The organism is Brucella sp. NBRC 12950, assembly GCF_030268145.1.
Lineage (GTDB): Bacteria > Pseudomonadota > Alphaproteobacteria > Rhizobiales > Rhizobiaceae > Brucella.
The window spans coordinates 57,672-173,014 of record NZ_BSQC01000010.1 but is presented as its reverse complement, the minus strand read 5'-3'; the positions used below and the strand labels follow the sequence as shown (position 1 = coordinate 173,014).

Genomic DNA, 115,343 nt, shown 5'->3' with positions numbered 1-115,343 from the left:
TCTTGTTTAACGCAGCGCGCATATTTTGAAATTTATACGAAAAGTCGGCTTGCTGCTGCATTCTGCCTCTGTGTCATTTCCAATAAATTCCCCCATTTGAAGCTTGTTTCCATAATTTTTCTGATGTTCTGTCAAGAAGTAACCGTTACAACGATTACGGGTGACTTGGCTGTAACGCTGCGCTTTCTATTTCGCATGCCGGTGGCCCCGGGAAATTTGGTGATGAATTGCTATTCACAGATCAATCCTATCCATCAAGTGCCGGGACTAAACATTTAATGAGCTATTCGTATACCGCTGCAGCTTGGATTAATATGAAAAGATCAGACCAAGTGATGTGTTTGTCATTCGGCTCCTCAAAAAAGCTGTTCCGCCCGTCAACATCTACAAGCCATGCGTGCATAGCTTCCACAAAATCGAATGTACTGATATTCTCCCGCGGAAACGAAGTGTCAGCTAGTAAAATCTTGAGGCCACCGAGAAAATCTTGCAGACTTTTAATCTCAATAACTTTGCCATTTTCTTCTGAATTCAATGTCTCGCCCTCCATTTCGATGTCATAAATTTAAACGAGTCTTTTCTAATTTCCGATACCGCGACGCGAACCTTAGGCACTTCAATGCCCGCTTGTTGGTAAGCAGAAAGTCGCCCGTTGTCCAAAGTAGTCAACTGGCAGCTCACTTCGGATGCCGAATAGGCCACACCGAAATTGGATCAATTCTGCGCCCAGTCCGTCGAGGGCACTCGTCTCCGAAATGACCATCTGGTACGCAGAAGTATAAGGCAGCACATCTACGAGCCGAGACGGATCAAAAGCAATCAGAGTTGGGGAATGCCCCGCTACGCAGTGATCTTCATTCGAGCCGAATACGTATACAAATACCGGTGCTGATTTAACTAACAATTGTCTATGAGCAATCGATAGTACGCGCTTAATTGAGAGTATCCTTTATTAAAAAACACCTTTAGGCTCTAACTAATATTGATATTGCATCGTCAAATGCCGGTTAATTTTATTTTTGATAATAGAGACAATATATGCAAACGACTAAAACAGAGACGCAAAGCACGCGCATTTTAAGTGTAACCGATGAAACCACCCGCCGAAATCAGGAAAAGCTCCGCCGAGAGCTTGGAACGACTGTTTGTTCTTGGCTGGATGATCCTGAAGTTATCGAAATCATATTGAATGAAGACGGTTCCCTTTGGGTTGACCGAGTTGGGAAAGGGATGGAGCAGGGAGGAAAGATTCTTGGAGCCGCTGCAATCTCTGCGATTGGCACCGTTGCTTCCTTTCTAAATACAACGATTACAAAGCAAGATCCAATCCTCGAATGTGAACTGCCATTGGATGGCTCTCGTTTTGAGGCGCTCGTTCCACCTGTTGTCAGTGCTCCAGTGTTTACAATCCGCAAGAGGGCGGTAAAGATTTTCACGCTCGATGACTATGTTCAGGCCTCAATCATCTCACAGCGTTACTGCGATGCCATCAAACAGTCCGTCGCAGATCGCGAGAATATTCTTGTGGTCGGTGGCACACAGAGCGGTAAGACGACGCTGACTAATGCCATTATCAACCATATGGCTGAAGTCACGCCGGATCATCGGCTTGTCATCATTGAAGATACTGGTGAACTTCAATGTGCTGCAAAAAACAAAGTGCAGTTGCGCGCGGTTGACCACGTGGACATGATACGGCTGCTCAAAGCCACAATGCGCCTGCGCCCTGATCGGATACTTGTGGGTGAGGTGCGCGATGGTGCAGCTCTTGCTCTCCTGAAAGCCTGGAACACAGGCCATCCCGGCGGAGTGGCCACCATTCACGCAAATTCGGCAGAAGCGGGTTTGATCCGTCTTGAGCAGCTGGTGGCTGAAGCCACGGATGCGCCAATGCATGCGCTGATCGCCGAGGCCGTTGATCTGATTGTTTTTATTGAAAAGACAGCATCAGACAGATGCGTCAGCAACATTATTCGCGTCAATGGGCACAAGGGCGGCAAGTACCGGACTACCCCGCTTATTTAATCAAGGAATTTTCTATGACGACGACGATCGTGTTGGCGGAAGCCAGAACGCGCGTAACTGCTGTTCTGAACAAACCATATTTTTGGATCGCTGTTCTTCTGATCTTGTTTGTTTTCGTTGCCATCCATTCCGCTCATGCGGCAGACGCATCAGGCGGCGGCGGTGCTGGGCTTCCATGGGAAGGCCCGTTGGACAAGTTGAAAAGATCGATCAGTGGCCCTGTTGCTTTCATCATAGCGCTACTAGGCATTATTGCGACTGGAGCAACGCTGATCTGGGGCGGTGAGATTGGTGAATTTGCCAAGCGGATGATCTATGTCGTTCTCGTCGTCTGCATTATCGTTTTTGCCAACACGATGCTGACAGGCGCTTTATTTTCCGGTGCAGTTATTCCGCACGGAGCGGCTATCACTGCTGCTGATCTCGTGTCGGTTGGACCGACAACGGATCATGGGAGGTTTTGATGGCTCATCCTGAGGCGTTACGCCAAACCGTAATCCATCGGGCACTACATCGACCGCAGATCATCATGGGCGGCGAGCGTGAGTTGATGCTGTTTTCGATGCTTGTAGCTGGTGGCCTTATTCTTTCTGCCATGAACTACATCGCCACAGGCTTAGGGATCGTTATCTGGATGGTCTGCGTTTACGGCTTGCGGCGGATGGCGAATGCAGATCCGCAGATGTCAAAAATCTATCGACGACAGATTTCTTACGCTCATTATTACGCGCCTTTTTCACGGCCGTTTCGTGAGGCGAAGACAAAACGCATCAAGTGATAGGGAGATTTCATGCTTGCACTAGCGGAATTTCGATCAGAAGCTGCGGGTCTTCCTGATCTGCTCAATTATGCCGCCCTTATCGATGATGGCATTGTGCTCGGCAAAGACGGCTCGTTGATTGCAGGCTTTGCCTATCATGGTGATGATACTGCATCCTCCACAAACAATGATCGAAACCACCTGACCGCAATGGTCAACCAATATCTGTCCCGCTTTGGCGCAGGTTGGGCTCTTTGGGTCGACGCAAGCCGTCGAGCATCGCCTGACTACACGGCAGCGGATCGCTCCTTTTTTCCGGATCCGATCAGCGCCTTGATTGATGCAGAACGCCGAAGCAAATTTGAAGCGACTGATAAACATTATGAGACGGCCTATGCCCTGATCCTGCTATATCTACCGCCAAGACTTGCTGAATCCAAGCTGGGCGATCTTTTGTATGATGATGACCAGTTCAATGAAACAAACACTGCAGATCGTATTCTTTTAGAATTTAAACGGCGATTGCATGATCTGCAGGATGGGCTTGGAAGCCAATTGCATCTCAAGCGGTTGGGTTCAATCACTATAGGTGAGGGGGAGAGTGCGTATCTCAGTGATGAGCTGGTCAATCATTTGCACAGTGTGCTGAACGCTTCTTGTACCAAACTCCAGGTTCCCAGTTGTCCTATGTATCTCGACAGCTGGCTTGGCTATCAGGAACTCTGGCCAGGCGACACACCAAAGCTCGGGACCAGGTTCATATCCTGTGTAACGATTGATGGCTTCCCCGGGCAGTCTTATCCCGGTGTCCTCGATATTCTTGATGGATTGCCGTTGTCTTATCGATGGTCGACGCGTTTCATCTACATGGATCAGCACGAGGCCGAATTTGCGCTCAATCGCTATCGGCTAAAGTGGCAGCAGAAAATCCATGGATTTGTGTCGCAGGTCTTTAGAACCAGGAAGGGCATGGTCAATACCGATGCTCTCAACATGACCATTGACGCAGAGCAGGCGATCAATGACGCCAAATCTGGGTTCGTCAAATATGGCTACTACACAACTGTTGTCGTGCTTGCCCATGAGAACCGCAAGTTTCTTGAAGAGATGTCACGCTTTGTAAAAAAGGAAGTTGAGCGACGAGGCTTTTTTGGTCGGATCGAGACGGTAAATACGCTTGAAGCTTGGCTCGGCACCTTACCGGGCATGACTTACCCCAATATAAGACGCCCTTTGTTGCACACACTAAATCTCGCAGACCTGCTGCCACTTTCAAGTGTCTGGCCAGGACTTCCAGAAAATCCAAATAATCTTTATCCCGCGGGCTCACCGCCATTGATGCATACGGTCACAAACGGTGCGACACCGTTTCAGCTCAATCTTCACGTTGGTGATGTGGGACATACACTCATATTTGGGCCAACCGGAGCGGGTAAGTCGACCCTGCTCGCTTTAGTTCATGCGCAGTTTCGTCGTTATCGCGGCCGTATCAAGCAAGAGGGAATAGCCGCGTCGGCGACAATCACGGCATTCGACAAGGGACGCTCGCTTCTGACTTTATGCCACGCGATAGGCGGCGCGCATTATGACCTTGGCGGTGACGACGACGTTACGCCCGCTTTAACGCCACTGATTGACATTGAGACGGATGCTGAGGTGCTATGGGCAGAAGAATGGATCGCTACCTGCTTTGAACTGCAGGCAAATTGTTCTCCAACGCCCCATCAACGTTCCCAAATCCACCAGGCAATTGTGCTGTTAAGCCAGGCACCGCGAAACCAAAGATCCCTGACACATTTCTTGTCGACGGTTCAGGATGCCGAAATCCGCGATGCACTGAAACACTACACAATCAGCGGCGCTATGGGTCATCTGCTTGATGGAAGCGAGGAAGGCCTCGCTCTCAATAACTACACCGTTTATGAAATTGACGAGCTGATGAAGCTGGGATTGAAGAACGCCCTGCCAGTGCTTCTTTATCTATTCAGACGCTTCGAGAAGTCGCTGAAGGGACAACCTGCAATGCTTTCCCTTGATGAAGCATGGGTTATGCTCGGTCATCCTGTCTTTCGTGAGAAAATCCGACAGTGGCTCAAAGAGCTTCGTAAGAAAAACTGCCTAGTCATCATGGCGACGCAGAGTTTGTCGGACGCCGTCCATTCGGGTCTTCTTGATGTCTTGCAGGAGCAGTGCCCAACCAAAGTCTTCTTACCCAACAAGGAGGCAGATCTCCGCGGAACGCCGGAAAGTCCGGGTCCCGCTGATTTCTATTCGATCTTTGGTTTAAACACCAAGGAGATCAGCCTTCTCAAAAACGCGCAATACAAGAAGGACTATTATTACAAATCCCCTCTTGGAAGACGCATGTTCGAGCTTGGTCTCGGACCGATAGCGCTCGCGTTTGTTGCAATCTCAGACAAAGAAGAAGTCGCAGCCGTCAGCGATATGATCAACAAACACGGAAAAGACTGGCCGTTCCACTGGCTTGAACGTCGACATATCGACTTTGCTCAATATTTGAACGCCGTTTAGAGGAGGAACGAATGAAGCTTACCAAACTACTGTCCCTGAGCGCCGCACTGGTTTTGATCGGCTTTTCTCAAATGCATTCCGCTCAAGCGTTCTATTGCTCGAATTGTGCGACCCGGTTTCAGCAGCTCCATCAATACGCCAAAGAACTCGAAACCTCGTTGAACACCGCAAGGCAGCTGGAAACGCAGGTGCACCAGTATCAGGATATGCTGAAACAGGGCATGGCGTTGCCTGACAACATGTTCAAGAGCGTGACCAATGATCTGCAGAACGTTTCGAACGTATACAAAAACACGCAATCAATCGGCCGCAATGTGTCGAACCTGGATCAACAGTTTCGCCAACAGTTTCCTGGCTACGACGAATACCTGAAAACTGTCGATCCAACCCAACCGTCAGTTCCTGACCTCTATAAAAGGTGGTCTCAGGAAGGGTTGGATAATGCCCGAACAGCAATGGAAGCAACTGATGCGAACACCAGCTCGTTTAAGGCTGAAGACAACGCCTTATCGGGCCTGATAACGCAGTCCCAAAGTGCAGCAGGCCGCATGCAGGTTATTCAGGCTGGTAACCAGATTGCAGCGCAGAATGTGCAGCAAATCCAGAAATTGCGCGATCTTGTGGCAACACAGATCACCATGCAGAGCAATTATCTGGCTCAGCAACAGGAACGGCAATCTCAGGACGACGCATTCATGCAGAAGTTCATGTCGGGAACTGTAAGTGAGCGCGGCAGACATAAAGGATTCTGAGGTACTATTATGAGTTTTAAGATTAAATTATCAATCATAGTCGCCCTGTTATTTACTTCAATCATCACCATCACCGTTTTGATCAAAGTAAATGATAAGATGTCTCAATCTGATGAATTTGATAGGAAATTCTTCTCAGGAAAAGTTAGCGAGAGGGGGCGGCATGTAGGTTTCTGATATTCATTTGGATAATAATCATGCTTTGGCCTTTGAATAGAAGATCATTTACATTTTTGCTTTTCGTTTCATCTGCAATTCCTGCGGCAGCACAGACGTCATTGGGAGGAAGCGGGCAGCTCACGGACCTTATGTCCCTGATACAGCAAACAGCATCTCAATGGGATGGGCGCTTGCGGCACTATGCACTTGCAGTGTTCTGGGGATTGGCAACCATACAGTTGGTTTGGACATTTGTTCCGGTCATCTTTAAACAGGCCGATTTCGGAGAAATCGTCGGTGAACTCTTCAAGTATGCAATGACAACAGGATTTTTTCTCGCCCTATTGCTTTATTCAAGAGACTGGGCAACAGCGTTAGTCGACAGCTTTCGGCAAGCTGCTGCTGCGGCTACTGGGCAAAACACAATACTTGAACCCGGCGACATTTTTTACACCGCAATTAATCTCGCCAATACCATTGGTAATGTTACAACACTTAACCCCTTCGCAGCTGTGGCGATTGCATTGTCTGCAATCATTGTTTTGATGAGCTTTACCTTTATTGCTGGCTTTATGTGCCTCGCCGTAATTGAATCCTATGTCGTCATAAACGCATCGGTGTTGTTTATGGGATTTGGCGGCTCACAATGGACCCGCGAATATTCGATTTCGATTGTGAGATACGGCGTCGCGGTTGGTGCCAAGTTATTTGTCCTTACATTGCTGGTAGGCCTAATTGTTCAATCAGCAAAGGAATGGGCGGCTGCTTACACGCAAGACAATGCTTCGATGTGGACTATGGTCGGCCTAGGTTTGGTCTGCGCTTATTTGTGCAAGACAATCCCTGATCTCATTCAGAGTGTCATCAATGGTACATCGATGAGTAGCGGTCATCATATCGGTGAAATGGCCTCGGTCGTTGCGGCTGCGGCAGTGACAACCGGAGTATCGGCTGGAATGAGTGGTGCTGCTGCAAGCAAAGCCGGAGGAGCTAGTTCACTCGCAGGCAGCATTGATGCAAGCATGACGGCAGTGAACGAGACAGGCGTCAGCGATGTAGCATCCATGGGCTCCTCGGACGTTCCAATTGCTCCTCCATCAAGCCAATCGAGCGCAGGTTTTGCTTCTGAAGTGGCAGACTTCAAAGCACAGCAGAAGCGTCGCGATGAAGAACGTGGTTTGTCGAATGGCAGTCATCCGACTTCGGTTTCAAGAGGCAGTCAGGATGACCAGAAGAAATCAGCCGGCGGAATGCGAGACGTCGTTAATGCCGTTATCAAAGGTACTGGACTGATGGCATCTATCTCAGTGCCCGGCATGGCTAGTGCTGCAAGCCTTTCCCTGGGGCCGGCAGGACCACAGCCAATCCCGAGCGCAAAGGCTGACGAGGACTGCAGGATGGCGGTCAATCCGGTGGCTCCTGAAAATACGATCAGCGTTGCTCAGCCCAAGGCTTTTACTCAACCTGAAAACGTTCAGCCGAAGACAGACGTGAAAACATTCCATGAAGTTCGGCGAAACGCGAATGACACCTCCGGTCCGTCAAAGACCAGTTCCAAAAGAGGGGAGCAAAATGATGAGTGACAACTGGATGAACTCACCCAATTTGTTTGTGATTTTCATCATCGGAACAATAGCAGTGGTTGGCCTGATGGTCGCTACCGGCGCGTTTCTGAGATGGGCGGGATATGGCGAGCGGCTTAAGAGACTGGATGAGCAATTCAGCCCTATTCGCCAGCAGATCGATCATCGGCTTGGACGCAGTGCCTTGAATTTCCTGCATTTCACCAGCCGATCCTTCAATCGTCGTCGCTGATGTGAACTCGTGACGGTATATTCGGCGTTCAACCCAACAACGCCATTTATAATTTCATACTATTTTTTGACTTTGAATGGATTTTCCAATGACGCATTCCGAGAGAAAAAGAGAGGACGAGCTCAATCCTTATCTAAACGCGCGCAATGAATGGAATGAACGTTACGGCAGCTATGTGAAGCATGCGCATAACTGGCGCGTGGTGGCACTTCTGTCCCTGTGCACTGCGCTCCTTTCTGCCGGCGGTTTCTTCTATCTGTCTTCGCAGCAAAAGGTGGTTCCATATATCATCGAAACAAATTCATTTGGTGAAGTTGTGCGAACTGTTCAGGCGGAACAACCACGCGCACCCAATGAGAAGGAGATGAAGGCCGCATTGAGGACATGGATTATCGGCGCCCGAACCATTTACGTCGATTCAAATGCCCAGGAGGCAATCATGAATACGACATATGCAATGACGCTCGCCGATAGTCCCGCTTTTCACCAGATCTCGGCCTATCATCGCGATGACGACCCGTATCGGCGTGCTGCCTACGAAACAGTCGAAGTGAAGGTCAACGCGGTTGTGCCAGTAACTGATACAGCATGGCGGGTGGAGTGGACAGAAATCAACAAACAGCGTTCTGGAAAAGTGATTGAAACCAAGAATTGGGAAGGGACTTTCACGGTGGAGGTGATCCCGCCTGTGGATCCCGAAACAATTATGGTCAATCCACTGGGCATTTACGTTGAGCGGTTCGCCTGGACACAACGCATTTAATTTCTAAACATTTTTAAGGGTATTTCATGAAGTCATTTTTCTGCGCAGCGGCTTTGTCCGTTTTGGCGATGCAGCCGGCTATGGCCCAGAGTGTGCCACCCCTGGAAACACATCCGAATGTCACGACATTACCAGAGGTTCCGATGATCTCCAGTAAGCGTCTCCACCTCGACGCCAAGGAGAGCCACGGTGTTTCACTTGCCGATGAATGGAAAAACCATCCTGACAAACCCCATCGCGGAAATGATGGCAGTGTCGTTTATCTTTACGGAGCAACGCTCCCCACAATGGTTTGCACGCCGCTACACGTCTGCGCGATCAAGCTGCAGCCAGGTGAGATCCTGAAAGACTTTTCTGCAGGCGACACAGTGCGCTGGAATATACATTTCCTGTCATCGGGGGAGGGAAGCACCCAGACCACCATGGTCACGGTCAAGCCGAGTGATGCGGGAATTATTACTGATCTTCTGATTATGACGGATCGTCGAACCTATACGGTCAAGCTTGCAAGCACGCAGAAGTCTTGGATTCCCGTACTTTCGTTTGATTACCCTGATGATGTGAATGGGGAACTCGCAGCTTATCAGGCGAGACAGAAGAAGGATTACATGGCGAACACTTTGCCGAGCGGCCCGAGCATTTACAATCTGGACTTCAATTTTCGCATAAGCGGAGACCGTCCGCGCTGGAAACCCTTACGGGTCTATTCGGATGGCAAGAAGACATATATTCAGTTCGCATCAAGCGATTTTGGCGGAGATGCGCCTACACTGGTCCAGCTTGGTAATGATGGTGGATTGTTCCGCAAACCAAGTCAGCAAATTATCAATTATCGGGTTATTGGCGACCGCTATGTCGTCGATACCGTTCTTGATCGTGCGGCATTGATTTCGGGCGTTGGCCGCATGCAGACGCGCGTTATGATTTCACATGGTGGCCGCTGACATGATCAAGTTCCGTAATTTGCTATTGCTCGCGGCGCTGGCACCAATTTCGGGATGCCAGACAGTCGCACGACCGAGTGTCTCTTATGTGTCAGTGAATTTACCTGCAGCCGAAGCGACCCAGCTTGCAGCAGATGCTGTTAGTTACCTCTCTGATGAGCTGCCGCCTGCAAGAACAACGATCATCATCACCTCAAGAGCCGTTGGGATAGATGAGGATCAAGTAACAAGCGCCATGACGGCAGCATTGAGAAACACGGGATACGGCGTCGTCACAGCCAATCTCGCCAGGCAAGACAAAATTCCTGGAGTTGCCTTACGTTTTCTGGTCAGTCGACTGGAGGAAGGCATCCTGTTGCGGTTTCAGTATAACGGGCATGAGGCAGCCAGATTTTATATTCGAACACCAACTGAAGGGCTTGTTCCCGTGTCTTCATTCACAGTCAGGAAGCTGCTTCCATGAGTTCCAAACAAAGAGATCCCGAAGTGGTTTTGGCCAGAACCCCAAATTCGCCCGATTTTCTGTCTGTACCTAAGAAGGGAAGGGGAGTTCGGCGCCTCAATCGTCGCCCTCTTCTTATTGTCGGAGCCCTAACCGCTTTGGCTGCTAGCGGGGTGTCGTACACCTATTATCAACGCGCTAAACCGGCGATAGCCAGATCAGAGGCTATGGGTCGAACGGGCCATATAAACAGTTCTCAGCCTCCTGTGAAACCTGACGCCGATATGGATAAGCCAACAAACGAGCCGGCTGAACACGCTGCGCCGGTCAAAGATCCGAACAAACCCTCTGAGAACGTACAGCCGGGACAGACGTCAACGGCGGTCGATCCTGATCCGACGCTGCAGAGACGACTGATGTTCATACAGCAGGTCGAGGATCGCAGGCTTGCAAAATATGCCGAGGCACTGGAAGCCGACAGCAAGGGACAGATGAACAATGATTGGCATTCCAGTAGCGGAAACTTGCTTGAGGGGCAGGGAGGTCGGCACGGTCACGCAGCGCTCGATCCTCTGTATCCTGATCCGAGAATTGATGATCTTGCTGGGAATGACCCCGTGCGCTACGGCTCGGTGGGTGAAAGCAGCAATATGGTCTCAGAAAATCGTCAGGCAGAAAAGCGGGCCTTTTTGGCCGATACACCTGAGGCCGACGTGTATCTTCGACGCCAAAGAACCAATGCCATTGCACCATCCCTTGAAGTCAAAGCCGGTACTGTTATTCCCGGTGTGATGATCAGCGGGATCAATTCTGATCTGCCGGGAACGATCATCGCACAGGTCCGGCAGGATGTTTATGATTCAGCCACTGGTGGTAACTTGCTGATTCCCGCAGGCGCAAAGCTCATTGGAACCTACGACAGTTCTCTAACGCTTGGTCAGCAACGAGCGCTCGTGGTCTGGCAGCGCATTATTTACCCCGATAGCTCATCCTTATCACTTGGCAATATGCCGGGCACGGATATGGGCGGCTACGCGGGTTTCAACGACAAAGTGAACAATCACTACATGCGGATATTCAGCAGTGGATTGTTACTGTCAGCATTCTCGGCTGGAATTCAGCTATCGCAACCGCAGGCTCGCCACGGGGACAACATCAGTGCTTCCCAAATCATTGCCGGTTCCCTCGGGCAGCAATTGGGTCAGATCGGAATGCAAATGGCGCAGCGTAACATGAACATCCAGCCGACAATTGAAATCCGGCCCGGCTATCAGTTCAACGTGATGGTGACCAAAGACATTATCTTGCCACCGTGGCATGGCCATCCATTGGCGGCTCATCCTTGATGATTTAGTCCGAGTATTCGAAGACAGACGCGACAGCGTAATCTCATACTGCTCGACTGCAATGTCGATCTCCAAAAAGAACAGTGAACGCAAAAAGCCGACCACGCGCAACTCAGTTTCGTTTGCGTTAGAGGCAATTACAGGATTTTCGAAATCATGTACTCTGCACGTATTCGTCAGCGGACGCCATTATTTGTTCTCTTCATGGTGGGGATCATGACATTGCAGAAATTGATCGTTACTGGTCCAAATGGCGCAGGGAAGAGCTACCTCGCGGCGAAATTGGCGGCAATTCGACCCAACGTGCCAATAATCTCCTTTGACAACATTAAACTCACCAAAAACTGGGAACAACGTCCAAAATCCCAAATAGAGTCCAAATTGCTTCAGGCTTTGCATAGCGATGCATGGATATTAGAGGGTGGACCGAGTTTATTGCCTTACGCAATACCATATGCGGATAGTCTTATCTGGCTGGACCCACCCAGTTGGGTGCGAGCTTGGCGTTTGGCGATCAGACCGTTACGGAACTTCGGACGGACTCGTCCAGAGCTTCCTTCAGGCAATGTAGATTGGCCATGGGAACAATACCGATTTGCAATCCGTAGCCTGAGATATCAGGCCAAGTTTCAAGAAAACATTGCTTGCCAGCTCGCGGTTGCCCACAACCTACAGGTGTGGCGCATTAGGAAATCTAACGAAATCTCCAATGCAGTGAATGCATGGCGAATAGCTGCCGAATAAATCGTCCATCAGATATTACTACACTCCCGTCTGAACGTCTGTTGGTTCTGTTGATTAAAAATAACTGCGGAATACGATTGCGGTAAGGCATTTTCTTTAGGAACGAACTTTAGGTCAATCGCCGCCAGCGATTTCTGTTGTGCTGTCAAATCGCCTGGATCGTTACACAAATGGCTGCTTTTGAGATTGGAATATTGTCGGCTGACGCCAGCAATCTCATTGGCGATAACCGCAACCTAGCTGACCGCTTTAGTCCCCACTGGTGGCTTGACAACATTCCACCTTGTAGAACCCAGCGGTTCTTCGATATGGTGGCGCATTAAGAACAGTCGGCTGTGAACGGTAGCGATATGGACAACCCCGTCATGAGCAATACCAAGTGGGACGAGGTCCGCTTGGCAATGGATGCACTGGATCCTTGCCCGATGTGGAGTACATTTGTGAAGAATGGCCACCGCTACGGCCCCGATGGCGAATGGTTCTATCACTTCCGAAACGGCAGTTATGAAGACATCATCCATGTTGACATCCACGTTGCCTCATCCCAACAGCGTGAACTTGTCCAATCTGCACTGAAGAAAATCCATGTACCGGGCGAGGAGACAGCCGACGGTTTCCGTTTTTTCGGTTTCGTCGAGCGCGGACAATTCATCGACTATATCTGAAACCTAATTCCGTGTTCGGCAAGAGTTAGCGGAAGGACTGATCTAGTCAATGAGCCCTAAAGTTCCCTCCGAGCCGTGTAGCAAACTTCGTTCGTTAGAAGCACTACCGACTTAAATCCTGCTCGTTCCGCTTGAGCAGGGCGGGCGAGACAGCCACCTTTAACCATTGCGGCGGCTGTTTGCTGACAAATCTGACTTTGTGATTGTCAAGGCTAAGCACATATCTGTAATCAGCGCCAGCATTGTCCAGAATGCGGACACGGTCACATAGTGCCATTGCTTTCGGCAAATTTTGCAAACTTCGGTTATATCTACGGTAAATGTCTAATTCAGGAACGTCATGACCACCGCGAGCTACGCGGGTTAATACACGGCTATTCGATTGATCTGCATCGTCAATTCCGACGTATACCAGATTGAGCTTGTAGCCTGTGGCTTTTGCCTTTTTCAAAAGAAGCAATTCGCTCTGGCCAGTCAGAGTGGTTTCGACCGCAAAGGAAACGCAGCTTTGCAGCAAGCTTACTCGTTCCATCAATGCAAGGCGTCCGGCATCTTGGGCACTGATGTCTCGAGCTACCTTGATGTCGTCAGGATTGACCACCGGAATGCGCGCGGCGACGCCGTATTTTCTGACAAGCGTCGACTTTCCCGCACCGTTTGGCCCGGCGACATCCACAGCTGTGGACGTTGAATGCTCATAGTGTCCGGATAACTGTATCACCGGCGCGAGAGAACCGAACCAACTCCTTGCGTCCGTCAGGGTATTCCTTAATCTGCAAGCCTTGCGGTGTATCCTTCTCGCGATAATATACCGGCACACCGGCCGCAAGGTTTTCGCGCACGGCCTGTCGATCGCCCTTGAGACGGCCCATTTCTTTCCAAAGAGCCTCAAGAGCCTGATGCTCGTGTTGGCGGTGCAAACTACTCATTTTTGAAAGTCCTTTCAGGCGCGTCCAATATCGATATCCGTAAAATCATTTCCCTTAAACAGCAAGGAGAGTTGATTGACTTTAAACTAATTGGATACCAGCTCAATTTCAATCCAGCCGAGGGTCCCCAGATCCGCGGAAGGATCGAACATATTGTTGTGCGGTCTCTATGGTAATGATACCGCAGCCAAGGGTCAAATAACCGGTAACATTAGCTCTTCTTCAGTCGGAATTCCTTCAAATGGACCGCGTAAGCGTAAGGTCATGTATAGTATGATCTGTGACAAAAGGGGCAATATGAGGGCTAGCTACATACTTTGCTCGTGCAACCACCCGAGCGATTCTCATGATCGACATTCAACTATGATTTTAAAATGATATTGCCATGTAATTGTCTCTTCGGTGTAGAGACAACTACCTTTAGTTAAAAAGGAAGATATGAGAATCGCTGCATGTCGTTGACATAGATCTAATAAATCCAATTTCCAATATGGTCGGCTCAGCAATTGAGATATATTTGATTCTATAATCTCATATCACTCAAAGGGAAAATTAATATTATATTTATTACTATTTAATACTTACTTTCACTGATTCTGAGCGGCGCGGATGGCATATTATGTATTATGGAACGGAATGCCATATTGTTAAATATCACGGTGTAGAGACAATGGCCTATCCATCTCCTCAGAGAGCGCCGGTCCGAGATCTAACTCCTAGTTTGCTCTCCGATGCTCCGCGCCCGTGCCGGATTTTGAACTGCTGCATCTTGGTTTTCCAACCGGCAATCGTTTTACTTTAATGCTAATGGTAAATCAGTAGGATAAGAATTCACCCGAAAAGGCGTCGTTTGGATTTGGATGACGATGCGTTGCAATAAAAGCCCTCTAATGGTCGGTCGCTACAAATCACGGACGCAACATAATTTTCGTCGTCAATCAAATCAAGAATTTGCAAATGCTCAATATGAATTGCTATGTCCTTTGTGCTTATACCATCTGTATAGCAGCTATTAGTCCAATAAAATGTACCAATATGGAACACTAGGATCAGTTGTGAGGAGCCAAAATCGAGATGTCATTTTCCAAGTATGATAGCTATCTCGATTAACTAATAGACAATATGGCGAAAATGGGGCTTGATAAAGCAACGTTACTGTTGTTTTATGTCTATGTCGTTTTACAGCCTAAACTAATGCGGAGAAGCAGGAAGCAATATTTGATTGTCGCTTACTGTATTGAGCCATCCTTGACTGTTAGGAAGATAATGGTTTCTGTGCTTGTTCAAATGTTAGGTGGGTTTCTCGGCGGCTTGGTATTTGGCAAAATCGTCCATACATCCGATATGGGTTTCTTTTGGAACGCGATAGCTGGCGCGTTCGGCGGCGTCTTCGGCGGTCAATTGGTTGGGCTGGTCTTCGCCAAAACCCAGCTTGCCGCCGGGGTAGATTTTATTGCTGTAATAGGCCCGTTTATCGATGGTGCACTGACCGGTGGAATCATCCAGATTTTCGCGGGCATGTATCTGAGATGGCAAATTGAACGTTCTACTGCCTCACGGCGCAGATCGCATCTTTGAAACTCCTATTCCTTTGGGGAAAAGAGGGAGAAGCGGTCGAATTCCAATCAGGGCAAGCATTCGAGCTTCGAAACATTACCGAAGCTTGCAAACGGGCTAGGATGCTGGCGTGTTGCGCTCAAATCGATCTATTTTCTAATGTACCGCCTTTTCTGCGATTTGCACGCATACCATGATGGGGGCCTATCCCGATCCGTAGTATCGTAACGCTGCCCATCGTTTTTGAAATTCGGGCTGATCCTGTCCAATTCAGGCTTGTTCGCCAATTAGTTCCGGAGGGTACGGACATGATGACGAAACTGACTGCAATTTCTTTCTTGGTGGTAGCCACGTCTTTTCCTGGTACGACGGTTGCGGCTTCATGCGGTTCCGGAATCTCGGGACAAAGCCCTGCTGTTAAGATGCTGCAAAGGCAATTGTCGGCTTTGCGTTCAATTCAGCGCGGACGTGACTGCAAGCCCGGAGACGTGGGTGGAGGGCTTTTCAACGCCTGTCGCGAAGTTGGAATGAAAATCAATGAGGTGCAGCAAGAACTGCGCGCGACAGCGGCTGCAAATAATGAATGCAAAGCCGAAGCTCGAACAGGCAGGATAGCTAAGGCGTCAACCAGGCCAAAAAGCATGAACGCGTCAGCAGCTGGCGATGCTCGCTCAATTCCGGTAGATGATGTTCCGAGAAAGGTACGTGGTGCAAAAAATGCACTTCAGTACTGCGTGCGCCTCTCAGATGGCTATTACTTTCCCACACCGAATTCTCAGTATAATCAGAAAGGCGGCACGGATGCAGCCCTCAGTCAATGTAAGATGATTTGCAAGACTGACGCAATGGCTGTTTATACAATTGACCAGAATGAAGAAGCCGCTGATATGGTTTCGGTCCTCACTGGTGAGGTCTATGCGGATCTTGCGACCGCATATGATTATCACGGCGAGGGCAAGTTCGAGCGCTGCGACTGGAATGGTTATGTACGGAAAGTTAATTCGCAACTTGCCGCTCAGAGGCAATCAAAGCGCCTTTCCGATGTCGTCTTACCGAAACCGGGCGCCAAACCAGAAGTCGTAGACCCCGTGGACGTCGCTGAAATCCCATCGCTATCATTTCGCCCCGCTCCTTCCCGCACAATCCGTATAGTTGGCCCAGCATTTATACCCGATGCCGACAATAAAGCGTTCGGTCACATGAGCCGCGACGTGAATTAGAACATGAACTGTCAGATCTTTCAAATGGGAGTATTCGATGGCAGAGCTGAAAAAAAATCAGATTTTTTTTGCTTTTACTCGTACCGCTGGCGGTCGTCGGATGCGTGACGGACGATGAAATAAATCAGGATAAATGTTCGTCTTTCGGCTTTCGAACAGGTACTGACGCTTTCGCAAATTGCATGATGGAGCAGAGTGCGCGGCAGGATGAGGAACGTCAGCGCTTCTCCGAAGAATATCGAGCGCGAGAAGAGCGCGATCGCGAGCGCAAGAGGGAGCGTCGTCGTCGCGCTGAAAGTGAGATCGACAATCGGCCACAATTTGATCGGGACGGCAATCCAAACTTTGACACGCAAGGTAATTATGTGGGCTGCCATGGCGTGGGTTGCGAGGTCGATAATCCCGACGACTAGTCAGATGTATTGATTCAAACAATAGTGCTGCTACAGACGTTATGCAGGCTGCGCGATCAAACAATCCGCCCCCCTTATGCCTTAAGGATTATTTATCGCGTCAAGCCAGGCTTACTGCGAACAAGAAATGGGAACAGCCCACTATCTCACCAAAGAACGTAGCCTCTGGCAACGTAAGTACCCGCAGATTCTTGGTTGCTGCAACACTCGGTTCGTTAAGTGTAGATAATTTGGGAAGGCTCTCTCCTACCCTCCGAATGTACGCGCACCGAGGAAGAGCAATAGGACGCGCAAACGCGCTATGGGCCATAAAAGCCTCGAAAACCGCGGTTTAAAGCCACACGTATTCAAAGCCCCGTAATAGTTGATGGTCAGCAGCACCGGGGCCAAGCCAGAATGGCTATCCGGCGCGATCTCTGAAGCGCATACTACGGTATATTGGCATACCAGCTCAATCTTGAACGTCAACAAGTGGCCGATGAGTGCGGCTAACCTACGGATGACTTTCCCGGCTCATCAGAGATGATGCAGATCGCTATGGTCGAAAATTTTAATTGGCCAGTTTCTTGACTGCTACGATATAGATCGCCTTCAAGCGATGCTTAGCCGTACTTTTGAGTGAGCCTAGTGGTAGAGCGTCTCCGTCTGACAGCTCGCTCAAACAGTGCTCTGTAGGAGTAGGCGGTTATAGTCGAGGGCATCACGCCTTTAAGTCGCCCAGGCCAACCACTTAAACTGATACCCCCTGAGGACGCCTAAGATAGGTCTCAGCTCGGCTCTTAAATAAAACTCGATATGGCCACAATTAGATGCGCAGCAGGAAGGAATAATACCTGGGAAATTATTGTTCCCAATAGTCTGCTCATTGATATCCAAACTATCGTTCTGCGATAAAGTTCCTCTCCTGTTTGTCCTTGAACTACATCGTCCGTCAGTTGCGATAATTGGGGATCAATGCACGTGAACAATAAGATTGTCGCGACCCCATTAATGACTGATGAAAGCTGAGATGCAGTAACGCGGAATTCCATATTCAAGTATCCGGCATATATGGAGGAGATAACACCGACGGTCAGTAGTGCTTGAGCGATAGTGTTTGAGAGTATTATCCCAATCGAAACACCAGATGGTTTTGTAATCTCCAGCAGTATATTAAATCGCGGCATGCTGAGGGATCTTCGTATTTCTTTCACCCCCTTGGGACGAAGCCCAGCGGCCAGTAATTTTATGATCGACTTATGAATTTGAAATTGTGAGATGGCTTTTGTGAAAATTCGTTGTCCTGTGGGAACTAATAGAATTCCAAATGCAACAGCAATCGATGCACTCGCCATAATTAATTGGAAATCCCAAACGAGATTTTGCTCGGCATGGTCAATTAATCTCATTTCCACTCGTTTTGCCAAAAATGGCCCGAGAAATCCATTGGATGTCCGGCTAACAAGCACCAAGATGTTAAATAGCGCAAAGCTAAGAGCGATGCGTCTCGTTCTTACGCCAGCAATCCGCGCAGCATACGCGAGCGTGCCAATCAGATTAATTCCTGCGGTAAGAGTGCATATAATTATTAGTTGATAGTCTATCATCACTATTAATCTCTCACAATATATTGGGTTACATAGCATTTATACAATAATGGTAGGATCTCACATAAAATAGAAAAAGCCGAATGCAAATTTTCTCGCTTACTGAAAAGAATTTCTCAATGTCAATTTGTATCGAGAATTCGTCGCAATATACCCGTTCAACAACTACAGGTGCCACTTTTGCTGACGTTCTAAATTGCGAGGAGCCTACTCTGATCACGGATAAAGATAGTATGCAAATACAGAATATTATCGCTAAGGCCATGGCCTATCCGATGGGAAAAGTCGTAAAGCATTATATGCGCGAGAGTACGATATCTGCGCCGAGGTTGCGATTACACGTGAAAGGGAACTTAAACGGTTTCTTGCCATTTGTGCAATTTTCCATGACCCCATCGGTATGCGTGGAAGTATAGACGAGTTATGGGATAGTTTCATCATTTTTACGGAGGATTATGCATCGTTTTGTGAGGAAGTTGCACGGCATTTTATTCACCACCTTCCCAATGATGAAAGTTCTACAAAAAGCGCATCTCTGATTTCGGCGCTTCGATTCAATATGGCATATGAGAGCCTTTTCAACGCCAATCCTCCAGCGGATGTCTGGCCCCTTCTTTCGAGTAATTCCGAGCTCATATGCGGCAAAGGATGCGTATTGCGTTGCCGACGGTTTATAACCAAAAAAAGTTAGAACAAGCTCAGTTTCTCAACAAAGAGTATATATCATTTAGCGTAGCATTCTCAGTTTCAGTTCAGACGAGAAAGTGCCTATTTACTGGCATTTTCCGAGGTCCACATTTGAGATGAAATTAAGCGCTCTCAATTTCGCGGTTGCGGCCATTTTGGCTTGGGGAACTACATGTTATTCAAGTAACACCGACTTTGACCGTTCGTTGTTTTTCCATTTAATGGGGCTTGCGCCGTTCCTGAATGGACCACTTGAAAATGAGTTAAAGGGTAATCGTAGTATGTGCCCGGTAATGTCGCGTGGCAGCCCTGCATGTCGACGCTACGATAGAGCCCGCGGTTTTGCGGATGATTAAGAATGTTACGAATGATGGATGACAAGTCCGCCGCTGTAATCACTATAGTGATTGCTCCGTTGCCCCTGCCCTTTCTGTCGTAGGTTACAAAACAAAGGACGGTTGCTGCCAAACGCCGACACTTGAAATCGTGTCATTCGGTAAACTGTACGAGGACACCACTCTTGACTAGTTTCGCCAATTCTTCAGCGTCCCAATTTGTAAGGCGGACACATCCGTGACTAGAAGTCTTTCCAATACGAGAAGGATCAGGCGTTCCGTGGATCCCATAGGTAGGTTTTGAAAGAGCAATCCAGACAGTTCCAACCGGACCGTTCGGACCTGGAGGAATAGTTAAAACCTGCTCATTATTACCTTGCTTAAAGTTAATTCGCGGATTGTAGGTATAGTTGGGATTTATCGCAATTCTCTTGACTTGAACTGTACCCGATGGTGACGGGGTATCAGATGAGCCAATCGTTGCTGGATACGCGACGACAAGCGAGCCTCTCGCATCATATCCACGAACCTGCTTGCGAGCCTTATCAGCGATTATGGAATTAACCTTTGCGCGCTTTGCCTTGCTCAGGTTGGGAACTCTGACAACAGAACCTGGCTGATTGAAGTTGACGCCAGGGTTTATCTCTTTCAGGTAGCCTTCATCGATTTGGAAGCGTTCCCCGAGCATCTCCGTGACAGATGTATATGCCATCGCCTGCAATTGTGCTTTCTCAGCATAGTCACTTGGGATGGACGCAACATACTGGCGCCCGACATCCTCGTTCGTGATAACATACTCTTTGAAGGCGGAACCACCCGTCACATTTAATTCAGCCTCAATTGCCGCCAAATCGGCTGGATTCAGGTACTTCCCAGTTATTTCGCCATATGCCGCTGCAGCTTTGTCTACGTTACTGCCCAGGCGGCCGTCGATAGCTCCTGGAGAAGCCCCGGCCCTATCGAGGAGGATTTGATAGGCCGCAAGTTGGTCTTTGGCACCAATCCCTGTTGGCATTTCAATCGCAGGAGCCATATCTTCTGCCGTTGGTACATAACTAGACGTGACGGAGTTATGGTTTGATTGCTGTATAGCGATGCTTCCGGTTGTCGTATGATCGAGGTTATCGTTGGAGCGAACGATAGGTTTAGCAGCTGTTTGATTTCGCTGTTTTTGCTCACCATTTACGCGTAAAAATTTTTTCCCAGCTACAGGATTCGAGCGATTGGTCATCTGGTTTGATGTTCGAGTATCTGCGGCGTCGACGGCGTCGAAAAATTGACGCGAACTGATAGGTGCAAACGGCGCTGCAGACCAAGCCGCAGTCGATTGTATGCATGTCGACAATCCGAAAATCAGAACAAGGCAGGCATAACCACAGGAATGACGCATATCAGAAGGACCTATTAGATTATTTCTAAATAATACTAATATGGTTAAACCTTAGTTATTGGCCGCGCGTATTGTCGAATACGCGAACGATTTCGCGAACAATTCTATCGTGATAAACGCGGAAGAACTCCTTTAGCCTTCAATCCAACGTCCGAAGATGTGCGAAACATAAGGCTCTTCTTCGAAATAGCCACGAGGTATCGTCGATGTTAGCGGTTTTCCTTGAGATGCGTATTATACGAGCTTCACAAAAAAGGGACAGGACGCAGTTGGAATAGCTCGGCGGCACACTCAGAGGCAAATACCTACTTGATTGCCTAATTCCCGTTACACTTCCCGTAACTACTGACGCGACCGCGTTAAGGTACTAATACAAAGACAGTGCTCTTGATGCATGGTGCGGGGCTGTGATCGAGCTTAACTTTTGATCATATGACCTCCAGCAGGCATTACCGAAGGATACGGGAAGATAGCCATATATAATTCAGCCTGCGAAAATTTGCTCAAAAATCGATCGAGCCAATACCCGTAGGCTTTAACTCTAGCTGCGCGATAGTGCGATTACTGGGTCAAGTTTAGAGGCGTTGCGGGCCGGTATGAAACCAAAGCCAATGCCGATCAGACTGGAACAGAGAAGAGCAATTACGATTGATAACGGTGAATATATCAGTTCAAACATGGTACTGAAATGAGAAAAGGCTGCGCCAAAACCAACCGCGAGCAAAACTCCGACGACACCGCCCGTCACACAAACTAAGACAGATTCTATCAGAAACTGCTGCAGAATATCGCTCTGCCTCGCTCCTATAGCCATGCGAACGCCAATTTCATTAATCCGCTCGGAGACCGATACGAGCATGATGTTCATCACACCGATACCGCCCACAAACAACGATATCGCGGCTATGCTCGCAACCAACAGGGCCAAGGTACCAGTCGTTTCCTCAACGGTTCTTTGAACGCTGCTTGTATTGAAAATGAAGAAGTCTTTTGTTCCGTGCCTCAAGCTCAGAAAGCCTGTGATTAGCTTGTCAGCCAGGGTGGCTTCAATCGTTTCATTAACTCTAACGATAACGGAGTGAAGTGTGCGGGTTCCCGTCATACGTGTTTGAACTGTGGTATAAGGGAGAAAGATCTCAAGGTTTTGCGCGGATCCCGCTCCTTGATCTTCAGCCTTGACCACCCCAATGACCCGGACCGGTACAGATTTGAGCAATACAGTCTTTCCAATAACTGACCCTTGATCGTTCGGAAACAGGCTCTTTCTAGCATTCTCATCAACGACAGCCGTCTGCTCAGTATCCCGGACTTTATTTTGATCAAAGAGACTGCCTTCCATGAGCTTACTGTTGCGTGTTGAGAAGTACTGCTCGTCCACACCGTTCACATTTACGCTCACTTCCTTATTTCCAACTCTAACAGTTGACACTTGCAGCACCGATGGCGTCGCGGCAACAACATAAGGCAATTTCGCAATTTGATGCGCATCGTCTAGGTTAAGAGTGGTAATTTGGGCTGCCTTCAAGTCGCCAAAACCACGACCTGGAATGATGTACAGTGTATTGGTTCCTAGGTCTCTGATCTGATCGAGAACCCTCTTCTGTGAACCTTGGCCTAGTGCAACGACACAAACAACAGATGCCGTTCCGATAATTATTCCAAGCATGGTGAGGAAGGTTCGCATTCTGTTTGCATTCATCGACCTCAGTGCCATGGAGAAAGCTTCTGTGAAACGAGCTCTCAAGCCTGAAAAACTGTGTTGCTTAGCTGTATCAGAACGATAAGGCCTTGAAGGCGGGATTGTTTCCGTACCATTATCAGCTCGCTGACTGTCTGAAATTATCGAACCGTCACTTATCTCAACTATCCGCGGTGCACGTTCCGCGATCTTGCGATCGTGTGTTACGATTATAATCGTGTGCCCATCACGATTTAACTCGTCGAGAATTCTCAGCACTTCGTCCCCGCTATGGCTGTCCAGCGCCCCCGTTGGCTCATCAGCCAGAATAACGTCTGCGCCGTTAATAAGTGCACGTGCAATTGAAACTCTTTGTTGCTGTCCTCCTGAGAGCTGCGCTGGTCTGTGACCCGTCCGATCGCCTAGTCCCAATCGCCGCAGAATATCGACAGCTTTACTCCGACGATCATCTCGCTTGCAGCCGGCATAAATAGCAGGCATTTCAACGTTTCCTATCGCATCGAGTTCTTCAAGAAGATGGTAACGCTGGAATATGAAACCAAAATGCTCACGCCGCAATTCTGCAAGCGCGTCTGGTACGAGGTTAGAAGCCTCACGCCCTGAAATATGATAGGTTCCTCCGCTAGGTCTGTCGAGGCAGCCAATAATGTTCATTAGAGTTGATTTTCCGGACCCTGATGCGCCAACTATGGCAACCATCTCACCCCGTTGGATAGTCAAATCTACGTGGTCTAACACCGTCGTGAAACCATCTCCTGACGGATAGCGTCGGCAGACACCTTTGAGGCATAACAACGGCGCTTCCGACATGTTAAAATCCTATACTAACGGAACTGGATTGCTCATTTGTTTCGTTGGTCTGGTTGTCTGTCAGCACCCTTTCACCATCTTGGAGACCAGATTTGATTTCCGTGTTGATTTTATCTGTTATGCCTGTCTCGACCGTGCGTTGGACTAAGTCACCCTTTGCACTCAACACACGCACAGTTGCGCTGCCATCCTCATCGTCAAGGTGCAACGCAGAAACAGGCGCTACCAAAACGGAACTGGCTTTAGCCAGAACTATGTGAATCTCAGCTGTCATGTAGGTCTTGAGGGCCCCATCGGGATTGGCCACGCTAAAAAGCCCCTTGTAGTAAATTGCTGACGCAGTTGCTGGGGTTTGTGCCGACGAACTACTGGCGGAAAAACTCTTGTCGTTTACGATCGAGTCAGGTGCGGGCAAGATTTCTTTTAGAGTTGCCTCATAGCGCTTGGCGCTTTGTCCTGAGATAGTAAAGTACAGAGGCAGCCCTGCGCGAACGTGTGTCACGTCGGCTTCTGAAATATCCGCTTCGACAGTCATGGTATCGAGATTACCCAAGATTGCGATGGTTGGCGCTGATTGAGATGCATTCACAGTCTGCCCCTCCTGAACAACGGTTGCTAACACAGTCCCGTCCATCGGTGCGGTAATACGAGTATACGCCAAGTTTGTTTTTGCAATTTGGACTTCGATTTTGGATGCAGCAATTGTCGCTTCTGTATGCCGGAGTTGAGCTTGCTTTTCTTTGACGATACTAACCGATTTCTCATATTCAGAACGCGCGATAGCGCTTTGCCGTACCATAAGTAGGTTGCGTGCAAGATCGAGTTTAGCCAAGTCAAGTTGTGCGATGTCTTGATCGCGCGTCGCTTCATTTTGCTGCAAAGTCGCTTGTGTCTTTTGCAGATCGTTCTGTTGAGACGTCGAGTCTATTATTGCGACGACATCGTTTTTGTTCACTCGTTGCCCGGGCTTGACTTTCAGGGCGAGAATCCTCCCCGTAGCTTGGGCACCGATCGCGACCAATGTGCGCGGTTTCACGATACCGGTAGCAAGAACTGAGCTTTCAAGGTTTCCACGGTGGATTGTCGACGTGGCCGGCTCAAGCACTTTTCTTGAGAAGTGCAGGACTGCGATGTAGCCCAATGTCAAAACCACCAGTACAAGAACGAGCCAAAACCGCCATTTATAACGCCGATATGTTGTTGATTTCATCGAAGCCTCGATCCAGGGGCCGAAAATGTATCAGATAAGTTTGTTGTGAAATGAGGCTTGGTGTTTGTGTCCACTATTTCCGGGGTACTTGTATCAATCCGACCATCCCAGCCGCCTCCGAGCGCTTTTTGCAACGCTATATAGCTGAGAACGAGGTCTGTTCCGGCCGCGTTGAAGGCGGTTTCGGAAGCGAACAAATCTCTTTGGGCTGTCAACACTTCGATGAAGCTCTTGTTTCCTGCCTTGAACTGCTCGATCATAAGTGTGTTTATCTTGCGGTTGTTATTGACGATCGTTCGAAGTTGCACGTACCTCAAACGGTTCTGATTGAGCGCAACACTTGCTTTTTCTACTTCACTGAGCGCAGTAAGAATTGCCCTGCGATAGGAGATAAAGGATTGGTCCCGGTTGGCTCTTGCGATAGTGAGTTCTGCATTTAGTTTTCCGCCCTCGAAAATAGGGATGGATAGTGTAGGCCCCACACTCCAGATTATGTTCGACAAGCGGGCAAGGTCGCCGAAATTCGCACCGCTCGTTCCAATGTTGCCGGTCAATGAAAGTGATGGGTAGAGTGCTGCTTGCGCCTGTCCAACCCGCGCAGTGGAGCTAGCGAAAGCACGTTCCGCTGCGCGCAGGTCTGGTCTGCTATCCAAAAGTTCAGCCGGCAAGCCTGATGGTACGCTGCGAGGGATTTTTGGAATTGGCGCGGGCTTGCGGAGTTCGACAGCAAGTGCGACCGCAGATCGACCTGTCAGAACGGCGAGATTGTTTAAGTATTTTGCGTATTCGATCTGCATCAGGGGGATTTGAGACAGAGTGCTCGCGACCTGTGTCTGAGCGCTTAAGAGATCAACTTGAGAAACTTGGCCAGCCGCAAGTTGGGTCCTCGTGAGATCGGCAGTGTTTTTTTGCGAAGTTACAGTGCGGCGCGCGATGCGGATATTTTCCTGGATTTCCCTTAAATGAGCGTAGTTCGTTGCGATGTCGCCGATCACGATTACGAGTACTGCGCGCATTTGTTCATCTACTGCCTCTACATTGTAGTATGCTGCTTCCACACTTCGCCGATTGCCCCCAAAAAGATCGAGCTCCCATCGCGTGGTGAAGAGTTGGCTGGCACTATTCGTCGCGATCGTTCCAGCGGAATCTGATCGCTTCATACCGGTTTCACTATCGAGGGTTGGAAATTGCGATCCGCTCTTTGCGGCGAGCTGTGCACGGGAGAGACGCACCTTGGCCTTCGCTTCGGCAACGCTGGTGTTCGAAGCAATTCCATCGGTAACTAGACGTTCCAGGACGGGATCGTTGAAACTCCTCCACCACTTGCCCAGGACGGCTTGTCTTAGATCGGCTTTGCTACTCCATGATTGAGACGGCGTAACTATCGGCTTTTGATAATCCGGTCCCACTGACACACATGCGGTTATTGTAGTCAGGATAACTCCTGTGAGGGTCAAATGGGAGATTTGTTTGAACAATTGTAGATCCCGGATACCAACATGAATGACTTAAATTAAAGACAGCTGTTTCGAACTCTCGCGCAATCGCCGCAAACAAACGGCAGATTTTCCATTTCTGAAGGGTGCCGCAGTGAACCATGTTCTTCGCTGTGGACCCTGCGGTGCTTGGATATCATTCGCGGATTGCCGCGGCATTACGACTTCTAAAGGTTAAATTAAATCTTGAATAAATGTTTCGCGAGCTTCCAGTCGAACCGCGCATTGGCCTTTGTATTTTAAAGCGTAAATTTGACGTCGACGGTAAGATGTAAAATTCATTTCCATTCATACTCGTTTTTAGAAATTAATTTAGACGTATAAATAATGTGAAATTTAAAAAATGATATCCTATCTAATAGCGATTACATATTTGCGAGTGGAACAACGTGTCTGATTTTTAATTCCTCGAAACAGTGTGCATTTGGAACACGTTTTGAGAATTAGCAATTAAGGCGCTAGAGCCGTATATCAATTTCCGGAAATGTTTTGAGATTTAGTAGAGAAGATCGATGCGTTTGATGGGCTTTCGAACTTCACGGAGTTGGGACTAAGGCTACGGCGTCGCGAATGAGTTGGATGGTGAACAGGAGCTTTAATCCTGACCTACTGCATTCTACAGTTTTAGTTAATTGAGTAATCGAGGTCGATGCGAGAGTAGGTCAAGGGGCTCGTTTGGTCTGATGGAAGTGGCGATAAATGCATAATGTCTTCATCGCCACAAATTTTGAGATGGGCTTCTACCCGTAGGGGCAACATCAACTGAATGGTTCCTTCCACTCATTAGACTTTGATGACCCTCTGTCAAAATCGCGCGACAGAAGCTTGCCTTCCTAAGACTGTTGACGGCTCGCTATTTGTCTACAGCGTCCTTCATTTTGAGGATCCAATTTTCAAAACTGAAAAGTCACGCCGTAGATATTTTTCCATCAGTTGAGCGAAGATCGGATTTGAGGTGTCATTTGATGTCTTGGAAAGGATTGTGATTGTCGCCGCGCACAAGGCACCAGCTTGGACTGTACGCCCCTTTATTTCATTGCTGTCGCCTGTGGACATGGTCTTTCGCCAAGCTTCGTCAAGATCGTCAACCGCTCGTTCAGCAGTTGAACAATCACCATAGGCAAGCGATACCACGACACCTGGTCGCTGTTGGATTTGCACATCCGCTATAATACCGCCAAAGTAGGGTGACAGCCCTTCTCCATTTTGGTCAGCTAGCTGTTTCAGTTTGCGACGCGCTCCGTCAAGATCCTGTGTGGATGCCGATAGCACTTCCCATGGATCGACTGCCTCCAGGCCGAAAAGCGGAGAAATGACGCCTGCCTGAATGATGGTGCCATCTGCATTATCTGCTTCTTTTAAACCTTTCAAAGATGTCGAGATGACGTCACTATCGAGGGTGGAAACACCTTTTTGCCCAAGCTCGACCAGGACATCTGGTGATGAAGCCTGTACAAGGCTCGTTTCACGAGGCATTACGAAGCTTGCCTCGCCCATCGTTCCACGCCAAGGACTTGCAGCATCGACTTTCGTGATGTCGATCTTGCGAGCTTCGCCATTTGCTACAAGCCCTGAAGCACTGCCGTCAACCTTTGTAAAACCGACATGTCCAAGGCGAACAAGAAACTGTTCAGTGGATTGTTGACTGTCTAATCCCCAATACGTCACAGCGGAGGGTTGCTGTCCAAAAGAGATAAAGTATTGCAATTCGTCAAAGGATATGCCGGACTTAGCAGCCCAGCTTTCTAAGCCGTAGCCAATTGGCTGAATGGCGCGAATTGCTTGAGCCAAAGCTAGTCGACGCATGCTTTCTGGCGTCGGTGCGCCATCATCGAGTTCGCGCCACCCTTGCACATTTAAAAACAGTATCGGCATGGGGTCTGAATTTGAGAAAACCTTATCAGGGAGTTGCCCCAAAGCCTGCTCTAGCGTGTTCGTGTTGTTCTGTGCTGTTGCTGAACTGCAAGATACCGCCATGAATAGTGCAAAAGCTTTTAAGCGCGTCAAATCTGTTGCCTCCTGAATTCCCGTGACCAATCTGTGCGGTGCCATTCAATCGAATATGAAGCGGTACCAACACCTATTTCCGAAGCGATTTTGCGCTTTAGGAACCGTGGTTTGAGCATCCGAGGCTAGACTAGTCAACCTTTTGAGCTGTATTGGAGTTCTCCCGTCATGAATATGGGCTATTTAATAGCCTTTAATGCCTCACGGAGGCCCTTCAGTGGTACGACAATTTCGATTTGTTGCTCTGTCGAGATTGTATAGGCAACGGTCACGTCGGATTCCTTTTCGATATTCTCGCGCGTTACGGGACCAACAGGCATCATGGCAAGGCATACGCTGTTATCGCAGCCTTTATAGGTAAGGAAAACGGGTCGAGCGTGGCCAGGAAAGGATACTGCAAGTGGATTGTTCTTACTCGCAGTTGCGGGAACGCGCAGAAGCATGAATGGCTCCCCTTCTCGCGTTGCTGCCAGCGACCAGCTGAACATCTGATCACCAGAACGATTTATTACTATTTGGCTGATGTTGCAGGTCTTCTCCTTACGCTTGAGGTTCTCATCACAAATGAGCGTCCAGTTTTCAAAGGGCTGAATTGTTCTTCGGACTTGGCCCCATTTGGCTCCTTGTGGAAGTGGTACCTCTGAGGGTTTTAGAAAGTAGCGTGCAACGCCTTCTTGTCCGGCAACAGCGAAGCTGCCGGAAGTTAAGAAGGCGAATATGCAAATGAAGAAGAATCTGATCACGGAGATGGATCAGTTCAATGTAAAGCTAAGACCGGCGCCAACACCCATCTTGCCACCTGATGTCGTCCCAGAAACGTTTCCACGGATTGTGCCGTCATCGTTGGTGTATCCCGCTCCAAATGCCAGAGCGCTTTGACCACGCCAGAACCCGCCCCCTACAGCTACACTTAGTTTTCCTGGATTTTCGTCGTAACGTAAAGACGCTGCAGCAAGTCCAATCGCTGCTGACCTGTGTGCATCGTCGCGAACACCATCAATAGTTGTGCTAAGTTCTGAGAATCGCTGGTCTGTATAACTCTTAATATCTGAGAATGCATTTTCGATGCGGTTATCAATGTAGCTGTAGTTTTGAGCCCCAGTACCAGCGAGAACGGCATTGAGTTGGCCCAAATTGACGGCGTCGGTATCCTTTATACCAGCCGCAACATTCGAAATGACGACAGGAGTACTAGGGTCACCGCCTTGAAGTGTGATCGTGTTGGAATTTGTGCCGTCAGGATTTTGGTCGTATTTTACGGCGACATTATTTAGGGCATCGACGGCATTGTTGGTTGCATTGAGCTGGGAACCATTAACAGCATCGGTCGACGTATCAGAGAGCCTTCCTGCCGCAACATTGGTGATAGTACGTTCGTTTCCCGCAGAGCCAACAGATATAGTACCTACAGGCGCTGAGCCCTGGAACGAGTACGTTTTTCCAGCTATGACAGCAGTCGCGGTCCCTATCGCCTGTTCCGTGATAGCGCCCGAACCAAGTGCAACGCTGTTGGCTGTAGGCGCTTTAGCACCTGATCCAATCGCAACAGCGTTCTCGCCCGATGCGCTTGTGGTAAAATCACCCAAAACCACCGCATTGCTACCGATATTTTGATTGATCCAATCAGAAACGGCCACTGTATCGATCTGTGTCGGATTGCCCGGTTGTGAAGGTACACCCGTGATTAATGCCTGCCCGCCATTGGTTGTAGGTATTAAACACGTCCATGGTCCGCCAACATTGGTTCCTTGACGGGAGCAGGTCGCGAGTGGATGAATTGATTGTTCAGCAAAAGCGATGGGAACAGAAGCGAAATTTGCAAGAAGCAGAGCAGAGACCGCTAAGGTGTAATGCGAAAAGCTTCGAAGTCTTTGATCTGTCAAATGGACATGAGTCTGCGATGCACGTTTTGATGCCATGATTATCCCCAAAGTAAACGGCAATTTTGTCAATTACTCAGAAGAAACGCCACGCAACCATAATACGATATCACTGCAGTACAAGTTGATTACGCCACTTGAATACAGAATATGCAAAAACCTGCCCGAATGATCTGGTATGACCCAAATCACTTGCCGATTAAGGCTAAATTAGAAATCACATCACATCATTTCATTGTCAATCGACAAAATTCACTTGCCAGTTGATTTGGATATTTGCGGTCGAAGACTGCTCTTTCATCCGAGAAAGAGACAAGCGAGAGCATCCTTCGAATAATTATAGTTGCGCTAAGTATTGGCTTTACGCGAAGCCCACCAGGAAAGGATCGTGCCGAGCGTGATCAGCCCCACTCCCACGCCGAATTCCAAGCTCGGGCGGATTCCTAGTAATAAGCAAGTCAGCAGCGCTGCAAGAACGGGGGTGAAATAGGAAGCGGTCGACAGAAGCGAAATATTGCCATGACATATGCCGCGGTTCCAGCAGCCATATGCTGTTGCAGACATCGCTTCGAATATTGCAACCTGCCCCAAGCCGTTCCAGTGAAGGATGAGTTCGGGTTCATTGGTCAAGCTGAATTTTAACCACAACACCAGAGCGGTCGCTAGGAAGTAAAAAGGAACGGCACTTTTGCCACTTTCATAGTGACGCGTAACAACGGAGTAGAGACCCCACAACAATGCCGCTGAGAAGGCGTAAATATATGCGAGGGGGTTCTCGCCGATATTGTGAAGAATGGACCGCATCGACAATTCTTGGTCGCCCTTCATGACGGCACAAATTCCCGTGAGGCAGAAGAATATGGCAATTGCCAACGTCCACGATCCACGTTGCTGCTTTGCGAGAACAGCAAACAAAATCGTAAAACTGGGCCAAAGATAATTAATCATACCCAGTTCGAGGGCCTGACTGCGGCTGTGCGCGAGGCCAATTGCCAGGGCGAGTGAAATCTCGTAACCGACGAAAAGAAGGCCGCTGTACCAGATACCGGGACGCTTCAATTCGGCGAGTCTCGGTAGCCCGAGGATTGTTGCCCCAAGCAGGCCACAGGTAGTATAGATCAGTGCCCCACCCGCAACCGGTCCAAAAATTTCCGACACACTACGGATGAAGCTGATCGATACACTCCAGAGCGGTATTGCCAACATTCCAATCAACGTAGGTACTTGAAGGTTTATCGATTCATTTTTGGTCGTCGGTAGATTGGTCATGACTTGCATTCACATGTGGATTTGCTGACGTCGGAAGCGCCAAGACATCCACCGTTAGGACTATCTCGAATTGGTAACTATTACACTGGCGCCACCAGAGCTTCTAATAGGAATAGCGATACTTAGATTTGATGCGCTCCGAATTGATTGAGACAGCCTATAGCGCGTAAGTCTGGGATTGTGTCGATTATTTTAGAGGCTGGATAGGTATTTCGTAGCCGATCACAACTTTCTTCTGGCGGCGCCCCAGCGCGGAATACGGGTCAAACTCATTATTGCGTTTTGTGCAATACAATCGCAATTTTGATGTCGATTGTTATCAATTAACGGCTTCATTAGATTGGCTTCAACAAGATAACAAGCGGTGATGCCGCAGAAGGGCAAATATCATGTTGAAGCAGATCAAGGGTCTTCACCACATTACTTCGATGGCGGCAGACGCTGCGCAGAACAACAACTTTTTTACCAACACACTTGGTCTGCGTCGCGTCAAAAAGACCGTGAACTTCGACGAACCAAGTGTCTATCATCTTTATTATGGCGATGAAGTCGGCACCCCGGGCTCAGTTATGACCTACTTCCCATTCCCTAACATCGTTCGCGGTCGTCCGGGTGTTGGTGAAGTTGGCGAAACAGATTTCGCTGTGCCAAAGGGTTCACTGGGCTTCTGGAAAGACCGTCTGGTCGCAAAGGGCGTAACCGGCCTTGAAGGCGACCGTGCGTTTGGTTCCGAGCGCCTGCGTTTCCAGGGTCCGGATGGCGATGGTTTTGCACTCGTTGAAACCACAGATGACAAGCGTGCACCATGGATGAGTGCAGGCGTTTCCGAAGATGTCGCTATCCGCGGCTTCAGCGGCGCACGTATGCGGCTTCACGATATTGATGCCAGTGCCGAACTGCTCAAGTTCATGGGTTATGAACGCGCTGAAACTGAAGGCAATGTCAGCCGCTTCATCATTCCAAATGGCAATGGTGCCGATACGATCGACCTCGAAGCTCTGCCTTCCGCTCAGGCGGCACGTCAGGGCGCAGGCTCTGTCCACCACATCGCCTTTGCGGTGCCTGATCGCGCTGCACAGCTTGAAGTGCGCAAGGCATTGATGGACACGGGCTACCACGTTACGCCAGTGATCGACCGCGATTATTTCTGGGCGATCTATTTCCGCACTCCGGGCGGCGTGCTGTTTGAAGTTGCGACCAACGAACCCGGCTTTGACCGCGACGAAGATACAGCGCATCTGGGCGAAGCACTTAAACTGCCAAGCCGCTATGAGTCCCATCGCGATCGCATCGAAGCCAATCTCGAGCCCTTAACTGATAAATAACTGGATGCCTCCGGCTTTGCCGGAGGCGCCCTCCTTTGGAGGATATCATGACAAAAAATGAATATATCAGCTTCCGCCGCGACGGCGTTGCCGGTTCGCCGGTTATTATCGCGTTTCACGGCACAGGCGGCAATGAACATCAGTTTACCGGGCTGATCGACCAGATGCTGCCCAATGCAGGCATTGTAGCGCCACGCGGCGATGTATCGGAATTTGGTGCCAATCGCTTCTTCCGCCGTACAGGCGAAGGTATCTATGACATGGATGACCTACACCTGCGCACGGAGAAGATGCTGGGTTTTATAAGCGAGGTCCGCGAGCAAAATCCGGATCGTGAGATCTATGCACTCGGCTATTCAAATGGCGCCAATATTCTGGCGTCCATGCTGTTTCGTGACCCAAGCCTGTTTGACCGTGCTGCACTCATGCATCCGCTGATTCCGTGGACACCGGAACCGCAACCAGAACTCTCTGGTAAACGCGTTCTGATCACGGCTGGTGAAGTTGATCCGGTCTCGCCACTCAAGCTATCAAAGAGCCTGATTGAATGGTTCAAAGCACAGGGTGCGGATGTGGACGCACTGATTGCACCCGGCGGCCATGAAATCCGCCCGGCAGAACTTGAAAGCCTAAAAAGCTTTCTGTGTGCAGCCTGATAGTGGCATCCCGCAATGCACAATTAAAACCAGAAAGCCCCGGTGAGCAAGCGCTCACCGGGGCTTTTTTCTTCAAATCCAGTATCGGTTTCACTGCATTATTATTACATTCAGCGCAATATAAGCGCAATTATTAGCGCAATTGTTATCAATTATCAATCCGGCTATTTTGGGTTCAACAAGATCTCAGGAACAACCAAACGATCTCAGCCAACACTAAACCAACTCACATCAAACGGAGATAACCATGTCCAACAAGCTTGAAGTTCTCACCCCATCCAACAGCCAGATCATTTTCATCGATCATCAGCCACAGATGGCTTTTGGCGTGCAGTCCATCGACCGTCAAGTTTTGAAGAATAATACCGTTGGACTGGCCAAGGCTGCGAAGGTTTTCAACATTCCAACCGTCATCACCACGGTTGAAACCGACAGCTTTTCCGGCCCGACCTATCCGGAACTGCTCGATGTATTCCCGGATGCGCCGCTTCTCGAACGCACCTCGATGAATTCATGGGACGACTTGAAAGTTCGCGAAGCGCTCGCAAAGGGTGCTGCTGAAGGTCGCAAGAAAATCATCGTTTCGGGGCTCTGGACCGAAGTCTGCAACACCACTTTCGCGCTTTCAGCTCTCAACGACACCGATTACGAAATCTACATGGTCGCTGATGCATCGGGCGGAACTTCGCTGGAGGCCCACAATTACGCGATGGACCGCATGGTTCAGGCTGGTGTTATCCCTGTCACATGGCAGCAGGTGTTGCTTGAATGGCAACGCGACTGGGCGCACCGCGAAACCTATGATGACGTCATGAATATCGTGCGCGAACATTCAGGGGCTTACGGTATGGGCGTCGATTACGCATATACAATGGTACATGGCGCAAAATCGCGGAGCCATCACCAAGGCCCACGCCTCGACCCAAAGCCTGCGTTCTAAAACCCAAAATGGCCCGGCTTGACTGCCGGGCCAGTCCAAGCGGTGTGAATGTACAATCATTCGTACACTGCTCATGATATTTGCAGTTGAGCTGCGCGCCCAAGCCATTCCCTTTCAAAGCATCTGAATTTTCAAAAAGGAAACAAGATGACTGCCGCCACTCTTCCCAGACAGGACACCGCAACCGGCCCATTGAGCTTCCGCGTTTTCAGAGCGCTTTGGATCGCCACCATTATCTCCAATATTGGCACATGGATGAACGATGTCGGGTCTGCGTGGCTGATGACCTCGCTTTCCCCAAGCCCGATGTTTGTTGCACTTGTTCAAGCCGCGACAACGCTCCCAATGTTCTTGCTGGCACTTCCTGCCGGTGCGATGGCCGATATCGTTGACCGGCGCAGGTTACTTCTAAGTGCTCAGATCCTAGGGCTCTTCGGTGCCGCAGCACTCGCGGTGTTGACGTTAGCTGGTCTCACCACTCCTTGGGTGCTTCTTGGCGTGACTTTCGTCCTGGGCATATCTGCAGCACTCAGCGCTCCGGTCTTTCAGGCAATCGTTCCGGAACTTGTGGACAAGCAAGCTTTACCCGATGCCGTCGCCTTAAACAGTCTCGGTGTTAATATCTCACGCGCGATCGGTCCCGCACTGGGCGGGATTATTGTCGCAGCGGCCGGCATTCCAGCTGTATTTGCGCTTAATGCTGTCTCGGTAATCGCCGTCCTGGGTGTTATCTTCTTCTGGAAGCGTAAACCAACGGAATTCGCACTTCCGCCTGAACATTTCTTCGGCGCGCTCCGCGCAGGCTATCGCTATGCACGCCACTCGGCGGCGATGCGTCTGGTCCTTATCCGATCAGCTGGCTTCTTCCTGTTCGGAAGCGCGTTGTGGGCCATGCTCCCTCTGGTGGGGCGTCGGGGTCTTGGTCTGGAAGCTGCCGGTTATGGTGCTTTACTCGGCTGTATGGGTGCCGGCGCAGTGCTCGGTGCGTTCATCTTGAAAAGGTTGCGCAAGAACGTCTCCGCAAACACAATCTCCATATGGGCAACTCTGCTGTTTGCCTTTGCGACCCTCACGCTCGCGCTGGTACCAAATGCATGGATCGCAGGCGCTGTCATGTTCCTTGCTGGTCTGGCTTGGATCGGAATGCTGACGTCGCTCAATGTGGCTGCTCAGATGGCATCACCAGGCTGGGTCAAGGCACGTGCTCTCGCCGTCTATCTTCTTGTGTTCCAGGGCGCAATGACAGGCGGAAGCATCCTCTGGGGGACAATTGCATCGCGTTTTAGCGTTACAACCGCACTGGTAGTTGCGTCCCTCGCGCTTGTGATCTCTCTGCTTCTCGCCCGCTTCTGGAAGTTGCCAAAAGACTCGACCACCGACCTTGCACCTTCAAATCACTGGGCAGAGCCCGTTGTTGCAGTCCACCCAGAAGGTGATCGCGGGCCGGTCTTGATCGAAATCGAATACCAGATCGAGCCACAACGGATCGGCGAATTTACGGCCGCGCTCCGGAAGTTTAGTGCAGTCCGCTACCGCGATGGCGCAATACGCTGGGATTTGTGGGAAGATGTTGCAGTACCAGGCCGTGTCGTAGAAGCCTTCATTGTCGAGAGTTGGATCGAACATCAGCGCCAACATGCCCGCGTCACCCATTCAGATCAACTTGATCAGAAGACACTAAACAAGTTTCATCTTGGCGATACGCCGCCGGTTGTCCGGCATATGCTTAAACCGGTATAATTCACTGCTTTCAAACAAAAAGTAGCGGCCCTTCCGAGCCGCTACCCTCTCGTTTCGTATCTGACTGGAGGCCATCAAATCCGAACGAAGAATTGCGATTAGAATGAACGCTGAAAGCGGACCATTCCCTGCCAGGCTTTCTCTCCCTTGAGTTCGGAGCGATCATCTGACCACTTCGTGTACGAGATTTCCGGCGTGACAGTGAAACCGGGGACCAGGGTATAGGCAACGTTTGCAGTAGCTGCAAAACGACCGGCGTCCTCATAAGCTGCCTGGACGTTGATTGTCGCCTGCTTGGTCGCCTTGAATTTGGCGCCGCCCCAAACAGCCCAATCTCCACCCCAGGTGCCATAGAAGCTGTCTACACGACGAACGCCACGCCAGCTACCGTCAGCGAAACGCTGCGTAACCGTGTAGTTGTCGTCGTTAGACTTGTAGGCGCCCTGGACCCAAACCGAAAACTGTTCCGTGACATTCACATCAAGGCGAACCTTTCCGGCCCACTCTTCGTTGAGTGCATCATAAGCGCCTACGCCTGCGATGGAACCCCAAGCTAGAGCAAACTTCAGGCCGCCAACAACGTGCGGTGTGTAGTCATCAATCGTTACATCGACATCAGAGTCGCCGTTGCCGCCTTGTTCAAGGGCTACCACGGCAGAAAAACCGTTCTCGCCTTTGAAGGTGTAGCTAATCGCATTGGTGCGGGTGCCGCCAGCGAGAATGACGTCGTCGTTCATGACATCGCCAAGATAGCCAGTGAAGGTCACGAATTTTGATTCATCGAGTCCAAGACGCAAACCGCCGAGTTCGATGTAAGCAAAGCGGAGCTGGCCGCTCGCGCCGTTATCACCATTGTTCCAGTCGTAACGAACATCAGCATAGGTCTTAAGAGTGCCAAGATCGGTTTCGGAAGCAGTGGAGAAACGAAGCTCGAAGCGTGATTTCATATCATAGGTGTCGCGTTCGAGCTGGGACAGACGCTTCGCGTAGACGTTATCGCCCCCTTTTATGTCGTAACGCAAGTATCCGTGGATACGCAGGCAGGTCTCAGTGCCAGGAATATAGAAATAACCCGCGCCGTAAGCGTCGCAAACACGGACATATTCAACTGCTTCTGGCTCTGGTGCAACGACTGCATCTGCTGCCTGTGCAATAGATGCGAACGAGAATACCGCAGCTGATGCGCCGAGAAAATACTTAACCCTCATAAATTAACTCCATAAGCGAGGTGTGACGCGACGGCTTATAGAATAGAAATGATCGAATGCAATAAATATAATGTGTATTTTTGATGAAATTATTTGAGAGGGAATTAATTTAATATTTTACAAAAATGTCTTATATTTATTTCGCTTAGTATAAGCTGATAAGAGAACGATTCGGCGATATGGATTACCGATTTGTATTCCGTCGACTAACATGTTTTTGTGACAGATTTTTAAACTCATGTGTTCCTTTGAACGTGTTCGGCTTTGCTCTGAAAACCAAAGCTAGGTTGGGCACGTTGATGTTTGGCTTGGATTAATTTAACTCAAAAACATCTGGGGAAGCTTGAGCTTGTCGGGTTAAGCCAGTATCAGGCCACTTGATGGTTCCTCCTCATCCCCTAGAAGGCATATCCTTAATGACAGTAAAATTCCTTGTTACTCACTCAGGCGGATTTCATGCCGACGAGTTAATGTCGAGCGTTATCCTCACCAAGGTGTTTCCCGACGCTGAATTGGTTCGAAGCCGCGCTCCTGAATGGATCACCCCCAACAGTGACCGCGTAATTTATGACGTGGGAGGCGCATATGATCCCACAGCACAGATTTATGATCATCATCAACGCGATGCTCCCCGCCGATCTGACGGAAGCGCATTCAGTTCTTTCGGTTTGATTTGGAAACATTACGGTGAAAGCTATTTAGAATCTGCGGGCATTCCGCAAAAGGATATCGATCTCATTCACAAATCTTTTGACGAGAGCTACGTGTTGCCAATCGATCTCGTGGACAATGGTGAGCTAAGCCCTTCTACGGCAGGTCAACTCGCAGCATTGACCCTGCCTGTTTTGCTCGAAACACTTAAGCCTGTTTTTGACGATATCAGGCTGGATGCTGACGATTGTGCCTTTCAACAAGCGCTTGGGATCGCGCGCAGCTTGGTTGAAGCTAAAATTGGGGGTATTGCTGCAAAATACCGCGCGCAATCAATCGTGTCGTCCGCAATTGCAGAAGCTGGCGATAGCCGCGTTCTGGAACTGCCAAGTGGCATGCCATTTCGGTCAGCCATTGAAAATGCCGGTGCTGATCATCTTTTGTTTGTCGTTCATCCCCGCAAAGGTGACTGGGGGCTAACAGGAATCCGAAAATCTGATGACGGATTTGAACTACGTGCAGATCTGCCGGCTGCGTGGGCCGGGTTGTCAAATGCTGAGCTTGAGGATGCATGTGGCGTGAAAGGTGCCACATTCTGTCATAATGGACTGTTTATTGCGGCCGCTCGTACAAGGGAAGCCGCATTAGCGATGGCAGAACTTGCTGTAAATAATGTTTTAAATGAACGTTGAATTTGTCTCTTGAGTTTCAGACATAAAGAGGCTTGGCCGAGCCTCTTTATGGTTTGATTTCCACTCTACTCCTTCACAGCACCTGTCATGGACGAAACATAGTAGTCCACAAAAAATGAGTAGAGAATAACCACTGGCAGCGATCCAAATAATGCGCCGGCCATCAGCGCTCCCCATTCGAAAATGTCTCCCCTAACAAGTTCCGTCAATACTCCTACTGGAACCGTTTTATTTTCAGATGACTGTATGAACGTCAACGCATAGATGAATTCATTCCATGAAAGGGTAAAGGCGAATATTCCTGCTGAGATCAGCCCTGGCACAGCCAAAGGAAGGATGATCTTGCATAGGATTTGCCATCTGCCTGCACCATCCACGAGCGCACTTTCCTCGAGCTCGAATGGGATAGAGCGGAAGTAGCCCATGAGCAACCACGTGCAAAAAGGGATTAGAAAGGTGGGGTAGGTGAATATGAGCGCGAGGCGGGAGTCGTATATGCCAAGTTTGAAGACGATGAACGCCAGCGGAATAAACAAGATGGATGGCGGTACAAGATAGGCGAGAAATATAAGCAGTCCTACTGATCGGGAGCCAGTAAACCTGATACGTTCGATCGCGTAAGCGCTAAGAATGGATGTGATTAGTGATATAATCGTTGCAGCCGTTGCGACCAACATCGTGTTCCAGAGCCAACCAGGATACGAAGTCTCGAACAGAAGATATTTTATATGGTCGAATGTCGCATCGACCACCCAGAATGGACTGTAGTTTTCATAGTCTGTCAGTTGTGCGTTGGGCTTAACAGCAGTGATCGCCATCCAGTAGAATGGAAACAGCAATACGAAGACAAAAAGAGCGATCGGAATGTATACCGTTACGACCTTTCGCGGAAGCTTGTTTAGATACGACATACCCTGTGTATCGTCTGTGAGCGTAGCCTGCTCTAGTTTTATGTTACTGTTAGTCTTCTCCATGATCAGTCGCCTCCACCTTGTTGCCACTTTCGACGCTGCAATCCAAAGAATGAGAACATGATTGCCGCGAGCAGAAACGGGATCATCGCAACCGCTATTGCGGCGCCCTCACCGAGTTGTCCGCCCGGGATTGCTCGTTGAAAAGACAATGTCGCCATAAGATGAGTTGCATTGACTGGGCCACCTTTTGTCAAAACATAGATGAGCTGAAAGTCGGTGAAGGTGAACAGAACTGAGAAAGTCATAACGACAGCAATGATCGGTGTGAGCATCGGTAATGTTACATGTCTGAAACGCTGCCAGCTGGTGGCGCCGTCGAGCGAAGCGGCTTCCTGGAGGGAAGCGGGAATTGTCTGAAGACCTGCAAGCAATGAAATGGCAACGAATGGAATTCCGCGCCATACATTTGCAGCGATCACGGAGAGCCGCGCATTGGTGGGGTCGCCGAGGAAATTAATGGGTTGATCGATTAGCCCAATTTGCATCAAAGACCAGGAAACTATTGAGAACTGCGCGTCGTAGATCCACCAGAAGGCAAGAGCGGACAGCACCGTTGGTACGACCCAGGGTAAAAGAACTATCGCGCGAAAAAATGACTTTATGGGCAGGTTTTCGTTTAATAATAATGCGAGCCAGAGGCCAAGAGCGAACTTCAGCACTGAGGCCACAAACGTGTAAAGGACGGTATTGAAGACTGAAAGCCAGAAGACGCTGTCGTCCCAGAGAAATTCATAATTTTCTAGCCCGATAAAAATACCATCTCGCCCGATTTTGGTATCAGTGAAACCGAGCCACACACCTAAACCAAGTGGGTAAGTGAGAAAGCATAGTAGAAACACGGCGGCGGGCAGCATGAAAATGAAACCCAGCACGTCGCGGTTATTTGCCAATCGCGGCTTATTCGATTTCGAATGGGCCGGATCGTCGCGTAAACTCTTCAAGTTCGTATTCGGCATGGACATATCTCCAGAACACGTAAACGAGGAGAGGCGTGGTATTCGTCCCCGCCCCCCAATCGGCTGAATTAAACGCGATAGTAGCGGTTGGCCCGCTTTTCGGCTCCTGTCATTGCGTCCTCCGGTGTTTCAGCGCCTGTTACCGCAGCTGCGAACATATCAACAAGGACATAATCTGCCATCACAGCCGCTGACGCGTATCCGAGCGGACCCGCATAGCCGTTTGGACGAAGCGTTTCGGATGCCCGAGCATATGGGGCATGAATCGGATTGTCTTTCCACACTGGGTTATCGGCAAAGGCCTTAAGCGGTTGACAGCAATAAGCACTAGACTCTTTTATCCAATAATTCATCTGGTCTGCTTCCATCATGAATTTGAGATAAGCCTTGGCCGCCTCGGGATATTTAGTGTGCTGGAACAATAGCAGTGAACTTGTTTGGTGTAGTTCGATGCTCTTACCTACGGGCCCAATGGGGAAGTTGGTGCTGCGCATATCTTCGGCAATCTCTTTAAGTTTAGGGTCATTTTTTGCCGCGTAATATATGGACACGCCGTTTGCGGTGAGTGAAACCTGTCCGGCAAGAAATGCACGGTTGTTATTGATATCTAACCAACTCTCCGTCCCAGGAATGAATGTTGCGTAAAGTTCTTTCGCGTAATTGATTGCGGCCAGGGTCTCGGGGGAGTTTATTGTGATTTCTCCCCTATCATTGACCATTTGAGCCCCGTGGCTCCAGAGTAGCCAGTGCGCATAATTGTTCCCGTCGCCTACAGCCTTGCCATGAGGAAAACCAGCTGGTGTTCCCTTCGCCTTCATCGCTTTGCATAGTGCGAGAAATCCTGCTGTGTCCTTTGGAAACTCACTGAAGCCAGCTGCTTTCATATGACTGTCGCGATAAACGATCGCGTTACCGATCGCAGTAAGTGGCATGGCGATGAACTTATCATCTCGAACGGCATAGCCTTTCAATCCATCGTAAAATCCACCATATTTTTGGTCGAGATACGTGCCAAGCTCGGTGAGATCGACCAGCTTGTCTGGATACTGATGTGCGTCATCAAACCAGCACATGACAATATCCGGACCCGAGCCGACATTTGCGGCTACTGCCGCCTTAGGCCGTATGTCTTCCCAACTTTCCTTGTCGATACGAACGTCCACGCCGGTAGCCTCGGTGAACTTTTTGGTGTTTGCAATCCAGCTCTCTTCGTCACCCTTCACGAAAGGGGTCCAACGCAAAAGGCGCAAGCTGGCACCTTCCTCGGGTTTATATTCAGGCTCAGCAGCAAAAGCTGGCATGGAACCGAACCCGGATAGGCTCGCAGCACCGAAGATACCTGCGGTACCGGCAAGAAATGTTCTTCTTCTAATAGTCATAATGCTTCCTCCTCCAAAGATGGGACGTCTCAGAAGTGACATCCGCTGTCCCAAGCCGCGGATACCGAGATCTTGTGGAATGCGATGAATGGATAGCGTCAACGAGGAACATGGTTCCAAGGTTACGTGCATATGAATTAGGATGTCAGGCGCGTGCCATCGTTTTGGTCAAATAGATGGGTGTTTGTCGGGTCAATGGAAATAGAAATTTTCTCACCCGGCCGAACGTTCACACGTTCGCGGAAAATGCATGTGTTCTCAGTTCCACCAAAGCTCACCACGAGCTGTGTTTCATAACCGGTGGGTTCAATGACGACGACAGTGGCTTCAAAGCCTCTGGCATCAAGATGGATATACTCTGGGCGCAAGCCATATATCAGTTGTCGCCCAGCAGCACCCGGATAGGACTGTGACAGCGGGAGCCGCATGCCATCTTCCGCAACAAATACGCTGGGATGATCTATTTCGATTGTTCCTCTGATCATATTCATTGCAGGCGAGCCGATAAATCCCGCAACAAATAGATTGTTTGGATGGTCGTATAGCTCCAACGGCGAGCCGATTTGTTCGACGAGTCCATCGTGCATGACGACGATCTTGTCGGCCATCGTCATGGCCTCAATTTGATCATGGGTAACATAGACAGTGGTTGTTTTGAGGCGGTGGTGCAACTCTTTGATCTCAGCTCTCATAGCAACGCGAAGCTTTGCATCGAGATTGGAAAGTGGTTCATCGAATAGAAAAACTTGCGGATCGCGAACTATGGCTCGCCCCATTGCTACGCGCTGACGCTGCCCTCCTGATAACTGTCTTGGGTAACGATCCAAGAGATTACTTAGGCCGAGTATCCCCGCGGCATAGTTGACGCGCTCGTCCACCTCGGCCTGAGGTGCTGATTTAAGCATAAGGGAAAAAGCCATATTCTTAGCAACGGTCATGTGAGGATAAAGCGCATAGTTTTGAAACACCATGGCTATATCGCGCTCTTTGGGGGGCAGATTGTTTACTGCCCTACCCCCTATGCGTATTTCTCCATCAGAGATATTTTCAAGGCCGGCGAGCATGCGCAGAAGAGTCGATTTTCCACAGCCGGATGGCCCGACAAGAATAACAAATTCGCCATCTTCAATATCGATATTCACGCCTTTGATGACAGGAAAGGTTCCGAAAGACTTCTTCACCTCAGCAAATTGTACAGCTGCCATGCGTCTCCTCCCAGAGTGTGATCTATGAATTGAAATATCGAGAAAATGAAACTGCCGGCTCCTCACTTCCGGCACGTAATTCCTCTTTCGCTCCTCCTTTGAACGTGTTTACAAATCTCTATTGCGTTCAACCCCGCCCGACGAGAGGCATTTTGGTGGCCATTACGGTCATCGTCAACACATTTGCGTCGAGTGGCAGACTGGCCATGTAAACGACCGCGTTTGCGACATGAAGAGGATCAATCGTTGGTTCGGCTGCAATAGTTCCATTGGCCTGAATGACGCCTGTAGCGATTTTTTGCGTCATTTCACTGGCTGCATTGCCAATGTCGATTTGGCCACAAGCTATATCAAACGGACGTCCGTCAAGCGCGGAAGACTTCGTAAGCCCGGTGATGGCATGCTTCGTTGCAGTATATGGCGCGGAGTTTGGACGCGGTGTGGTCGCCGAAATCGAACCATTGTTAATGATGCGGCCACCGCGAGGCTTTTGTGACTTCATGATGCGAAAAGCGTGTTGAGTACAAAGGAATGCGCCCGTGAGATTTGCACCTACTATCCCACTCCAATCTTCGAAACTTACATCTTCAAGGGGCACACCCGGGACTGAAGTACCCGCATTGTTAATGAGTAGATCGAGACGTCCATACTTGTGCTCAATGTAATCGAACAGTGACTTTACGGAAACCGGGTTACCTACATCGGTTGCATAAGCATCGAAGTTACCGCCAGTTTCGGTTGCCAATTCAAACACTGTCTGTTCTATGACGTCTGCACGCCGGCCCGCAACAATAACGTGGTAGCCTGCACTCCCGAGAGCTTTCGAAATCGCACGACCGACACCTGTGCCGCCACCTGTCACGAGTGCAATGGATCTCGATTTTAAGATTTGCAGATCACTCATGACGTCAATTTTCCTCTCACTTTGTATGTATTGATTACTTGTCTTAAATCGCCCGGCTCCTGTGAAGAGCACAAAATCAAGTGAATAGTTTCAACCACCTGAACCCATTTTCTAAATCTGACGAGGGGCGATACTCGGCGCCCACTGGATTAGAATAACCAAGAGCTTTCAGCTTGCTCAGGATAACTTGGTAATTAAGTTCACCCTGATCTGGTTCTGCTCGCTCGGGGACTGAGGCGATCTGTACGTGGCCAATGAATGGCATGAGCGCCTCAATTTTTTTGCTGATATCGCCTTCCATGATCTGAATATGATAACAGTCGAACATCAATTTCAGATTCTTGTGATTTTGGGTTTGGATAATTGATAAGGCCTGACTCGAGGTTTTTAGGAAATATCCTGGTGCATCACGTTCGTTTAACGGTTCGATGAGAATGTTGATGCCAAAAACTGAAGAACGTTGGCATGCATAGGACAGACTGTCTTGGAATGTCCTTTGAGCTACTTCTCCAGACGCCCGACCTGCCATCACGTGTATATTGGGACATTCCAGCGCAATAGCGTAATCAATAGCCTCATCGATTGCTGCTCGCGCTTCAGTTTCTCGACCGGGTAATGCGCTGAGCCCGTTTTCGCCCTTCGTCAAATCGCCCAGACGCGTATTCAGTCCAATCATTGGCATGCCGGTTGCTTTAAGGGCTGCCGCTATGTCCCTGGGATCATAGGAATAAGGCCAATGGCATTCTACGGCATCAAATCCTGCCAGCTTTGCTGCCCTGATGGCATCAGGGAGTGGTAACTCCTTAAAAAGAAATCCCAGATTGGCAGAAAATCGCGTCATGTCAGTCCCAGTCAACATTGAATGTTTCAACGATCTGTCGGATTTGGCCATCGTTAAGTATTTTCGGCCTCATGCCGCGCGTTAATAGCGTAAGCTTGGCGGTTTCTTCGAGTTCTTCGATCGCATAGACAGCTGCCTCGAGGTCCTTGGCTGCGACAACAGGACCATGATTTGCCAGTACAACAGCACTTCTTTTTCCAGCCAGCCCGCGAATTGCATCACCCATGGCCGGATCACCGGGAATAAAGTACGGAAGCAGTTTGACCTTTCCCAGTTTCATAATCGAATAAGCAGTCAGCGGTGGCAGCATGTTCTCCGGATCAATTTCCGGGAGCATTGAAAGCGCAACAGAGTGACAGGAATGCAAATGAACAATTGCTCCAGCACGCGCGCCACGGGTTTCATAGAAAGCGGAATGGAGCGGCATTTCCTTTGTCGGTGGATCTCCGGAAATCAACGCGCCCTCGTTACTAAACAAGGACAATCTGTGTGGATCAAGTCGTCCAAAGCTGCTTCCCGTGGGAGTTACGAGCAATCGTCCGTCTGAAAGGCGCGCCGATATGTTACCGGACGAACCGCCAGTCAAACCACGGTCAAACATGGACTTAGCCAAATGGCAGATTTCTTCGCGTAGATTGGCTTCTTCGCTCATGCGGCCTCCAGCATGTTTAAAGCAACACTGAAGAAAGATGGCGTTCCAAAGTTTCCCGATTTTAAACCAAACGCAACGTCGGTTCCATGGATGCTGGCGTATGTCCAAGGGACGCCCGGTGCGATCTCCGCTCCAACGACGAGTCTGGAAACGCCCAATGCTTGCGCCACTGCACCAGATGTCTCTCCTCCAGCGACCACAAAGCGGCGAATGCCGTGACTGAATGCTGCGATTGCGATCTCTGCAAGCGCTTCCTCGACAATCGCGCCAGCGCGTTGTGCGCCAAGTTTTGATTGTACCGCTTGCAGCGATGATGGATCAGTGGTTGCATAGACGATTTTAGGGGTGCCGGCAGGAAGTGAACTTATCCAGTCAATGACTGCTGCCGTGCCACTTTCGGCTAGTGCCACAGCATCGATCTGATAACTGGCTGCGTGTTTTCTATATTCCTCGACTTGGGCAAGTGTCATAGCAGAACAGCTGCCAGAAAGTACGATCTGGCCCTCGCCGACGTTACGAGTGACCGGATCTTCACGTCTCTTATCCAGTAGACCACGCGCCGCGAAGAGAGCTGGAATTGGCCGCGCCAGAGCGCTGCCGCCGGTAATCAATGCAAGATTTTGCGAAGCTTCTGCGATAGCTTCAAGGTCAGTTTCATTGATCGCGTCTATGATTACGTGAGCCACCTCGTCGTTGGCGAGTTCTCTGAGCCGCGATCGTATTGCCCTTGAACCCTTTACAACGACGTTTCGGTCTATCAGACCCACCCTTCCCTTCACTTGAGGCGAAAGTAACCGTTGAAGGTTTGAGTCTCGCATCGGTGTGAGCGGGTGATCTCTCATCGGGCTTTCGTGGAGCAGGTTTTCGCCGACGAACAAGTGCCCCATGAAGACATTGCGATTATTCTCCGGAAAAGCTGGACAATAGATTGTTTGCTTTGTTGGTAGGGCATTCATCAGCGCTTCAGCGACAGGACCAATATTGCCCGTATCGGTGCTGTCGAATGTCGAACAATATTTCCAGTAAAGTTGCTCAATATCGCGTGCCTTAAACCATGCAAACGCGGTTAGCACCTGATCAATCGCTTGATGTTTTGGGATTGTTCGACATTTAAGAGCAATGATCTCGATTGATGCGGCCTGTTGAACAGGCTCTGCCGGATCCGGTAATCCGAGCCGAAGCGACACGGGATAACCACTACGGGCCAGTAGACCTGCTAAATCCGTTGCACCCGTAAAATCATCAGCGATAGCTCCCAGAACAATAGCCATGTATCAGTCTCCCATGCCCGGTAAAATTACCCCGCTGCCCAGAGCAAGGCTTTTTGCCACCGCAGCATCATCCTCCAATCCGTAGCCCGCCCGCGCAGTTTGATCAAACAGTGCCAAGGCTGCTTGGCTAAGTGGTGTTTTGGCTCCACATTTGTTTGCCTCGGACGTCACGATTCCCATGTCTTTTACAAAGATGTTAACAGCTGATCGCGGCGTATAATCTCCCTCCACGATATGGGGTCCGCGATTTTCGAACATCCATGATGTGCCTGCAGACACTTTAATAACATCAAAGACCGTTTCCAGGTCGAGACCAACCTTTGCCGCCAATGTCAACGCTTCGGCCGTCGCTGCTATGTGAACGCCCGCCAGCAACTGGTTGATCATTTTCACCTTCGAACCCATTCCAGCTTCATCTCCAAGACGAAATACCTTTGCGGCGATCGAACCTAAAGCATCGCTGGCTTTTTCAAACGCTTGTTCTGGACCCGATGCCATCACCGTGATCTCGCCGCTTAGCGCTTTTTGTTGCCCGCCTGACACCGGCGCATCTAGCACAAGCATGCCTGCATTTTGGAGCCGCGACGCTAATTCCACACATACGCTTGGTGCCATGGTAACGCACAAGAGAAACACAGTTCCCCGTGCGGCAGTTGTCAAGGCTCCGTTCGGTCCAAACAGCACGTCTTTTGCCTGATCCGAATTAACGACAAAAACGAACACAAGGTCGCTTGTTCCAGCATCAGCTGCCGTCGCGTAAGCTTCGCCCCCTTGCGCAGCGAAGCGATCGAGCGTGTCCTTGCGAAGGTCGACACCCTTCACATGGAACCCAGCGCTCAGAAGACGAGTTGCTGCTCCCCAACCCATGGAACCTAAACCGATAACAGTAATGCTCTGTTGGTGAGTCACTTCACTTCATCCTTGTCCCAGTTCATCATTCATATGAATTCTGATGATTTCATCAAATGATGTGTCGGCGACAAATCCCAATTCCTGAGCGCGGCGGGCATTGAAATCCTGCGGCCAACTGTCCACTATCTTTGCGATTAACGGGTCGCGTTCGCGTCTAATCAAGGCAACGACCTTATCTCCAGCCGCTCGGCGCAAGGCTTCAATCTGTTCACCAACAGTCGCGGATAACCCAGGCATGTTGAGAATGCAGCGGTGTCCTAGCAGTTGAAGATCGAGGGTTGCTGCATGTATCAAAAAGCCGACGGCCCGGCGCGGACTGACATGCCAGTGCCTGACGGTATCATCTACAGGTAGAATAGCTTCTTTTCCAACGAGAGGTTCCCTGAGAATATTGGAGAAAAAGCCTGAGGCAGCCTTATTGGGTAATCCCGGTCTAATGCAAACGGTTGGTAAACGAATGCCGATGCCATCAAGAAAGCCCCGGCGGGTATAATCAGCAAGCAAGAGCTCACCGATCGCTTTTTGTGTCCCGTAGCTTGTGCGTGGAGTTAAAAAGAACTCATCATCGATGCGCTCGGGAAAAGGTGCGCCGAAGACAGCGATCGAAGAAGTGAAAACTACACGTGGTTTATATGGCGCGGCTTCGCCCTGTCTACGTATGGCCTCCAATAGATAGCGTGTGGCGTCAAGATTGATTGCGTAGCCTTTTTCAAAATCAAGTTCCGCCTCGCCGGACACGATTGCCGCCAAATGGAAGATTATATCGGGTCGGCTGGCAATGAGTGAAGGAAAAACGTTCGGATCGGAGATGTCAGCGGATATGGCTTCAACCCGCCCGCTAAAACCACAAGGTGCCTCGGGAGCTATAACATCCACCAATGTCAAAGACTGAGCCCCGGATCCTCCCATTGACTCTGGTGCAGCTGCGATTTCGTTTGCTAACTTTCGTCCCACCATCCCGGCTGCGCCGATGATCATTACATGCATTCGAGTTGCCCCTCTTTGTAAATCCTATATTACTAACGCTCACCGGTTGGCGGATTGGCGATTTTTACTACTGGTTATCATTGACTTCTGCGTTGAGGCGTAGATCCGTTCCTCGTGCACTGCGAAAGCCGCCATGGCAGCGGCCTGGTCATGTCGCTCCAACGCGTTGATGATCTGCAAGTGGTCCGAGTAACTCCCTTCCAACGCGCCAGGCTGAGCCACCGCGTGACGTCGATGATCCATCATGTAGGTGTAAAGATCCGTAACGATATCAGCGAGCAATGGGTTTCCGCACTCGCGATAGATCGTGACGTGAAATTCTCGATCGCAAATGAGAAATCGTACCGGATCATTCAGACACTCAATTTGCGCTTTAATGGAAAGGCGCAATCTTTCAAGTGCAGTTTGACTTATGCGTAAAGCAGCCTCGCCGACGATGTGTTGTTCAATGAGCATTCGGGCAGCATGCACGGCGTGAACATCATAGAGGTCCACGTTTAGTCGAGACGTAATCCCGATTGACGTCGCCGAGAGGTCAACGCTGGCAATACGCGTTCGCGCGCCTTGCGCCACTTCCAATATTCCGCGGGCGGACAAAACTTGAATTGCGCCACGTATTGTCTGACGGCTGACAGAAAGCGCGGTGGCCAATTCGCGTTCCCCGGGGAGTTCATCACCAATCTGAAGAAGCCCCGAGGCAATCAGCGCCGCAATTTTATCGGCGATTACATCGCGTATCGTCCGGCGCTCCAAGTCGCGCCCCAGACCGCCATCTTTGTCGAGCAAGAGGTCGTGTAGTAGTTTCAAGGCAATCCTCATACTGATCCGCTGGTCTGTCCACCAGACCAGTTATTCTCAGCGACTTGCTCAAATCTGTCAAGCGCAATGGAATTTTCCCGTCGGCGTAGACCGATGGAGACAATACGAGCCGATGACTAATTTATCAGAACAGGAGGTTGCCAGGTGGATGCATTTGAATGAGTTGATGGCAAGCCAATCCAATCTCAAAAGCATTGGCTCTGCCAAAAATCTCCTCCTGTAATTGGTAGCGGAGCGCACAGACTTGTCAACTGCTCCTTTGATGCCTCCCCTCCGGGACGGACGTTTCTTCAATTATCGCAGGCCGTTCAATCTCTAACGAATAGAAATGGTTCAGCATAGCTCGCACGTAATGGCTGTAAGTCGCGAACAACAAATTGGAATATCAACTGTTCAGAATACGCTTAACGTGGGTGTCTCCATTTAGGTATAATTTGGTGATTCATTATGAAGTCTAAAAAAAATGTTAAAAGGTCATTCAGCCGTGCCACGCCGCTTACCGATCCTGTTCGCTTTATGAAGCGCGTCGCGGGTGGTCCTGACGCGCCATTCATTCCCTGGGTCGTAAAGATCAAGTGTGTTGTCACTCGTGATGACCATGGTAACCCCACTCTGTTCAGAGCTGGTACGGGAATTCTGCTATCGGATATGTGGGTTCTTACCACACGACATGGGCTTAACAACGCTCAAGGTGAGATTATAAGCTTAGACGACGTTTTAGTCATCGCTACAAACTCTGCTTCAATTCCTGGCTCACCGCCGCCTTACCGACAGGGGCTACAAGTTGTTGAAGCGCAATACCCTGAGACAGGCGATCTGATTGCGCTTCGGTTAGCTCGACCATATCGACTAGATGACTATGCACCGATCGATATGGAGTTAGTGGACGATGGTAGCATCATCAACCGACGCGTTAGCATGTATGGTTATGGAAGAGGCAACAGTTTGCGGCTTGGCACAGCCTGGGGAATTGTCGCAAGAGAAATACCCGATGAACATTATCCGCCTTCAAGACAATTCGATTTCCTTTTTGAACATGAGGAAGGTAGCGGCTATGGACAAGGAGGTGATTCCGGCGGCCCCGTCTTGACGGGTTATCTCAACGCCAGAGGAACATCCCCCTATGAGTTGGTGGTGGGTCTCTACGCAAGCACAGATACGCTTGTTCCTCCAACATTTGGTGGGTTTGTTCTTCTTTCAGACTACCGTGACTTCGTACAGCGCTTTACCATGCCCTCTGTGGAAGCTGGACCGTCCTCAAGTATTAACGCGATAAGCGTGGGATGGCGGAGTGTTAATAATTGTAGTGATTTCGTGCGTCTCGAACATTTGGAAGTCCTGGATGAAAGCAAATCACACGAGAAAGAAGCTTCGACGCAAGCTTCCCCCGTGGGATGCAATCTCATCGAAGCATACCGAGTTTTTTACAAGAGAGCTATTGATGGAGATTCATGGGATAACGCGCTTTCAAAGCAATTCGACAATTTACAGCAGCACGAAACAGAGACCATAACCTTGCCCGACAATAGTATATGTGACGAACGGGAGATTTGGGCGGTGACGGTCCTTCCGGTAGCGAGAGGTTCGGATACTGGGGCCAATCCTAACGGATCTGGAGCCAACGGTAAGCCGTTAGCCGGTAGTGACAGCAATTTCTACGCTCAGACTTCATGCCGTTTGTCACTCCCTTTGATCACCTCAATCGAGGCAAACACGGCCTATCCAGAAGCCATCAATATCACCTGGAAGAATTCGGCCTCTCCGTTCGCGGGTACCGTCTTAGGCTATACGTTGTTCTATCTTGCTACTGATGCTGTGCCTGACAAATGGGAGGGGTGCGAAAGCATGTCTACGTTTGCAAGTGGCTATGAGACAACGACGCTACTGTTATTAGTGGAGAAAAGGAAGAACTATGTTTTCTTAGTTCTGCCAATTACTGCGGGCGGCGGTGTCGGCATGCAAAGCAATGGCTATCCCCATCCAGGCGTGTTTAAGGATGACCAAGTGGTATGTTTTGGCCCGCCAGGAATCCGGTTCCAGGAACCACGCTCTGGTGATGTTCTGGTTGTCGAAGTGGGCAGTTACGGATCCTTCATTATGGCAGCCGTTAATTTCTCCGATTATGCCAAGTTCGAATGGTTTCGGTCAGAAGAGCAGAACGGGGAATATTCCAAGATTGATGAGCGGAGTTCGACGAGCGGAAGGGATACACCTTTCCTCATCTTTGGCACCGCAAGCCATCCCGCAGTGGAAATGGATAGCGGCTGGTATAAACTCATCATCACAAACGCGTTCGGTGCCGCAGAAACCGCGCCCGTTCAAGTATCAGTACGATAACTTGCAGAATCATTCCGCACAGCTTTCGGCTTAAGCAAATCATAGCTACTTCAAATCAACAGCATTCGTGACGGAGTTTCTTTCAGGAATGCGTGATAGCGCCGTAAAGATATATGTTGAGCATACGTAGAAAGCCGCATCAGCGGCTCTCTCATCATGTCTACCCACGGAGCTTACATCATATGTTCCGATACTTTTCCTTCGGCATCCAGTGTGAGCATCACACTTTTACCGTCCTTCATCGAGGATGCCTGCCAAAGGCCTTGCTCGTTGAGTTTCAGATTGCTGAGGTCGGCATAACCCGCTTTATTAAAAAGTTCAGTGGCTTGCGCTTCGGTGAGGCTGTTCTGGCCTGCATCAGGCGTTTTATCGTCATGCGTCGGGGTATCGGTTGCTCCCGGGGCATCACTGTTCGGTGTTTGTGTCGCCTGAGCGCCAGCAAGTGCCGGAGCAAAAGCCATTGCGCTTGCGAGAAGGATCGTTGTAATTTTCATGGCATTTCCTCACTGTTTTTAGTTAGCAAAAATACTAACCCCGCCTATGGAGGAAAGTTCCATCTCAATTTGAGCCTAGGTCGGTTGTAACATAATTCCCCAACCTGCGCCGTGTCTCATATGAAACTGCTATTGATCGTATTCAGACGCTTGCTAGCGGTGCACCCCATTGACGAAAATTGGCACGGTTCCTTAAAGTTAGTTCTCCTATTTACCTGCATGCCTCCGGGGCCGTTTGTCGACCTGCACGATGAGCCTGATCAGGGATAGTCCTGCGATGATGTTGAGTACTGAGAGATTTGAACCGCCCGTCTTTGTTGAGATTGACATCGTCTAACCCCCTCGAGCGTGCCCGTGGTTTCCCCCTCAATCATTGCTGGTTTGCTTGCAGTTGGTGATTTGTAGCTAAAAGCCGGTTCGTCGGTACATTCAGTGACAGAGATAAGCCTTCAGGCCGCCAGTCGCGGGAAATCGTTCCATTCAAGCCCTGTACTGTTGCTTTCTCGAGCGTCGCGCCGAAACCTTTTCGCTCGGGAGGTTGCTGGATCACTACATCTGCAACTTCCTTCCAATGCAGATGTAGTTCGTCGTTAGAAACTGAAATATCAATGGTAAGTTGGCCATCAGGTGACGATAAAGCGCCGTATTTGGCGGAGTTTGTTGTCAGTTCATGCAACAGAAGCGCGAAAGAAGTTAAGCCATTTCCTGCGATAGGAACGTCGATACCTGAAATCTCGATTGGCGTTTGGCGGTTGCCTTGATGGGGCGCAACAATTGCTTGGATCAGTTTGATAACAGAAGTTTCGCGCTCAACTGAAATATCCTTTCCGAGCACTGGAAGTGTGAGTTCATGAGCCCGCGCTAGCGACTGCATACGTGATCGAAGATCAGCTACAAGCTGATCGATATTATCTGCTGAGCGAGCGCTCAGAGAAATGAGGCCGGACGCGAGGCCAAATAAATTCTTGATCCGGTGATTAGTTTCCTGAAGGAGAATATCTTTTTGCTGAGCAGCCTGCCTTAGTGCATCAGTTTGCGCTGCAAGTTCATCGCGTTGCGCTGCGAGTTGCTGCTTTTGACGATAGAGGTCATAAAAGACGCTCGCTTTGCTTCGAAGGATATCCGCTTCGATTGGCTTTTGAATAAAATCAACAGCGCCGGCTTCATAGCCTTGGAAACGTCGCTGGCCACCTGCACCTGCTGTAACAAAAATAATTGGAACGTGTTTGGTGCGCTCGTTGCCCCGCATCAACTCTGCGAGTTGGAAACCGTCAAGTCCAGGCATCTGAACATCGACTAGTGCGAGTGCCACCTCATGCTCCAAAAGCAGTTCTAGAGCCTGATCTCCTGACGTCGCCTTAAGCAGGTGCAGGCCATCGCGCCGCAAGAGAGCTTCTAATGCGACTAGGTTTTCCTCAAGATCGTCAACGAGGAGAAACGATGCGGGTTTCATGTGTTGACTTAAACCTCTCTTAAATACTGGACGATCGCTTGAAGCGATAGAACTATTGCATCCGGACATCTGCTAAAAGTGGCTTCCGGCATTGTTGAAACAAGTGCTTCGTCAGGGTCCTGAACAATGACTGTTCCACCGGCAGCGCTAATAAGCGCACTTCCGGCAGCACCGTCTTCATTGGCACCTGATAAAATCACAGCGATCAGCTCTGCTCCAAATACGTCACACGCGCTCTCAAACAGGACATCGATCGAAGGCCTTGAATACAAAACAGGACTGTCTTTTGAAAGCGACAATGTGCTGCCTGCCTCGACAAACAAGTGATAATCCGGGGGCGCAAAATAGATTTTCCCAGGATCGAGCGGCTGCCCGTCTTCAACTTCAATGACGGGTAGACGGCACTTTTGTCGGAAAAGTTCAGACAACAGACTGTGCTTATCGGGCGGCAGATGTACCACGACAATAACAGGAATCGGGAAACTTGTTGGCAAGTTCGGGAGTATCCCCGTCAGTGCGTCAAATGCTCCCGCGGAAGCACCTATCACAACTGCCTGAGCGGGAGTCGTTCTCATGTTGAAGCTCGTTGGTAGATTTTCTCCTCACGCACAAAGTCAGCAAACGCGCCGGCATGAGCCGAAAAGCGCACACTTTCTTTTGCTCCCAATCCGAGAAAGCCGCGATGTGTGAGAGATTCTTTGAATAGGCCAAAAACACGGTCTTTTAGTTCTGGATCAAAATAGATAAGCACGTTGCGGCAGGAGATTAGGTGCATTTCGCCAAATACTGCATCGGTTACCAGACTATGGTCTGAGAAAACGACATTGCGGCGCAGTGTCTTGTCTAGCGAAATACGGCCATAAGCGGCCTGATAATAGTCTGACAGCGATGTTTTACCGCCTGACTGCTGGTGATTTGTCGTGAACGATTGCACTCGCTCGATTGAATAAACGCCCGCTTCTGCCGCTTGCAACGCTTCTTGGCTTATATCTGTTGCGTAGAATATGGTGCGGTCTTCCAGGCCCTCTTCACGGAACAAAATCACCATTGAGTACAGTTCCTCACCGCTACTGCACCCTGCGATCCAGACTTTCAATGAGGGGTAAGTGCGCAGATGGGGAATAACACGCTCACGAATTGCCCGGAAATAATCTGGATCACGGAACATGTCGCTGACTTGGACGGTTAAGTAGCGCAGTAACTGCGGCAACATTTCAGGATCATGCAACAGTCGCTCCTGCATGGCCGAAAAGCTTGGAAATCCCATTTGCTGGCGGGCCTGTGTCAGGCGGCGCTTGATCGACCCCATTGAATAGCAGCGGAAATCATAATGATAGCGAAGAAACAACGCCTCAAGGAGTAACCTGATCTCGATTTCTTCAGCTGAGCGGGTCTGTTCAACGGTCTTCATTTAGGCATCCAGACGCGAACGAGCGACAAGAGTTTATCCACGTCGAGAGGTTTGGCCATATAGTCACTGGCACCGGCTTCGATGCAACGTTGCTGATCATCTGGCATCGCCTTGGCGGTCAAGGTGATAATTGGCAATTTTTTGAAGGCGGGGTTCTCACGAATTTGTTTGGTTGCCGCCAGCCCATCCAGCACAGGCATCATTACATCCATAAGCACAAGGTCAATCCGTGTATCTTGCTGACCCAAGGAGTGTTCTAACGCCTCGACCGCTTCAACTCCATTGCGGGCAATTACGACCTCAGCGCCGCGTGGTTCAAGGATATTGGTTAACGCGTACACGTTGCGAATGTCATCTTCGACTATCAGAATTCGGCGGCCTTCGAGCAAAGCGTCCCGATGACGGGCTTTCCGGATCATTTGTTGCTGTTCCGCCGGCAATTCAGAGATGATCTGGTGAAGAAACAGACTAACTTCATCTAAAAGGCGCTCGGGAGATTTTGCGCCCTTAATGATAATTGACTTGGAATAGCGGCGAAGCTTCTGTTCATTTTCTGACGAAAGTTCGCGGCCAGTGTAGACGATGACAGGTGGAAACGCATAGGCGCTTTCGTTGCTGAGTGTCTCGAGCAAAGAAAAACCTGATGCATCGGGGAGCGAAAGATCAAGTACCATGCAATCAAAAGTCTGTTCGCGCAAGAGATTAAGGCATTCGGCCGCGTTGCTGGCGGTCATGGTCTCAACGTCGCTGGAGCCTAATAGTTTGGCGACAGCTTCACGTTGCCGCTCGTCGTCTTCAACGATGAGAACGCGATGCATCCGTTGGGAGAGCTTGGCTTCGAGCTTACCGAGAACGTCCACAAGCTGCTCACGACTGACAGGCTTCGTTAGGTAACCCACCGCGCCCAAAGAGAATGCTGTCTGCGTATGATCGCCTGCTGAGATGACATGTATCGGTATGTGGCGCGTTCGCACGTCGTTTTTCAGGCGGTCTAGAACAGACAAGCCTGATTGATCGGGTAGCCCGACGTCTAGAACGATAGCATTGGGTGAAAAATCCCTTGCGACCCTAAGCGCTTCTTCCGCCGTGCGTGCAACCACCGAATAAAAACCCATTTCGCGAGACAGATCGCGCACGATTGCTGCGAAAGTATCGTCATCCTCGATGACGAGCAGAACGCGCTTATCTTCATTGATTGCTTCGCGATCGTCCTCCAGGAACCGGTGAGCCGGGATAACGGGCCGGTTCGACTGTTGTTGCGCATCCGTCCTTTCGGGTAAGGACAAGGATTGTGCATGTTCTGATGCTTTGATCCCGCTAATATATCTTACGGGGACTGTCAGCGTAAATGTGCTACCCTTTCCGAGCGCACTTTCGACGGTAATTGATCCGCCCAACAATTGAGCAAGCTGACGTGATATGGACAGTCCCAATCCCGTGCCTCCGTAACGTCGGCTAATGGTGCTGTCAGCTTGATGAAAAGCTTCAAAAATGTTTCTAAGCTGCTCTGTCGAAATCCCAATACCGGTATCGCTCACCGAGAAGGCAATTCTCTCATCGTCATCCTTGGCGATAGAAAGGGACACCTCGCCCTGAGCGGTGAATTTAATCGCATTCGAGATGAGATTTTTGAGTATTTGCTCAAGTCGTTGTGGATCGGTCTCTAACGATCTGGGCAGATTTTCTGCCATCTCAATGTTGAATTCGAGCTTCTTTTCATTGGCGAGAGGTTCAAAAACCTGACGCAACGCCGACGACATGCGTGCCAGAGGCATCACCTCAGGATGAACATCAACATGGCCTGCTTCGATTTTCGAAAGATCGAGAATGTCATTAATCAGGTTGAGAAGGTCATTGCCAGACGACTGGATGGTACGAGCGTATTTGACTTGCTCGTCGGTCAGGTTTTCATCCGGATTATCTGCCAGAAGTTTAGCAAGAATTAGCGATGAATTCAGCGGAGTGCGAAGTTCATGCGACATATTGGCGAGAAAATCGCTCTTATACTGGCTTGAGCGCTCAAGTTCCTGCGCTTTGAGTAGTACCGCAGCGTTGGCGCGTTCGAGATCTGTGCGCTGTATTTCCAGCTGGTTCGCCTGTTCCTCGAGCTGACTGTTGGTCTGCTCCAACTCAGCCTGTTGCTGTTCAAGCCGTGATTGAGATTCTCTAAGAACCCGGCTTTGTTCTTCTAATTCTTCATTTGAAACACGGAGCTCTTCACCCTGTGCTTGCAATTCTTCGGATTGCTGCTGCGTCTCTTCAAGTAGATTCTGCAGTTCTCCGCGATACACAGCCGCTTGGACGCTAAGAGCGATTGCCTCGGAGGCTTCCGTGAGCAAAGCGATTGCTTTTTCGTCTATCGGCTTCAAAAATCCGAGTTCAACTACAGCATTGACCGTTCCTTGAATGGTGCCCGGTAAGATGATGAGGTGTTTAGGCTTGTCGCTACCAAGCGCTGAGCCGAACGCCAAATAGCCGTCTGGAATATTGTCTAAGACAACAACGTTTCCGCTTGCCGCCGCCTGCCCAAGTAGACCTTCACGGCGTGCAAATTCAAGTGGAACTGAACGATCATCAGGCACGCCATAAACTGCTACACGGCGATAGTGATTACGCTCGCCACTAAAAAAAGCGCCTGCAACTGCACCGGTGTATTGAGTAAGGTAATCAAGGATATTCGCACCAAGTTCGTCGATACGTTGATCGCCGATCATCGCGGACGCCAAACCAATTTCGCCGTTCTGAAGCCATTCTTCGCGAGATCTAATCAGCGCACCCCTGCGCAACAAATATCCGACTACTGCTGTTAAAACGAGCCCCAACGCTCCTGCGAGGACTGTACTGATCAGGGCCCGAGTTTGGGCCTGCGCCATTTCAATCAGACGTGCAGCGCGCATTTCATTTTCGAACTGGATCATTGCGTCGACCGTCTCACGGATCGCGTCCATTTCCAATTTTCCGCGGTCGGAACGAACCAACGGAAGCGCAGCCTCAAGGCCCTGCGCCCGACGCAATTCAATGGCTTCACTCATCTCGGCGAGCTTGGCTGCTACGTGTTGTCTCAACTTCGCCAATCTGTCTTGTTGCCCGAAACTTTCCTCGGTGCGCTTGGACACTCGTTCGATCTGATCTGTGATACCGCCCACTGCTGTTCGATAGGGCGTGAGATAGCTCTCTTCACCGGTTAAGAGAAAACCGCGCTGTCCGGTCTCGGCATCCTGAAGCTTTGATAACAAGCTTTGAAGAGAAACGATGGCACGATGGGTCTCAACGATTTTCTGATTTGCAATGCCTACGGTTTGAAAGTTTACATAAGTCACGATCCCGCTGAGAACAAAAAATGTCACAGCGGCGGCAAGTCCCATGGCTATACCGAAATCTAGCCCAAACAGCTTTCCCGAATGGATCGAACGCGCCCGCTCGGTCATCAATAACCTGCCTTCAATACCAGATTGCTGGAATTAATTGTGTACGGAGTGCCAAGAGAGGCGACCAAAAGTCTGGATAGGCAATTCGCGTGCCATTCCCTTTTGCCATTACCATGAGACAACATGATTCGCGCCCCCTTTTGATTCCAAAGTTAGATCAATAGCTTAATGCCATCAGTGTGTCCGTCCATTAGTAGACACAAACGGTGCTTGTCGCAATGCCGTCGAGCTTTACGTTAGACGGCAAACTCGTGCGCCAAAATTGAAAATTACAGCTGTGACAGTATCGCAATAGCAAAATCAGGCCGTGCTTTCGCTTTGATACCAAGCCTAGAGGCTTAGTCCGAAGCGAACCCGGCCTTCCCCGTGTGCAAGGTTGCTGTTGCGACTGAGCGTCAAATGTAGTGGCGAAACGATCCTGGACACCGGCCAGGTTTCCATTGAAATGGCAAAGCCTGGATTATTCCAGCAGGCGGTGATGCGAAAGAAAAGATATTTATGGACCATTTCCGCAGTTCAGACGTTTCATCCAAATAGTGGAACCGATTTGACGGGTAGTTACTGCTCGTTATCCAAAGTTCATGACAGTCAAAATTCATGATGATGTAAAAGAGACAGAAGGAAGGCTGATGTTGAGCCCCAAATTTGATAATGCATATCCCGCCAGATCCACTGATTGCGAAGAAGCGGTGACGCCGTCTTTAACTAACATTTTAAAGAATGCAACTCTAGGCGGGCGTTCAGAAGAGGATGCAGATGCAGTCGTGGAGGGCACGAGTGTTCCAGGCGTTCGCGACCTCATTTCGGAAGCAGTTGAGGCTGGCTGGACCGCCAAAGAGGCTGTGCAAGCCATCAAGGTTGTATCAGAGCGGCTTCAACGTGGCGTGGTTGGTAGAGAGCTTCGTCAGTAAAGGTGCTTAATTATTAGATGACCCCGATGGGATAAAACAAGCTGCCGCCCTCAGTTGTGGTTGAAGGTGTCGCCAATCCGCGCTTGATGCATCTATGGTTACCCTGTGCAAAACTGGTTCAAGCGAAGCCGGTACGTGACGCATTATCTTGGCTTTCATACAGCCGAGAGGGACAACCGTCTTACACTGATAGCGGCGATCAAGGCGTACGTCTCATGGCATAGGGTCGGTCGATCGCCACGGTGCCAACCATTTCCATTTATAAATGGAGGGCACTGCATTCGCGATAGGCCATCGCGAATATCGGCATTGCGGCTCGTACCCTTGTTCCGCCGGCTTGAGAGTGTGCTTAGCTCGTATATCCACCCGAAAAAGTTTTCGCGCTGCTGACCATTGGCCTTTGTACACGAGTATGCCCTGCCGCTGGTCGGCAACGGTCCGCGAATAAACATGCTGAGTTGGAAGGAGATCTGTGTACTGGATGTCCTTCGTCGAACACGGGCATATCAGTTGGCATTACGCCTAACGAAACCCATGCAACCAACACCCTTGATGAAATATAGATAATCCTGCAGACTATCTATAAAGTGATTCTGCAAAGGAAATTATATGTCTGAGATCGTCGAAAATGATGTCTTTCTTCCTGGTTTTGCGGGCAATAGGCCGCTTTTGACACAGGAGGCCGCATATATTATCTATAAAAAGCCTTTTTTCGATCTCATTTTTGAAGCTCAAAGGGTTCATCGCGAGAATTTTGATCCGAATGTCGTTCAAACGTGCCAATTGATGTCGATAAAAACTGGAGGCTGTCCTGAGGACTGCGGATACTGCAGCCAGTCGATGCACAATCCAACTGGCCTGAAAGCATCCAAACTTCTTCAAGTCGAGAGGGTCATCGCTGAAGCAAAGAAGGCGAAAGCTGCCGGTGCAACGCGTTACTGCATGGGCGCTGCGTGGCGAAGTCCTAAAGACAGAGACATGGCAGCGATAATGGCCATGATTAAGGGCGTGCGTGCGCTCGGGATAGAAACATGTATGACGCTCGGAATGTTGAGACTCGACCAGGCACAAGCTCTGGCCGCCGCTGGGCTCGATTACTACAATCACAACATTGATACTTCCGAGAGTTTCTACAGTGAAATTATTACCACGCGGAAATTTGATGACAGGCTAAATACACTGCATAATGTACGGGCGGCCGGAATCAACGTTTGTTCGGGCGGCATTTTGGGAATGGGAGAGACCATAGAAGACCGGATTTCTATGCTTCTCACGCTGGCCAATCTGCCTACTCCGCCTGAGAGTGTCCCGATTAATCAGCTAATCCCCATCCCTGGTTCGAAATTGCAGGGCGCCCAGATGGTCGATCCCATCGATTTTATTCGAACGATTGCCCTCGCACGGATTTTGATGCCAAAATCCTATTTAAGGCTCTCTGCAGGCCGAAATGCGATGAGCGATGAAATGCAAGCTCTGTGCTTTTTTGCTGGAGCCAATTCTATTTTCATCGGGGAGACGTTGCTAACAGCAGGAAACCCCGGGGAGGATCATGACGCAGTTCTTTTCCGCCGCCTTGGGATTACGACTGCAACCACGGCGAATCTGAACTGATTATGGCCATGTTCAAGGACTACACAGCTACCTTGCATCAACTGGAGAGCAAAGGACGACTTCGGCGGCTTGTTCCATCCGCTGGCGTTGATTTTACCTCCAATGACTTTCTCGGCTTTGCTAATTCTCAGCGATTAAAGTCTGCTGCCAAAAGCGCAGTCGAAAGAGGAGTGCCAATTGGTTCAGGTGGATCCCGTCTTTTGCGCGGTAATCATCCCGAACACGAGGCACTCGAAAGTGAAGCAGCATCATTCTTCGGCGCACAAAAGGCTCTCTACTTTGCAAACGGTTACCTCGCTAACTTTGCGCTATTTTCGAACTTACCGTCCCGAAGTGATCTGATCGTCTTTGACACGCTTCTCCATGCTAGCGCACGAGATGGCATTGTCGCCAGCAAGGCGCGATCTGTTGCTGTTTTACACAATGACGTCAATCATTTCGAAGCTGTAGTTCGTAATTGGCGTGAACAGGGTGGGAAAGGAAGGCCTTGGATCGCTGTTGAAAGCCTTTATTCGATGGATGGCGATAAAGCACCACTCGCTGAACTGGCCGACGTTGCGGCGAGACATAACGGCCTCCTTGTCATTGATGAGGCGCATGCAACTGCTGTGCTAGGTGATGGCGGCAAGGGACTCGCTTCGTGCTTAGGTTCGCAAGAAAACTTTATAATTTTGCACGCTTGTGGGAAAGCTCTTGGTATCTCAGGTGCGCTAGTTACGGGGCCAGAGGTCTTGATAAGTTGTCTAATCAACCGCGCGCGCCCTTTCATTTACTCCACTGCTCCTTCACCGTTGATCGCTGCATTAGTTCGCGAAGCTCTTTGCATGGTCAGTGAAGAACCGGAAAGGCGGCAATCACTCGAACGGCTTGTCGCCTTCGCTGGCGATGAAATTTCGAGATTGCTTGATATCTCGCCTGAAGGCACTCACATTCAGCCCATTTTGCTTGGCAGCAGTTCCCGCGCTAACACAGTTGCGTATGCCCTGCAGCGAAATGGTTTTGACATCCGCGCTATACGCCCCCCGACAGTACCAAACGGGACCGCTCGGCTTCGTCTTTCTATTACACTCAATGTCAACGAACAGCGCATCGCCGAAATGCTCACCTGTCTCGCAAGGACCCTGGAGGAAACACCGGTATGACATATCGTCTTGTCATCACAGGAACCGACACTGGCGTCGGCAAAACCATCTTCTCCGCGGCGCTGACTTCGGCATTGAAAGGATATTATTGGAAACCTGTTCAATCTGGTCTTGCGGACGAAACGGACACTGAAACAGTCGCGCGGCTGTGTGATCTACCCCCTAAGCACTTCCTCAGGGAGGCCTATCGACTACGCATTCCAGCGTCGCCCCATTATTCGGCAATGCACGAAGGCGTGGAAATCATCGCTGAGGTTCTTCTGCCGCCATCCGAGATTGATGCGCTGATCATTGAAGGCGCAGGCGGTCTACTGGTCCCTCTTTCAAAGAAACTTCTCTTTGTTGACCTGTTCGCCGAATGGCAACTTCCTGTTGTGATCTGCGCGCGTACCTCGCTTGGTACCATCAATCATACTCTTCTCTCAATCGAAGCACTGCGTCAGCGCAATATACCTATTTGCGGCGTAGCGTTTATTGGCGATGAGAATAAGAACACACAAAACATAATCGCTGAAATTGGGAAAATAAGGATATTGGGCCGATTACCGTTTTTACCAAACTTGACCAAAGAAACCTTACGGGATGCTTTCAACCGGAATTTTGATATCATGACGTTTAAGGATGCCAGTTCGTGACCCACTCCCCGACTTGGTATCCGTTTACCCAACATGCTCTTGATCTGCCTTTTAAGACGATCAAGACAACGGAAGGTGCTTATCTCTTCGATGAAGATGGAAATCGCATCTTCGACGCTATTTCTTCTTGGTGGGTTACAACTCACGGGCATCGTCACCCTCGTATCATGGCCGCAATCCGGCATGCATGCGAAAACATTGATCAAATCATCTTTTCAGAATTCACGCATGCGCCAGCAGAAAACCTTGCTAAGAAGCTATTGGCATTTGCACCGAGTGGACTTGGAAAAGTCTTCTATTCCGACAGCGGTTCCACGGCTGTTGAGGTTGCTATAAAGATGGCACTTGGGGCCTTCTATAACCGTGGCATTGCCCGCAATCGGATCGTGGTCATGGAGCATAGCTACCACGGCGACACAATCGGCACGATGTCAGTGGGGGAGCGTGGTGTCTTCAACGCTCCTTTCACACCGCTTCTGTTCAACGTTGACCGTATCCCCTTCCCCCAGATTGGTTCTGCGGAAAAATGCATCGATGCCTTTGAGGCGTGTTGCCGTCGCGGCAATGTCGCAGCGCTTCTTGTTGAGCCGCTTGTGCTTGGCGCGGGTGGAATGAAATTCTATTCCGCATCCGTGCTAAGTGAACTAAAGAATGTCGCGAACCGTTACGGTTGTCTGTTTATTGCTGATGAAGTCATGACCGGCTGGGGGCGTACGGGAACGCCTTTCGCATGTTGCCAAGCTGGTATAACCCCCGATATACTATGCACGTCGAAAGGTCTCACGGGAGGCTCACTCCCGCTAGCAGCAACTCTTTGTACCGAAGAAATTTTCAGCGCACATTTTTCGTCTGACCGCCGAAAAACCTTCTTCCATTCCAGTTCCTACACCGCAAATCCGATTGCTTGTGCCGCTGCACTGGCGAATTTAGATATATGGAGCGATGAGCCTGTCGCTGCTCGCATCGATAAGATCATCGAACTGAATGCTACAAATCTTGCGCGCTTTAAGAATGATCCAAGGTTTAACAATGTTCGACAATGCGGAACGATTGCAGCCCTTGATCTAGGTTCTGCTTCAAACGGATACTTGGCGGAAACTGGACAATTCCTTCGCAGGTTCTGTCGTGGGCGGGGAGTTTTGCTACGTCCGCTTGGAAATGTGGTTTACCTCATGCCACCCTACTGCTCCAGCGCAGATGATCTTTCAGCAACTTATGACGCGATCGATGAGGCTGCATCTCTGTGCGCGACGGTAACGACATAATGCTCACCCCATCTTCACGCATGGCCGGCTTTGGTCACTCTGTCCCGTCTCGGATTGTAAGAAATTCCGAGATCGAGGCGCAGCTTAGCCTGGAATCTGGATGGATAGAACGCCGAACGGGTATTAAATCACGCTATTGGGCGAATGAAAGTGACACACTAACCAACCTTGCAACGAAGGCGGGAGAAATGGCGCTTGATTGCGCTCAAATCTCACGTTCTGAAATTGCGTTGACTCTTCTTGCAACCTCTACGCCAGACCATCTCTTGCCGCCCTCCGCGCCCCTGCTCGCTCTTCGTCTTGGACTGACGCATTCGGGCGCTATTGATCTTACAGGAGCATGCTCAGGTTTTCTTTATGCCCTTAAGCTAGCGGACGGGTTCGTTCGAACTAGTGGCCAGGCTGTATTGATTGTTGCGGCGAATATCCTTAGTCGTCGCACAAACCCGCTTGACCGATCAACAAGAATACTGTTCGCGGACGGAGCAGGAGCTGTAGTTCTCCTTCCTTGTTCGGACAAGGAAGTAGGCCTCAAGGCTGCAGCTTTGTTGTCCGATGGAAGTGGATATGACCTAATCCAAATTCCTGCCGGCGGCAGCAATCGTCCATTTGATCCGAGACATTCAAAGGATGAACAGTTTATATCTATGCGGGATGGTCGTGAGGTCTTTTCAAGGGCGGTGTCGCTAATGACACAGGTCACTCGTAAAGTCATGGACCAGACTGCGCTTTCGTCAGCGCAGATAGATTATCTTATTCCTCACCAGGCTAATTTGCGCCTATGCAACGCCCTTCGCACGAGCATTGGAGTGCTGGAGGACAGAATGGATAGAAGCATCGAGCATTACGGAAATACATCCGCTGCAACGATACCGCTCGCGCTTTCTGTCAGGTATCAGCAACGTCAGTTCAGGTCGGGTGAGAAATTGATGATGACTGCAGCAGGCGCAGGTTTGTGCGCGGCGGCTGTATTATTTGTGATTTGACGGCAAAGTTGGCAAGGTCACAGACCGAGATCGTCTTTGGTTTGAAATATGAGCAATCACGACGTCTAGTCTAAATTGTGATTAATATCTGCGAAAGTAGCATGGTTTCTTAGTTGCTTGACCGAAACTTGATGTCTTCGTCAGAAGTTATTGAAACAGCACCTAAAGTTACTTTTAACGCCAGTACGGCAAACACTGGAACGCACTGGCATTCAACGAAAAGAGGATAAGCAGGATGAACTAAAGACAGCTTACTGACGAGGTTTATCAGACACTGGAGAAGACCGGTGTCAGTTCGCGAAAAAACGTCAAGTAGCTACTTCATGAGGCTGAGTGCCTTTATGCGGACTAGTATTCTCCCAACAAAAATCCGCTTATATTCGCGAAATATTCACGCAGCCAAGCGTTGTAGCGCAAATAAAGCGGCGTTGGCGCAGGTATCCCTTGGATCGAAGTGAAGCCCGCCTTGCGTGCGATACGCATCGCCCTCGCCACATGAAAGTCACTGGTGACAAGCGCAATCGTATCATCAAGACTGATCCCATTGGCGCTTAGGATATTGGCACTGAAGCGGAGATTTTCATCCGTACTGGTGCTGCGCTCCTCAAGCATGATGCGATTCGTTGAAAATCCTTTGGCCGCCAAGAAGTCTGCCATTACGGATGCTTCCGAACAGCGAAGTCCGAAGTCAACTCCACCGCTAACTATGATGCGACTAGTCGGCCAATTCGAGGCAAGTTCAAGTGCTTTGTTCAGTCGTGATTGAAGGGTAGAAGATGCCGCACAGTTAGGCGTCCCAGAACCCAGTACCAAAATAGAGTTAGCGGATGGCAGATTGGCGGTCGGTTGTTGTAGTTCTTTGTGAATAAGAAAAAAATATCCCAGCAACGATGCTAACCACAGGAAGAATGCCGCAAGAAGGGCTCGCCAACAAAATCGACGAAAGCGAGATCTACTGAACCATCCCGTTATGCGACCCCATTGCAAAGAAAGAAGCACCAGGATCAGCCCCAGAAATGCAGGCAAGGTTACGCCGAAATTAAACAAACCCATCGACATAAGGATTCCGGCGTCAATCATCAGAAAGCCGCCGCACGTGCCTAGCAAAAATCTTATGATTGGATTGGATCTGTCGCCCTCGATAGCCAGTGATTGAACACTCAGTTTCTTTCTCCATACCTGTTAAGAGATGTCATTTCCGCAGCTGTTTTAAGCGTGTTCATTCGAGTTCATTGGGTAGCGAGGGTAATACAATGCCATCGGAGCCGAGATAAAGAGACCCAGCACCTAAAACGACCAGTCACATCTCACCCTGTGTTCGGTAGTATCACATGATTTGTGTCATTCTTATCGTTTTCAATTGCACCTTGTATCATTTCATCTGTAACACGCAGTTCCGCTCCGATTGGGGAGAAAGGTGTCGCTGGAGCAAATGGTGCGGCAGGGATTGATTCCGGCCTGGCGCCTCGTCTCCACGTGAAGAACCCTGCCATCAAAACATTTAGAATACCGAGCGCCCAGAACAAACCAGAAGGTCCGACTGCAGCCATGATGGGAGAAATAATCAGTGGACTGATCGCAGAACCGAGGGAGTTAATCAGTAACAACCCTTGAATCATCCGGACAAGCGCGTCGGCCGAAGTGCTGTCTGCAGAATAACTCACCGCCACCGGGTAAATTGCAAAGATACCACCACCGAGCAGAAAGAAAATGTAGATAAGCATTGGTGAACTTGGTGACATCGCAATTATTGCGCCGGCGAGAACCACACAAGTGATGCTTAGAATTATCAAAACGATACGCCGGTCTTGTCTGTCGGACCATCGACCAACGGGGTACTGCAGAACCATGGCACCGAAGATCACGCTTGCCATCATCGTGCCGACATCGCTCACATTCAGTCCAATACGTTGGAGATAAAGCGGTAGCAGCGCATAGATTGCAGCAATAGCAATACCAGATCCGAAGCAGCCAATGACCCCGCTGGGTGTCATACGCAACAATTCAAAGGGCTTGAGCGGTTCTATCTTCTCAACGACCGGAGTTACTTTTGGAAGTATGACTATTGGCAAGACCGACAAGGAAGCTAACATTCCAGCTGCCATGAAAGGCGCAACAGTTCCCCAGGAGTCAATAACGCCGAGGCCAGCCTGCCCCATCATCCCAGACCCGTATAGCGCAATCATATATAGAGCGAGAATCCTTCCGCGCATCTTTTCGTCCGAAGCGAGCAGTAGCCAACTCTCGATGACGAGAAATACCCCGATAGCAGCCCATCCATATAGTAATCGAAGAAAAAACCAGAACCACGTGTCAAAATATAGGCCCTGAAGCAGCACACTTACGGCTATAAGCGATGCGAAACTGCTATAGGCACGAATATGGCCAATTCTCACAATCAGACGATCGTGAAATAATGCACCTAGCGTTAATCCAATAAAATATGCGGAGGAAACGATCCCAACAACGGTTGCAGTCTCACCCGCCGCGTCTAGACGCAATGTGGTCAGTGATGACAGGAATCCGTTCCCAATACTGACAATAAACAGTCCCAGAAGCGGCGCCAGCACCATTGCCAGCAATTGCGTAGACATATTGACCTCAAAAGACCAGGCAAGCCCGAGTTGTATCCCATTGCCCTCTGCCGAGTGTTCATCAATGCACCTTGGAGGTGATGCTCCGACGAAAGAACCCTGATTCATTTGGCGCGTCGTTGAAAGGCAGAACGCGAACCGTGCAGTGACAATCAGAATAATTAAAGATTCGGCGTTGGCTTATAAACACTACGCCTGCCGTTTCAAGAAGAGTTTCATATGCTTGCGATCACGCATCGTTGACGATGCGTGCCATAAAAAATTCACAACCGTGAGGATCCAAAATGAAAGCCACTAAAGGCGTGGCTAAGCACTGTCAATTCATAGACTATAGCGGGAGTGCTCGATTAATCTGGTTGACTTGATTTCTCAAAAATTAGTGCGAACAAATTACAGCGATAAGTCTATGAACTAGGGATTCAGCGCGTACTCGTTAACTGCCGGTATCATCGCTTTACCAAGTAATCACTCACTGGCGACTTGATGACATCAAGACCCTCTGCCAGTTCGCAATAAGCGGCGGACGAAGAACTCCAATTCACACCTCGTGTTTGGAAGAATAGCTTCAATTCCGCACTCATTTTGTCTTTTGCATTCATACCGGCCGCTTCCATGAAGGCTTGGCCGGATGAAAACATTGTCTTTGCGATGCTCATCACAGAATCTCGCCTGGCATCCAATTTCTTGTCATCGATGGAATAGTTTGGACACTGTTCCGCGATCCGCTGCGTTATCGCTTTAATGAACACGATCTGATTCATTTCGCTGGCGACTACTCGTTGCGTGATAGACAGTTCTGCTGAGCGTGCACCTGTTGTCGCGCAGGAGACAATAATAGCACCAAGTAAAATTGTTTTTTTCATTTGTTGCTCAATACCCGACATTGTTAAAGTAGTCCGATATCCATCGCGAGTCGTTTGTTGGACTTTTAATTGACGTTCTTCATTTTAGCTACTGCTCAGATATCAGGAGGCTGTCAAGCTGCTGCGACTGGCTGTGAACCACGATCACTTGTAAATTTCTGCATATCGAGAAAGATTGCAACAAAGTGAATAGGGATCTAAGCAGTGTCAGAGTTGCGCAATGGTAAGAAAGTCACTGCTTCTTGATGAAGGTTCCAGCCCGCAACACTGCTTCTTCTAATCGCCGAGCGCCGGGTAGAAGACAACCAAATTGACTGCACCGACAATGAGGCCAGTCTAATATGCCGCACTGGGCGCCACACGCTATCCTAAAATGTATTGGCGCACGCTGGACATTCAGCAGTATGTATTATCTTGTTCTGTTTTCCGGTACGAGCGAACAAAATTCAAGATGATCAAGCACCATTTGGCGTGCGCTGCCCCCCTCCGGGAACGGTCCAGCCTGTCTTTATCGGCGGATGGAAACTAGCGGTAAACAATTAGGGCAAGTCCTGCGACTACAAACGCAGCGCCAAGCCAAGCACCTCCAGCCGGACGCTCGCCCGTCCGTAACCACAACATTGGCAATATGATCACCGGCGTTGTCGCTGAAATGGTCGATACAATGCCTGTTTTGCCGCCTGAAAGTGCATAAAGGAGTAGTGTCATACCAACAGCTAATGCCACAAACCCCGACAGTGCTGTCATCGCGAGGACGGGTAAGGTTGGAGGATTACGGGGCTTGACCGAAGCGATAGGTAAACGGGTGAACGCGCTAAGGCATGCTGCAGCGACACCGACCCGCATCAGCGAGCCGACGAAAGGATCAATTCCGGACTCCATCACGGGGCGGACAATTATCGAACCAACGGCCTGTCCAAGTGCTGCAAGAATTCCAAATGAAACGCCGACCCATAATGCGCCTTTGACTGCCTCCCAAGGGTGTTTTTGATTGGTTCTTTTACCAAAGAAAATTGCGAGACAGACACCGAAAATTGTCAATCCAATCCCTAGAACCGAACGTAATGCGAGCGTTTCGCCCAGAACCAACCAACCCATGACCGCTGCTATCGGCGCATTCATCGCGAAAAGAATACCTGAACGACGAGGTCCCAAGCGATTTAAGGCGGCAAAAAGAACGGTGTCACCAAAGAAAATTCCAATGACGCCAGATAGCACAAGTGGGCCAATATTGCTAATATTCAACTCGCGCCAAGTTCCGGTAAAGACAACGTAAGTGAGGAGTAAACCCGTGACAAAAATTTGGCGTACATGATTAAATGTTGGTGCACCAAGATGCCCCGCTGGTCCTGCGGAGATAAGTCCGGTCACTGCCCAACAGGTCGCGGCACCAAATGCGGCGAGTTCGTAAATCAGCATTTGCTCCCCTTAGCCGATAACCAGAACAGGGCTAGGACGGATCAGTTTGCCTGTTTGATTCTTTCGCTCACGATTATCACCATGGCTCGTCCTTGGGTAGTATTGCTAAATTCTGTGCCCTACCCTTCAACAGTTACAGCCTTCTGAGATCAGAGTTGGCGGTCAACTGGAACCCCAGTGGGTTCGCCGAAGCTTGATAAGATTGCGCCCCCAGACATCACGACATTAACCGTTCGACTGCGACGCCAAGATGCAAGCATCATCAAAATTGGGATTTGATTATCTTGCATATGAGATATAGCTTTCGAAGCTCGCACATTAATGATTACCCAAAGATGGATATCACCGTCGATGCGTTTGTCGCTTGGCCTCACTCTTCTAATATCGTTTACAAATTTATCTTTTTCATGCGAACCCGCAAGTGTGGATTGGCAGAGATTTATGGCTGTTTACGACAGAGATGCCGACGGTTTCATTTCAGACTCTGAATTTGTCAACGTGTTCGATTTTCCGCCATATGATTTTCCTCGAGAACAAGACATATCTCGTACAGATTTGTTTAGGTTTCTGGATGCTGATAAAAATAGCCAAATTGATGCAAATGAGTTTGTTGCAATCTACCAAATTCTTCCAAATGGATGCTTGCTATTCGATAGAAGCGGAAATTGAACCGATAAGGTTATTCAAGGACGCTATAGTTACGGCTCCTGGGAGACCTGTATTGAGAAATGTTGAAAAAATCCAATCATTCTCTGACACGTTCATCCACTTAAAATCTTTTCGTCCTACAATGTTGCTCAAACGCTCACGGTAGTCAGGGTAAGTCTCTAGCGAATTTGATCTCGCAGGAGTGCTTCTAGCCAATCGACAAAAACACTCAAACGTCTGGATAGATGCTGCCTGCTAGGATAAAGTATTGTTAGAGGTAGAGGCTGTGCTTGATATGCTGGCATAAATTCGACTAATTCGTTGCTATCAATATGTGACTGCACGTCGTAAGCGGGAATCTGAATTAGGCCAAGGCCTGCGAGACAACAAGCTATATATGCTTCCGCATTGTTGACTGTAACGCGCCCCCGCAAAGCTTTCTTCTTTATTTCACCATTCTCCATCCACTCCCAGTCCTCGATCCGTCCAGTTGATGGCGATGCGTAATTAACCGCAAGATGACTGTCTAGCTCTTCCGGTCTGTCAGGTATTCCGTAGCGTTGGAGGTAATGAGGTGCCGCAACATTCAATAATGGCAATTCACCGATCGATCGGGCGATTAAGCTTGAATCTACAAGATGGCCCGCCCGCAGGACACAATCTACACTGTCCTCTGCTAGGTTGACCGCCCGATCCGTCACTCCGATGTCGATATTTATGTCAGGATATTGAGTAAGAAACGAGGAAAGTGCAGGCGCAACAATCAGCCGCCCAATTCTGCCCGGAACATTTATACGTATCTTGCCTGACGGTCGCGAAGCTTTTTGACGAAAAAGATTCTCGGTGTCCTCGACGTCGTAAATAACGCGTGTGCATCTTTCGTAAAATGCAATTCCATCGTTGGTTGGAGAGACGTTTCTGGTTGTTCTGTGGAGGAGTCTGGCGCCTATGCGGCCTTCGAGTTCCTGAATGGCAGCAGAAACAGATGATCGAGGCATATCAAGTGTCGCCGCGGCTCGGGTAAAGCTTGCACAGTCAACGACACGAATGAAGATACGAAAGAGGTCAATTCGGTCCACAGGTATCGGATCTCCATTTGTTCGCAAATTCTGACAAGTGATGTCAGAATACAGAGCTTTATACTGCATATCTAGACGGTATTTATATGATGCACGATTTCAAAAACCTGAGTTCCTAACATCTGGAGACAGAGATGACTTCTCATAGCATCAAGGGAAAGACTGTATTGATTGCCGGCGGCGCAAAGAACCTCGGTGGCCTTATTGCGCGCGACCTCGCTCAACAAGGCGCAAAAAGTATCGCCATCCACTATAATAGCCCATCAACAAGCGTCGAAGCGACTGCAACTGTTGCCGCCCTTAATGCACTTGGGACACAGGCAGTTGCTTTTCAGGCCGATCTTTCCTCCGCAGGGGGGGTAGAAAAACTTTTCACAGATGCCATTGCAGCAATTGGCAAGCCTGACATCGCGATAAACACAGTTGGAAAGGTTCTGAAGAAGCCCATTCTCGAGATTACTGAACAAGAATATGACGAGATGAGTGCAGTGAACGCAAAGACCGCATTCTTTTTCATCAAGGAAGCAGGTCGCCATCTCAACGACAACGGTAAACTTGTGACGATCGTGACGTCCTTACTGGGTGCTTACACGCCTTTTTATTCCAGTTATGCAGGAACCAAGGCACCCGTGGAGCATTTCACGCGGGCAGCATCGAAGGAATTCGGAGAACGAGGCATCTCTGTCACTGCCATTGGCCCCGGTCCTATGGATACTCCATTTTTCTATCCGGCCGAAGGTGAAGATGCCGTTGCTTACCACAAGACAGCAGCTGCATTATCAAATTTTTCAAATACCGGTCTGACTGACATTGAGGATATTGTGCCTTATATTCGCTTTATGGTTTCAGAAGGATGGTGGATGACCGGACAGACGATACTCGTCAATGGTGGCTACACCACTAAATAATTTGAAGCCGCCGCTCCTCACAAGCGGCGGCCTTTCCATCGATATATTATAGCGGAAGAGCCAAAAGCCACTGTGCTTAACCATGGTGTTGTCAGAACCGCTCGTCTCTTGGACATCAGCAGAATTCTGGCCAGTTTACCGCTCCAGTCTTGCATCAGCAAAACGCCTGAGGCTGCATCCTAAGACGGATAAATTGAATGAATGCCAAACAAATTTTACAGAGCTCACTTCAGTCTACATCGTATCGCTTATGATATGAGGTTCAGTGCGCTTGTTGAAACGGCATAGAGAGAAAAATCGGCCAAGAAGATCTGCATGCCCTTTATATTTTGGTTGAGAGTTGCGCGCATAAGGTACGCGCTTCATGGATTTCACGTTCGCACGGTTGTGAGACAGTCTAGAGAACAGTTAGCTTGATAAAATTAGGTGCATTACGTTTGGCTTCGCGTTTTAATTTTTTCTTTCACTTCAGCCGGCACCGTGGTTGACAGTAACGGCCTCAAGCTGAGGCCGCTCGAGCTGAATGGATTATTTGAGAACAATACCCTTTTGCGCAAGCCCTGCTTTCAAAGTGTCAATAATATCGTTTTTCGTCTCGTAGAAGTTGCGAGAATTTGCCCAGTATTCAATCCTTAATGTAATCTTTTCGGCGGTGAGATCATCTGACATGACACGAGGCGCTGGGTTGTTGCTTACGCGCAAGTCTGACCTGACTATCTCTGTCACTGCAGCCTTAATGGATTGAATTTCAACATCCGAGCTGACTGCAATGGATAATAGCTGGCGCCGTTCCGGCTCACGACTAAAGTTAGTGATTGGTGTGTTCCAAAGTGTCGAATTCGGCGCCATTAGATAAAGACCGTCTTCAGTCTTAAGCTCAGTCGCAAACAGACCGACTTCAGAGATAGTGCCTTTGACGGCAGCGGTCTCGATATACTCTCCCACTCTGAACGGACGCAGCACGAGCAACATGATACCGGCGGCAATATTTTGCAGAGTACCCTGCAATGCCAGCCCGATAGCAAGACCCGCAGCGCCCAGCGCGGCGATAATAGATGCCGTCTGCACTCCGAATTGGCCAAGAACCATAACGAATACAAGCATAAGGAAAGCGTAGTGAAGTACGCGCGAAAAGAAACGCGCTAACGTTTCATCAATTCCACGCACGTTTGACAGACCTCTATATGCCCACTGGCTTAAAATTCGGGAGAAGAGCCAACCTCCGATCAGCAATATGACTGCACCAAGGAGCGAAAGCCCATATTGTATTGCCAATGCCCACAATTGCCCCAATCCTGCAGGAACGGCCGTGAGAGGGTTTGTCAGTTGATTTTCCATTCTGGACTAGGCTCCTTCAACGATGTTTGGTGTAAACTTCAAGTGTATATTCCATGCATTACAGCGTCGTAATGCTCCTCTATGGCTGAGGTGCAACTGCATGACTTTTTCCTCAAGGCAACTTCGTCCTCAATAATGACCATACCGCGACGCGTCGTGATGATGCCCTCCGCACGCAGTTGGCCAATTGTTCGCGTAACAAAAGTGCGTCCAACGCCAAGCATTTCAGACAACTGATCGTGTGTAAGTTCAAACTGACTTGAGCTAGTCCGTGCAGCAGCAGCTAGCAACCATTTGGCCGTTCTTTGCGTAATGGTGTGGGTGGCATTACAAGCAGCGGTCTGGAAAACTTGCGCCATAAGGCAGTCGGAATAGCGTGCAAACCAGTGTCGCAGAGCAACAGATTCCAACTTTACCTGCTCGAGAGCTGCTGTCTTGATACGGTAGAACCGCCCCGAATTGCGAACGATTGCCGTTGCGTAAGCTGGCAAACTGCCATTGGAGACGATACCCCCTACGGCACCTTCTCTTCCAATTAAGGCGATCTCGACAGCACTATTATCAGCGTCGATCCAGCGTTGGAAGCTAGCCATGGCTGGACCACAGGGAAACCAGGTATTAACCACATCATCGCCGGCCTTGTGCAAAATCGTCAGCGCTTCGAGGTCGAAGACCATCGTATGTGGTGAAAGTTTCTGACGATCGCTCTCGCTGAGCATCATCAGCAAAAGATTGTCTGAAAACTCCTGAAGAGGTTGAATGGTCATTGAAAACATATCCCTATTTCACTGGAAAACTGTCCAGAAGTGGACAGACGGTCGTGGGCCTCTATGTTACTTTTAGACATAACTCGCGTTAAAGAGTGGAAGTTTCGTTTTGGAAGCGTTGGAAGTCGAGCATCCATGAAGTTCACAAAGTGATCGAGACGTTCGGGTCCTAGCTTCGTCATGACCTCACATTTCGGCAGCTGGTGAGCTGCAATGCCATAGTTAGAAAGTGTGCTTTTAAAAATGTCCATTTCCGAACCCGTGAACCTTACGAACTGCGATCGGGAGCCAATTCATATTCCAGGTTCGATCCAGTCACACGGCGCAATGCTTGTGGTCAACCCTGTCAATCAACGGCTCTTGTTTGCTTCTTCCAATGTTCCGACGTTAACGGGCTACAAGGGTGATTTGATCCCTGGAACCGAAATTTCTTTAATTGTTGGCGAAAAGAACGCTCACGATTTCCGCAACGCTGCTGCTAAAGCGCGAGAACCTGGCCTTTCGTCAATCATCATTGGATTTCGTTTTCCAAGAAAGCAGGGCCTTTATGATGCGATCGTTCACACACACAACGGGCTAACTTTTGTCGAGTTCGAGCCCTCGCCAGATCGCGGACAAACTGCCCGGCAAGCCCTTGATCTCACACGCTCTGTGATCCACCGTCTCGGACGCGAAGAAAGTGTCTCGCGTGCGGCAACGGTTGCAGCTAAGCTCGTTCGCGCCATGCTGGGTTATGACCGCGTGATGGTCTACAGATTTTTGCATAACGGTGCTGGCCGGGTGATTGCCGAGGCAAAATCATCTACTCTGAAGAGCTTTTTGGGCCAGCATTTCCCGGCAAGCGACATACCCGCTCAAGCCCGAAAACTCTACGTCTCCAACACGATCAGAATGATCTCTGACACAGCTTCAGTACCCGTTGAGCTCGAACCCCGACTGGCTTTCTCTGAAGAGCCGGTGGATATGTCATTCGCACAGTTGCGCAGCGTCTCTCCGATTCATTGCCAATACCTCAACAATATGGGCGTTTCGGCATCGCTGTCCATCTCAATTATTGTTGATGGTGCTCTTTGGGGATTGATCGCCTGTCATCATGATCGGCCAAAGATGACAGCTCTGCCTCTGCGGATAGGAGCTGAGCTTTTTGGGCAGTACTTCTCCCTTCATATTGCAGCTTGTGAACGACGCGCGACCTTACAGGCGGCCGCAGAAGCTCGAATGAAATTGGATAAGCTGGTTTCTCGGCTTAGTACAAACAACTCAATGCGCGACGATCTTCTGGCGCAATTGCCAGAATTTGCAAAACTCGTTTCCAGTCATGGGGCGGCGCTTTGGATGGACGATAAATGGTTTGAAACAGGTGACGTTCTTGATGAAACGTCGACCCGCGAGCTTCTACAAGTAGCCAAAAAGGAGTCGCCAGGCGACATCTGGTCAACTTCGCAAATTGAAAACTATATTGAGGAGCATAAATCCAGCGTCGCCGGCATGGTGGCTATCCCGTTATCTGTAACCTTTGGCGAGTATCTGATACTCTTTCGTAACGAAGAAGCCCATCGGGTGGAATGGGCTGGCGAGCCTGTGAAGCAAATCGTTGATACACCGATGGGTCAACGTCTGACACCGCGCGGGAGTTTTGAAACGTGGCGCGAAGATGTTCGCGGACAATCAACCCCTTGGACGGAGAGTGACTTGTCTGTTTCGCGCGCGATCGCAACATATCTTAGAGATGTGATACTTCGCCAAACTGAGATTTCCGAGAAAGAACGGATCCGCACAGATCAGCGAAGGCGCATACTAAACGCGGAACTTAATCATCGGGTTAAAAATATTCTGGCTCTGGTCAAATCAATTGCTCGGCAGACTGGTATGGGCGCCGACAGCGTCGAAGATTATGCACTGACATTGGAGGGTCGGCTGAGCGCACTTGCGTCTGCACACGATCAATCACTCGACGGCTCAAAAAGTGGTTTAGTTGCGACCTTGATGGAAACCGAGGCAAATCTTTATCGTGCAAACAGTACTTCGCCCAAGATTACCATTGAAGGTCCACCTACGGCGCTCGATCAGCGAGGTTATAGTGTTCTGTCGCTTGTTGTGCATGAGATGATGACGAATGCCGCAAAATATGGAGCACTTTCTACAACGCAGGGTCAACTGGCGATAAATTGGATTGTTCTGCCATCGGGGGAATGTGAAATTTCTTGGCGCGAAAGTGGAGGCCCAGTCGTTTCACCGCCATCACGGACAGGGTTTGGAACTAAATTGATAAGAAGTTCTATTGAATACGATCTGCGGGGAAAGGTTCATATCGAACACCGCATAAATGGCTTGGTCGCTACCTTTAACATTCCGGCCCTACACGTTAGCAAGGAACTGGCCGACGTCACATGCTGCAACGTCAAGACTACCGCCCATGTGCCTCCTCTTGATCGAACTTCAATTCTTGTGGTTGAGGATCAAAGCTTAATAGCGATGGATGTCGAAGACACGCTGCGTACAATGGGAGCAGGTGATATTCGTCTAGCGAGTGATGCTGACGAAGCCTTGTTGACCCTTCAATCATTTCAGCCAGAGGTGGCTATTCTTGACTTCAGTCTTGGAGCGGTCACCTCCGAAAAGGTCGCGGAAGATCTGTCGGACAAGGGAATACCCTTCATTTTTATGACTGGATATAGCGACCATTCGTCAATTCCTGAACGATTTCAGCATATAGAAGTCGTACGAAAGCCAATCAATGACATTGCTCTTGCTGTAAAGTTGGCGGCTGTGTTGAAATGATGGGCGAAAGGAGATCACTGGCGAATTTACAAGCCGCGTAGTAACTTAAAAGCTATCAGCCACATGATAATTGCAATCACTGCTTCCAGAATTCGCCACGCTGCAGGCCGACTGAAAATTGGCCGCAACCATCTGGCGCCGTAGCCCAGTGTAAAGAAAAATAGGAACGAACCCGTCACCGCGCCTGCGGCAAATTCGAACTGATCACTTGGAAACCGTGTCGAAATTGTGCCCAAAAGCACTACCGTGTCAAGGTAGACATGAGGGTTGAGCCAAGTGAGCGCGAGGCACATCGCCATCGTTTTTACGAAACTTGCGGTGGTTCCATTCGCAATTTCCAACGCTCCAGTCGATTTCCAGGCGGAAAAGAGGCTTTTGCAACCATACCAGAAGAGAAATGCTGCTCCTCCATATCGCATTACCGGATCAAGCCACGGCGAAATTTCAATTACTTTTTGAAAACTCGTGACGCCAATCACAATTAGAATTGCATCTGAAAGTGCGCAGGCCACAACAACAGAGAAAACATATTCCTTACGGATACCTTGCCGCAGGACGAAAGCGTTCTGCGCTCCAATCGCTACAATCAGGCTAAGTCCCACCGTCATACCGGTTACGTAAGTAGCAAAGTTCATGTTTGGCGCCCTGTCGAACAGTTTCGTCCCGGGATAGACGGCTTCATGAATTTAGCCTAATTAAATATTCTTATCTTAAATAAGATTGGCTAATCCATGTTAGACTATTTTGCCTTGAAGGTTTTGCAGACAGTCGTTCAATCGGGAAGTTTTGAACGCGCTGCGGCGATACTCAATGTTACCCCCTCGGCGGTTTCGCAGAGGATAAAGCACCTTGAAGAACGCCTCGGTACCACATTGGTTGTACGGGGATCGCCATGCCAGGCCACAGAGAAAGGCTTGTTGCTCTGCCGGCACATGGAGCAGGTAGGTATCCTGGAATCTGATCTCCTCAAAAGTCTGCCGTCTCTTGCGCTTGGCGAACAAGTCCAGCAACGTGTTACGTTACATATAGCCACCAACGCTGATAGCCTAGCCACCTGGTTCCTCGCAGCGGCTGGCGAATTCACGCAATCAAGTGACTATCTGATCAGGTTTGCGCTCGATGATCAGGATTCGACCGCTGAATGGCTCAAGCAGGGGAAGGTCGTTGCAGCGGTTACGAGTGCCGGGAAGCCTGTCCCCGGGTGCCGTCAGTTCAGCCTAGGAGCACTTCGTTACCACGCGACTGCAAGTCCAAGCTTCGTGGCCCGTTACTTTAGCAATGGTGTCACAGCGGATGCTCTCGCCAAAGCCCCATCCCTTACCTTCAATCAAAAAGACCGCTTACAGTTGAACTGGATAAACCAAATTCTTGGCGTCAATATCAATGTTCCTGAACATTGGCTGCCTTCAACGCATGGCTTCGTGGAGGCAAGCGTTACAGGGATGGGATGGGGTATGAATCCAATACACCTCGCTAAAGAGCATATCGAAGCAGGGCGCCTTGTAGACCTGGTTCCAGGACAAAACCTTGACATACCTTTATTTTGGCAGGTCAACAGGCTCGCTGCAGACGGCCTTTCCAGTCTCACAAAAACGATCGTGGAAGCCGCAAAACGCTCCCTCGTCCAGAATTGAGAATGTCGTCCCTTTGATTGCAGAAATCGCGAAGAGTTGAGATAAATATTGCCCTATTGCGCTCAGTATTGAGACAATGTTGGCAGGACCTCATTGCAACTGTTGAAAAACATAATAACAATTCATCGGAGGAATAAATCAAATGGTATAATTCGCTAAGCTCTGGGCTGCGGATTTGAGAGGCGTTGAATGACTGTTGAATCTAAGTCGGTGCGTATCATACGAACAGTAATTGAAACAATTCGTCCCCAGTTTGATGTGGAGCTTTGGGACGGTACCCGCATCGGCAATTTTGATGGCGCTATACTCGTCATCAATGATCCAACAATCGTCCGCCAGCTAATCCTCAAACCCAATTACGATTCATTAATTGACATTTGGGTCTCAGGTCGTGTCGACATCAAGAACGGCACAATCTTTGATCTTGCAAACGCCAAAATCGACGGAAAACTCAAGCAGCGGATAAAAGAGTTACCGAAATGGCAAATTTTTAAAGATCTCCCCGCGCTAATTTTCGCAGGCAAACAGTCTGCCCGGTCAGCGGTCGACGGAAAGGCTCCCTTTGTGAGCGGCTCCAACAAGGAAGCCATCACACATCATTATGATGTTTCTAACGAATTTTATAAACTGTTCCTCGATGAGCGGATGGTTTACACCTGTGGATACTTTACGAGCTGGGAAAATAGTATCGATCAGGCACAAAAAGATAAACTCGAATTGATTTGTCGTAAGCTTCGTCTGCAGCCTGGTGACCGTCTTTTAGACATCGGCTGTGGATGGGGCGCTCTTCTGATCTATGCAGTTCAAAATTTCGGCGTAACTGGAACTGGCGTTTCGCTATCTGAAGCACAGACTGCGCTCGCACGAGAAAGGATCAAAGCCGCAGGACTGGAGGAAAAAATCACGATCCATGTCAAATCTTACGCTGAACTTGATGATCAGTTTGATAAAATTTCATCGGTCGGAATGTTCGAACACGTGGGTATCGAGAATTACGAGACATATTTTAACGCCATCAATCGGCTTTTGCGTCCAGGTGGTCTTTACATGCATCACGCCATCACCAGACGTATGAAAAAGAGTAAGAAAGCCTTTAGACATAAGAGTGCTGAGCATCTGGCTCTCGTGAAGTACATTTTCCCTGGCGGTGAACTCGACCATTTGGGAATGACCGTTGAAAATCTCGAAGGCCACGGTTTTGAAGTGCATGATGTGGAGAATTTACGCGAACATTATGGACGAACCTGCCGACTCTGGTGTGAGCGCCTCTATAGCAATTTTGATAAGGCTGTCCAGGAGGTAGGCTTCGCAAAGGCGCGTTTATGGGTTTTATATTTAGCGGGATGCGCTTTGGCGTTTGAGAGAGGGACCGTCCAGATCAATCAAACTCTGGCCTCTAAACGCAAACGTGGAATCTCAGCTGTTCCGCAAACCCGCGCTGATATTTATAACGATTTTCCGCAACTTTGATGAATTAAGAATACGCGGCGAAAAAATCCCCTTGAACCTTTCCGTTCAAGGGGACTATTACTAGTTCTGCTGCATCACGTTACGCCAAAGATCAATGCTTCCCTCCCCGGCGTGAGCGTCAATTTCCCGAAGTTCATCGGAACTAAAGTTCAGATTTTTCAACGCATCGAGCGAGTCGTCAAGCTGCGCGATGGTACGTGCGCCAATAAGTGCCGAAGTTACGCGATGATCACGAAGAACCCAGGCAATCGCCATTTGAGCGAGCGATTGGCCGCGATTTTTCGCAAGAGCATCCAATGCTCGTACCCGTGTCAGGTTGTCTGCACTCAACAAACGCTCATTGAAGGAGCCACCTTTCGACACGCGTGCATCATCTGGAACTCCAGCGAGATACTTGGACGTTAAAAGTCCCTGTGCCAAAGGAGAAAAAGCAATACAGCCCGTGCCCAGATCCGAAAGTGTCGAAAGAAGCTCGTCTTCGATCCAGCGGTTGAGCATCGAGTACGATGGCTGATGGATAAAAAGTGGAATCCCCTCGGCCTTCAGGTGGGATTCAATTTCTCGGGTACGTTCTGGATTATAAGAAGAGACACCCACGTAAAGCGCCTTTCCTTGGCGCACGGCCTGGACCAAGGCCCCCACTGTTTCCTCCAGAGGGACATCCGCTGTCGGCCGATGCGAATAAAAGATATCAACGTAATCCAACCCCATCCGGCCAAGGCTTTGATCTAAGGACGCAAGTACGTGTTTTCGCGATCCCCCTGAACCGTAAGGTCCGGGCCACATATCCCAACCTGCTTTCGTAGAAATGACAAGTTCGTCGCGATGGTGGCGAAAATCTTTTTTAAGAACAACACCGAAGTTTTCTTCGGCCGAGCCATAGGGCGGCCCGTAATTGTTTGCGAGATCAAAATGTGTCACACCGCGATCAAATGCACGGCGAAGGATTGCGCGCCCGGTTTCGAACACGTCGGCTCCTCCGAAATTCTGCCATAACCCTAGGGAGATGGGTGGCAAGAGCAAGCCAGAACGGCCAGTGCGGCGGTAATCGACACCTTCGTAGCGGTCGACGCTGGGAATATACATATCGTCTCCATCATAGCTGAAACTGGGTTGAAACTGGAAAACTCGGTTTCAGACTCTTCGTTAAGGCGTCGGCTTAGTTGAATCAACACAGCCAGGATCAACGGATCATTTAGTTTATCTCAACATTGTCACTGCTGGAATTCTCGAATTGTTTTAATCAGCATTTGCAAACCGAAGGGAACTTGCCGTCGACTTGAGTAATAGAATGCCAGCGGCGGGCCAGGAGAAGCCCATTCCTGTAGCAAAATCTGTAACCGACCGGCTTCAACATATGGTTCAGCGAGTTTTTCCAGACAGTAGGCGACCCCTGTGCCTGATAGAGCTGCAGCCATTGAAACATCCGTTGAACCCGAAATCAGCGAGCCAGGAACATCAAGCTGGAGATGTTCGTCCCCACGATCAAATTCCCAATGGAAAATTTGCCCTCGACCAGTGCGTATTCGGATACAATTGTGTTTCAACAAATCGGTGGGATGTACTGGGCTCCCTGCCCGCTCCAGATAAGATGGTGATGCAACTGCAACCCAATTTAAGGGAGCGCTGACCGGCACGGCAATCATATCTTCAGGTATTGAACCGGCATATCTGAGACCGGCATCAAACCCTTCTGCAGTGACATCAAGAAAATTGTCGTCAGCAGCAATTTCCAATTCGATACTCGGATAACGCTCGATGAAGATCGGCAACACCTCATGCAGCAGCAATGGCACAGCATCCTTTAGAACGTTAATTCGTACTCTACCAGCGATGCCGCTGAATTGGCCTTGCAACTCGTCGATACCACTATTGATAATCTCAAGTCCTGCAGCAACTTTTTCAGCAAGTATAGAGCCTGCAGCAGTCGGAGCAACACTACGACTAGTCCGATTTAGCAGACGCACACCAAGTCGGGATTCCAGCGCCTTCATCCGATGACTAAGAGCCGAAACTGACAAGTCGAGCTGATCGGCGGCTTTGCGAAAGCTTCGGTACCGAACGATAAGCAGAAAGACAGCAAGATCGGAAAGCTCACTTCGGGGTCCTACCATCTCGGAATCATTTCATCCTTCTCCTAAAAATTCATCAGCCAACAACATTTCGAAATCAGCATTTGGCGAAAGGAATCTTTCCACTCCATTCCAAGCATAAAACTTTAGTTCAGACGAGCAACATAAAGGTTGATTGACCCTGCGATTTCTGCATGCGATTAATCTGCTTAAGAGCGAAACGACGATCAGTGAGCTACACCATGTTTGATTATTGCATCGTTGGAGGAGGCATTGTCGGTCTGGCAACTGCCATGGCTGTATCCAAGGGCCAACCTGACGCCCGAATTCTTCTTATTGAAAAAGAAACCAGCCTTGCCTTTCATCAAACTGGACACAATAGCGGCGTTATCCACGCGGGAATCTACTATCAACCTGGCAGTCTAAAAGCTGAATTGTGTCGTGTAGGCGAGCGTGCCACGAAGCAATTTTGTGAAGAAAACAATGTTGCATATCGTACACCCGGCAAACTCGTAGTCGCCACCACTTCAGACGAGACCAAGCGGCTAGAGGCTTTGAGTGCGAATGCGGCTATCAACGAAATCAGTTGCAGGATGATTGATAAAGACGAACTCGCTGACTTGGAACCGGCAATCACCGGGTTGAAAGCACTCCTCGTCGAACAAAGCGGGATTGTTGATTATCGCGCAGTGACGAAAGCGATGGGCGAGTTGATAAAGGCGAATGGCGGAACACTCATCACGGGAGTGCGCGTGGATTCTTTTGAAGAGCGTTCCGACTGTGTCAGAATTCATACCGACCAAAGTATATGGGAAAGCCGCTACGCAGTTGCATGTACTGGACTTCAAGCCGATCGGCTTGCTCAAAGATCAGGACTGGAAGTAGATTTTCGTATCGTTCCATTTCGTGGCGAATATTATGCGTTAAAACAAGAGCTAAATCATCTCGTAGAACGCATGATCTACCCGGTACCCGATCCCGCATTGCCATTCCTTGGAATTCACCTGACACCGATGATCGATGGGAGTTTGACTGTGGGACCAAACGCTGTTCTCGGACTTTCCCGCGAAGGCTATGCGAAGTTCTCAGCAAACTTGGATGATATCGCTTCCTTTGTGCGCTTTCCAGGCTTTTGGAAGCTAATATCGCAACATCTGGCATCAGGTATGCAGGAGGTCAAGGACAGTCTAATCAAAAAAAGCTACTTAGAAAAATGTAGAAAATATTGTCCGTCATTACAGTTGGATGACCTGCGTCCCTACAGAACGGGCATAAGGGCACAAGCGGTGTCCCGCTCCGGCCAATTGATTCACGACTTTAAGTTCCTGCAGACCAAGAGGACTCTGCATGTATGCAATGCGCCTTCACCGGCTGCGACTTCAGCCATTCCAATTGGTAGAATGATTTTCAATCGTTGCAAGTCCGATCAATTCGCAGAGTAATTTCGCTCTCGAACGCACCCAATTCAGAAGCTCAACGCCTAGAAAATACGCAGTTTCGGCGCATAGAATGCTTCGGCATATCCTTCATCCGCTCGACATTCCATGCCGCGGAGGCGTGCAATTCCTCGAAACGTTTCTTCATCGAACCAGTCTTTGGACCGTTGGGTTCCAAAATGCTTAATCAATAATGCAAGTTTCCGCTCAAGGATTGGGGCTGGTAAGGCTACGTAGCTATTCGGCTGACCGAGGTCACCATCCCATTTAGGGATCTCATATTCCAAAATGAGCTGATCACGGAAAACGTTCCATGTCAGCTCTCGCACAGTCCGGTGATCCTGATGCGCGTCAAAACGGTTATGCGTGAAGACAATATCCGGTCGATGTATTTCTCTGCGTTCAAGCAACCACTCTTTGATCTCACGTGCATGGGCCGGAAAATAGCTATCTTCGAAATCCATGAGATGGACGGAAGGTGTCTCGACATTGTGCAAATAGTCACGAGCAGAGGCTTCTGCTTCACCTCGCCTTGTGGCATCACCGGCAAGAACACACCAATCTATGTGGATTGGAAGTGACGTTGCCAACAGTTTCAGAAGTGTTCCCCCGCAACCGATCTCAATATCGTCCGAGTGGGCACCGATACAGAGGATATTGATTGGACGCTCCAGCTGGGCCAAGGAAAGCAGGTCAATCATAATGCTATCGCGATGTTAGCCGCTTTCATTTCACTTCTGTGCTTTTTCCACGGCATATCCCCTTTCTCGACCATGTCTTCCAAGGTCTGCCAATCGCGCAACGTATCCATGGATCGCCAAAAACCTTCGTACTTGTAGGCTAGTAATTGATTATCTGCGATCAGCCGGGAAAATGGCTCAAGTACGAGCTCTTCTCCTTCGCGCATGTAATCGAATATTTCCTTTCGAAAGAGAAAATATCCTCCGTTAATCCAGATATCCGACGTGTTTGACGTGCGAAACGCGCGGACATCTCCACTCTCCGCGATGTCAGCGAGGTGATACGTGAGCGGCGGACGCACTGCCAGGAAGCAAGCCAATTTGCCACTTCTTTCAAATCGAAGCTTCATGTCGTCGAGGTCGACATCGCTTAGACCGTCGCTGTAGTTTGCGAGAAAGATGTCTTCATTTTCGACATGCGGTCGCGCGCTCCACAATCTCTCGCCAATGTTGCGCCAGATGCCGGTGTCAAGGAGGGTTACGCTCCAGTTGCGATCAACCTCTTCCAATAAACGAACATTGCGTCCACCGTCTGAGACCACACAATCTGCAAATGTCTGTGGCCTTATGTTTAGGAAAAAGTCTTTGACAACGTTTGCCTTATAGCCCAAGCATAAGACGAATTCATTGTGTCCGTAATCAGAATAGTACTCCATCACGTGATGCAGTATTGGCTGGTGGCCGAGCGGTATCATTGGCTTTGGTACATTTTCAGAATATTCACGTATCCTGGTTCCCAAACCACCGCAGAAAAGAACGACTTTCATGATGTTAGCGCTCCTCTGTGAGCAATGCCGGATCGATGAGAGTGACGTGCGGGATCGGTATGATGAACTTGCCCCCCCACTCTACCACATGTTGCATCTGGCGGATGATCTCGTCCTTGAAGTTCCAAGGTAGGATCAGAATGTAGTCAGGCTTGTAAGTATCAATCATCGGAGTATCGTAAATAGGGATATGCATGCCTGGCGTAAACCGCCCGTGCTTATATGGATTTCGATCAACGGTGAAATCGAGGAAATCGGTACCAATACCGCAGTAGTTGAGTAATGTGTTTCCTTTACCCGGCGCTCCATAACCACATATGCGCTTCCCAGCATTTTTCGCCGCGATGAGAAAGGAAAGGAGGTCACGCTTGGTGCGGCGCGTCTTTTCAGAAAATTGTTCGTACGTAGAAATTTCATTAAGCCCGAACGCCTGCTCGCGTTTTAGAAGAGCCGACACGCGTGGGCCCGCTTTTCTTCTGCTTGCATTGTGAGCAAGATAGACTCTAAGAGACCCCCCATGAGTGGGCAATTCTTCGACATCAATGACTTTGAGGTGATGGCGATGCGCCATGTAGCGGATCGTCAGCAAGGAAAAATATGAGAAATGCTCATGATAGATCGTATCAAACTGATTTTGCTCAATCAAATTAGCCAAATGAGGAAACTCAAGCGTTATTACCCCTTCTGGTTTCAGTAAAAGCTGCATCCCTCGCACAAAATCATTGAGATCCGGCACCTGAGCAAGAACGTTATTGCCGACGATCAAATCTGCTTTGCGTCCTTCTGCTGCCATTTTTGCAGCTAAGCTCGATCCAAAAAATTCAACGAGAGTGGGAATACCCTTGGAAATTGCAGTCTCAGCAACGTTAGCTGCCGGTTCAATTCCTAAGATCGGGATGTTCTTTGTTAGAAAATGTTGAAGTAAGTATCCATCGTTGCTTGCTATCTCGACGACAAAACTCTCAGCAGTCAGATCGAGTTTTCTCGTGATCTCGTCACAGTAATTCTTGGCATGGTTTACCCAACTCGTCGCATAGGAGGAAAAATAAGCATATTCGGAAAAAATGTCAGTTGGGCTGACATACTCCTTAAGTTGGACAAGATAGCAATGGTCGCACACAAAGGCATACAGCGGATAATAGCGTTCCATTGTGTCAAGCTGGTCTGCTGTGATGAAACTCTCACACGGAGGGGACATTCCGAGATTGACGAACGTGTGCTTGAGAAGTGTTCCACACAAACGGCAACCGACTTGTTCTTGAGCCATATTCGTACTCCGCGATATCCCCGACATTTGAATGGTCATATTGTCTACCTCGCGCTGGCCGGTGCCTAATGGGTGCAATGGGTATCAATGCCGAACTCAATTCATAATTTAAAGTAATCAGACATCGATCAATTTCCGAGACTGCCATGTGGTGCGCTCCCTCTATACGATTGGCCGCTGACATCACCTGACGGATTGAGTACACTTCTCCTCTCGGCATCACGATTGATCAAATATGACGGTGTACCCTACACCTTTTGGTGGAGGTATTTCCCAACTTTCGTCCATGCAATTGGTCCCAAAAATCCTCTATCGCCGCGGGGCGTAAATGTCAGAATGAATATCAATTCTTACGAGGCGAACGATGCGATTCACATCCCTGAACATTGATGGTGCATGGTCCATTGAACCGGAGAGGCTCACGGACGAACGAGGCTGGTTTGCTCGGGTTTATTGCGAGAGTGCATTCGAAGAGCGAGGAATGGAAACCCGTTATCCTCAACACAGCCTGTCATTCTCGCGTGAGAAAGGAACTCTCCGGGGACTTCACTATCAAAACGAACCGCATTCAGAAACCAAACTTGTAACCTGCCTACAAGGAGTGATCTGGGACGTGCTCGTTGATCTGAGAACAGACTCGCCAACTTACAGGCATTGGACAGGGCTTGAACTATCCGCAGAAAATGGCGTTGAACTATATATCCCAAAGGGCTGTGCTCATGGCTTCCAAACGCTCACGGATGGCGTATTATTACGGTACATGATTTCAACACCCTATGCGCCTGACTTTGCGACCGGTGTCCGTTATGATGATCCAACGCTTGGTATACCATGGCCAGACATGCCAAGCGTATTGTCTGAGAAAGACAAGAACTGGCCGCACCTTTAAATTAGTTCTCTCGCAGAAGTCCCACAGCTTCCAGTCTCTGCGCGGCTCGCTCGATTGTTTCAAAACTAATCTGAGATCTTTCCGCGATATCGAGGAGCGAGTGTTCGCCGTCAGCGAGGTTCAGTACCCATAAGAGTGACATTCTATATTCTTCGCTTGCGGGCTTTCCACCAATTGGATCAAGCAATCCTCGCCGTCCCAACTGTGGTTCACCCTTCGGCGAGGTGTTGAAAGGCGTGCGATCTGCCTCCGCTATGTCGATAGTCTTCATGATAAGTTCAAAGGATTGTTGGAGACATTCAGGCTTGATGAAGTCAAGATTATCTGCCGAAGTATGATACTGCGGGAAAGTTCCGTAGAGGCTTCGCTGAAACGAGCCAACGGGTAGGTTGAATCCGGGTGAACAAAACTGCCGTTCATCGTAGCCGTAAGGCCAGAAGTCGTGGGTATGTGCGTCCTGAAAATCCGAGTGCTGCAAGACATGGGCCATAATTCGGTCGATTTCGGCATCTCCTATTCGGCTTCGCTTGTAATTCGGGCCGCCGCCATCTCCAACACATGAGAGTACAAGGCCATGCTTTATCCACTTTAATCCGGCTTCATTGCGTTGAAGCCAACCAAGCGCACCAAAAGTTGCCGGGCCGAACAATAGGCGATAGGTCAGCCGCGTCTTTCTAGATCGTAACGCAGCTCCCAGGAGCGTGAGGAGTGCAATTCCGGAGCAATTATCATTGGCGAGCGATGGGTGACAGAGGTGAGTAGAGAGAAGAAACGTCTCTTGTGTCTCGCCCTGATGCACGTACTCGCCAAACCGTAAATCGCCGACACGTCTTTCAGCATCAATAACGACATCATAAATTCCGTCTTTCATTTCCATAAGATCAGTATGTGCCATGCAAAATCCCCAACCCTCAACATGATAACAGGTGCGATAAGGGATCAAGCCCGGCTGCTCAGGCAATGTGTGGATGTGTTTCTTGAGCTCTACCAAGGGCAAACTTGCCCTTACGGGCAGACTGAAATTAACGATATGCAGATTGTTACGCTTAAAATCGGCAATTTTGTTCCCAGCATCATCCCGTATGAAAGCGTCGTGGACCGTCCATTCATGCGGTGCTTTCCAATCATATATTTGCGTTCCAGTTGGAATTGCGTGAATTTGTAACGGCAGATACTCGTTTATCATTTCGAGCGTTGCCCGAACACCTTCACCCGCAAGGCTGCGACACAAAGGAAACAAACGCGTTGCGAGCTCGAAAATCTGCGCACCGTGACTTGTGTCCAGGGGGGGCACCTCAGCTGTTCTTCTTAACATCACGGTACTCATCATGCACTGGCTTTGATCAAAGGTACGCTGTCTTCGACATAACGAAGATCAGATCCGATAGTACCTTTTTCAATAAGCATCCTTATATGCGCGATACGTTGAAATTGCGGGCCTTCAAATTCCTCGAGCTTAAGAGATGACTGACTGTAGGCTGATAGCAACTCTTTCGCACCTGCAACTGCATCCCACTGCGGTCTTGCCTGAGGTAATATCCTCGCGAGTTTCTCGAAACTCACTCTATACGACCTTGTATCAGGCCCCGCATCTTCAGCGTATTCAATCCTACAGTCAGGAACATTATCTGCAACAATGCGGGCTATGTCACGAATTCGGTAATTATGTTCCGTTGAACCAACATTGAAAGCTTCGTTGAAAACAACTTCAACAGGCGCTTCCATGGCCGCGATAAATGCCCTTGAGATATCACGAATGTGTACAATTGGCCGCCAAGGAGTTCCATCGGATTTAAGATAGATTAGTCCCTTGGTTACCGCCCACGCTACCAGATTATTTAGTACAATATCAAAACGCAGGAAAGGCGAAACACCGTATGCCGTCGCTGGTCTGAGATAAACGGGGCAGAAATTGGGATCCGCCAATGAGGCGATATCCCGCTCCGCTCTCACTTTTGATCGGCCATAAGCGGTAACAGGTTTAAGTTCCCCAGTCTCGTCGATCAGTTCACCATCGCTGATGCCGTAATTGCTGCACGACGATGCAAGTAGGAATTTTCCAACGCCGGCTGCCTTGGCCGCCTTCGCCATTTCGACACTTGCCAAATGATTAATTTGATAGGTTAGTTCTTCATTGAGATTTCCGAGTGGGTCGTTGGATAATGCTGCGAGGTGAATGACTGCGTCAAATCCTTCCAGATCACGCGGTATAACGTCACGAACATCTTTGCGGAGCGTGGGAACATCAAATATCGGCCCACCCTCTTTGAACATGCAATGCTCATAAAGGCCGATATCGTACCCTGAGACGTCATGCCCAGCGTTGATCAACATCGGAACCATGACCGATCCAATATAGCCCTGATGACCCGTAACAAGTACTTTCATAACCCGCTCCTGATTAAATTCATTAATCGAGGTTAACTTCAAAGCGCGCGTTCAACGAGTTGTCCGATGGCATGTTTGATTAGGACAAGCGTGTAACGATTGCTCAGAAGTGGATACTCACTACGCCTTACGGAGGAGCTTCAAGCTTTGACCATCGCCAATTACGAGAAGCCAATCACTTCTGGGGGAATTTTCGCGGTCGGCAGGTGCTGTGTAGTTTAGGAACTCTCCAGTCAGCTGTGGAGGCGCAGCTGCACGGGACTTTCCAGATGTCGGGTCGAACCATAAAGCAACACTTGTCTTCGGGACTGAATTGCTTTTAATTCGAAAACTGCCCGCGTCTGCGTAGATCACGGTCAGTCTCTTGTCACTTGAAGCGGCTGCGTAAGTTTCCTCAAGGTCGGTGATTGAGCCATCACGATCGGGCACAAGTTGTGTCCATGGGATGGCATCGAAAAAAGCTCTTAGGACCGACATTGAGCGCGCGCCAGGACTATCTAATGCTTCCTTCCAAGAGTAATCGCTGGAAAAGACGCCAGGACCCGAAAAATGCCAAATTGGATTGTTGCCAAAAAATTGTCCCGCAGCACCACCAAGCAAAGCGCCATATGCATTTCGGCGGACCATTTTTGCGGTCGTTTCACGCTCGTACTCGTATGCACTTTCCAGCAGGACCACTGGCATCAACCCTGCTTTGCTGCGTTCAAGTGTCGTTTTATGGATATCCGCATAGGTGTAGATGGTATCGAATGACAGCCAATTCTCACGTCCCCACAGTTCTAATGTAGGAGTATCACGGCCGGAATGAACACTTTGGAGCGCGTTGGGCGAGACAGAAGCAATACCTAGCGCAAGTTGTGACACGAGTGCGTGTTCGGGCGCATCAAAGTCTCCACCTAGAACCCAGACGATATTATTGAATTTTGAAAATCGGTGCGCCACGGCTTCACCGTAAGTTCTCATACGGTCAGGCCCAGCCGCTTCTGCAGCCTTAAACCAACCTTCCTCGCCTCCATTGACGCCCAGATAAGCGGGGACAAGGAACACTGCCAACCCGTGTTTCTCCGCGTGTTCTATTACCCATTCGGCATGGGAGAAATACGCGTCTCCCAGCAGTCCGAATGGGCTGTTTTTAAAAGGTTTATCACCATAAGCATTCGCCGGCGGATTAGTAGAGAAGCGATGTTCGATGAGATTGACAAGTATCGCGTTAAACCCTCGTCTGCTGCGATCTTCGAGATAAATCTCGACGTCCTCACGTTTAAGTTCAGCAATCAAAGACCACGCTGCTTCGCCGTGCAGCATAAAAGGCCGAGCTTTTGCATCTTCAAAATAATGATGGTTCGCACTAACATGAAGAGGAAAGACATCCTCAGCGTGAGTCAATCCAGTGCAAAACAGCATTGCAATAGCGAGTAGGCTGATGCGTGCGGCTCTCATCGCACGGGCGAAGGGTAGCTGGGAGCTTCGTTAAACCGTCGATAGACCGGTTTGGAAGATCGACCGGTCAGGTAAGTCTCAACTCCGTCATTGAGCGCCCTCCGATATACTCCAAGCGCGCCGTCAACCGCATCAACGGTCCGTTCAATATCTGTATCGGTGTGAGTATAGCTGACTACCAGGGATGGAATTAGAACTCCGCGTCGAATTGTTTCCTGCAGAAATAGCGTTCGAAAGGCCTGAGATGGCTTTCCATTTTCGTCGCTAGTCGAATAGGCAAGGCAGCAAGGTCTTCCCATCAAACGAAAATAGTCAGTCAATCCATGATTGGCAATCGCTGCATTTATGCCTTCTGAGAGCTTCGTTCCTTGCTGGTATAGGCGCTCAACAACAGGTTCATCACGGTAAATCTTCATAGTTGCGATCGCTGCAGCCATGGCATGTGTTTCAGCACCGTGCGTCGTTGAAAGAAGAAAAACCCGAGCAAATTCAGTTTGGGTCAGCCCCCCTAACTGCATGTATTCTGACTTTCCAGCTAAGGCGGATACTGCAAAACCGTTGCCCATTGCTTTTCCAAAACAAGACAAATCCGGTTCAATTTCATAAACTCTTTGCGCACCCCGCTCATGCCATCGGAACCCTGTGATCATCTCATCTAGGATGAATAGTGCTCCGTTCTCATGCGCGATCCTACGTGCCTCATGCAAAAAATTCTTCTCCGGTTCCTCCATACGAGCCGGCTCAAGTATAAGCGCTGCAATCCTGCCGGGAAAATTTTCAAATAATGCGTAGACACTGGCAAGGTCATTATAGCGAAACGTTGTTGTAAGCGCAGCGATGGAAGCAGGAATCCCGGCGTTCATTTTCGTGGTACCGATGAACCAGTCATCCGTGGAAAAGAATGGGTGGTCCCCACAACATGCAATCATGTCACGACCGGTATAGGCGCGCGCCAACCGCACTGCGGCGGAAGTCGCGTCTGATCCATCTTTACAGAACTTCACCATCTCTGCGCCGTTAATAAGTTCGAGAAAGGCTTCGGCACATTCAATTTCGATTGCACTTGGACGCGTGAAGTTGCAGCCATCCTGCAACGCATCTCGAACGGCCTGTAGAACCGGCGGATAGGCGTGCCCTAATCCGACGGCACGATTACCCATGCCAAACTCGATATACTGATTACCATCCACATCAAATACGTGCGACCCGGATCCGCGCTGAATAAAACCAGGTGAAAGCACAGGGTACTGATCATCTCCCTTTGCATAAGTGTGGCAACCACCCGGAATCAGCGTATGTGCCTTGGTTCTCAACAGCTGGGAATTGCGGAACCGTGATGTGAAGAGATTCATTTCTCGTGTCCTTGGCTGTTGGCTTTCGTTACACGGCCGACAAGGCAGTATGCATGCGCTCCCGGACTTGTCTTAGCCAGTTTTTTACAGGCTTGGGTAATCTGCTACGTAAGCTGGTATGTAGTGCTGGTGGCATCTTCCATTGCGAGAGTTTTAAAGGTGACGCAATCTTCGGAGGTTCTGCAGAAAGGTTCTCGAGCAGATCAGAATACGCTTCTCCGACCGTTTCGCTGTTGAATGCAACATCGACTTTGCGGATCGCTGCAAGCGCCATTTTGTTTCTGAGTTTTGGGTCAGACGCTAGTTTATCGATATGGCGGGCGGCCTGTCTCACATCACCTACAGGAAACAACAGCCCATCTTCCCCATCAGTAACAATAAAATCTGTGACGCCAGCTATACGAGACACGACAGCAGGGCAGCCTTGGCTCATCGCCTCAATAAGTGTCAGTCCGAAACCTTCAAATCTTGAAGGCATCAGCATAACGTCATTCTGGCTTACCAGCGCGGCTACGTCCGATGGCGCTACCCAACCCGTAAACGAGACTTTGTCGCCGAATCCTTTAAGCTGAAACCGCAAACGTTCTAAATCAGGACCGTCACCAGCGACTGTTAAATGATAATCGCATTCAAGCTGTCGAAGAATACTTGGAAGCCAGAACACCCCTTTGGAACTGTCATCAACACGACCGAGGTACAGCAATCTAAGCGGGCCATTTTGATCAGGGCCATCAAGTAAACGCACGGGCCGGGCGATTCGGTTCAAGCCATGGGGAATAACGAGAATCCGCCTCGGGTCGAAGCCGTAGTTATTGACCAAATCCTCGCGGCAACGCTTCGATACGCCAACGGTTGCATGGACATAATCGCGGATTTCACGCGCTGCGGCATAGGTTCCAGGTGTGATACTGTGAACAATCATTACACGCAATATGTCCTCCGGCAAATATCGAACCAGATTGGTTTCGAAACGGCTAGAAAGAACATTAACAAAAACGGCTTTATAGTTGTTTTCAAGTAGAAAAGTGACCGTCTTTTTCGCTCTCGTTTGCTCATCTAGGACGCCCAATTTGTCAATAACGTCGCCCTTGCGACAGGCGTCACCAAGCCCCTGAGCAGTTTCGGCAATAGCAATTGCATCTCCAGTTGCACCAGCAGCAAGCCAACGAAGCTCAATTCCTCTGTTCTTGAGCGATGGTCCAAGCATGGAGAATACCGAATAGGTGCCGCCAATATGTGGGCGGACAAAGTAGGCGCACTTCATGATCTAAAACGAGCTCCCTGAAGATCGAGAGGGGAGCAAGATTTCGAGGAGAAATCCTCTCGAAGCCTTGCTCCAGTATATCGGGGGGCATTTGATATACCGATGTGCAGTGTAGCGGAATTGAGCTGCTGCGCATTTTGGCTTTGAGGGGTAGATCACCTCATACATAAGAGGATGGTCTTCACCCTTCTGCCAGTTTTCACAAAGATTGCGATGGTCTATTTTCTTCATGCAGGTGGAGACCCATTCATGAAAATAGGGCTTTTTGGTCAGTTCGGCTCAGGCAATACCGGCAATGACGGCTCCCTGGAGGCAATGCTGCGGTTACTTGATCGTATCTGTCCAAACGCTCAGCTGGTTTGTATCTGTTCACGGCCCGACGTTATCAGCGAGAAGTACGAAATTGCATCTGCACCAGTGGGACAGCCCGCGTCGGAGAACCGCCTGATGCGGACGCTCAACAGCGTCTTACTGCATGTTCCACGGCGACTATCTGGTTTTGTGAGTGCGGTCTCTCTAGCGCAGGGGCTGGATTTCATAATTGTACCTGGGACCGGCATTCTCGATGATTTCAATGAGAACCCATTTGGCTGGCCATTTGCGGTATTGCGATGGTCTGTCGCCGCAAAAATTGCAGGCGCACGTCTTGCATTCATTTCAATCGGAGCGGGTCCTGTTACGCTTCCCCTTAGTCGATTTTTCGTTCGCAGAGCATCAATGCTCGCGTCTTATCGTTCTTATCGCGATCAGGTCTCCCTCGACTTCATGCGATCTCTTGGCGTGATCTCAATAAACGATGTCGTCACAGCTGATATAGCCTTTTCGCTTCCAACGGTCGAGGAAAGTGTGCGTAAAGTTGGCACCCAGACTATAGGACTTGGCATAATGGACTATAAGGGGTGGCGCAAGAATGCTGCCGACGCGTCCCTCATCTACGACACATATCTCGACAAAATGGCGAAGTTGCTCGATCAACTATTGGCCCAAGGGAAACAGGTCCGGCTATTAACGGGAGATAGAGCTGACTTTAAGGCAGTTGAAGATCTACTAAAACGACTCGCTATGCATAAATCAAATAGCATAATTTTTGAACCTGCTCTGTCGTTAAACCAGCTGATGCAACAGATCGCCCAGGTCGACATCGTTGTTGCCAGCCGCTATCACAATATCGTCTGTGCGCTTGCCATGGGGCGACCAGCTATCTCAGTCGCTTACGCAAAGAAAAATGATGCGCTGCTTCATGACACAGGTCTCTCCCAATTTTGCCATCACATTGAGAATTTCGAGCCGACAACATTGCAGGCTCAGATAGAACGCATGCTATTACAGAAGGACCAACTCTCTATCGACGTTAAAGCCGGCGTGAAGCAATATCGTGAACGGCTAAACGTGCAGGAAGAAATGTTGCGCAGATCATTGTTTGAGCAGGATCGCAAAAAGGATTAATGGCGATTGCGACGCTGCAACAAGTAGTCGATTGGTGGAAATAAGATCATTGAAGGATGTCGCCTTAATGCGAACGCCATCAGGGATGCAGAACCTTTCTCTCGTCGCAGTAAATTGGAAAATGCGGACCAATACGCGCGCTTCGCTAGACAATCCTGCGCTAGTTCGAAGAGCGCCGATGCATTGGGCAGCGCCGCGCCGTCACTTTCGAAGAATGTGCGGAACGCAGCTTCAAATTCACAGTTCCACTCAACGATACCAGCGACACTCGCAGAACGATTTAGGTTATGCACCCGCGCGCAAGCTTGAACAGCATTTGTCGATGCAACTCCTCCGTAAGTTGCAAACCTAAGCCACATTTCAAGATCATCTGTATGTTGAAGGTTTGTCTTATAGTACCCAACCTTTTTTTGAACCGACGTTCTAACGAGGGCTGTGGGACCGGCAACGGGATTGTAAGCGTGCATGCAAGCTCGTTCGATGAATTCGTTTCCCGACTGGATTACCCACCCACCCCGTTTGGGAAGATCCACCGGCTTTGGGTAGTCATTGCCAGAAAAATTCTCAATCGACCCATGAGCGAGATGAACATCTGGAGATTGTTCGAGCGCGCAGACCGCTCGACTTAGGGCACCATCAACCAACAGATCATCGGCACACAATATCAAGAAGTATTCGGATCTAGCCCAGTCAATTCCCTCATTGAACGATGCGTGAGGCCCTAAATTGCTAGTTCTGAGTATCACTTCAACCCGTTGGTCGCCTGCTGCAATTGTTCTACAGATGTCAGCGCTCAGGTCATGGGATGCGTTATCAATGATCAGCAGCCTCACGTCGACGCCTGTTTGTGTCAAGACGCTGGCTGCACACTCTAACAAATATTGACCGTAATTGTAATTTGGAATGACAACGTCAACGGTAGGATATCCACTCTCAGTATTGTTCATATCGCCCTCACTCTGCTGATTGTGATATCTTGGCATCAACGCGCCGCATCCCACGAGGGCGGAATGGCAATCTCCTTATTAAAGCAGTCAGTAGCGGCGTTAATTCTTCTGCGAAGGGATGACGGACCAAAATCAGGCCGATTGACCAGCTCAAAATTGCGGTTACAACGACGACAACGGCTTTCAACCAAGACATCTCCAGGTTGAGTCCGTTCGATATCACGATCATAGCAGGTGCGAGGATTGCAATTATTGTAACTGAGGCGCTTCGCATCAGTTCACGGCCTAGTTCCTTGTAGGTGAACCTGACATGCTTGCGCACGTAGATGATCGCGACAACCATTTGGAACGGTAGACTGATGAATTGACTGAGTGCAACCGCGAACAATCCATAAAATGCTCCGGCGCACAGGATTGCGGTGGCGACTACCCTGGAGATTACATTAGAAACGAATGCTTCCCGATTTTCGCCTAAAGCCATCAACAGTGGGTAGGTGAGAATAACAGGGAACCAGAACAAACTGGCAAGGCTCATTACAGCCACAATCGGGGCTGCTTCCGTCCATCCAGGACCCAGTATGATGGCAACCATCGGGTGAGCCAAGAGAGCCAATAGAATTTGCGCTGGCCAATAAACGACAGAAATATAGGATAAGGCCCGTATATAAGCCCGACTGATGTCACCTCCGGCCCGCGCATGTGCGGAGAGCATGGGAAACGCCACCGTAAAGACCGCCGAAAGAAAGATTCGGTCCGGTAATCCGCTGACTGTGTTGGCGCGGTTGTAAATGCCGACGGATGCGATCGGCATAAAGCGTCCAAGCATGAGTTGCGGAAAGGTTTCACAGATTTTGTTGAGGCCCGCATTGCCGCCGAGATAGATACCGAACCTCCAAGCTGTGTTTATACTTTCAAAAGAAGGATATAGAAGCCGCCCGAGCGGATAAATCGACAGAGCCAAACCTGTTGTGATCATTGCACTTGCAAGCAATCCGAATGCAAAACACATATGTCCGAAGCCCAGTCCAGCCATGGCAATAGTAACCAATGCACCCGCACCAGTTCCTGCAGTACGAATGCGGGCCAACATACCAAACGCCATTTCACGCCTCAATAAGGCCACCACTGGTAGTGACAAACTCTCAACGAGTGCAGCAATTATTGTTATGTTAAGAAAAAGCAGTAGTAGCGGGTCGTGATACGACTGGGCAAAGTAGTCTCGAGCAAAATAAAGGACAGCTGAAAGCAAGAGCGTGACGGTCATCAGAAACGTCATCGAGGTCCGGATGTCCGGATCTCGGACTTTTTCAATGCGGATGAGAAATTCCGGACTCGCAAATTCACGCAGGGAATAGAAGATCGCTCCAATACTCAGACCGACAACTCCAGCACCCGTCTCGGCGGGACCTAGAAACCGTGAAACAGCGATCACTGTGACGAAATTGAAAATTAAGCCGGCATATTGTTCGAGCGCGGCCATCAGAATACCTCTGCGTGCACCACTCATGATCGGTCACATTTGGTCGTTGTTTGGATACTCAATTTATCTCCCCCCAAGACATTGCCGACTTCGGACTGCTGTTCTTAGTGTCGGTAGGATAGAGACTTGCTGCAGGTTTGAAATTTGGTCCTTGGTTTAATCCCCTAGCTGAAAGGAGTACACGGCACGCTTTTAAGCCAAGTCGTCCTCGAGCGCGTCAAACAGTAAAAATTACGCAAGTTGAAATAGCACGCGCTTGGGAGACGAAATGACTAGTCTTTTCTGGACCTCGTTGCTGGCATTTATAATGTCGGCTATTTTCTGTCTCGGATTACGAGGTCTTGCCCGCGATTGGTATTTATTAGATGTGCCAAATGCCCGCAAGAAGCACGATGGAACTGTTCCACTCTGCGGAGGAATAGCAATTTTTCTAACCTTCTTCTTCTGTGCCTTCCTAGCTCCTTCCATGGTTGGTTCGGCAAATGCGGCTCTACTGCTACCCGGACTGCTTCTAATTTTGACGACGGGAGTATTGGACGACAGATTTGATCTTCCCGTTACGCCACGGCTTGTAATGCAATTGACAGCCGGATTTGTCATTATCGTTACCGTAGGATTAGAGGAGATTCACCTGGGTCTGGGCGCAAGGCAATCAGAGACCTTGCAGGCGGCTTCCTCTAATGTTTGGGGCGACGCTGTAACTGGTCCATTATTCTTGCTTTTGGCTCTCGCATTCATTGTGGGGCTTGTAAACGCCGTGAATATGAGCGACGGAGTCGATGGGCTTTCCGGCTCTGCAAGCGCGGTTTCATTCTTCTGGCTTGCTTTGATCAGTTTCAAAGCTGATCAGCAGCAGCTAGGCCTGCAGTCGCTAATTCTTTCATCAGCATGCATCGGTTTTTTGATTTTCAACATGCGGCACCGTTTCCGGAGCAGAGCAAGCATTTTCCTTGGCGATGGGGGAAGTACGCTTCTGGGCGCATCTCTCGCTGGGATAATCCTCATTTTGGCAAACAGGCAAATCTCACTAGAGTTTCCGATCCTGTTATGGATCGTGATAGTCCCTGTTGTCGATACGCTAAGCCTGATAGTGCGCCGGCTCGCAGCGCGAAAAAGCCCTTTCTCACCCGATAGACAACATTTGCATCATCTGCTGCTCGATCGTGGTTTCTCGATAGGGCAAACTGCATTCACTATTTGCTTCCTCAATTTTTTTGCAGGTGCAATCGCCTTTGGAGCAATCGCCTTGAATGTGCCAGCATGGGTGATGTTGCTCGCACTTATTATTCCATTTAGCGCGCATATTCTGTTTGTCTTGCGCTCAAGCAAGAGTGCTCCTTTAATCAGTGCATCCGTGAGCGTAGATGCCACCCCCTCACCCAAGCCAAAGATAACTTTACCAGGGGCAACCTCATGAGTGTTTCCGTTCTCATCATGACCAGAAACGAAGAGATCAACCTCCCAGCGTGTCTAGCAAGCCTCGATTGGTGCGACGATATCGTAATTCTAGATTCTTACAGTGACGACGATACAGTAAACATCGCTAAAGCCGCCGGCGCACGGGTTTACCAGCGATCATACGATACCGAGGACCGTCAGCGGATGCACGGGCTGACAGAAATCAAATTCAAGTATGACTGGGTTTATACTCCTGACGCAGATGAAATTACGCCAACAGATTTGCGTGATGAAATTCTTGCGATTGCCTCAGATCCCTCGCGACCAGAAGTATTCTTCAAAGCGCGTTACAAGAACATGTTTATGGGGCGGTGGATCAAGCATGCAAGTTTGTACCCAACCTGGATCACTCGTTTGGTGCGGCCAGATCGCGTAAGATTTGAACGATCCGTTCATTCAAGGGCGAGCGGAGGTCCAGAAGGTCAGTTACAATCACACTTTGTACATTATAGCTTCAATAAGGGCCTCGAAGCTTGGTACGACAAACATAATCGTTATTCTACTGCGGAGGCTAGCCTCTCCGCCAATCGCCTGCTGGAACGTAAAATCGATTGGCCAGGCATTTTCTCAGGAATATCTGAACGCCGGCGTCGCGCGTTAAAATCACTTTCGTATCATGCGCCCTTCAGACCTTCGCTGCGTTTCCTCTACATGTATATATTACGCGGAGGATTTCTCGACGGGAAGCCCGGCTATCTCTACTGCAGATTACTTGCAGCATATGAGTTCATGATCATCATCAAGATGGAAGAACAGCGCATAGAGAAAGGTAAGGCTGAAGAGGCTTTGTCTCGGAAAATACCTGAACGTTCTGATCCTGAACGGCGTCCAGCATGATGTTTCTATTGCTTCTTCCTGGCATGATCTTGTTTGGAATGGCAGCGATCTTCTATTCGGAACCAGTCCTGACGCTTGCAGACGACGGCCGTAAAGTCGACGTGATTGTCGTTCCGGGCGGTGACGGTCCACCTCGCGCCGAACAAGCAGCACGGTTGTGGAAGCAAGGACGCTCGCCAATGATCTTAATAACCGGTGATGGGGACTGCCTCTTTAACAAGAGGATCATGGTTCGTGAAGGTGTGGCCCCGTCAGCCATCCTGGTGGAATGTAAATCAGGGACCACCTGGCAAAATGCCTTCTATTCCGCCCCTGTTATGCGAAGGATGCACGCCCGAAGGGCGCTGATTGTCACAAATTGGTATCATTCGCGGCGGGCTGTCGCCAGCTTCCGGACAGTCTGTCCTCAAATGCAGTTTAGTTCCTCGCCCATCAACAGTGAGCCAACACATGCTGGATTTCCTATGTCTTCCAGTGATTTAGAATTAGTGACTAAAGAATATGTGAAACTAGGCTGGTACCTAATCTCTGGCCGGATTTCTCTAGGTTACCTCGCTGCAAGTCAGTCCATCGGTGCCTCTGATATTTGCGCTATTGGGGGGAGAGAAGGATGAACACATCCCTCACGTGGATATTTGTCGGGTTGGTAAGCTGGTTTCTTGCGAATGGTCTTTTACGAGCAGATCGCATGTATCAGTTTCCATTTCTGGCCGGCGTAATGACCTTTGGTTTCCTTCTGCCACAGATGCCAGCCCTTATGAACGATCAGTTCCTTCCATCGGGTGCGTACGCCAAAACGATGCTTATGGGTATTGCTTCGCTTGCAATGCTAGCAATTGGTTGGAAACTGACGAAGAAGCCACTCGGTCTTCTGCGCATGGGGTTCAGCGAACGTCGCCTCATCTGGGCGGCAGCTGGTCTGTCTGGGTTTGGGGGAGTGTTCTACTATCTTTTAAGTCGGTTGCCGGGCGATGTTTCTATTGGCGTGCAGATGACGGGCATTCCTGTCGTTTATCTCTTCTTTGCACAACTCATGCCTTATGGACTTGGCATCGCATTGTTGTGTTTCGTACGTCGTCCGTCATGGGTTGTCTTTGCAATTATTGCATTTGACCTCATTTTCTATCTGGACCGGATTGTCGTAACCGGAAAGCGGGCCGAGGCCATACAGCTCGTATTGATGATACTGCTCTCTTTCTGGTTCTATCGACGTATCGTTGTTCCGCGTGTCCTCATGATCGTTGGAGTTCTCGCTGGTACGTTTCTTATGACAAGCATGGGGGACTATCGCCAAATCACGCGCGCAGCGTCCGGTTTTGTTCTCGATGACATAATGCAAATCGATTACGCCACAAATTTTAAGGAGACACTTGAGCGTGGGGGGCTTGAGATGCGTAACGCTGTGATGCGCATCGATGAGATAGACCGAAGACTCGAGTTCGACTACGGAAAATTCCATTGGAACCGTGTAATATTTACGTTTGTTCCTGCGCAGCTCGTTGGTTCCAGGCTGAAAGATGCCTTGCAATTTGATACTCCGCGGCCAGGCCGAGACTACAATCCCCCTACAGGCACAACCGAAACTGGACTAGTCGATGCATACGAATCTTTTTGGTATTTCGGAGCGCTGAAATTTTTGCTCCTTGCTTGGATCATGCGTCGTCTCTGGGAAACAGCGATGGCTGGTGAGATGCTTGGGCAGCTTGTTTATATGATGTCAATCGTGCCGGCGATGCATGCCATTTCACATCAAACAGACTGGGTAATTCCTGTCTGGATCCATATGGCAATCTTCCTGACACCAGTGTTGGCATTTTGCCGGATCCGAAATCAATCCGTCGGTCTACCGACCCCCCTGCAACAAAGTCACGTCGCGCCACAGCTCAACTAATGGATGAATTCGATGACAATTAGATCTGAAACCAGTTCTCAATCAACCATTCGTGGCCAAAAGCATTCTTCACGCCCTTTGGAGGGCGGCGCAACATTCACGATAAGAAATCGCATTAACCGGCTCATTTGGCAAATAACCTGGTTGCTTGTCGCTGCATGGACACCATCCTTTCTATGGCCGTGGCGGGGCTACATATTGCGATTGTTTGGCGCAACGATCCACAAAACTGCGATCGTGCGCAGTAGCGTTCGAATTTGGTGGCCAGGAAATTTATTCATGGATGCTCATTCTTCCTTAGGGCCAGGCGTAAATTGCTATAACGTTGCAAGGATCGAGCTTGCGCCCTATGCAATCGTCTCACAAGGCGCCCATCTCTGCTCAGCCGGACACAATATCGATCGACCGGATTTCCCTTTGACGGCGACCCCGATTTCAATTGGCGTTTGCGCTTGGGTTGCAGCGGAAGCATTTGTTGGACCAGGAGTGTCCATGGGAGAAGGCGCAGTACTAGGTGCTCGAGCAGTAAGCTTTCGTGACTTGGAACCATGGATGGTTTATGCCGGAAACCCTGCACAGCCACTTCGCAAGCGACAAAAGCCCACCAATTTTTGATCGGTTTCGTCATTTCACACAATGCAGATAACTCCAACTAAAGTACACGTACGCGCTCTTCAAACTGGGCTCGATGTCGCGCTACTGGATACTCGGTTAGTACGCAAACGCAACGCCGACAGCATAGACAAGCCTTAGCGATCATCCAGTCTTTGGTCCGTGCGCAACGACCTGGAGGATTATCTCACCGACTTTGCAAACATTTCGCTTGACCCGATTGGTCGAGTGTAAACAATTATGCCCGCAAGTCGGGTGATTGCAAGTTTGTCGAGGAGGCAGCTATGAAAGCAGCAGCAATAGTTTGTGGATCATTAGGCGCGATTGCAGCCCTTACCTCACAGTTGGCTGCCCAAAGCCCGAACTTCAATCTGACATACCACGTTGAACGTTTTCCCAACGCGCAGGTCGATCTCGTTGAATGTGGCGCAGTTGTCGAAAAGACAGCGAAGAGTGCTGGTTTCTCCGTAAATACGCAGCAATTTCCCAACCAGCTCGTGATGGTCAGCGGTGGCGAAGAGGGCAAAGGTGTCTTTACCGCTCAATGTATCGCAGTAAACGATGTGACTGTGGCGGTGTTGCAAGGTATCGACTATCGCGCAACCAAAGGTGAGCTTGGAGCGCTCGCTGATCAATTACAGCGAGCCATTCTGACCATTAGCGAATAGTTTGGCTCCCAAGCTACTACATTTGTGTGCTTTCCGTTTGGTCAACTATGATTTTGGATCAGGGTATCAATCGTCGCTCCTATTAACGGGCTGGCTCTAAAAGTGTGGTCAAGGTGTTGCGCCAAGTATCTTGAGCGCGTACGCGCATTGTGCTCGGTGTTGCTCATCCTCGCAGTTGTTTACTTCATCGCGAAGTTCGGCAATTTTTACCGGCCGAACGATAGGATTTGCACATGCGCGCTTTATGTAGACAAGATACTCTTCATCGTCACGCATGGTGATGGCGTTCAAAGCTAAGACAATATCGTCATCGAAACCGAAAGAGTATACATCATTGAGCGAAGTGTCTGTGCGCTCGATCATATCATGCATGACACCGACTATCTGCGTCTCGACCGTGTCTTGTGCTAACATAACGCGGAGAGGATGCAGAATAAACGGATTTCCTCGTTCGTCCTTCTGGTCCATATGAGCCGCGGCCGCAACGGCAATGGCGGTTTCAAGATTACTCAAACTGTGCTCCTTAAACTATCATCCCAGTGGCTGGGCCCCAAAGGTACTAAGTTTCGTGGATGTTTATACCCATTTTATCGATTGCGGGTACCCTGTCTGAGTTAATCGGATGCAATTGGCGTGAAAATGAAAATGTAAAATGTGCCTTTGCTACATCTAAACATTAAGAATTAAACATAAGACTCTGGATATAAATACTAAAGATTATCAAAATGGCAAAGTCGCGTAGCGATGCGATGCGTAACGAGCTTCATGCGCGACTAGCAGTGAAAACTTAAAAACGGTTACTAAGCTACGGATTTATGTAGATTTTATTATTGAGTAATGGTTTTCCGTATTCGATTCACCTTTGAGTGTTGTGCCGTTCAATTCCTCTGTTCATTTTTGAAGAGAGGCAAGGCGTGGGTTGCGGGCTTAGCGCAATCAAACAATTCATAAGTTTCAGAACGGATCTGGGAAGTTCATAAAACGAGAACCCGCGTTCCCGTCTGTTTCCTGCTGGTTGAACTTTTTGCGCAGCCGCGAGTTTAATCCTCGGAGGATGACGGCATGAGTTGGTTTCTAACTGCTATATCGACCGCATGGCTTATTGTAATCGCCTATTCCGCATGGTCAGAACGTAACGAGGATTGAACTCCTTCTATGGGGCCGAGTGCCTTTCGTATGTCCGCCTTCTGATATCAGACTGTCACAAAATGAACCAAACCAAATTTAGGGCGTTAATAGGTTGTTAATCTCCGGTAACCTGAGGTGAAAGAAATGGATTGGTCGAATGTAATTGCACTAAGCACAACGGTTGCCGTGGTACTGGCCGTTTTCTTTGTTACATCTTTAGAAATTCGAAACAGATAAACTCATTTGATCTGGCGTATGCGGCTTAAGATTGATCGCCGTAGCAGTTTCACTAAAGCGCCTTGGAATAGCCCGGGCCTTGACGCGGCAGCGTAGCGATTGAAAGGCCTAACCTAACCGGGTTTGGTAAAGCGGGAATAGGCCTTGATTGTTTGCTGCGCAACCATTGGCCAAGTGTAATTCTCTTCCACAAGCCGGCTCCCAGCACGTCCCATGCGTGATGCCTCAAGCGGATCGTTGAGGACTGTCATTAGCCCTGCTGCGACCGCTTCTGCAGACACTTCGCATATGATCCCAGCCTTCGCCTCAGCAACTTCGGGAAAGTGGCAAGCTTCGGTAATCACAACCGGCACACTGCATGCGAGTGCCTCGGTGATTGCGACGCTGAAGCCTTCCTGGCGACTTGGCAGGCAGAAGCAGATAGCGTTCTTTAAGGCGGCAATCTTGGCCGCTCCGTAAAGACCACCTGTTAGATGAACACGGCTTTCTAGCCCCGCTTTTCGGATCGAGGATAAAAACTCCCCTTTTGAACCGCCGTCTGGCCCTGCGACAACCAAATCGATATCTGGATAGCGAGGTGCAATAAGGCGAAAGGCCTCCGCCAGAATATCAAGTCCCTTCTTGTAATGTAGACGTGACAGAAACAGCACGAATGGACGATCAGGTAGTCCATCACGACGAGGTTCACTGCCCTCTATTTCATTAAGGAATATCCCATTTGGAATCGTGATCGAAAGAGGAAGAAGACGTAACGGCCGCATCAGCTCGGCCTCATCTTGATTTAGAGTTTGAATAAAAGCTGCTCCGTCAAGCATTTTTCGAAAACCAAGCTGCAATGCGAGTTTTTTCTTCAGAGATTTTTGTTTCATGCTCCAGACATCAAGCATTCCACAACAACATATGCAGTATCCCACGCCATATGACCGACACAGGCGTGCCGCACGCAGGAGGATCATTTCCCAAACCCCGTGCAAATGAACGAAATCAGCGCCTTTAATCAGAGCGGTCAAGGCCTTCGCGGCGCAGTTGCCAGTGATCGTCTCCTGTAAACTCGGCATTGGCAGCATGAATGCCCGGACCTTGTTGAAATGAGGAACGCTGGCGGTCGCCTTAGAGGCACGATAATTAATCTCATCGTCACTATAGCTAACGATCGTGACTTGATGCCCCAGCCCTGCTTGTGCAGCAGCGAGGCGGACCACGACTGCCTGTGGTCCACCCTTCGCAGGATCAAACGATCCAATGACGTGAATAATCTTCATGACAAACCCATATTCGAACGGTTCGAAATCGCAACCAGTAGTCGCTCTCCGTAACGCTCAACGGTGAAGTCTCTTGCTCGTTCTCGTGCTTTAATGGATAGCGCGGCAAGCATAGCTGGACTGTCTGATATCTGTTGTAAACGAAGAATCGTTTCGTGAACGTCGCGGATCGGCACGATATATCCATCAATTCCATGGCGTACAACGCTGCCCGTATTCTCAGTGCAAATCACCGGGATACCAGAGGCGAGAGCTTCGTAACAAACGGTCGCTGATCCTTCACACAAAGACGGAAGGAAGAAAACATCGGCCCATTCAAATTGTGCCCGCATTTCGCTTCTCGGTATTGGTCCAGTCAGTTCCACGCACTGTTCAAGAGTTTCACGAGCCTGTGGTCGGACGTCAATGGGGCCGACCATACGAAACACCATCTTGCCTGCGAGGCTCTGTGCCACTGCCCCTACATAAGGGGAACCTTTTCTAAGACCTACTGCGCCCACAGTCAGCACCCGCAAAGGGCCAGGCTCCCTTTGGCGCGGTGGGATTTTGAACCGGTCGTCGACGCCGTAAGGAACAACGACAACTTTATGAGGCTCACAGCCTGCCTGAATGACATGATCTGCGACAAATTGTGAAGGGCAGATAACTGCATCAGCAATTCTCCACTCTGCCCGCTCACGCGCTGCAAATTCTGAGGAACTGCTGTCGTCGTTCTCCGGTGACTGCCACCCAGGATGAAGCAGACTTTCCTCCGCAGCCAGACGATCCACAACAGGACGTGGCGCTATCATCTGCTCAACGGCCGTCCAAAGTCCTTGATTTCTGGCAACGGTCAAAAGCTCCAAAGCTTCCCCGCTAAACGCATAAAGACCATGGGCACCATGAAATCCTCTTGCCGCAACCAATGCGCCGAAGGTTTTTCCAGCCCAAATAGCGTTATCCGTCGATTTGGGTCCTGTTTCATGCGCCAACCGCTTTATCGCTGAATAAAGACCAAATGTCGGAAAAGTGGTCATTTTCTCTTGAGGAATACCTCCTGGCTTTCGCCCCACCAACCGCCGTACTGCAGTGGGTAACATCTCACCTGGCAATTTGTTGAGCATTCGCGGCCAGCCTTGCAACGCACAAATGTCGGTATAAAAATGCGCGAGTTTTTGATGGCTCTCGAATATTCTCGGTACGGCATAATGCATCCGTGCACCCAGTTGACTAACGACGAAAGAACCTTCCATCACATTTTCTCAGCTTGAAATTGTCGATCGAGCACGGGCATTGGAACGATTTCATCCTTGCGGACCAAACGGCCAATAGCGGATTGCCATACGGCGGCGCCAAACTCGCGCGAGTAAGCAGTTTCCATAAGATACCGCGCATTGTTACCCATCATATTTCGATTGACCTGGGAGTTTCGCAGTAGCAAAACAGAACTCACCAAGGTTTCGACTTCGCCGGGCGAAAGCGAAAGACCGCAATGAAAATCGCGCACGACGTTTGCAATTTCGCCTTCCGGGTCTCCTATGAAAATCGTCGGGCGTGCAGCAGCAAGTACTCCGTAAAATTTACTTGGCACGATGCAATGTTCCAGCTCCGGTTTGAGGGAGACGAGGTGGACATCAGCAGCACCGAGGCTCTCAGACAGATGTTCAACCGGCTGAAACGGCTTCATGATTACATTTGTCAGTTGACGTCGCCTTACCTCGCGTTCGACATATCCCCGTTGCTGGCCTTCCCCTATCATGAGGAAAGCGACATCCGGATACTCCTGAAGCTGCTCCGCGGCGTCAAGAACCGTCGCAAATTCGTGCGCGCGCCCGAAGTTTCCCGAATACCCGATTACAAATTTATCAGTTAGTCCCCAGGCATGACGCAATGAATTGACCGTCGGATCGACGGGTAGAATTTCGTTCTTGTCCGCCCAGTGATGGACCACGGCCAATCTGTCGGCCGGAATTCCCTTCGATGAGAGGAACCTCGCCATTCGTTCGATCGGACAAATTGTGAGAGCAGACCGGCGCATTGACCAATTTCGCAGTGCCAATGCCACACGTCCCGAAAGCGTACTGTGCTTCAACAGCCCCAGTTCCATTGCTGTTTCCGGAAAAAGGTCCATGACCCAATTGACAAGATGCCCCCCACGGACCCTCAAGGGTAACGCTGCAGTGACAGATAGCATTGGCGGATCGGTACAAACCACACATATATCGTCCTTCTGAACATTGGCGGAAAACCAAGCGGCTGCAGACAGATGAAACGAGGTATAATCCGTTGCACGTCCCGCAAGACTGCTCCGGCCGTAATTCGTAGTCCAGATACGGTGCACCTCAATGCCATCGATTGTTTCTCGAGCGGGCAACGATCCCTTACCGCATTCGTGATAGCTACGGCTGGCAAGCACGATTGTCTCAACGCCTTCGCGCACCAACTCATGAGCGAGGCTCGTCACCATTCTGCTTGTCGCGGATTGATCGGGGTAAAAATATCGATTTGCCAGCACCACGCGCATGATTCCAACTTTCTCCAGCTCGAGCCGTTTTGGAAGCATGGCGATTTTATCCAATGACCCACAAGAAGCCTATTGGAATAGGGAACACGAACAGCAGGCGTTGTTACTACCTCTTTAGGCGAAGTTGATCTTAGCGGGCTACGGCCATGCTTCATCCAATCAGACGCCTGGGCAGACATTCTTACCGTTTTGGAGCCGTTCTGTTGCCATTCGAATTCGCTATCATCGAACTTCGAAACATTTGGACGGAGGGAAGACGTTGCAGGAAAAGACAGCACTTATTATCGGCGTTACCGGGCAAGATGGTGCCTATCTGAGTGAACTACTACTCAATAAGGGCTATCGGGTGCATGGTCTCAAACGGAGGTCTTCATCGTTCAATACCGCCCGCATCGATCATCTTTACCAAGATCCGCACGAGGCGGACATTCGATTTCGATTGCATTTCGGCGACCTTACCGATGCAACTAATCTTTGTCGCGTAATCCAGGAAGTCAAACCGGACGAGATTTACAATCTCGGCGCGCAGAGCCATGTGCAGGTGAGCTTTGAAACTCCTGAATATACAGCGAACGCCGATGCCTTGGGCACCCTGCGTTTGCTTGAGTCGATGCGCATATTGGGGCTCGGTGAGAGATGTCGCTTCTACCAGGCATCCACGTCTGAATTATTTGGAAATAGTTCTCCCGACGCCCAGAGCGAGCAGACGCCCTTTGCACCCCGAAGCCCGTATGCGACAGCTAAGCTTTATGCTTATTGGACAACGGTCAATTACAGACAGGCTTACGGCTTTCATGCCTCAAACGGCATCCTGTTCAATCACGAGAGCCCGTTAAGGGGTGAAACTTTTGTAACTCGCAAAATAACACGCGCAGTTGCAGCAATTGAACGAGGTCTGCAAGAAAAACTGCGGTTAGGTAATTTGAATTCCCGTCGCGACTGGGGACATGCGCGAGACTATGTTGAAGGAATGTGGCGAATTCTCCAGGAAGACGTGCCGGATGATTACGTTTTAGCGACCGGCGAGACGCATACCGTACGTGAGTTTGTTGAACACGCATTTAAGGCTGTCGACAAGCAAATCGAATGGCATGGCGATGGGATTGAAGAAATTGGCCTGGACCGGAAGTCAGGTCGATGCCTGATCGAGATCGATCCCCGATATTTCCGTCCAAATGAAGTTGATTTTTTGCTGGGTGACGCATCCAAAGCAAAGAAAAGGCTGGGCTGGGAGCATACAACTGGATTTGAAAGTCTTGTCACAGAAATGGTCGACTGGGATATGCGAAATGTTATGCGGGAGGTCGGAAGAAATGACTTCTACGGCTGATATTTCTCCACCTGCCCCCCTCTATTTGTTTGCTGGTAAGAAAGTTTTTGTTGCCGGGCATACCGGTATGGTAGGTTCAGCGCTCATCCGCCGTCTCATGCGTGAAGCCTGTCAGGTTTTAACAATCGATCACGCGGACCTTGACCTCACCCGACAAAATGAAACTGAACATTTCATTCAGAAGCATCGCCCAGACATTATCATCATTGCCGCTGCGCGTGTTGGCGGAATACTTGCCAATGCCCAGTATCCAGCGGATTTTCTTTATGAAAATCTCGCAATTGGCATGAACTTAATTCACGCTGCACAGCAGAACCAGACCGAGCGCCTCCTTTGGCTCGGATCGAGTTGCATTTATCCCCGCGACGCGCCCCAACCGTTGGAAGAACACATGTTACTTACCGGGCCGTTAGAACCAACCAATGCGGCCTATGCGATTGCGAAGATTGCAGCCCTTAAGTATGCTCAAGCGTGCTCGCGACAGTTTGGCAATTGCTTCATGACCGCAATGCCGACCAATTTATACGGGCCCAACGACAACTTTGATCCTTCGACCTCACACGTCTTGCCGGCGCTCATGCGGCGAGTTCACGAAGCAAAGTTAAATGGTTCTGATCACGTCACCCTCTGGGGAAGTGGTAAGCCTTTGCGTGAGTTCCTACACGTCGACGACTTGGCAGACGCGTGCATTCATCTGCTTCGCTACAGCGTCACTGATGAACCAGTTAACATCGGTACTGGACAAGAGATCTCTATCAACGAACTCGCCAGAGTGATCGCCGAAGTGGTTGGCTTTGAAGGTGGGTTCCTCCATGATTTCAGCAAACCCGATGGAACGCCGCGGAAACTCCTAAACACTTCCCAGATGCAGGATTTGGGATGGAAACCGACCATCGCATTGCGTGACGGAATTACCGAGTTATATCAAAACTGGGTAAAAAGCCTCGAGCGTCCTGCTGCAGCATAGCTTGAGCGATGTCCGATGATAAAGATTGCAAGTATTCAAGACAATCCATGCGATAATTATAACCTAACAAAGGGTGCCACTGTTAAGCGGCACCCTTATTAATCATGAGATGAAATCTGGTTCTCTAGCTCGGCGAGCCGGTCACCTTGCTCATATCGAACTCTATACGCAAGATATCTCCAGGCCGAATATCACTTCGTTCATTCGCGCTTATTTCCTGGAATGTCCCATCAACATTCCTACTGATTGTAAAGAGTAGATTCTTCCGCATATCGGAGGAGGAAATGTTGCCAGAAGACTTAGCAATCTCTGCCATTGTTTGAAGTTGGGCATTGCTTCTGAGTTCCATGCGGGCAATATTCAGATCAAGCTCCTGTAGATTGTTGGCTGCATCACTTTTGCGAACCTCAACCAAGTTAGCTATTCGTTGTTGCACGCCAAGCTGGTTTTGTCGCGCACGCGCCAGGAATGAACCTAATTCAAGCGCATCGCGCCGCGTCGCTGAAAGATCGCGCTCCATATCCCGAAGGTTTGACTTGGCGGCAAGACCGCGATCAACAAGGGATTTGCTCGAAGCAACATTCTCCTCTAGTAACGAGATTTCGGCGTCATGAAGTTTTATGCTTTGCTGTAGGGTCTCAATTTCATCGCCATAGCTTGCAGATTGAGCCTCTAACGCTTGACGCTCAGCAGCTAGGTTATTTCGCCGTACTTCAAACAAGGTTCTTTCACCCAGCAGCATATGCTGGCTCAAAGACAACGATTCTTTACTTGCAGGCGTGGCTGCTGGAAGTTCATAAACAAACTCAGTGCCCTCGAGCTCGGCCTGAAACCGAGCGCGGCGGATATTAGTTGTTGTGATCTGCATCTGCAAATCCGCGTATTCCTGTTGTGCGGTAATTAGTTGCATTCCAGCAGTAATTGCGGGCGCTTCACCTTTGCCAGATCCACCGCCTAGCGCCATAAGTTCCAATGCAACCATGCCTGGCCGGAATTCATACTTACCTGGGGACTTAACGTCACCGACAACGAAGACTGGCGCATACTGATTAATCGATGCAGTTACCGTGAGGCCTGGAATATGTTGTGACAGGACACTGGCGAGCTTTTCACCAATCTCAGTTGTCGTGAGGCCCCTCACATTGAAATTTCCAACAACCGGGTAACCGATATTTCCATCAACGTCGATTGGGTACAGGCCCGTTAAGGATGGCTGGCCGTAAACAGTGACTTGAAGGATATCATTGGGGCCGACTTTATAAGCCTGAGATTGAGCATAAGCACTTTGACCTGGTGCGATTGCAAGCCAACTCGATAATAGACTAGCTCTTATAACGCGTGCGAGACCTGCTCTGGCCGGGGAGAATTCCGTGAACCTCCTCATAATTTTTCTCCCATTCCATGTCCAGACGCGACACCTTTGCGTCTCCACCAATACCTTGCAGATCGGCTCACAGCACGAGCTTTTCGTCGGCAGGCTAGAAGAGCAACATTAAGCCAACCGTGATATGAGGGCGAAAACTGGTTTACCACCGCGAGCGCAGGTTTACGACCCATGGATGCCATAGCTCGAATAAGGGCAAGATTGGCGGGTTGATCTTTCTTGTCGGGCTGAACGACAAGCAGCGTCGTATCCGTTGCACGTGAGAGGAGTGCCGAGTGCCTATCTTCAAGGATAGCCGGCAGATCAACCAGTATTATCTTATGATCGGGTCGGAGTTGCGTGATCAAGTCCGAAAGCCACTCCCCATCTTTGAGGTTTCTTGCTGGGGTGATTATGTCAATTCCTGACCCATGGTCATGAACGAGCGTAGCACCAGCAATTCTGCGGCCTGACAGCACTAAGTCATGGTCTTCGTCGGACAAACCAAAAGCTTGTGAGAGACGCGATTGCCTGTTCGGTGCATCAATAACAGCAACACTGACACCGGACGCTGCAAATTGTTGTGCCAACGCTGTAATCAGCAATGTTTTACCCTCACTGTCACTTAGTGAGACCACAGAGAGCGCAAGCGAATCCCGTCCTCGTGCCAGTATTCTCAAACGATCATGCACGGACTTAATCGCGCGTCCAAATGCGCTTGCCGGATCAAGCCCTCTATTCACGAGCATCGGTACAGTGAGTTGGTCCGAAAGTGGTAACAGTGTAGCAGCAGGAATGCCTGGAAGCATGAAAGTGGCGGTCTGCGCTGGACGTACTTTATCAAACGTCTCGCGCAGGGCTGTCCCTACCAACGATACGAGTGTTCCCAATCCCAAACCGAACAGCAGCCAGTTAGCAAGATTTGGACTTGCTTTAGCCATCGCAGGCTCCGCCGCAGATATCATTTGTGCCTCTGGAACTGCAATCCCATCTTGTTCAATGAGTTGCTTGTACCGGGTCAAATAACTTTCATATACAGTACGGCTTGCATTAGCCTCTCTGTCAAGTTGAACCGCTTGGACTTGTGCTTGATTGGCTTCTCCAAGTTCGACTTCTGCGGATTTAAGTGCCTCCTCGAGGCCCGACCGTCTTTGCCTCGCAATCTGAATTTCATTCCTAAGGCTCTTAACGATCTCATCCACTTGTTCAGCGATTTGTAGTTTTAGCGCCTCGCGCTCCGCCGACAGCACAGGAATCTCCGCGCTCTTCAAGGCGCCATTTGCGCGCAATTCATCCAATTGACGCTCGACGCGCGCCTGCTCGTTGCGCAGTGTTTGAATTGCCGGTGATGCCAAGACTTCCGTTAAGGCAGGGGACTCATTGTTTGCAGCAAGAGCTTCGGCCGTGCGGAGACGTGCTTCAGCAAGTGAGACTGCTCCGGTGGCTGCAACAATTTCCGTGTTAAGCGCTGCGACTCGCTGGGCTTGGAAGCTGACCTGCCCCGGATCACCCGCAAGCCGAGACTTCTGACGGAAATCTTCGGCTGCCCGCTCCGCTGTTTCCAGATCACTGCGCAAAGTGACCAGTTTCTCACCCAGCCATTCGCTCACACGCCGCGCTGCCGTTTGTTGCACATCAATCTGGTGATCGAGATAGGCCGTGACAAAGGCGTTGGCGACCTTGGCTGCGTAAACTGGATCTGACGCTCGATACGAAATGAAAATCGTATAGGAACGCCCATCATTGTTTACCCTAAGGCGTGATAACAACAGATCGATCCGCTGTCTTTCACGATCAGCCGCATCAACACCGCGCGCTTCTCGCTGAGCTGACATTGTATCGACGGTTGAAGAGAGAACCGTGCGAGAGCGAAAGGCGGAAGGTACAACAATATTTTCACCCTGAAGAATATCAATTACCTTCCGTGCCATCATACGAGAGCTGATAATATCTAACTCGGACCGCAATACTGGACTGTCTTGGGGTAATGGAGTAATCGCACTTTCATTAGGAAGTGCCTGAAGACGACGCATATCTAGAACCAACACGGACTCTGATACATAACTTACCGGGGCGGTAACATACCCCGCAATCCCAATCACCGCGCCGGCGAGAATTGGCGTGATGAGCAGTATTTTCCTGCGTCTGACGGTACTGAGCAGATCAGCCAAAGGCTGCCGCGCGTTACCAGAGGATACGTCGGAGATAATCACAAAGTGCCTCCCTCGTGGGAACAGGTTCTGCGCTACAACAAGTGAACGTCAAACGCGCCCAGCGTTATTGGAGATCAGAGAACGATGTTTCTGATGGAAACAGTTCGTTTATTATGCAAGCAACTTCTGTGCGGTTCGAAGCCTTCAATTTCTTCATTATGTTTCGGATATGAACCTTCACTGTACTTTCACGCAGCTTGAGCTCGTAGGCGATTATCTTGTTTGCTTTACCGCGACGCAACGCATTGACAACTTCAGCTTGACGTTGCGTGAACATTCCACCAAGAGGCTGTAATCTATGGGAGTTGGGATCACTTGCATGGCGGAGCGTGAGAACACTACTTGCCGGAACGAACGTGCCGCCAGCCATTGCCAACCGTAGTGCTTCGACGCAGACATTTACATTCACCGAAGTCGGTATGTAGCCTTTAACACCATAGTCCAGGGCTTTTAGGACTTGGGAAATTTCTTCCTTGTCAGCGAGAATGATAACGGGTGCTGGCGCACAATCATTGACAACGCGATTAAGATAGTTGCCAACAGCTGGATCCGATACTTTCTGCCCACCTATGTTGTATAGAACGGCGCTGACACTACGACCACGGCGCTGGTGCTGCCACTGCTCAAATGAGCTAAAGGTTGCGATCGTCATATCGATACTATGG

At 49.6% G+C, this 115,343-nt stretch carries 101 protein-coding genes and 1 pseudogene (2 of these 102 cut by a window edge); 45 read left to right on the top strand and 57 right to left on the bottom strand.

Translation table 11 applies throughout. The annotated features are described in order from the left end of the window. Positions 1-61, bottom strand: partial view of a hypothetical protein gene (locus tag QSJ70_RS17580; RefSeq protein WP_285538276.1) — the beginning only. 605 nt of this gene lie to the left of the window's left edge; the window shows 61 of its 666 coding nt (coding positions 1-61); its start codon is at positions 59-61; its stop codon lies beyond the left edge, outside the window. A 222-nt stretch (positions 62-283) separates the two neighbouring features. Further along, positions 284-535 (bottom strand): DUF7660 family protein, encoded by a 252-nt coding sequence (locus tag QSJ70_RS17575; RefSeq protein ID WP_285538274.1) that lies wholly within the window; start codon positions 533-535, stop codon positions 284-286. A 503-nt stretch (positions 536-1,038) separates the two neighbouring features. On the opposite strand from QSJ70_RS17575, the gene trbB reads away from it, so the two are divergent. From trbB to QSJ70_RS17510, 13 genes are all read left to right on the top strand, one after another. Continuing rightward, positions 1,039-2,025 carry a P-type conjugative transfer ATPase TrbB gene (gene trbB / locus QSJ70_RS17570; protein WP_285538256.1) on the top strand — a complete coding sequence of 329 codons (987 nt, stop codon included), beginning with the start codon at positions 1,039-1,041 and terminating at the stop codon, positions 2,023-2,025. Positions 2,026-2,039: 14 nt separating this feature from the next. Next, complete coding sequence (locus tag QSJ70_RS17565; protein ID WP_285538254.1) at positions 2,040-2,489, top strand: TrbC/VirB2 family type IV secretion system protein; 450 nt, start codon at positions 2,040-2,042, stop codon at positions 2,487-2,489. Next, positions 2,489-2,803, top strand: coding sequence for a conjugal transfer protein TrbD (locus tag QSJ70_RS17560; RefSeq protein ID WP_285538253.1), 315 nt, complete (start codon positions 2,489-2,491; stop codon positions 2,801-2,803). The genes QSJ70_RS17565 and QSJ70_RS17560 overlap by 1 nt, the downstream gene beginning before the upstream one ends. A 12-nt stretch (positions 2,804-2,815) precedes the next feature. Beyond that, positions 2,816-5,317 (top strand): VirB4 family type IV secretion/conjugal transfer ATPase, encoded by a 2,502-nt coding sequence (locus tag QSJ70_RS17555; protein WP_285538251.1) that lies wholly within the window; start codon positions 2,816-2,818, stop codon positions 5,315-5,317. Between the two features lie 11 nt (positions 5,318-5,328). Then, a complete protein-coding gene (trbJ, locus tag QSJ70_RS17550; RefSeq protein WP_285538249.1) occupies positions 5,329-6,069 on the top strand; it encodes a P-type conjugative transfer protein TrbJ in 741 nt (246 codons plus the stop codon). A gap of 197 nt (positions 6,070-6,266) precedes the next feature. After that, positions 6,267-7,811 carry a P-type conjugative transfer protein TrbL gene (gene trbL, locus QSJ70_RS17545; protein WP_285538247.1) on the top strand — a complete coding sequence of 515 codons (1,545 nt, stop codon included), beginning with the start codon at positions 6,267-6,269 and terminating at the stop codon, positions 7,809-7,811. Continuing rightward, a complete protein-coding gene (locus QSJ70_RS17540; RefSeq protein ID WP_285538246.1) occupies positions 7,801-8,043 on the top strand; it encodes a hypothetical protein in 243 nt (80 codons plus the stop codon). Before trbL ends, QSJ70_RS17540 begins: the two co-directional genes overlap by 11 nt. An 88-nt stretch (positions 8,044-8,131) precedes the next feature. After that, a complete protein-coding gene (locus QSJ70_RS17535; protein ID WP_285538245.1) occupies positions 8,132-8,806 on the top strand; it encodes a VirB8/TrbF family protein in 675 nt (224 codons plus the stop codon). Positions 8,807-8,832: 26 nt separating this feature from the next. Then, entirely contained in the window at positions 8,833-9,750 is a 918-nt protein-coding gene (gene trbG, locus QSJ70_RS17530; RefSeq protein ID WP_285538243.1) for a P-type conjugative transfer protein TrbG, read from the top strand. Between the two features lies 1 nt (position 9,751). Beyond that, the gene (locus QSJ70_RS17525) at positions 9,752-10,213 is read left to right on the top strand and encodes a conjugal transfer lipoprotein TrbH (protein ID WP_285538241.1); all 462 of its coding nucleotides are present in this window, start codon (positions 9,752-9,754) and stop codon (positions 10,211-10,213) included. A gap of 263 nt (positions 10,214-10,476) precedes the next feature. After that, the gene (locus QSJ70_RS17520; RefSeq protein ID WP_285538239.1) at positions 10,477-11,538 is read left to right on the top strand and encodes a TraB/TrbI/VirB10 family type IV secretion system protein; all 1,062 of its coding nucleotides are present in this window, start codon (positions 10,477-10,479) and stop codon (positions 11,536-11,538) included. 156 nt (positions 11,539-11,694) lie between these two features. Next, a complete protein-coding gene (locus tag QSJ70_RS17515; protein ID WP_285538237.1) occupies positions 11,695-12,282 on the top strand; it encodes a P-loop NTPase family protein in 588 nt (195 codons plus the stop codon). A gap of 365 nt (positions 12,283-12,647) precedes the next feature. Continuing rightward, positions 12,648-12,947, top strand: a complete 300-nt coding sequence (locus QSJ70_RS17510) for a DUF6678 family protein (RefSeq protein ID WP_285538235.1) — start codon at positions 12,648-12,650, stop codon at positions 12,945-12,947. A gap of 103 nt (positions 12,948-13,050) precedes the next feature. On the opposite strand, the gene QSJ70_RS17505 is transcribed toward QSJ70_RS17510, so the two are convergent. Together QSJ70_RS17505 and QSJ70_RS17500 are read right to left on the bottom strand one after the other, a co-directional pair. Continuing rightward, complete coding sequence (locus QSJ70_RS17505; protein WP_285538233.1) at positions 13,051-13,623, bottom strand: ATPase; 573 nt, start codon at positions 13,621-13,623, stop codon at positions 13,051-13,053. Between the two features lie 19 nt (positions 13,624-13,642). After that, positions 13,643-13,876 (bottom strand): hypothetical protein, encoded by a 234-nt coding sequence (locus QSJ70_RS17500; RefSeq protein WP_285538232.1) that lies wholly within the window; start codon positions 13,874-13,876, stop codon positions 13,643-13,645. A 1,122-nt stretch (positions 13,877-14,998) separates the two neighbouring features. On the opposite strand from QSJ70_RS17500, the gene QSJ70_RS17495 reads away from it, so the two are divergent. From QSJ70_RS17495 to QSJ70_RS27710, 3 genes are all read left to right on the top strand, one after another. Then, entirely contained in the window at positions 14,999-15,454 is a 456-nt protein-coding gene (locus QSJ70_RS17495) for a hypothetical protein (RefSeq protein ID WP_285538230.1), read from the top strand. 287 nt (positions 15,455-15,741) lie between these two features. After that, a complete protein-coding gene (locus tag QSJ70_RS17490) occupies positions 15,742-16,653 on the top strand; it encodes a DUF2865 domain-containing protein (RefSeq protein ID WP_285538229.1) in 912 nt (303 codons plus the stop codon). Between the two features lie 182 nt (positions 16,654-16,835). Then, a complete protein-coding gene (locus tag QSJ70_RS27710; RefSeq protein WP_352231015.1) occupies positions 16,836-17,066 on the top strand; it encodes a hypothetical protein in 231 nt (76 codons plus the stop codon). Between the two features lie 779 nt (positions 17,067-17,845). On the opposite strand, the gene QSJ70_RS17480 is transcribed toward QSJ70_RS27710, so the two are convergent. Then, the gene (locus QSJ70_RS17480; RefSeq protein WP_285538430.1) at positions 17,846-18,652 is read right to left on the bottom strand and encodes a lipid II flippase Amj family protein; all 807 of its coding nucleotides are present in this window, start codon (positions 18,650-18,652) and stop codon (positions 17,846-17,848) included. A gap of 316 nt (positions 18,653-18,968) precedes the next feature. On the opposite strand from QSJ70_RS17480, the gene QSJ70_RS27770 reads away from it, so the two are divergent. Further along, a complete protein-coding gene (locus QSJ70_RS27770; RefSeq protein WP_502871695.1) occupies positions 18,969-19,343 on the top strand; it encodes a UCP032817 domain-containing protein in 375 nt (124 codons plus the stop codon). 485 nt (positions 19,344-19,828) lie between these two features. Here the strand turns inward: QSJ70_RS27770 and QSJ70_RS17475 are convergent. The 8 genes and pseudogenes from QSJ70_RS17475 to yddG form a co-directional block, all read right to left on the bottom strand. Next, positions 19,829-20,800: pseudogene (locus QSJ70_RS17475) on the bottom strand (L,D-transpeptidase); the annotation flags it as partial. 805 nt (positions 20,801-21,605) lie between these two features. Further along, entirely contained in the window at positions 21,606-23,573 is a 1,968-nt protein-coding gene (locus tag QSJ70_RS17470) for a MacB family efflux pump subunit (protein WP_285538226.1), read from the bottom strand. A 1-nt stretch (position 23,574) separates the two neighbouring features. Beyond that, a complete protein-coding gene (locus QSJ70_RS17465; protein WP_285538224.1) occupies positions 23,575-24,783 on the bottom strand; it encodes an efflux RND transporter periplasmic adaptor subunit in 1,209 nt (402 codons plus the stop codon). Beyond that, positions 24,780-26,261, bottom strand: coding sequence for an efflux transporter outer membrane subunit (locus QSJ70_RS17460; protein WP_285538222.1), 1,482 nt, complete (start codon positions 26,259-26,261; stop codon positions 24,780-24,782). The genes QSJ70_RS17465 and QSJ70_RS17460 overlap by 4 nt, the downstream gene beginning before the upstream one ends. Before the next feature lie 891 nt (positions 26,262-27,152). Continuing rightward, complete coding sequence (locus QSJ70_RS17455) at positions 27,153-28,316, bottom strand: hypothetical protein (protein ID WP_285538220.1); 1,164 nt, start codon at positions 28,314-28,316, stop codon at positions 27,153-27,155. Between the two features lie 149 nt (positions 28,317-28,465). Beyond that, complete coding sequence (locus QSJ70_RS17450) at positions 28,466-29,029, bottom strand: invasion associated locus B family protein (RefSeq protein ID WP_252349236.1); 564 nt, start codon at positions 29,027-29,029, stop codon at positions 28,466-28,468. Between the two features lie 9 nt (positions 29,030-29,038). Next, positions 29,039-30,205 carry a YadA-like family protein gene (locus tag QSJ70_RS17445; protein ID WP_285538216.1) on the bottom strand — a complete coding sequence of 389 codons (1,167 nt, stop codon included), beginning with the start codon at positions 30,203-30,205 and terminating at the stop codon, positions 29,039-29,041. Between the two features lie 309 nt (positions 30,206-30,514). Continuing rightward, entirely contained in the window at positions 30,515-31,435 is a 921-nt protein-coding gene (yddG, locus tag QSJ70_RS17440; protein ID WP_285538214.1) for an aromatic amino acid DMT transporter YddG, read from the bottom strand. Between the two features lie 389 nt (positions 31,436-31,824). Here yddG and QSJ70_RS17435 point away from each other — a divergent pair, with 389 nt between their 5' ends. From QSJ70_RS17435 to QSJ70_RS17420, 4 genes are all read left to right on the top strand, one after another. Continuing rightward, on the top strand, positions 31,825-32,760 hold the full coding sequence (locus tag QSJ70_RS17435) for a ring-cleaving dioxygenase (protein WP_285538212.1): 936 nt from the start codon (positions 31,825-31,827) through the stop codon (positions 32,758-32,760). Positions 32,761-32,807: 47 nt separating this feature from the next. Next, on the top strand, positions 32,808-33,416 hold the full coding sequence (locus QSJ70_RS17430) for an alpha/beta hydrolase (protein WP_285538210.1): 609 nt from the start codon (positions 32,808-32,810) through the stop codon (positions 33,414-33,416). 247 nt (positions 33,417-33,663) lie between these two features. After that, complete coding sequence (locus tag QSJ70_RS17425; RefSeq protein WP_285538208.1) at positions 33,664-34,356, top strand: hydrolase; 693 nt, start codon at positions 33,664-33,666, stop codon at positions 34,354-34,356. A gap of 147 nt (positions 34,357-34,503) precedes the next feature. Continuing rightward, complete coding sequence (locus tag QSJ70_RS17420) at positions 34,504-36,096, top strand: MFS transporter (protein WP_285538206.1); 1,593 nt, start codon at positions 34,504-34,506, stop codon at positions 36,094-36,096. A gap of 98 nt (positions 36,097-36,194) precedes the next feature. On the opposite strand, the gene QSJ70_RS17415 is transcribed toward QSJ70_RS17420, so the two are convergent. Further along, entirely contained in the window at positions 36,195-37,304 is a 1,110-nt protein-coding gene (locus tag QSJ70_RS17415) for a porin (protein ID WP_285538205.1), read from the bottom strand. Positions 37,305-37,720: 416 nt separating this feature from the next. On the opposite strand from QSJ70_RS17415, the gene QSJ70_RS17410 reads away from it, so the two are divergent. Beyond that, positions 37,721-38,647, top strand: a complete 927-nt coding sequence (locus tag QSJ70_RS17410; protein ID WP_215780643.1) for an MYG1 family protein — start codon at positions 37,721-37,723, stop codon at positions 38,645-38,647. 65 nt (positions 38,648-38,712) lie between these two features. Here the strand turns inward: QSJ70_RS17410 and QSJ70_RS17405 are convergent, their stop codons facing one another. The 11 genes from QSJ70_RS17405 to QSJ70_RS17355 all read right to left on the bottom strand — a co-directional run bounded on the left by QSJ70_RS17405 (position 38,713) and on the right by QSJ70_RS17355 (position 49,547). Next, positions 38,713-39,621, bottom strand: a complete 909-nt coding sequence (locus QSJ70_RS17405; RefSeq protein ID WP_215780642.1) for a carbohydrate ABC transporter permease — start codon at positions 39,619-39,621, stop codon at positions 38,713-38,715. Between the two features lie 2 nt (positions 39,622-39,623). Next, positions 39,624-40,475 (bottom strand): carbohydrate ABC transporter permease, encoded by an 852-nt coding sequence (locus QSJ70_RS17400; RefSeq protein WP_252349306.1) that lies wholly within the window; start codon positions 40,473-40,475, stop codon positions 39,624-39,626. 170 nt (positions 40,476-40,645) lie between these two features. Further along, complete coding sequence (locus QSJ70_RS17395) at positions 40,646-41,956, bottom strand: ABC transporter substrate-binding protein (protein WP_285538201.1); 1,311 nt, start codon at positions 41,954-41,956, stop codon at positions 40,646-40,648. A 137-nt stretch (positions 41,957-42,093) separates the two neighbouring features. Then, on the bottom strand, positions 42,094-43,161 hold the full coding sequence (locus QSJ70_RS17390; RefSeq protein ID WP_285538200.1) for an ABC transporter ATP-binding protein: 1,068 nt from the start codon (positions 43,159-43,161) through the stop codon (positions 42,094-42,096). Positions 43,162-43,288: 127 nt separating this feature from the next. Continuing rightward, positions 43,289-44,065, bottom strand: a complete 777-nt coding sequence (locus QSJ70_RS17385; RefSeq protein ID WP_285538198.1) for an SDR family oxidoreductase — start codon at positions 44,063-44,065, stop codon at positions 43,289-43,291. A gap of 76 nt (positions 44,066-44,141) precedes the next feature. Beyond that, on the bottom strand, positions 44,142-44,906 hold the full coding sequence (locus QSJ70_RS17380; RefSeq protein WP_285538196.1) for a hydroxypyruvate isomerase family protein: 765 nt from the start codon (positions 44,904-44,906) through the stop codon (positions 44,142-44,144). Between the two features lies 1 nt (position 44,907). Continuing rightward, positions 44,908-45,558: a 3-oxo-tetronate 4-phosphate decarboxylase gene (otnC, locus tag QSJ70_RS17375; RefSeq protein WP_285538194.1), complete on the bottom strand. Its 651-nt coding sequence runs from the start codon at positions 45,556-45,558 to the stop codon at positions 44,908-44,910. Next, positions 45,555-46,829 (bottom strand): 3-oxo-tetronate kinase, encoded by a 1,275-nt coding sequence (otnK, locus tag QSJ70_RS17370; RefSeq protein WP_285538192.1) that lies wholly within the window; start codon positions 46,827-46,829, stop codon positions 45,555-45,557. The genes otnC and otnK overlap by 4 nt, the downstream gene beginning before the upstream one ends. Positions 46,830-46,832: 3 nt before the next feature. Further along, positions 46,833-47,738: an L-threonate dehydrogenase gene (ltnD, locus tag QSJ70_RS17365; protein ID WP_285538190.1), complete on the bottom strand. Its 906-nt coding sequence runs from the start codon at positions 47,736-47,738 to the stop codon at positions 46,833-46,835. Positions 47,739-47,744: 6 nt separating this feature from the next. Beyond that, the gene (gene denD, locus QSJ70_RS17360; RefSeq protein ID WP_285538188.1) at positions 47,745-48,728 is read right to left on the bottom strand and encodes a D-erythronate dehydrogenase; all 984 of its coding nucleotides are present in this window, start codon (positions 48,726-48,728) and stop codon (positions 47,745-47,747) included. A 39-nt stretch (positions 48,729-48,767) separates the two neighbouring features. Then, positions 48,768-49,547, bottom strand: a complete 780-nt coding sequence (locus tag QSJ70_RS17355; RefSeq protein WP_285538186.1) for a FadR/GntR family transcriptional regulator — start codon at positions 49,545-49,547, stop codon at positions 48,768-48,770. A gap of 447 nt (positions 49,548-49,994) precedes the next feature. Here QSJ70_RS17355 and QSJ70_RS17350 point away from each other — a divergent pair, with 447 nt between their 5' ends. Beyond that, a complete protein-coding gene (locus QSJ70_RS17350) occupies positions 49,995-51,884 on the top strand; it encodes a trypsin-like serine protease (RefSeq protein ID WP_285538184.1) in 1,890 nt (629 codons plus the stop codon). Between the two features lie 173 nt (positions 51,885-52,057). Here QSJ70_RS17350 and QSJ70_RS17345 read toward each other — a convergent pair whose 3' ends face one another. The 5 genes from QSJ70_RS17345 to QSJ70_RS17325 form a co-directional block, all read right to left on the bottom strand. After that, positions 52,058-52,378: a hypothetical protein gene (locus QSJ70_RS17345; protein ID WP_215780631.1), complete on the bottom strand. Its 321-nt coding sequence runs from the start codon at positions 52,376-52,378 to the stop codon at positions 52,058-52,060. A gap of 370 nt (positions 52,379-52,748) precedes the next feature. Then, positions 52,749-53,831 carry a response regulator gene (locus QSJ70_RS17340; RefSeq protein WP_215780630.1) on the bottom strand — a complete coding sequence of 361 codons (1,083 nt, stop codon included), beginning with the start codon at positions 53,829-53,831 and terminating at the stop codon, positions 52,749-52,751. Between the two features lie 8 nt (positions 53,832-53,839). Then, on the bottom strand, positions 53,840-54,406 hold the full coding sequence (locus QSJ70_RS17335; protein ID WP_215780629.1) for a chemotaxis protein CheB: 567 nt from the start codon (positions 54,404-54,406) through the stop codon (positions 53,840-53,842). Further along, a complete protein-coding gene (locus QSJ70_RS17330) occupies positions 54,403-55,242 on the bottom strand; it encodes a CheR family methyltransferase (RefSeq protein WP_215781677.1) in 840 nt (279 codons plus the stop codon). The genes QSJ70_RS17335 and QSJ70_RS17330 overlap by 4 nt, the downstream gene beginning before the upstream one ends. Then, on the bottom strand, positions 55,239-58,670 hold the full coding sequence (locus QSJ70_RS17325) for a response regulator (RefSeq protein ID WP_285538180.1): 3,432 nt from the start codon (positions 58,668-58,670) through the stop codon (positions 55,239-55,241). The genes QSJ70_RS17330 and QSJ70_RS17325 overlap by 4 nt, the downstream gene beginning before the upstream one ends. Positions 58,671-59,251: 581 nt before the next feature. On the opposite strand from QSJ70_RS17325, the gene QSJ70_RS17320 reads away from it, so the two are divergent. The 6 genes from QSJ70_RS17320 to QSJ70_RS17295 all read left to right on the top strand — a co-directional run bounded on the left by QSJ70_RS17320 (position 59,252) and on the right by QSJ70_RS17295 (position 65,220). After that, complete coding sequence (locus tag QSJ70_RS17320) at positions 59,252-59,581, top strand: hypothetical protein (RefSeq protein ID WP_285538178.1); 330 nt, start codon at positions 59,252-59,254, stop codon at positions 59,579-59,581. A gap of 609 nt (positions 59,582-60,190) precedes the next feature. Further along, complete coding sequence (gene bioB / locus QSJ70_RS17315; protein ID WP_285538176.1) at positions 60,191-61,192, top strand: biotin synthase BioB; 1,002 nt, start codon at positions 60,191-60,193, stop codon at positions 61,190-61,192. Positions 61,193-61,200: 8 nt separating this feature from the next. Continuing rightward, positions 61,201-62,334 carry an 8-amino-7-oxononanoate synthase gene (locus QSJ70_RS17310; protein ID WP_285538174.1) on the top strand — a complete coding sequence of 378 codons (1,134 nt, stop codon included), beginning with the start codon at positions 61,201-61,203 and terminating at the stop codon, positions 62,332-62,334. Next, the gene (gene bioD, locus QSJ70_RS17305; RefSeq protein WP_215781669.1) at positions 62,331-62,969 is read left to right on the top strand and encodes a dethiobiotin synthase; all 639 of its coding nucleotides are present in this window, start codon (positions 62,331-62,333) and stop codon (positions 62,967-62,969) included. The genes QSJ70_RS17310 and bioD overlap by 4 nt, the downstream gene beginning before the upstream one ends. Further along, positions 62,966-64,234, top strand: a complete 1,269-nt coding sequence (locus QSJ70_RS17300) for an adenosylmethionine--8-amino-7-oxononanoate transaminase (protein WP_215781668.1) — start codon at positions 62,966-62,968, stop codon at positions 64,232-64,234. The genes bioD and QSJ70_RS17300 overlap by 4 nt, the downstream gene beginning before the upstream one ends. Beyond that, positions 64,234-65,220 (top strand): beta-ketoacyl-ACP synthase III, encoded by a 987-nt coding sequence (locus QSJ70_RS17295; RefSeq protein ID WP_215781667.1) that lies wholly within the window; start codon positions 64,234-64,236, stop codon positions 65,218-65,220. The genes QSJ70_RS17300 and QSJ70_RS17295 overlap by 1 nt, the downstream gene beginning before the upstream one ends. Before the next feature lie 348 nt (positions 65,221-65,568). On the opposite strand, the gene QSJ70_RS17290 is transcribed toward QSJ70_RS17295, so the two are convergent. The 4 genes from QSJ70_RS17290 to QSJ70_RS17275 form a co-directional block, all read right to left on the bottom strand. After that, entirely contained in the window at positions 65,569-66,300 is a 732-nt protein-coding gene (locus tag QSJ70_RS17290; protein WP_285538171.1) for a YdcF family protein, read from the bottom strand. 227 nt (positions 66,301-66,527) lie between these two features. Further along, complete coding sequence (locus QSJ70_RS17285) at positions 66,528-67,814, bottom strand: MFS transporter (RefSeq protein WP_285538169.1); 1,287 nt, start codon at positions 67,812-67,814, stop codon at positions 66,528-66,530. A gap of 446 nt (positions 67,815-68,260) precedes the next feature. Further along, entirely contained in the window at positions 68,261-68,698 is a 438-nt protein-coding gene (locus QSJ70_RS17280; protein ID WP_285538168.1) for a hypothetical protein, read from the bottom strand. A 504-nt stretch (positions 68,699-69,202) separates the two neighbouring features. Beyond that, positions 69,203-70,096 (bottom strand): DMT family transporter, encoded by an 894-nt coding sequence (locus QSJ70_RS17275; RefSeq protein ID WP_285538166.1) that lies wholly within the window; start codon positions 70,094-70,096, stop codon positions 69,203-69,205. A gap of 441 nt (positions 70,097-70,537) precedes the next feature. On the opposite strand from QSJ70_RS17275, the gene QSJ70_RS17270 reads away from it, so the two are divergent. Further along, positions 70,538-70,765, top strand: a complete 228-nt coding sequence (locus tag QSJ70_RS17270; protein ID WP_285538164.1) for an EF-hand domain-containing protein — start codon at positions 70,538-70,540, stop codon at positions 70,763-70,765. Positions 70,766-70,923: 158 nt separating this feature from the next. Here the strand turns inward: QSJ70_RS17270 and QSJ70_RS17265 are convergent, their stop codons facing one another. Beyond that, positions 70,924-71,823 (bottom strand): LysR family transcriptional regulator, encoded by a 900-nt coding sequence (locus tag QSJ70_RS17265; protein WP_285538162.1) that lies wholly within the window; start codon positions 71,821-71,823, stop codon positions 70,924-70,926. A 134-nt stretch (positions 71,824-71,957) separates the two neighbouring features. Here QSJ70_RS17265 and QSJ70_RS17260 point away from each other — a divergent pair, with 134 nt between their 5' ends. Next, the gene (locus QSJ70_RS17260; RefSeq protein ID WP_285538160.1) at positions 71,958-72,731 is read left to right on the top strand and encodes an SDR family oxidoreductase; all 774 of its coding nucleotides are present in this window, start codon (positions 71,958-71,960) and stop codon (positions 72,729-72,731) included. Positions 72,732-73,259: 528 nt separating this feature from the next. Here the strand turns inward: QSJ70_RS17260 and QSJ70_RS17255 are convergent. Both QSJ70_RS17255 and QSJ70_RS17250 read right to left on the bottom strand, forming a co-directional pair. Further along, positions 73,260-74,069 carry a mechanosensitive ion channel family protein gene (locus tag QSJ70_RS17255; RefSeq protein ID WP_215781658.1) on the bottom strand — a complete coding sequence of 270 codons (810 nt, stop codon included), beginning with the start codon at positions 74,067-74,069 and terminating at the stop codon, positions 73,260-73,262. Positions 74,070-74,107: 38 nt separating this feature from the next. Then, positions 74,108-74,836 carry a Crp/Fnr family transcriptional regulator gene (locus QSJ70_RS17250; protein WP_285538157.1) on the bottom strand — a complete coding sequence of 243 codons (729 nt, stop codon included), beginning with the start codon at positions 74,834-74,836 and terminating at the stop codon, positions 74,108-74,110. A 243-nt stretch (positions 74,837-75,079) separates the two neighbouring features. Between QSJ70_RS17250 and QSJ70_RS17245 the strand changes: the two genes are divergently transcribed. Next, complete coding sequence (locus QSJ70_RS17245) at positions 75,080-77,617, top strand: HWE histidine kinase domain-containing protein (protein ID WP_285538155.1); 2,538 nt, start codon at positions 75,080-75,082, stop codon at positions 77,615-77,617. Positions 77,618-77,643: 26 nt separating this feature from the next. Here the strand turns inward: QSJ70_RS17245 and QSJ70_RS17240 are convergent, their stop codons facing one another. Further along, complete coding sequence (locus QSJ70_RS17240) at positions 77,644-78,252, bottom strand: LysE/ArgO family amino acid transporter (protein ID WP_285538154.1); 609 nt, start codon at positions 78,250-78,252, stop codon at positions 77,644-77,646. A gap of 96 nt (positions 78,253-78,348) precedes the next feature. Here QSJ70_RS17240 and QSJ70_RS17235 point away from each other — a divergent pair, with 96 nt between their 5' ends. After that, positions 78,349-79,251, top strand: coding sequence for a LysR family transcriptional regulator ArgP (locus tag QSJ70_RS17235; RefSeq protein ID WP_285538152.1), 903 nt, complete (start codon positions 78,349-78,351; stop codon positions 79,249-79,251). Positions 79,252-79,440: 189 nt separating this feature from the next. Beyond that, complete coding sequence (locus tag QSJ70_RS17230) at positions 79,441-80,721, top strand: SAM-dependent methyltransferase (protein ID WP_285538150.1); 1,281 nt, start codon at positions 79,441-79,443, stop codon at positions 80,719-80,721. Positions 80,722-80,781: 60 nt separating this feature from the next. On the opposite strand, the gene mgrA is transcribed toward QSJ70_RS17230, so the two are convergent. Continuing rightward, entirely contained in the window at positions 80,782-81,807 is a 1,026-nt protein-coding gene (gene mgrA, locus QSJ70_RS17225) for an L-glyceraldehyde 3-phosphate reductase (RefSeq protein WP_285538147.1), read from the bottom strand. A gap of 128 nt (positions 81,808-81,935) precedes the next feature. Further along, positions 81,936-82,835, bottom strand: a complete 900-nt coding sequence (locus QSJ70_RS17220; RefSeq protein WP_285538145.1) for a LysR family transcriptional regulator — start codon at positions 82,833-82,835, stop codon at positions 81,936-81,938. Positions 82,836-83,035: 200 nt separating this feature from the next. Between QSJ70_RS17220 and lhgD the strand changes: the two genes are divergently transcribed. Next, the gene (gene lhgD, locus QSJ70_RS17215) at positions 83,036-84,235 is read left to right on the top strand and encodes an L-2-hydroxyglutarate dehydrogenase (protein WP_285538427.1); all 1,200 of its coding nucleotides are present in this window, start codon (positions 83,036-83,038) and stop codon (positions 84,233-84,235) included. A gap of 38 nt (positions 84,236-84,273) precedes the next feature. Here the strand turns inward: lhgD and QSJ70_RS17210 are convergent, their stop codons facing one another. The 3 genes from QSJ70_RS17210 to QSJ70_RS17200 are packed head-to-tail and all read right to left on the bottom strand — an operon-like array spanning position 84,274 to position 87,042. Further along, positions 84,274-84,930, bottom strand: a complete 657-nt coding sequence (locus QSJ70_RS17210; RefSeq protein WP_285538143.1) for a PIG-L deacetylase family protein — start codon at positions 84,928-84,930, stop codon at positions 84,274-84,276. Further along, a complete protein-coding gene (locus QSJ70_RS17205) occupies positions 84,927-85,736 on the bottom strand; it encodes a sugar phosphate nucleotidyltransferase (protein WP_215781640.1) in 810 nt (269 codons plus the stop codon). Before QSJ70_RS17205 ends, QSJ70_RS17210 begins: the two co-directional genes overlap by 4 nt. Positions 85,737-85,740: 4 nt before the next feature. After that, positions 85,741-87,042, bottom strand: a complete 1,302-nt coding sequence (locus QSJ70_RS17200) for a class I SAM-dependent methyltransferase (RefSeq protein ID WP_215781639.1) — start codon at positions 87,040-87,042, stop codon at positions 85,741-85,743. 325 nt (positions 87,043-87,367) lie between these two features. On the opposite strand from QSJ70_RS17200, the gene rfbC reads away from it, so the two are divergent. Further along, complete coding sequence (gene rfbC / locus QSJ70_RS17195) at positions 87,368-87,892, top strand: dTDP-4-dehydrorhamnose 3,5-epimerase (protein WP_215781637.1); 525 nt, start codon at positions 87,368-87,370, stop codon at positions 87,890-87,892. Between the two features lies 1 nt (position 87,893). Here rfbC and QSJ70_RS17190 read toward each other — a convergent pair whose 3' ends face one another. The 5 genes from QSJ70_RS17190 to QSJ70_RS17170 all read right to left on the bottom strand — a co-directional run bounded on the left by QSJ70_RS17190 (position 87,894) and on the right by QSJ70_RS17170 (position 94,336). After that, a complete protein-coding gene (locus tag QSJ70_RS17190; RefSeq protein WP_445558187.1) occupies positions 87,894-89,222 on the bottom strand; it encodes a DUF4910 domain-containing protein in 1,329 nt (442 codons plus the stop codon). After that, complete coding sequence (locus QSJ70_RS17185; protein WP_285538425.1) at positions 89,219-90,280, bottom strand: NAD-dependent epimerase/dehydratase family protein; 1,062 nt, start codon at positions 90,278-90,280, stop codon at positions 89,219-89,221. Before QSJ70_RS17185 ends, QSJ70_RS17190 begins: the two co-directional genes overlap by 4 nt. A 120-nt stretch (positions 90,281-90,400) precedes the next feature. Continuing rightward, positions 90,401-91,720, bottom strand: coding sequence for a glycoside hydrolase family 140 protein (locus QSJ70_RS17180; protein ID WP_285538140.1), 1,320 nt, complete (start codon positions 91,718-91,720; stop codon positions 90,401-90,403). Beyond that, positions 91,717-93,072 carry a glutamate-1-semialdehyde 2,1-aminomutase gene (locus tag QSJ70_RS17175; protein ID WP_285538139.1) on the bottom strand — a complete coding sequence of 452 codons (1,356 nt, stop codon included), beginning with the start codon at positions 93,070-93,072 and terminating at the stop codon, positions 91,717-91,719. Before QSJ70_RS17175 ends, QSJ70_RS17180 begins: the two co-directional genes overlap by 4 nt. Positions 93,073-93,100: 28 nt before the next feature. Beyond that, a complete protein-coding gene (locus QSJ70_RS17170; RefSeq protein ID WP_285538137.1) occupies positions 93,101-94,336 on the bottom strand; it encodes a glycosyltransferase family 4 protein in 1,236 nt (411 codons plus the stop codon). 249 nt (positions 94,337-94,585) lie between these two features. Between QSJ70_RS17170 and QSJ70_RS17165 the strand changes: the two genes are divergently transcribed. Next, positions 94,586-95,782 carry a polysaccharide pyruvyl transferase family protein gene (locus tag QSJ70_RS17165; protein WP_285538135.1) on the top strand — a complete coding sequence of 399 codons (1,197 nt, stop codon included), beginning with the start codon at positions 94,586-94,588 and terminating at the stop codon, positions 95,780-95,782. Here the strand turns inward: QSJ70_RS17165 and QSJ70_RS17160 are convergent. Next, positions 95,779-96,729 (bottom strand): glycosyltransferase family 2 protein, encoded by a 951-nt coding sequence (locus tag QSJ70_RS17160; RefSeq protein ID WP_285538133.1) that lies wholly within the window; start codon positions 96,727-96,729, stop codon positions 95,779-95,781. The genes QSJ70_RS17165 and QSJ70_RS17160 overlap by 4 nt on opposite strands. 7 nt (positions 96,730-96,736) lie before the next feature. Continuing rightward, positions 96,737-98,236: an oligosaccharide flippase family protein gene (locus QSJ70_RS17155; protein WP_285538132.1), complete on the bottom strand. Its 1,500-nt coding sequence runs from the start codon at positions 98,234-98,236 to the stop codon at positions 96,737-96,739. A 241-nt stretch (positions 98,237-98,477) separates the two neighbouring features. On the opposite strand from QSJ70_RS17155, the gene QSJ70_RS17150 reads away from it, so the two are divergent. The 6 genes from QSJ70_RS17150 to QSJ70_RS17125 all read left to right on the top strand — a co-directional run bounded on the left by QSJ70_RS17150 (position 98,478) and on the right by QSJ70_RS17125 (position 103,675). After that, on the top strand, positions 98,478-99,626 hold the full coding sequence (locus QSJ70_RS17150) for a glycosyltransferase family 4 protein (RefSeq protein ID WP_285538130.1): 1,149 nt from the start codon (positions 98,478-98,480) through the stop codon (positions 99,624-99,626). Continuing rightward, complete coding sequence (locus QSJ70_RS17145) at positions 99,623-100,504, top strand: glycosyltransferase family 2 protein (protein WP_285538128.1); 882 nt, start codon at positions 99,623-99,625, stop codon at positions 100,502-100,504. The genes QSJ70_RS17150 and QSJ70_RS17145 overlap by 4 nt, the downstream gene beginning before the upstream one ends. Next, entirely contained in the window at positions 100,504-101,118 is a 615-nt protein-coding gene (locus QSJ70_RS17140; protein WP_445558190.1) for a YdcF family protein, read from the top strand. Before QSJ70_RS17145 ends, QSJ70_RS17140 begins: the two co-directional genes overlap by 1 nt. Beyond that, the gene (locus QSJ70_RS17135; RefSeq protein ID WP_215781613.1) at positions 101,115-102,395 is read left to right on the top strand and encodes a hypothetical protein; all 1,281 of its coding nucleotides are present in this window, start codon (positions 101,115-101,117) and stop codon (positions 102,393-102,395) included. Before QSJ70_RS17140 ends, QSJ70_RS17135 begins: the two co-directional genes overlap by 4 nt. 12 nt (positions 102,396-102,407) lie before the next feature. Continuing rightward, positions 102,408-103,010, top strand: a complete 603-nt coding sequence (locus tag QSJ70_RS17130) for an LbetaH domain-containing protein (RefSeq protein WP_285538423.1) — start codon at positions 102,408-102,410, stop codon at positions 103,008-103,010. 281 nt (positions 103,011-103,291) lie between these two features. Continuing rightward, positions 103,292-103,675: a DUF6180 family protein gene (locus QSJ70_RS17125; protein WP_285538124.1), complete on the top strand. Its 384-nt coding sequence runs from the start codon at positions 103,292-103,294 to the stop codon at positions 103,673-103,675. Between the two features lie 108 nt (positions 103,676-103,783). On the opposite strand, the gene QSJ70_RS17120 is transcribed toward QSJ70_RS17125, so the two are convergent. The 4 genes from QSJ70_RS17120 to QSJ70_RS17105 all read right to left on the bottom strand — a co-directional run bounded on the left by QSJ70_RS17120 (position 103,784) and on the right by QSJ70_RS17105 (position 108,805). Continuing rightward, a complete protein-coding gene (locus QSJ70_RS17120; protein WP_215781611.1) occupies positions 103,784-104,188 on the bottom strand; it encodes a GTP pyrophosphokinase in 405 nt (134 codons plus the stop codon). Between the two features lie 965 nt (positions 104,189-105,153). Continuing rightward, the gene (locus QSJ70_RS17115) at positions 105,154-106,302 is read right to left on the bottom strand and encodes a glycosyltransferase (RefSeq protein ID WP_285538123.1); all 1,149 of its coding nucleotides are present in this window, start codon (positions 106,300-106,302) and stop codon (positions 105,154-105,156) included. Continuing rightward, a complete protein-coding gene (locus QSJ70_RS17110) occupies positions 106,299-107,534 on the bottom strand; it encodes a glycosyltransferase family 4 protein (RefSeq protein WP_285538121.1) in 1,236 nt (411 codons plus the stop codon). The genes QSJ70_RS17115 and QSJ70_RS17110 overlap by 4 nt, the downstream gene beginning before the upstream one ends. Further along, complete coding sequence (locus QSJ70_RS17105; protein WP_285538421.1) at positions 107,534-108,805, bottom strand: glycosyltransferase family 4 protein; 1,272 nt, start codon at positions 108,803-108,805, stop codon at positions 107,534-107,536. Before QSJ70_RS17105 ends, QSJ70_RS17110 begins: the two co-directional genes overlap by 1 nt. Before the next feature lie 259 nt (positions 108,806-109,064). Here QSJ70_RS17105 and gmd point away from each other — a divergent pair, with 259 nt between their 5' ends. Both gmd and QSJ70_RS17095 read left to right on the top strand, forming a co-directional pair. Then, positions 109,065-110,135, top strand: coding sequence for a GDP-mannose 4,6-dehydratase (gene gmd / locus QSJ70_RS17100; RefSeq protein ID WP_215781607.1), 1,071 nt, complete (start codon positions 109,065-109,067; stop codon positions 110,133-110,135). Then, positions 110,119-111,102: a GDP-L-fucose synthase family protein gene (locus QSJ70_RS17095; protein WP_285538419.1), complete on the top strand. Its 984-nt coding sequence runs from the start codon at positions 110,119-110,121 to the stop codon at positions 111,100-111,102. Before gmd ends, QSJ70_RS17095 begins: the two co-directional genes overlap by 17 nt. A gap of 124 nt (positions 111,103-111,226) precedes the next feature. On the opposite strand, the gene QSJ70_RS17090 is transcribed toward QSJ70_RS17095, so the two are convergent. From QSJ70_RS17090 to QSJ70_RS17080, 3 genes are all read right to left on the bottom strand, one after another. Then, positions 111,227-112,486 carry a polysaccharide biosynthesis/export family protein gene (locus QSJ70_RS17090; RefSeq protein WP_285538119.1) on the bottom strand — a complete coding sequence of 420 codons (1,260 nt, stop codon included), beginning with the start codon at positions 112,484-112,486 and terminating at the stop codon, positions 111,227-111,229. Then, positions 112,483-114,678, bottom strand: coding sequence for a GumC family protein (locus tag QSJ70_RS17085; RefSeq protein WP_352231014.1), 2,196 nt, complete (start codon positions 114,676-114,678; stop codon positions 112,483-112,485). The genes QSJ70_RS17090 and QSJ70_RS17085 overlap by 4 nt, the downstream gene beginning before the upstream one ends. A gap of 64 nt (positions 114,679-114,742) precedes the next feature. Continuing rightward, on the bottom strand, positions 114,743-115,343 hold the 3' portion of the coding sequence (locus tag QSJ70_RS17080; protein WP_285538117.1) for a response regulator transcription factor. It continues 176 nt past the right edge of the window; only the last 601 of its 777 coding nucleotides appear in the window; the start codon falls outside the window, past its right edge; it ends in the stop codon at positions 114,743-114,745.

What these genes read in the sequence shown, in the direction of transcription:
- trbB (WP_285538256.1), top strand. Translation starts at nt 1,039, where the DNA reads ATGCAAACGACTAAAACAGAGACGCAAAGCACGCGCATTTTAAGTGTA.
- QSJ70_RS17565 (WP_285538254.1), top strand. Translation starts at nt 2,040, where the DNA reads ATGACGACGACGATCGTGTTGGCGGAAGCCAGAACGCGCGTAACTGCT.
- QSJ70_RS17560 (WP_285538253.1), top strand. Translation starts at nt 2,489, where the DNA reads ATGGCTCATCCTGAGGCGTTACGCCAAACCGTAATCCATCGGGCACTA.
- QSJ70_RS17555 (WP_285538251.1), top strand. Translation starts at nt 2,816, where the DNA reads ATGCTTGCACTAGCGGAATTTCGATCAGAAGCTGCGGGTCTTCCTGAT.
- trbJ (WP_285538249.1), top strand. Translation starts at nt 5,329, where the DNA reads ATGAAGCTTACCAAACTACTGTCCCTGAGCGCCGCACTGGTTTTGATC.
- trbL (WP_285538247.1), top strand. Translation starts at nt 6,267, where the DNA reads ATGCTTTGGCCTTTGAATAGAAGATCATTTACATTTTTGCTTTTCGTT.
- QSJ70_RS17540 (WP_285538246.1), top strand. Translation starts at nt 7,801, where the DNA reads ATGATGAGTGACAACTGGATGAACTCACCCAATTTGTTTGTGATTTTC.
- QSJ70_RS17535 (WP_285538245.1), top strand. Translation starts at nt 8,132, where the DNA reads ATGACGCATTCCGAGAGAAAAAGAGAGGACGAGCTCAATCCTTATCTA.
- trbG (WP_285538243.1), top strand. Translation starts at nt 8,833, where the DNA reads ATGAAGTCATTTTTCTGCGCAGCGGCTTTGTCCGTTTTGGCGATGCAG.
- QSJ70_RS17525 (WP_285538241.1), top strand. Translation starts at nt 9,752, where the DNA reads ATGATCAAGTTCCGTAATTTGCTATTGCTCGCGGCGCTGGCACCAATT.
- QSJ70_RS17520 (WP_285538239.1), top strand. Translation starts at nt 10,477, where the DNA reads ATGGATAAGCCAACAAACGAGCCGGCTGAACACGCTGCGCCGGTCAAA.
- QSJ70_RS17515 (WP_285538237.1), top strand. Translation starts at nt 11,695, where the DNA reads ATGTACTCTGCACGTATTCGTCAGCGGACGCCATTATTTGTTCTCTTC.
- QSJ70_RS17510 (WP_285538235.1), top strand. Translation starts at nt 12,648, where the DNA reads ATGAGCAATACCAAGTGGGACGAGGTCCGCTTGGCAATGGATGCACTG.
- QSJ70_RS17500 (WP_285538232.1), bottom strand. Translation starts at nt 13,876, where the DNA reads ATGAGTAGTTTGCACCGCCAACACGAGCATCAGGCTCTTGAGGCTCTT.
- QSJ70_RS17495 (WP_285538230.1), top strand. Translation starts at nt 14,999, where the DNA reads ATGGCGAAAATGGGGCTTGATAAAGCAACGTTACTGTTGTTTTATGTC.
- QSJ70_RS17490 (WP_285538229.1), top strand. Translation starts at nt 15,742, where the DNA reads ATGATGACGAAACTGACTGCAATTTCTTTCTTGGTGGTAGCCACGTCT.
- QSJ70_RS27710 (WP_352231015.1), top strand. Translation starts at nt 16,836, where the DNA reads ATGATGGAGCAGAGTGCGCGGCAGGATGAGGAACGTCAGCGCTTCTCC.
- QSJ70_RS17480 (WP_285538430.1), bottom strand. Translation starts at nt 18,652, where the DNA reads ATGATAGACTATCAACTAATAATTATATGCACTCTTACCGCAGGAATT.
- QSJ70_RS17470 (WP_285538226.1), bottom strand. Translation starts at nt 23,573, where the DNA reads ATGTCGGAAGCGCCGTTGTTATGCCTCAAAGGTGTCTGCCGACGCTAT.
- QSJ70_RS17465 (WP_285538224.1), bottom strand. Translation starts at nt 24,783, where the DNA reads ATGAAATCAACAACATATCGGCGTTATAAATGGCGGTTTTGGCTCGTT.
- QSJ70_RS17445 (WP_285538216.1), bottom strand. Translation starts at nt 30,205, where the DNA reads ATGGCATCAAAACGTGCATCGCAGACTCATGTCCATTTGACAGATCAA.
- yddG (WP_285538214.1), bottom strand. Translation starts at nt 31,435, where the DNA reads ATGACCAATCTACCGACGACCAAAAATGAATCGATAAACCTTCAAGTA.
- QSJ70_RS17435 (WP_285538212.1), top strand. Translation starts at nt 31,825, where the DNA reads ATGTTGAAGCAGATCAAGGGTCTTCACCACATTACTTCGATGGCGGCA.
- QSJ70_RS17430 (WP_285538210.1), top strand. Translation starts at nt 32,808, where the DNA reads ATGACAAAAAATGAATATATCAGCTTCCGCCGCGACGGCGTTGCCGGT.
- QSJ70_RS17425 (WP_285538208.1), top strand. Translation starts at nt 33,664, where the DNA reads ATGTCCAACAAGCTTGAAGTTCTCACCCCATCCAACAGCCAGATCATT.
- QSJ70_RS17420 (WP_285538206.1), top strand. Translation starts at nt 34,504, where the DNA reads ATGACTGCCGCCACTCTTCCCAGACAGGACACCGCAACCGGCCCATTG.
- QSJ70_RS17415 (WP_285538205.1), bottom strand. Translation starts at nt 37,304, where the DNA reads ATGAGGGTTAAGTATTTTCTCGGCGCATCAGCTGCGGTATTCTCGTTC.
- QSJ70_RS17410 (WP_215780643.1), top strand. Translation starts at nt 37,721, where the DNA reads ATGACAGTAAAATTCCTTGTTACTCACTCAGGCGGATTTCATGCCGAC.
- QSJ70_RS17405 (WP_215780642.1), bottom strand. Translation starts at nt 39,621, where the DNA reads ATGGAGAAGACTAACAGTAACATAAAACTAGAGCAGGCTACGCTCACA.
- QSJ70_RS17400 (WP_252349306.1), bottom strand. Translation starts at nt 40,475, where the DNA reads ATGCTGCCCGCCGCCGTGTTTCTACTATGCTTTCTCACTTACCCACTT.
- QSJ70_RS17395 (WP_285538201.1), bottom strand. Translation starts at nt 41,956, where the DNA reads ATGACTATTAGAAGAAGAACATTTCTTGCCGGTACCGCAGGTATCTTC.
- QSJ70_RS17390 (WP_285538200.1), bottom strand. Translation starts at nt 43,161, where the DNA reads ATGGCAGCTGTACAATTTGCTGAGGTGAAGAAGTCTTTCGGAACCTTT.
- QSJ70_RS17385 (WP_285538198.1), bottom strand. Translation starts at nt 44,065, where the DNA reads ATGAGTGATCTGCAAATCTTAAAATCGAGATCCATTGCACTCGTGACA.
- QSJ70_RS17380 (WP_285538196.1), bottom strand. Translation starts at nt 44,906, where the DNA reads ATGACGCGATTTTCTGCCAATCTGGGATTTCTTTTTAAGGAGTTACCA.
- otnC (WP_285538194.1), bottom strand. Translation starts at nt 45,558, where the DNA reads ATGAGCGAAGAAGCCAATCTACGCGAAGAAATCTGCCATTTGGCTAAG.
- otnK (WP_285538192.1), bottom strand. Translation starts at nt 46,829, where the DNA reads ATGGCTATTGTTCTGGGAGCTATCGCTGATGATTTTACGGGTGCAACG.
- denD (WP_285538188.1), bottom strand. Translation starts at nt 48,728, where the DNA reads ATGCATGTAATGATCATCGGCGCAGCCGGGATGGTGGGACGAAAGTTA.
- QSJ70_RS17355 (WP_285538186.1), bottom strand. Translation starts at nt 49,547, where the DNA reads ATGAGGATTGCCTTGAAACTACTACACGACCTCTTGCTCGACAAAGAT.
- QSJ70_RS17350 (WP_285538184.1), top strand. Translation starts at nt 49,995, where the DNA reads ATGAAGTCTAAAAAAAATGTTAAAAGGTCATTCAGCCGTGCCACGCCG.
- QSJ70_RS17345 (WP_215780631.1), bottom strand. Translation starts at nt 52,378, where the DNA reads ATGAAAATTACAACGATCCTTCTCGCAAGCGCAATGGCTTTTGCTCCG.
- QSJ70_RS17340 (WP_215780630.1), bottom strand. Translation starts at nt 53,831, where the DNA reads ATGAAACCCGCATCGTTTCTCCTCGTTGACGATCTTGAGGAAAACCTA.
- QSJ70_RS17335 (WP_215780629.1), bottom strand. Translation starts at nt 54,406, where the DNA reads ATGAGAACGACTCCCGCTCAGGCAGTTGTGATAGGTGCTTCCGCGGGA.
- QSJ70_RS17330 (WP_215781677.1), bottom strand. Translation starts at nt 55,242, where the DNA reads ATGAAGACCGTTGAACAGACCCGCTCAGCTGAAGAAATCGAGATCAGG.
- QSJ70_RS17325 (WP_285538180.1), bottom strand. Translation starts at nt 58,670, where the DNA reads ATGACCGAGCGGGCGCGTTCGATCCATTCGGGAAAGCTGTTTGGGCTA.
- QSJ70_RS17320 (WP_285538178.1), top strand. Translation starts at nt 59,252, where the DNA reads ATGACAGTCAAAATTCATGATGATGTAAAAGAGACAGAAGGAAGGCTG.
- bioB (WP_285538176.1), top strand. Translation starts at nt 60,191, where the DNA reads ATGTCTGAGATCGTCGAAAATGATGTCTTTCTTCCTGGTTTTGCGGGC.
- QSJ70_RS17310 (WP_285538174.1), top strand. Translation starts at nt 61,201, where the DNA reads ATGTTCAAGGACTACACAGCTACCTTGCATCAACTGGAGAGCAAAGGA.
- bioD (WP_215781669.1), top strand. Translation starts at nt 62,331, where the DNA reads ATGACATATCGTCTTGTCATCACAGGAACCGACACTGGCGTCGGCAAA.
- QSJ70_RS17295 (WP_215781667.1), top strand. Translation starts at nt 64,234, where the DNA reads ATGCTCACCCCATCTTCACGCATGGCCGGCTTTGGTCACTCTGTCCCG.
- QSJ70_RS17290 (WP_285538171.1), bottom strand. Translation starts at nt 66,300, where the DNA reads ATGATTGACGCCGGAATCCTTATGTCGATGGGTTTGTTTAATTTCGGC.
- QSJ70_RS17285 (WP_285538169.1), bottom strand. Translation starts at nt 67,814, where the DNA reads ATGTCTACGCAATTGCTGGCAATGGTGCTGGCGCCGCTTCTGGGACTG.
- QSJ70_RS17280 (WP_285538168.1), bottom strand. Translation starts at nt 68,698, where the DNA reads ATGTCGGGTATTGAGCAACAAATGAAAAAAACAATTTTACTTGGTGCT.
- QSJ70_RS17275 (WP_285538166.1), bottom strand. Translation starts at nt 70,096, where the DNA reads ATGCTGATTTACGAACTCGCCGCATTTGGTGCCGCGACCTGTTGGGCA.
- QSJ70_RS17270 (WP_285538164.1), top strand. Translation starts at nt 70,538, where the DNA reads ATGGCTGTTTACGACAGAGATGCCGACGGTTTCATTTCAGACTCTGAA.
- QSJ70_RS17260 (WP_285538160.1), top strand. Translation starts at nt 71,958, where the DNA reads ATGACTTCTCATAGCATCAAGGGAAAGACTGTATTGATTGCCGGCGGC.
- QSJ70_RS17255 (WP_215781658.1), bottom strand. Translation starts at nt 74,069, where the DNA reads ATGGAAAATCAACTGACAAACCCTCTCACGGCCGTTCCTGCAGGATTG.
- QSJ70_RS17250 (WP_285538157.1), bottom strand. Translation starts at nt 74,836, where the DNA reads ATGACCATTCAACCTCTTCAGGAGTTTTCAGACAATCTTTTGCTGATG.
- QSJ70_RS17245 (WP_285538155.1), top strand. Translation starts at nt 75,080, where the DNA reads ATGTCCATTTCCGAACCCGTGAACCTTACGAACTGCGATCGGGAGCCA.
- QSJ70_RS17240 (WP_285538154.1), bottom strand. Translation starts at nt 78,252, where the DNA reads ATGAACTTTGCTACTTACGTAACCGGTATGACGGTGGGACTTAGCCTG.
- QSJ70_RS17235 (WP_285538152.1), top strand. Translation starts at nt 78,349, where the DNA reads ATGTTAGACTATTTTGCCTTGAAGGTTTTGCAGACAGTCGTTCAATCG.
- QSJ70_RS17230 (WP_285538150.1), top strand. Translation starts at nt 79,441, where the DNA reads ATGACTGTTGAATCTAAGTCGGTGCGTATCATACGAACAGTAATTGAA.
- mgrA (WP_285538147.1), bottom strand. Translation starts at nt 81,807, where the DNA reads ATGTATATTCCCAGCGTCGACCGCTACGAAGGTGTCGATTACCGCCGC.
- QSJ70_RS17220 (WP_285538145.1), bottom strand. Translation starts at nt 82,835, where the DNA reads ATGGTAGGACCCCGAAGTGAGCTTTCCGATCTTGCTGTCTTTCTGCTT.
- lhgD (WP_285538427.1), top strand. Translation starts at nt 83,036, where the DNA reads ATGTTTGATTATTGCATCGTTGGAGGAGGCATTGTCGGTCTGGCAACT.
- QSJ70_RS17210 (WP_285538143.1), bottom strand. Translation starts at nt 84,930, where the DNA reads ATGATTGACCTGCTTTCCTTGGCCCAGCTGGAGCGTCCAATCAATATC.
- QSJ70_RS17205 (WP_215781640.1), bottom strand. Translation starts at nt 85,736, where the DNA reads ATGAAAGTCGTTCTTTTCTGCGGTGGTTTGGGAACCAGGATACGTGAA.
- QSJ70_RS17200 (WP_215781639.1), bottom strand. Translation starts at nt 87,042, where the DNA reads ATGACCATTCAAATGTCGGGGATATCGCGGAGTACGAATATGGCTCAA.
- rfbC (WP_215781637.1), top strand. Translation starts at nt 87,368, where the DNA reads ATGCGATTCACATCCCTGAACATTGATGGTGCATGGTCCATTGAACCG.
- QSJ70_RS17190 (WP_445558187.1), bottom strand. Translation starts at nt 89,222, where the DNA reads ATGATGAGTACCGTGATGTTAAGAAGAACAGCTGAGGTGCCCCCCCTG.
- QSJ70_RS17185 (WP_285538425.1), bottom strand. Translation starts at nt 90,280, where the DNA reads ATGAAAGTACTTGTTACGGGTCATCAGGGCTATATTGGATCGGTCATG.
- QSJ70_RS17180 (WP_285538140.1), bottom strand. Translation starts at nt 91,720, where the DNA reads ATGAGAGCCGCACGCATCAGCCTACTCGCTATTGCAATGCTGTTTTGC.
- QSJ70_RS17175 (WP_285538139.1), bottom strand. Translation starts at nt 93,072, where the DNA reads ATGAATCTCTTCACATCACGGTTCCGCAATTCCCAGCTGTTGAGAACC.
- QSJ70_RS17170 (WP_285538137.1), bottom strand. Translation starts at nt 94,336, where the DNA reads ATGAAGTGCGCCTACTTTGTCCGCCCACATATTGGCGGCACCTATTCG.
- QSJ70_RS17165 (WP_285538135.1), top strand. Translation starts at nt 94,586, where the DNA reads ATGAAAATAGGGCTTTTTGGTCAGTTCGGCTCAGGCAATACCGGCAAT.
- QSJ70_RS17160 (WP_285538133.1), bottom strand. Translation starts at nt 96,729, where the DNA reads ATGAACAATACTGAGAGTGGATATCCTACCGTTGACGTTGTCATTCCA.
- QSJ70_RS17155 (WP_285538132.1), bottom strand. Translation starts at nt 98,236, where the DNA reads ATGAGTGGTGCACGCAGAGGTATTCTGATGGCCGCGCTCGAACAATAT.
- QSJ70_RS17150 (WP_285538130.1), top strand. Translation starts at nt 98,478, where the DNA reads ATGACTAGTCTTTTCTGGACCTCGTTGCTGGCATTTATAATGTCGGCT.
- QSJ70_RS17145 (WP_285538128.1), top strand. Translation starts at nt 99,623, where the DNA reads ATGAGTGTTTCCGTTCTCATCATGACCAGAAACGAAGAGATCAACCTC.
- QSJ70_RS17140 (WP_445558190.1), top strand. Translation starts at nt 100,504, where the DNA reads ATGTTTCTATTGCTTCTTCCTGGCATGATCTTGTTTGGAATGGCAGCG.
- QSJ70_RS17135 (WP_215781613.1), top strand. Translation starts at nt 101,115, where the DNA reads ATGAACACATCCCTCACGTGGATATTTGTCGGGTTGGTAAGCTGGTTT.
- QSJ70_RS17130 (WP_285538423.1), top strand. Translation starts at nt 102,408, where the DNA reads ATGACAATTAGATCTGAAACCAGTTCTCAATCAACCATTCGTGGCCAA.
- QSJ70_RS17125 (WP_285538124.1), top strand. Translation starts at nt 103,292, where the DNA reads ATGAAAGCAGCAGCAATAGTTTGTGGATCATTAGGCGCGATTGCAGCC.
- QSJ70_RS17115 (WP_285538123.1), bottom strand. Translation starts at nt 106,302, where the DNA reads ATGAAGATTATTCACGTCATTGGATCGTTTGATCCTGCGAAGGGTGGA.
- QSJ70_RS17110 (WP_285538121.1), bottom strand. Translation starts at nt 107,534, where the DNA reads ATGGAAGGTTCTTTCGTCGTTAGTCAACTGGGTGCACGGATGCATTAT.
- QSJ70_RS17105 (WP_285538421.1), bottom strand. Translation starts at nt 108,805, where the DNA reads ATGCGCGTGGTGCTGGCAAATCGATATTTTTACCCCGATCAATCCGCG.
- QSJ70_RS17095 (WP_285538419.1), top strand. Translation starts at nt 110,119, where the DNA reads ATGACTTCTACGGCTGATATTTCTCCACCTGCCCCCCTCTATTTGTTT.
- QSJ70_RS17090 (WP_285538119.1), bottom strand. Translation starts at nt 112,486, where the DNA reads ATGAGGAGGTTCACGGAATTCTCCCCGGCCAGAGCAGGTCTCGCACGC.